Source organism: Mycobacterium sp. NTMscope_MAC_269, assembly GCF_976985695.1.
In genome coordinates this window covers 3183827-3299169 of record NZ_OZ335668.1, presented here as the reverse complement: position 1 = coordinate 3299169, position 115343 = coordinate 3183827, and the positions used below count along the sequence as shown (strand labels likewise).

The following is a 115343-nucleotide window of genomic DNA, read 5'->3' as shown; positions in this document are numbered from 1 at the left end:
AGGTGAGGAAAGCGACGAGCGCGCCGGCCAGCAAGAGGTAGCGGCTGACCGGACGGCGCTGCAGTAGCGCGATCACGCCGGTCACCGTGGTGGCGCCGAACACCAAGGCGAGAAACGCGACCGCGATGCAGAACAGGCGATCCGTTCGCCACCAACCGGCGATCAGATCGGTGGCCACCACCGACGTGGCCCACCCGCTGACGATGCTGACCGCGCACGCGGCGACGGCCGTGCGGTCGCTGGGCTCCAGGGCCGGCACGCCGGCGTAGCCGGTCCGCCCCGCACGCGGACCGCCCCGGTACGGCGGGGCCGGTGGGACGAACTGACTTGTCGGGGAGTCCGGCGTAGTAGGGATCGGTCCGGTCGGTGCGCGGCGGATGATCCGCGTCCGTGAGTCGGAGGATGCCGAGTCGGACGGTGCCGAGGGCTCCGCGGTGGGCTCGGGGGGACGCGGACCGGAAGGTTGTTCGTTCGGCGCGGTCACCTCAACCAGCGTAGTTGCCGACCATAAGACCACGCTTAGCCAGCCACGGCACGGGATCGATCCGCTCGGTGCCGCCCTGCAGCACCTCGAAATGCAGGTGCGGGCCGGTGGAATTACCCCGGTTACCCATGGTGGCGATCTGATCGCCGGCCATCACGCGCTCGCCCACGCTGACCAAGGTGGTGTTGATGTGGCCATACAGCGTGACCGTGCCGTCGGCGTGCCGCAGCTTGACCAGCATGCCGTAACCGCCGGCCGGGCCGGCTTCGATGACGACGCCGTCGGACACGGCCAGGATCGGCGTGCCGATCGAGTTGGCCAGGTCGATGCCGGCGTGCAGCACGCCCCAGCGGTAGCCGAAGTTGGAGGTGAATATGCCCTTGGTCGGCATCACGTAGAGCGGTTGCTGCAAACGCGCCTCGCGCTGCGCGCGGTCGTTGGCGAAGGCGACGCCCTTGGCGAGTTCCTGGTTGTGCAATGCCGCGGTGGCCGCGGGCTCCACCGCGATCACCTGGGGGCCGCGGACGGTGCTGCTGCCCGACCCGCCGGTGAGCGCGGACGCGTTGGCGGCCAGCACCGCCTCGGTCTTGGGGGTGTCGGCGTGGCTGGTGGCCGTGTGCGCGGCCGCGGCAGCGGCGCCGGCGGCCATCGCCGAGATCAGCAGGCGACCGCGCGCCGCGCTGGTGGGTTGCTTGCGATGTTGCCCCCCGCGGCGGGCGGCGCCGACGACGTCGGTGGTGTGCGGGCGATCGAGGCGCCGCCCGGTGTGCGGCTCGGTGGCGACCCGGGGCAACACCTCCGTGGCGGGCGCGGCCAGCCACCGCGGCCTCAAGTCGTCGGTCTCGTGGAGGTCGTCGAGCTCCGGGGCCAGCAGGACCTGCGCTTCGTTGTCGAACGTCGAGTCGTTGCTGAAGTCCAACCCCGCATGGTCGCCGACGTCCTCGAAGGAATCGCCGAAATCGAGGTCGTCGAAGTCAAAGCCGTCGAGCGGAAGGATCTCCGTGACCTCGGTGCGATGGGGTTCCGCCGACCGGGCGCCTGCTGCGCGACTCACCCTCAAAATGCCTGTTGCTACGGCAGAGGGCGTGGCAAAACGGTGCTGGGGCAACCTGGAATGTCCTCGTATCGTGACCATAACGTTATCTGGACCCTAGGAAGGTATCCGCTGACGCGCGCGGCTGGCAACCTCGTCGCAGAATCCGGGCGGAATTGTGATTTGGATCACGCGGGCGGTCTATCCACGTCCCGTGAGCTGTGCCACATCGGCGGACGCGGCGGTCAAAGCCATTTCGAGGGTGGATACAGTTCGTCCGTGCGAGTTGCCGGATGCGGCACCGCCCACCAAGAGGCCTAGCAGTTGAGTCGAGCGAAGACAGAGAGTCCATGGACCTTTTCGAGTATCAAGCAAAAGAATTGTTCGCCAAGCACAACGTACCGACTACGCCGGGACGCGTGACCGACACCGCCGAGGGCGCTCGCGAGATCGCCACCGAGATCGGTCGCCCGGTGATGGTCAAGGCGCAGGTGAAGGTCGGCGGACGCGGCAAGGCGGGCGGCGTGAAGTACGCAGCGACGCCCGACGACGCCTACGAGCACGCCACGAACATCCTCGGTCTCGACATCAAGGGACACGTCGTCAAGAAGCTGCTGGTCGCCGAGGCCAGCGACATCGCCGAGGAGTACTACATCTCCTTCCTGCTCGACCGCGCCAACCGCACCTACCTGGCCATGTGCTCGGTCGAGGGCGGCATGGAGATCGAGGAGGTGGCCGCCACCAAGCCCGAGCGGCTGGCCAAGGTTCCGGTGGACGCCGTCAAGGGTGTCGACCTGGCGACCGCGCGTTCCATCGCCGAGCAGGGCCACCTGCCCGCCGAGGTGCTCGACGCCGCCGCGGTCACCATCAACAAGCTGTGGGAGGTCTTCGTCGCCGAGGACGCCACCCTGGTCGAGGTCAACCCGCTGGTGCGCGACCCCAAGGACCAAATCCTGGCGCTGGACGGCAAGGTCACCCTCGACGCCAACGCCGACTTCCGTCAGCCGGGCCACGCCGAGTTCGAGGACCGCGACGCGACCGACCCGCTCGAGCTTAAGGCCAAGGAGCACGACCTCAACTACGTCAAGCTGGACGGCTCTGTCGGCATCATCGGTAACGGCGCGGGCCTGGTCATGTCGACGCTCGACGTCGTCGCCTACGCGGGTGAGAAGCACGGCGGGGTCAAGCCGGCCAACTTCCTGGACATCGGCGGCGGCGCGTCGGCCGAGGTGATGGCCGCGGGCCTGGACGTCATCCTGAACGACAAGCAGGTCAAGAGTGTGTTCGTGAACGTGTTCGGTGGCATCACCTCGTGCGACGCCGTCGCCAACGGGATCGTGACCGCGCTGAACATGCTCGGCGACGAGGCGAACAAGCCGCTCGTGGTCCGGCTCGACGGCAACAACGTCGACGAGGGCCGGCGCATTCTGGCCCAAGCCAACCACCCGCTGGTGATCCAGGCCGAGACCATGGACGCCGGTGCCGACAAAGCCGCCGAGCTGGCGAACAAGTAAGGGACCCAAGCCATGTCGATCTTTTTGAACAAAGACTCCAAGGTCATCGTCCAAGGCATCACCGGTGGTGAGGGCACCAAGCACACCGCGCTGATGATGAAGGCCGGCACCCAGGTGGTGGGCGGGGTGAACGCCCGCAAGGCGGGCACCACCGTGTCGCACGTGGACCCCGTCGGCAAGGACGTCGAACTCCCGGTGTTCGGCACCGTCGCCGAGGCGATGAAGGAGACCGGCGCCAACGTGTCGGTCGTCTTCGTCCCGCCGAAATTCGCCAAGGACGCGATCATCGAGGCCATCGACGCCGAGATCCCGCTGCTGGTGGTCATCACCGAGGGAATTCCGGTGCAGGACAGCGCATATGCGTGGGCCTACAACGTCGACAAGGGGCAGAAGACGCGCATCATCGGGCCGAACTGCCCCGGCATCATCACCCCGGGCGAAGCCCTGGCCGGCATCACCCCCGCCAATATCAGCGGCCCCGGCCCCGTCGGGCTGGTGTCCAAGTCGGGCACCCTGACCTACCAAATGATGTACGAGCTGCGCGATTTCGGTTTCTCCACCTCGATCGGCATCGGCGGTGACCCGGTGATCGGCACCACCCACATCGACGCCATCGAGGCCTTCGAGAAAGACCCCGACACCAAGGTCATCGTGATGATCGGTGAGATCGGTGGCGACGCCGAGGAGCGCGCGGCCGACTACATCAAGGCCAACGTGTCCAAGCCGGTCGTCGGCTATGTCGCGGGATTTACTGCGCCGGAAGGCAAGACGATGGGCCACGCGGGCGCCATCGTGTCCGGCTCGTCGGGCACTGCGGCCGCCAAGAAGGAAGCCTTGGAGGCCGCCGGCGTCAAGGTCGGCAAGACCCCGTCCGAGACCGCCGCGCTGGCCCGGGAGATCCTGCAGAACCTGTAGTGCTTCACCGAGACTGCGGTCAGGTCGCGAATCCGCGATCCGGCCGCAGTTTCGTTTTGACCCCGGCTATCGGTTAGCCTGTCGAACTAACAGTTGCCAGGAGGTTTGTAATGCCGGTCGATCCCCGTACTCCGGTGCTCGTCGGCGTCGGCCAGTTCACCGAGCGCATCGACGACCCCGACTATCGGGGCATGTCGGCGGTCGACCTCGCCACCGCCGCCACGCAGGCGGCCCTCGCCGACACCGGCGTCAACGGCGTGGCGAAGGCCGTCGACACCGTCTTCGGGCTACGGCAGTTCGAGATCTCCGGACCGATGCCCGCGGCGCTCGGCAAATCGAACAACTACCCGCGCTCGGTGATGAACCGCCTCGGCGGCGACCCGGCCCGCGTGGTCCTGGAACCGGTCGGTGGGCAGGGGCCGCAAAAGCTGGTCACCGAGGCGGGCAACGCCATCGCGGCGGGTGACGCCGACGTCGTACTGATCATGGGCTCGGAGCCGGGCTCGACGGCTCGCTTTTGGAGCCGTGCCGCCGAGAGCGGGCAAGCCAAGCCCGACTTCACCGAACATGTCGACGGTCAACTGGAGGACCGCGGCCACCAGATCTTCAGCTACATAGACGAATACACGATCCAGCACGGCTTGACCGGGGCGCCCGTGCAGTACGGGCTCATGGAGAACGCCCGCCGCGCCCGCCTGGGACGCAGCGTGGCCGATTATCGCCGCGAGATGGCCGAACTGTTCGCCCCGATGTCCAAAGTTGCTGCCAAGAACCCATTTTCGTCATCGCCGGTGGAACGGTCGGTCGACGAGATCATCACGATCACCGATGACAACCGGATGATCTGCGACCCCTACCCCCGTTTGCTCGTAGCCCGCGATCAGGTCAACCAGGGCGCGGCGGCGGTGCTGATGTCGGTGGAGGCGGCGACGCGTCTCGGTGTGGCGCAGGACAAGTGGGTTTATGTGCACGGCCACTCGGACATGGTCGAGCAGGCGATGCTCGATCGCGTCGACCTGGGAGCCAGCCCGGCGGCCGTCCATGCGGTACGAGAAGCATTGCGGGTGGCGGGAATTGGTGTCGACGACATCGCCACCTTCGACCTGTACAGCTGCTTTCCGTTCCCGGTGTTCGTCATCTGCGAGGCCCTGGGCATCGACGGCGACGATCCGCGGGGCCTGACACTGACCGGCGGACTGCCCTACTTCGGCGGTCCCGGGAACAGCTACTCGCTGCACGGCATTGCCGAGACGGTTACCCAGGTGCGGGACAGGCCAGGGCAATTCGGGCTCGTCGGCGCCAACGGCGGCATCATGAGCAAGTACTCGGTCGGCATCTACTCGACCACGCCGGTGGGCTGGCGTACCGACAACTGCGCGGAGCTGAAGAAGGAGATCGACGCGTTGCCGAAGGTCGACGTCACGAAAACGCCCGACGGCGCGGCGAGGATCGAGACGTATTCCGTGCGCTACGACTGGCCGACCCGCACCGGCATCATCGTCGGACGGCTCGCCGCGGACAACGGGCGATTCATGGCTACCACCGACGACGACGACCTCGTCGCGTTGATGAGCGACGGCGATCCCCTCGGTGCGGAGATCTTCGTCTGGTCCACCGACAACGGCAACCGGGCGTCGCTGGCATAGCGGCTGGCTAGGTCACGTCAGACCAGGGCGGCGAGCTTGCCGGCCAAGCGCTCGACGTAGGCGGCGACCTCAGCCTCCGGCTTGTCCGGCAGGCCGAACAGCACTTCGGTCACGCCGAGCTCGGCCCATTTGGCGAGCTTCTCCGGGACGGGCTTGAAGTCCAGCGCCACGATCTGCGGGGCGCCGTCGCGGCCGGCGGCCGCCCAGGTGTCCTGCAGCAACCTGACCGGTTCGTCGATGTCGAAGTCGCGCGGCGTGGTGATCCAACCGTCGGCGCTGCGCGCGATCCACTTGAAGTTCTTTTCGGTGCCCGCGGCACCCACCAGCACCGGGATGTGCGACTGCACCGGCTTGGGCCAGGCCCAGCTGGGGCCGAACTTGACGAACTCGCCGTCGTACTCGGCTTCTTCCTCGGTCCACAGCGCCCGCATCGCTTCGAGGTACTCGCGCAGCATGGTGCGCCGGCGCCCGGGGGGCACGTTGTGGTCGGCGAGTTCGTCGGTGTTCCAACCAAATCCGACGCCCAGGCTGACCCGTCCGCCAGAGAGATGGTCCAGGGTGGCAATGCTTTTCGCCAGCGTGATGGGGTCGTGTTCGACCGGCAGCGCCACCGCCGTCGACAGCCGCACCCGCGACGTGACGGCGCAGGCCGCGCCCAAACTCACCCACGGGTCCAGCGTGCGCATGTAGCGGTCGTCGGGCAGCGACGCGTCGCCGGTCGTCGGGTGCGCGGCCTCCCGCTTGATCGGGATATGAGTGTGTTCAGGCACGTAGAAGGTTTGAAAGCCGTGGTCGTCGGCAAGCTTCGCGGCCGTCGCCGGAGAGATGCCGCGGTCGCTGGTAAAAAGCACAAGCCCGTAATCCATGCAGAGAATTAGAACGTGTTCTACCTCTGCTGGGCAAGCTCTGGTGATACGGACCGTCTCGCCGGGGGTTTGCGGCGGCGTCGCGGCGGGGCCCGCCGCCCAAGCCGGTGGCAGCGGCACCGGTTGCCGCACGTGCGCTAGCGTGGGTGATCGACCGCGTCGCAACGCAGTGACGCGCCTGCAAGCACAGCGTCGCATCGCCACCGTGGCGCCCGCTCGGCACATAAAGGCACTGGAAGCAACAGGAGGAGCAATGACCTACTCTCCCGGTAGCCCCGGATACCCACCGGCGCAGCCCGGCGGCACCTACGCAGGCGCCACACCCTCGTTCGCCAAAGAAGACGACGGCAAGAGCAAGCTTCCGCTGTACCTGAACATCGCGGTGGTGGTGCTCGGCTTCGTGGCCTACCTCCTGAACTTCGGGCCCACGTTCACCATCAGCGCCGACCTCGGTCCGGGCATCGGCGGTCGCGCCGGTGACGCGGGCACCGCGGTCGTGGTCGCCCTGCTGGCCGCGCTGCTCGCCGGGCTGAGCCTGCTGCCGAAAGCCAAGAGCTACGCGGGCGTTGTCGCGGTCATCGCGGTGTTGGGCGCGCTGCTGGCCATCACCGAGACGATCAACCTGCCCGCCGGCTTCGCGATCGGCTGGGCGATGTGGCCGCTGGTGGCGGCCGTCGTGCTGCAGGCGATCGCGGCGGTCGTCGTCGTGTTGCTGGACTCCGGCGTGATCACGGCGCCGACGCCGCGCCCGAAGTACGACCCCTACTCGCAATACGGCCAGTACGGGCAATACGGGCAGTACGGCCAACAGCCCTACTACGGTCAGCCGGGCGGCCAGCAGCAGGGCGGCCACCAGGGATACGGATCGCAATACGGCGGTTATGGGGCCGGCGGGGCGCCGACCCAGAGCGGCGTTCCGACCGGAGGTTTCGGCGCCCAGCCGCAGTCGGGACCGCAGCCGTCCGCGCAGCACCAGGGCTCGTCGACGCCCCCCACCGGCTTCCCCAGCTTCAGCCCGCCTCCCAGCGTGGGTGGCGGATCGGACACCGGTTCGCCGACCACGAACTACTCCGAGCAATCGGGCGGTCAGTCCTTCGGCCAGGAGCAGCAGTCGCCGTCATCACCGTCTGGGCCAGCGCCCGCCTAACCGTGCGCTGTCGCGCCTAGTCGGGGACGTGCCCAAGAGTGACACGGCTAGAGGACAACCGAGCAGCGGGCGCTCGCCAGGCGCGTGACCTCGTCAGGGTCGCGTTCGCCTCGGCCGTGGTGGCGTTGGTCATCATCGCCGCGGTCACGCTGATCCAGCTGCTGATCGCCAACAGCGACATGACCGGCGCACTGGGCGCCATCGCCAGCATGTGGCTCGGCGTGCACCAGGTGCCCATCTCCATCGGCGGCCGCGAACTCGGTGTGATGCCGCTGCTGCCGGTACTGCTCATGGTCTGGGCCACCGCGCGCAGCACGGCGCGGGCCACCTCGCCCCACTCGTCGTGGCTGGTGGTTCGGTGGGTGGTCGCCTCGGCGCTGGGCGGCCCGTTGCTGATGACGGCGATCGCACTGGCGGTCATCCACGACGCGTCGTCGGTGATCACGGAGCTGCAAACGCCGAGCGCGCTGCGGGCGTTCCTCAGTGTGCTGGTGGTCCACGCGGCCGGTGCGGGGATCGGGGTGTGGTCCCGGGTGGGACCGCGCGCGCTGGCGGCGTCGTCGCTGCCCTATTGGCTGGGCGATTCGCTGCGTGCCGCCTCCGCCGGGCTGCTGGCGTTGCTCGGGCTGTCCGGCTTGGTGACGGCCGGGTCGCTCGTCGTGCACTGGGCGACCATGCAGGAGCTCTACGGCATCACCGATTCGATCTTCGGCGAGTTCAGCCTCACTCTGCTGTCAATGTTGTACGCGCCCAACGTGATTGTGGGCACCGCGGCGGTGGCGGTCGGTTCCAGCGCGCATATCGGTTTCGCGACGTTCAGCTCGTTCACCGTGTTCGGCGGCGACATCCCGGCGTTACCGGTGTTGGCCGCGGTGTCCCGGCCGCCGCTGGGGCCGGTGTGGGTCGCGCTGCTCATCATCGGTGCGTCGTCGGGCGTGGCGGTCGGCCAGCAGTGCGCGCGGCGTGCGCTGCCCCCTGCCGCGGCGTTAATCAAGCTGCTGGTCGCCTCGGTCGCCGGTGCGTTGGTGATGTCGCTGCTCGCATACGCCGGAAGCGGCCAGCTGGGTAACTTCGGCCACGTCGGGGTGGATCAGGGCGCATTACTGCTCGGTGTCTTCTTCTGGTTCACGGTGATCGGTGGGATCACCGTGGCGATGAGTGGGGGGATCAGGTCGCGGCCCAGGCGGTTGCGAGCCAAACCCGCGTCCGCACCCGCCGGGGAGCCGTCGGGGGAGCCGGCCGATTTCGCCGATGTTTTCGACGATCGGGTTGCAGAAGAGGACGTGTTCGACACTTCCGCGCCCGAGGGTGAGCCGGGGGAGGGCGAGTCGGAGCCTGCCGTGGCCGAGCGTGATCCTTTGGAGGGCGAGTCGGAGCCTGCCGTGGCCGAGCGTGATCCTCTGGAGGGCGAGCCGGAGCCTCCCGTGGCCCCGCGCGATCCAGAGGAATAGGCAATTGCCCTATCGACCGGGCTGTCGGCGGCGGACGACGCCGCCGGACACCTCCTCAGCGCGCCCGTGAGGGCGCGCATCGTCACCCCCTGTGCGGATCGTCGGGCTCCTCAGCGCGCCCGTGAAGGCGCGCATCGTCACCCCCTGTGCGGATCGTCGGGCTCCTCAGCGCGCCCGTGAAGGCGCGCATCGTCACCCGACTAGGCTCGCCGATGTGGTCGAAGCCCTCCATGTGCCCCCCAACGCGTCGGCGCGGGTAGTGGTACTGGCCTCGGGCACCGGATCGTTGCTGAACTCCTTGATCGGCGCCGCCGTCGCGGACTATCCGGCCCGGATCGTCGCCGTCGGCGCCGACCGCGACTGCCTGGCCACCGAGATCGCCGCGGCCGCGTCCCTGCCGAGCTTCACCGTCCGGCTCGGCGATCACGCCGACCGCGACGCCTGGGACGCCGCCATCACCGAGGCCACCGCCGCCCACTCGCCCGATCTGGTGGTTTCGGCGGGATTCATGAAAATACTTGGACCGCAGTTCCTTTCACGATTCTACGGACGCGTCATCAACACCCATCCGGCACTGTTGCCGGCGTTTCCGGGTGCGCACGGGGTGGCCGACGCGTTGGCCTACGGTGTGAAAATCACAGGCTGTACGGTGCACCTGGTGGACGCCGGGACGGACACCGGGCCGATTTTGGCGCAGCAATCCGTTCCGGTGCTCGACGGCGACAACGAAGAGACTCTGCATGAACGCATCAAGGTCACCGAACGCAAGCTGCTCGCGGACGTGGTGGCCGCGATCGCAACGGGCGGCCTGACCCTGGTCGGGAGAAAAGCGACGATCGGATGAAAGGCGGCAACGGATGAGCACCGACGACTGGCGGGAGAACGCCAAAAGGCCGATCCGCCGCGCCTTGATCAGCGTGTACGACAAGACCGGGCTCATCGACCTGGCCCAGGGGCTGACCGAAGCGGGCGTCGAGATCGTCTCGACCGGCTCCACCGCGAAGAACATTGCCGAAAAAGGCATTCGGGTCACCCGGGTCGAGGAGCTGACCGGTTTTCCCGAAGTGCTCGACGGCCGGGTCAAGACCCTGCACCCGCGCGTGCACGCGGGACTGCTGGCGGATCTCCGCAAACCCGAGCACGCCGCCGCGCTCGAGCAGCTCGGCATCGCGGCCTTCGAACTCGTCGTCGTCAACCTGTACCCGTTCACCGAGACGGTCGACTCCGGCGCGAGCATCGACGAATGCGTCGAACAGATCGACATCGGTGGGCCGTCGATGGTGCGCGCCGCCGCGAAGAACCATCCCAGCGTGGCGGTGATCACCGACCCCCAGGGCTATGACGGCGTGCTCGCCGCGGTCCGGCACGGCGGATTTACGCTCGCCGAGCGCAAAAGACTGGCGGCACTGGCGTTTCAGCACACCGCCGAGTACGACATCGCGGTCGCGAGCTGGATGGAGTCGACGCTGGCCCCCGAACATCCACCGACCGCGTTTCCGAAGTGGCTGGGCCGCAGCTGGCGTCGCTCGGCGATGCTGCGCTACGGCGAGAACCCGCACCAGCAGGCCGCGCTCTACAGCGACCCGAGCGCGTGGCCGGGACTGGCGCAGGCTGAGCAGCTGCACGGAAAAGAGATGTCGTACAACAACTTCACCGACGCGGACGCGGCGTGGCGGGCCGCCTTCGATCACGAAGAGAAATGCGTTGCAATCATCAAGCACGCCAACCCATGTGGGATCGCGATTTCGTCGGCGTCGGTTGCCGACGCGCATCGTAAGGCCCACGAGTGCGATCCGCTGAGCGCATTCGGCGGAGTCATCGCGGCCAACACCGAAGTCAGCGTCGAGATGGCCGAATACGTCAGCACCATCTTCACCGAAGTCATCGTCGCGCCCGCCTACGAGCCGGACGCCCTCGATGTCCTGACGCGCAAGAAGAACATCCGGGTGCTGATCGCCTCCGAGCCGCTCACCGGCGGCACCGAACTGCGGCCGGTCAGTGGCGGGCTGTTGGTACAGCAACGCGACGAGCTCGACGCGCACGGGGACAACCCGGAGAACTGGACCCTGGCGACGGGGGAGCCCGCCGATCCGGACACGCTGGCGGACCTGGTTTTTGCGTGGCGCGTGTGCCGCGCCGTCAAGTCGAACGCGATCGTGATCGCCGCCGGCGGCGCCACCATCGGCGTCGGCATGGGTCAGGTGAACCGGGTCGACGCCGCGCGGCTGGCCGTCGAGCGGGGCGGAGACCGGGTGCGGGGCGCGGTCGCGGCTTCGGATGCGTTCTTTCCGTTCCCCGACGGACTCGAGACGCTGACCGGCGCCGGGGTGAAGGCGATCGTGCATCCCGGTGGATCGGTGCGCGACGACGAGGTGACAGCGGCAGCGGCCAACGCCGGTATCACGCTGTATCTCACCGGGGCGCGCCACTTCGCGCACTAACCTCCCCGCGGCCCCGGTCCGTGATGGGGGTCACAAATGGCGCCATCCTCAGTACGATGCGTTCGGGGAGGACTCGACGGCCCGGCCGTTGTGAACTCGCTATTTCTTTCGGCTGGTCGTGGATCGACCTACCTTCCCTCGTCGATACGCGGACGGCGGGTCCCGTCCATTCTCGAAAGGAATGAAATGCGTGAGATCACAAAACGAACGGCGGCTTTCTCCATTGCGCTCGCGGGGTTCGCGCTGATCGGTGGCGGGTGCAGTAAGACAAACAACGCGGGCCAAACAACCAGTTCTGCCAGCTCGTCGGTGACGTCCTCGGCAACCGCCGGGACGTCGGCCACGACGGCGCCATCGGAAAGCACGAGCGCGAGCGGTGCCCCGAGTTCAACGCAGATTAACGGCGCCAACGGCACCCCGTACACGGTCGAGGGACCGATCCTGACGAAGTACAACGCCCTTGACGACAAGGCGCGCAAAGACCTGGGCGCACCGACCGGCAACGAGCAGAAGAACCCGGACGGCGGGGTCTACCAGCAATTCGACGGCGGCGTAATCGTTTACAAGACCCAGGCTTACGTCGTGTGGGGCAAGATTCGCGACAAATGGAACCAGCTCGGCGGGTCACAGGGGCAGCTCGGTTACCCGACCAGCGACGAGGTGGACACCCCCGACGGCGCGAAGAAGTCGACGTTCGAGCACGGCACCATCACCTGGAAACCCGGTGACGCCGAGGCCACCGTTACGAACAGTTAATCCGTCCGGGCCGGCAGCTACGGCGCGGTCGGCTCAGACAATCCAGCGCGAAGGCCGGGCGTTCGGCGCGACGCCCGGCCTTCGCCTGCATAACGCACTCGGCGGCACCGGCGACTGTCGGCCGAAGGCGGGGTCCGCGTGTCAATAAGCCTGCAGTGAACGCCCTTCGCATGACGCGTCTGAGCGCGCGTCGTAGCGTGGAGTGGTGACGTCACCGAGCAACCTGCCCCGCACCCTCGGCGAACTGCGTGCCGCCGGTCACCGTGAACGGGGAGTCAAGCAGGAAATCCGCGAAAATCTGCTGACCGCATTGGCCGACGGGCCGGACAGCGCAACCATCTGGCCCGGCATTCTGGGATTCGACGACACCGTCTTGCCCCAGCTCGAGCGGGCCTTGATCGCGGGCCACGACTTCGTCCTGCTCGGCGAACGCGGCCAGGGCAAAACCCGGCTGCTGCGCGCGCTGGTCGGGTTGCTCGACGAGTGGACGCCGGTGATCGCCGGGGCCGAACTCGGTGAGCATCCCTTCTCGCCGATCACCCCGGAGTCGATCCGCAAGGCCGCCACCCTGGGTGACGACCTGCCGATCGAGTGGAAGCATCGCAGCGAGCGCTACACCGAAAAGCTCGCCACGCCCGACACCAGCGTCGCCGATCTGGTGGGCGACATCGACCCGATCAAGGTCGCCGAGGGCCGCAGCCTGGGCGACCCGGAGACCATCGCCTACGGCCTGATCCCGCGCGCGCACCGCGGGATCGTCGCGGTCAACGAACTTCCCGACCTCGCCGAGCGCATCCAGGTGTCGATGCTCAACGTGATGGAGGAACGCGACATCCAGGTCCGCGGTTACACGCTGCGCCTGCCGCTGGATGTCCTGGTGGTCGCCAGCGCCAACCCCGAGGACTACACCAACCGGGGACGCATCATCACCCCGCTCAAGGACCGTTTCGGCGCGGAGATCCGCACCCACTATCCGCTGGAGCTGGACGCTGAGGTCGGGGTGATCGCGCAGGAAGCGCACTTGTCGGCGCAGGTGCCCGACTACCTCATGCAGATCATCGCCCGTTTCGCCCGCTACCTGCGGGAGTCGAATTCGGTCGATCAGCGCTCGGGGGTGTCGGCGCGGTTCGCCATCGCCGCCGCCGAGACCGTCGCGGCCGCCGCCCGCCATCGCGGCGCGATCCTGGGCGAGACGGACCCGGTGGCCCGGGTGGTCGACCTCGGCACCGTGATCGACGTCCTGCGCGGCAAGCTGGAATTCGAGTCCGGCGAGGAAGGCCGCGAGCAGGCGGTGCTCGAGCACCTGCTGCGCCGGGCGACCGCGGACACGGCGTCGCGGGTGCTCGGCGGCATCGACGTCGGGTCGCTGGTGTCCGCGGTCGAGGGCGGTTCCGCGGTGACGACGGGCGAGCGGGTGTCGGCCAAGGACGTGCTGGCCGCGGTGCCGAGCCTGCCGGTCGTGGACAAGGTTGCGGACAAGCTCGGCGCCCGGTCGGAGGGCGAGCGCGCCGCCGCGCTGGAACTGGCGCTCGAGGCGTTGTATCTGGCCAAGCGCATCGACAAGGTGTCCGAGGAGGGGCAAACCGTCTATGGCTAGGTCTGATGGTGACGACCCGCTGCGCCCGGCTTCGCCGCGCTTGCGATCGTCACGAGGGCACTCTTCGCGGTACTCGGCGTACACCGGCGGGCCCGACCCGCTGGCGCCGCCGGTAGATCTGCGCGAGGCGCTCGAACAGATCGGCCAGGACGTCATGGCCGGCACCTCGCCGCGTCGCGCGCTCTCCGAGCTGCTGCGCCGCGGCACCAAAAACATGCCCGGCGCGGACCGGCTGGCGGCCGAGGCCAATCGACGACGACGGGATTTGTTGCGGCGCAACAACTTGGACGGGACCCTGCAGGAGATCAAGAAGCTGCTGGATGAGGCGGTGCTGGCCGAACGCAAGGAGCTGGCCCGCGCCCTGGATGACGACGCCCGCTTCGGCGAACTCCAACTGGACGCGCTGCCGGCATCGCCGGCCAAAGCGGTCCAGGAGCTCTCCGAGTACAACTGGCGCAGCGGTGAGGCCCGCCAAAAGTACGACCAGATCAAGGATTTGCTCGGCCGCGAGATGCTGGACCAACGCTTCGCGGGCATGAAGCAGGCGCTGGAGGGCGCGACCGACGAGGACCGTCAGCGCGTCAACGACATGCTGAACGACCTCAACGATCTGCTGGACAAGCACGCCCGCGGCGAGGACACCCAAGAAGATTTCGACAACTTCATGGACTCCCACGGCGAGTTTTTTCCGGAGAATCCGCGCAACGTCGAGGAGTTGCTGGATTCGCTCGCCAAGCGCGCCGCCGCCGCGCAGCGCTTCCGCAACAGCCTGAGCGCCGAACAGCGCGCGGAGCTGGATGCCTTGGCGCAGCAGGCATTCGGCTCACCGGCCCTGATGGAGTCGCTGAATCGGCTCGATGCGCACCTGCAGGCGGCGCGGCCGGGCGAGGACTGGAGCGGGTCCGAACAGTTCTCCGGTGACAACCCGTTCGGTATGGGCGAGGGCACCCAGGCGCTGTCGGACATCGCCGAACTCGAGCAACTGGCCGAACAGCTCTCGCAAAGCTATCCCGGCGCCACCATGGATGATGTCGACCTCGACGCGCTGGCACGCCAGCTCGGTGACGAAGCGGCCGTCGACGCACGCACGCTCGCCGAATTGGAACGCGCGCTGGTCAATCAGGGCTTTTTGGACCGCGGCTCCGACGGCCAGTGGCGGCTGTCGCCGAAAGCCATGCGCAGGCTCGGCGAGACGGCGCTACGCGATGTGGCACAACAACTTTCCGGGCGGCGCGGTGAGCGTGATCATCGGCGCGCCGGGGCTGCCGGTGAACTCACCGGCGCCACCCGTCCCTGGCAATTCGGTGACACCGAACCGTGGAACATTTCGCGCACGCTGACCAACGCCGTTCTGCGGCAGGCGGGAACGGCCACCCTCGATGGGCCGGACGCGCGGTTGAAGATCTCCGTCGACGACGTCGAGGTCTCCGAGACCGAGACCCGCACGCAGTCCGCGGTCGCGTTGCTGGTCGATACGTCGTTTTCGATGGTGATGGAGAACCGCTGGCTGCCCATGAAGCAGACGGCGCTGGCACTCAACCACCTGGTGTGCACGCGTTTCCGCTCGGATGCCTTGCAGATCATCGCTTTTGGCCGCTACGCAAGGACGGTGACCGCCGCCGAGCTCACCGGGCTCGAGGGGGTTTACGAGCAGGGCACCAACCTGCATCACGCGCTGGCGCTGGCGGGCCGTCATCTGCGCCGCCACCCCAATGCCCAGCCCGTCGTGCTGGTGGTGACCGACGGCGAGCCGACGGCGCACCTGGAGGACTTCGACGGTGACGGCACGACGGTCTTCTTCGACTACCCGCCACATCCGCGGACCATCGCCCACACCGTGCGCGGCTTCGACGAAATGGCGCGCCTCGGCGCGCAAATCACGATCTTCCGGCTGGGCAGCGACCCCGGCCTGGCACGGTTCATCGACCAGGTCGCCCGGCGCGTCGAGGGACGCGTCGTAGTACCCGATCTCGACGGGCTGGGAGCGGCGGTCGTCGGCGACTACCTACGATCCCGCCGCCGTCGATAGGTCACAAAAGGAGACAAGCCCGTGAGCAAGGTTCCCACGATCGAACTCAACGACGGTGTCGAAATCCCGCAGCTCGGTTTCGGAGTTTTCCAGATCAAGCCCGACGAGACCGCCTCGGCGGTCAAGACTGCGCTGGAAATCGGATACCGGCACATCGATACCGCCGAGATGTATGGGAATGAAAAGGGAGTCAGGCAAGGCATCCGCGACGCAGGCCTGGACCGCGGTGAGGTCTTCATCACCAGCAAGCTCAACAACGGCTTTCACCGGCCCGATGACGCGCGCCGCGCGTTCGATCAAACGCTCAAGGCCCTCGATTCGGACTACGTCGACCTGTTTCTCATCCACTGGCCGCTGCCCACCCTCTACGACGGTGACTTCGTCTCGACGTGGAAGGTCTTCGAAGAGTTCGCCCGCGACGGACGCGCGCGCAGCATCGGAGTCTCGAATTTCCAAATCGCGCACCTGAATCGGCTTGCCGACGAAACCGACACCGTCCCGTCGGTCAACCAGATCGAGGTTCATCCGTACTTCGGCAACGACGAGGTCCGGGCGTACGGACGCGAGCATGGCATCGCCACCGAGGCGTGGGCACCCATCGCCCAGGGCAAGGTGCTCGACGATCCGGTGATCAACCGTATCGCCAAGTCCCGCGACAGAACTCCCGCGCAGGTGGTGTTGCGCTGGCACATTCAGCGCGGCGACATCGTCTTCCCCAAATCGGTGACACCGGAACGGGTCAAATCCAACTTCGCGCTGTTCGACTTCGAGCTGGACGGCTCCGACATGGACGCGATCTCAGCGCTGAACCAGGGTGAGCCGGGACGCAACGGACCCAACCCCGACACCTTCGACTACGTGCCCCGCTGACGCTTCTACCCGCCGCGTGGCCGGCGCGCTTTGCGCGAGATCCCGACGCCGCCCCACAGCGAGAAGCCACGAATGTGGACCGTCGGTGCCCCGGGGGTGCCCTGACCCTGCACGGCGCGGTCGAAGTTTCCCATCACGCCGCGGCCGTGCACCTCCACGTTGACCTCGGGCGGCAGCAAAATGTTCTGCACACCCATGATCGACATCGCATGGATGTCGACCTCGGTCGAGGTGAAGTCGGCGTAGCGCAGATCGACGACCCCGCTGCCCCACAGGGTGAAGGTCGTCAGCTTCTTCGGCACGTTCCATCGGCCGCGCCGCTCGAAGCCGCTCATCAACGCCAGCAGCAGCGTCGAGGGCGCCGGATTGGGCTTGCCGCCGCGGCGCGGGCTGATCGGAGATCCCGGCAGATCGGCCCTCAACCGGTCCAGTTCCTCATACGTCGTCGCGGCATACGCCCTGGTCAGACGGTCTTCGTAGTCGTTGAGCTGCAGGCGGCCCTGCTCGGCCGCATACGCCAGCAACTGCGCAGTCTGTATGCGATCGGTATCGCCCGCGCGCGACGGCTGGTCGCGGGTGTCCTCCGCATCCCGTTGCGTTGAGTTGCTCATCACCCACGAGCCTACGACGTCCAGGTTTTGCTGCAAGAGGATTGGCTAAACTGCAACCTTGCACCCGCCCGGGGCGGACCGCCAGCCGATTTGACCGGACCACTCTTTGACATCTGGCTAACTTGTCGGTGGCTAACCCACCCAGCTGGGTGGCCGCTTCTCGAGGAACGCCAGCATGCCTTCGCGGGCCTCATCGGAGACGAAGAGCCGCGCCGATTCCTCGGCGAGCCGCTCCGCATCCCGGTCGAACCCTTCGAGCACCGCGGCCGTGGTCAGTGCCTTGGAAGCCGCGAGCCCCTGAGGCGAGCCGCGGCCAACATCGGCGACCAGTTTCTCGACCGCGGCGTCCACGTCCTCGGCGGCCATGGTTATCAGCCCGATCTCCGCGGCCGCGCCGGCATCAAATGTTTCGCCGGTCAGGTAGTAGCGTGCGGCGGCGCGCGCCGACAGCTTCGGCAGCAGCGTCAACGAGATGATGGCCGGGGCGACACCGATGCGGGCCTCGGTCAGCGCGAACGTGCTGCGCGGCCCGGCGACCGCGATATCGCAGGCACCCACCAAGCCGAAGCCACCCGCCCGGACGTGCCCATTGACCGCGGCGATCACCGGCAGCGGCGAGGCGACGATCGCCCGCATCAACGCGGCCATCTCCCGGGCCCGGGCGACAGCCATGTCATAGGCGGACGGTGGCGACCCGCTTCGACCCGCAGCGCCGCCCCCGCCGGCTTCGCTCAGATCCGCGCCGGCGCAGAAGGTGCCCCCGGCGTGGCCCAGCACCACCGCGCGCACCGCCGGATCCGACGAGGCGTCGCGCAGCCCCTGGTGCAACTGGGCGACCAGCGTGGTCGACAGCGCGTTGCGGTTGTGCGGTGAGTTCAGCGTCAGCCGCGCGTACGGCCCACCCGTGTCGGCGGGCCCGGCGTATTCGACGAGCGTGTCCATCGGCGGGATTTCAGTAGCTTCGCGGCAGGCCCAGCGACGTCTGCGCGACGAAGTTCAGCACCATCTCGCGGCTGACCGGGGCGATGCGGCCCAACCTGGCCGAGGTCAGCATGGCGCCCACACCGTATTCCTTGGTGAGCCCGTTGCCCCCCATCGACTGCACGGCCTGGTCCACCGACCGGGTAGCCGCTTCGGCCGCAGCATATTTGGCCATGTTCGCGGCCTCGGCCGCTGCCATGTCGTTGCCGGAGTCATACAGAGTGGCGGCCTTCTGCATCATCAGCTTGGCCAGTTCGACCTCGATGTGGCACTGCGCCAACGGATGTGATAGTCCCTGGTGCGAGCCGATCGGCGTTCCCCACACCTGGCGGGTCTTGACGTACTCGGCGGCCCGATCGAGCGCGAACCGCCCCATCCCGACGGAGCTGGCCGCGCCCATGATGCGCTCGGGGTTGAGCCCGGCGAAAAGCTGTGCGATGGCGGCGTCCTCGGCGCCGACGAGCGCGTCGGCGGGCAGCCGGACGTCGTCGAGGAAGACCTGGAATTGGCGTTCGGGGCTGATCAATTCCATCTCGATGGGCGTGTAGGTGAAGCCCGGCGAATCGGTGGGCACCACGAACAGCGCGGGGCGCAGCTTGCCTGTCTTGGCCTCCTCCGTGCGGGCCACCACCAGCACCGCCTGCGCCTGGTCGATGCCGGAGATGAACACCTTCTGGCCCTTGAGGATCCAGTCGCTGCCGTCGCGGCGGGCGGTGGTGGTGATCTTGTGCGAGTTGGATCCGGCATCCGGTTCGGTGATGGCGAACGCCATGGTCAGCGTCCCGTCGGCGATGCCGGGGATCCAGCGCTTCTTTTGCTCCTCGGTGCCGAACTTGCTGATGATGGTGCCGTTGATGGCGGGCGAGACCACCATCAGCAGCAGTGCGCTACCGGCGGCGGCCATCTCCTCCATCACCAGCGACAGCTCATACATTCCGGCGCCGCCACCGCCGTACTCCTCCGGCAGATTCACGCCTAGAAAACCGAGTTTCCCTGCCTCCGACCATAATTCGTCGGTGTGCTCGTGGGCGCGAGCCTTTTTCAGGTAGTACTCGCTGCCGAAGTTGGACGCCCACTCGGCGACGGCCTTGCGCAGAGCCTGGCGTTCCTCGTTCTCGATGAAGCTGCTGTCGGTCACTGGGGATCTCCTTCTGATTGCGGCGCTTCGACTCTTGCCAGTACGGCGCCCACTTCGACTTGCTGACCGGTCTTGACGTCGAGTTCGGCGAGAACGCCGTCGACCGGTGCGGTGATGGTGTGTTCCATCTTCATGGCTTCCAGCCAGATCAGTGGTTGTCCGGCGGTGACGGTGTCGCCGACGGTGGCGCCGAGCCGGATGACGTTGCCGGGCATGGGGGCGACCAGCGAACCCTTTTCGACCGTCGAACCGGGCTCGGGGAAGCGCGGCAGCGCGATCAGGTGCACCGGTCCACGCGCGGAGTCGACGTAGACGTCGGGATCGCCTGTGCCGCAACGCCGCACCGAGAAGCTGTGGTCCACACCATCGGTCCTGAGCACCACGTCATCCGCGGTGGCCGACACCAGCTGCACCGAAGAATCCTCGGGAAGGACCAACCCGGTTCTGTCGAAACGGTATTGGATTCTGTGTTCGTTGCCTTCATCGTCGCTGTAGGGCTTGACCTGATAGCCCGACCGCAGGTTTCGCCAGCCGCTGGGGATCGCACCGAGAACCGGGGCGAGGGCGCGGTTGTGCGCGGCGTCGGCGAGGGCGGCGGCGATCGCCGACAGGCGTACGGTTGCGGCGTCGCCCAGCGGTGCGGATAGCTCCGCCAGCCCGTGCGTGTCGAAAAACGCTGTGTCGGTTGCGCCGTCGAGGAAGGCCGGGTGTCGCAGCACGTTCACCAGCAGATCGCGGTTGGTGCGTAGGCCGTGCACCCGGGCGCGGGTCAGCGCGTCGGCGAGGACCAGCGCCGCCTGACGGCGCGTCGGGGCGTAGGAGATGACCTTGGCTAGCATCGGGTCGTAGTGGATCGACACCGTGAATCCGTCGATGATCCCCGAATCCAGCCGGATGCCGGTTCGTCGCCCCAGCGAGTCGAACTCGGCACGCACCGCCGGCACCTCGAATGCGCGCACCACACCGGCCTGCGGCTGCCAGTTCTTGGCGGGATCTTCGGCGTAGAGCCGAGCCTCGATTGAATGACCCCGGGCGGCAGGGGGTTCGGCGTCGAGTTGGTCGCCGTCGGCCACTGCGAGCTGGAGCTCCACCAGGTCAAGGCCGGTGGTCTCCTCGGTCACCGGATGCTCGACCTGCAGCCGGGTGTTCATCTCGAGGAAGTAGAACTCGCCGTCGTCATCGGCCAGGAACTCCACCGTCCCGGCGCCGGTGTAGCCGATTGCGCCGGCGGCCAGCCGGGCCGCGTCGAAGAGTTTGGCGCGCATGCCCGGGGTGCGCTCCACCAGCGGGGAGGGGGCCTCTTCGATGATCTTCTGGTGGCGGCGCTGAATTGAGCATTCGCGTTCCCCGACGGCCCACACCGTGCCGTGGGTGTCGGCCATGACCTGCACCTCGATGTGGTGTCCGGTGGGCAGGTAGCGCTCGCAGAACACGGTCGGATCTCCGAAGGCGGATTGCGCTTCGCGGCGTGCTGCCTCGACTTCGGCTGGCAGGGAGGACAATTCGCGTACTACCCGCATGCCCCGGCCGCCGCCGCCCGCAGAGGCCTTGACCAGCACCGGCAGCTGCGCCTGGGTGACGGTGTCGGGATCGAGCTCGTCGAGAACGGGCACGCCGGCGGCGGCCATCAGCTTCTTGGACTCGATCTTGGAGCCCATCGCCCGCACGGCGTCGACCGGCGGCCCCACCCAGGTCAGTCCGGCGTCCTGGACGGCGGCCGCGAAATCGGCGTTCTCCGAAAGGAACCCGTACCCGGGATGGATCGCGTCGGCACCCGCGGCGCGGGCCGCGGCGATGATGGCCTCGGCATTGAGGTAGTCGTTGGTCTTGGGTAGGCGCACCCGGGCGTCGGCCTCAGCGACGTGCGGCGCACCGGCGTCCGGATCGGTGTAGACGGCGACGGTGCCCAGGCCGAGCCGTCGACACGTGGCGAACACCCGGCGCGCGATCTCGCCGCGGTTGGCTACCAGGACTCGGGAGATTCCCATGGGGCTCACATCCGGAAGACGCCGAAGTTCGACGTCCCCTTGATCGGGCCATTGGCGATGGCAGACAAACACATTCCCAGGACGGTGCGGGTGTCGCGGGGGTCGATCACCCCGTCGTCGTAGAGCATTCCGGACAACACCAGCGGCAGCGACTCCGCTTCGATCTGGCCTTCGACCGCGGCCCGCATCGCCGCGTCGGCCTCCTCGTCGACCTGTTGGCCCCGGGCTTCCGCGGCGGCGCGGGCCACGATTGACAGCACACCCGAAAGCTGTGCGCCGCCCATCACCGCGGACTTCGACGTCGGCCACGCGAACAGGAAGCGCGGATCGTAGGCGCGGCCGCACATGCCGTAGTGCCCCGCGCCGTAGGAGGCGCCGATCAGCAGCGAGATGTGCGGGACCGTCGAATTGGATACGGCGTTGATCATCATCGCGCCGTGCTTGATCATCCCGCCCTCTTCGTAGTCCTTGCCCACCATGTAGCCGGTGGTGTTGTGCAGGAACAGCAGTGGCGTGTTGGAGCGGTTGGCCAACTGGATGAACTGGGTGGCCTTTTGCGACTCCTCGCTGAACAGCACCCCACGCGCGTTGGCCAGGATCCCGATCGGATAGCCGTGCAGCTGAGCCCAGCCCGTCACCAGGGAGGATCCATACAGCGGCTTGAACTCGTCGAATTCGGAGCCGTCGACGATGCGGGCGATCACTTCACGGGGATCGAACGGGATGCGCAGATCCGCGGGAACGATGCCGATGAGCTCCTCGGTGTCGAACAGCGGCTCGGTGATCGGTTTGGGTTTCGGGCCCTGCTTGCCCCAATTGAGCCGGGCGATGATGCGGCGGCCGATGCGGATCGCGTCGAGTTCGTCGACGGCGAAGTAGTCCGCCAGACCCGAGACCCGGGCATGCATTTCGGCGCCGCCCAGCGATTCGTCATCGGATTCCTCGCCGGTGGCCATCTTCACCAGCGGGGGACCGGCGAGGAAAACCTTGGACCGTTCCTTGATCATCACCACGTGATCGGACATCCCGGGGACGTAGGCGCCGCCCGCGGTGGAGTTGCCGAATACCAATGCGATAGTGGGGATCCCGGCCGCCGAAAGCCGCGTCAGGTCGCGGAACATCCGCCCGCCGGGGATGAAGATCTCCTTCTGGGTGGGCAGGTCCGCGCCACCGGATTCCACGAGTGAGATCACCGGAAGCCGGTTCTCGAAGGCGATCTGGTTCGCCCGCAGGATCTTCTTCAGCGTCCATGGGTTGCTGGTGCCGCCTTTGACCGTGGGGTCGTTGGCGACGATCATGCATTCGACGCCTTCCACCACGCCGATGCCGGTGACGGTGCTGGCGCCGACCTTGAAGGCGCTGCCCCAGGCCGCCAGCGGGCTCAGCTCCAGGAAGGGGGAGTCCGCGTCGACGAGCAATTCGATGCGTTCGCGCGCGGTCAGCTTGCCGCGGTCATGATGGCGCTCAACATATTTGGGTCCACCGCCCGCCAGGGCGTTGGCCAGCTCGGCGTCGATCTCGTCGAGTTTGGTGATCGCCGCCGACGCCGCCTCGGTGAACACGGCGTCGTCGCGGTTGAGGGTGGACTGCAGCACGGTCATGACCGCCGCCCACGATGCAGAGCGAAGCGATGAGAAGGAGCCGGTGTGATCATGATTGGAATCCCAGGAGTTTGGCGGATAGTGCGGTCAGGATTTCGGTGGTTCCGCCGCCGATGCCCAAAATCCTCATGTCCCGGTATTGGCGCTCGACCTCGGATTCGGCCATGTAGCCCATCCCGCCGAACAGCTGGACGGCCTGGTTGGCGACCCATTCGCCGGCCTCGACGGCGGTGTTCTTCGCGAAACACACCTGCGGGATCAGATTCGTCTCGCCGGCGAGCTGGCGTTCGACCACGGTGCGCGAGTAGACGCGGGCCACGTCGATGCGTCGGGCCATCTCGGCCAGAGTGTTCTGCACCGACTGCCGCGAGATCAGCGGACGACCGAACGTCTCACGATCGCGACACCACTGCACCGTCAGGTCCAGGCAGCGCTGTGCGCTCGAATATGCCTGCGCGGCAAGCCCGATACGCTCCGCGACGAAGGCCTGGGCGATCTGGGCGAACCCGCTGTTCTCGGCGCCGACCAGGTTGGCCACCGGCACGCGGACGTCGGTATAGGACAGCTCGGCGGTGTCCGAGGACCGCCAGCCCATCTTGTCCAACTTGCGCGTCACTTCAAAGCCGGGTGCGCCCTTCTCGACCACGATCAACGAAACCCCAGCCGCGCCAGGGCCTCCGGTGCGCGCCGCGGTGACAACGTAGTCAGCGCGAACCCCGGAGGTGATGTAGGTCTTGGCGCCGTTGACGATGAAGTGGTCACCATCGCGGACGGCGGAGGTCCGCAGGTGCCCGACGTCGGAACCGCCGCCGGGCTCGGTGATGGCCAGCGAACCGATCTTCTCACCCGCCAGCGTCGGGCGGACGAACTCCTCGATGAGCCGCGCGTCGCCGGAGGCGATCATGTGGGGCACCGCGATGCCGCAGGTGAACAGCGACGCGAACACACCGCCCGGGGCCCCGGCCTGATGCATCTCCTCGCAGATGATCACCGCGTCGGCGCCGTCGCCGCCCCCGCCGCCGACCGATTCGGGAAAGCCCGCACCCAGCAGCCCGGCGGCCCCGGCGCTGCGGTGCAATTCGCGCGGCAGCTCGCCGCCGCGCTCCCATTCGTCGACGTGGGGCAGAATTTCGCGTTCTGCGAACGAGCGCACCGTCTTTCGCAGTTGCTCGCGCTCGGGCGTGGTCCAAAGATTCACAGGAGACTCTCCGGGATGTCGAGGTAGCGGCTGCGCAGCCATTCGCCCAGCCCCTTGGCTTGAGGATCGAATCGGGCCTGGTAGGCGACGCCCTGGCCGAGGATGCCGTCGATGACGAAGTTGACCGCCCGCAGATTCGGCAACAGGTGGCGGGTCACGCCGAAGTCCGCCGCCTCTGGCAACAGCTCCTTGAGTCGCTCGACGGTCAATGTGTGGGCCAGCCATCGCCATTGGTCGTCGGTGCGGGCCCAGACGCCGACGTTGGCGGATCCTCCCTTGTCGCCGCTGCGGGCCCCGGCGATGCGGCCCAGCGGCGCGCGCCGGGTCGGCCCGTCGGGTAGGGGTTCCGGAAGCGGTGGCGTAGCGGCTGGCGAGAGCTCCAAAGTGTCAGTGGCGCAGGGGATATCGATCCGGGTGCCGTCGGCGTGCACCGCGACGTGCGGCACCTGGTCGGCGTCGACGTAGCCGGGTGTGAACACGCCATAGACCTGGCCGTCGCCCGGCGGGGCGGTGACGTGGAATCCCGGGTAGCTGGCGAGCGCCAACTCCACTGCGGCCGAGGAGAATTGACGTCCGACGTTGGCGGGGTCGGGGTCGCGGACGACGCAGTGCAGCAACGCGCTGGCGGCTTCCTCAGTGTCGGCGTCGGCGTGGTCGGTGCGGGCCAGGGTCCACTCGAGTTCGGCGGGCTTGACAGTGAGCGCGGCGTCGAGTTGCCGGCGCACCAACTCGGCCTTGGCTTCGATGTCCAGGCCGGTGAGCACGAAGGTCATCGAGTTGCGGAATCCGCCGATGCTGTTCAGCGACACCTTGTAGGTGGGCGGCGGGGCTTCGCCGCGCACGCCGCTGATGCGCACCCGGTCGGGCCCGTCGGACGCGAGCTCGACGGTGTCCATCCGGGCGGTGACGTCGGGATTGGCGTAGCGCGCTCCGGTGATCTCGTAGAGCAGCTGGGCGGTGACGGTGTCGACGCTGACCAGACCGCCGGTGCCCGGGTGCTTGGTGATCACCGAGGATCCGTCGGCGTCGACCTCGGCCAGGGGAAAGCCGGCGTGGGTGAGGTCGGCGACTTCGGTGAAGAACGAGTAGTTGCCGCCGGTGGCCTGGACCCCACATTCGATGACGTGGCCGGCGACGACGGCGCCGGCGAGCCGGTCGTAGTCGGTGCGGTCCCAACCGAAGTGGGCGGCGGCCGCCCCGACGATCACCGAGGCGTCGGTGACCCGGCCGGTGACGACGACGTCGGCGCCGTCGGCCAGGCAGTCGACGATGCCCCAGGCACCCAGGTAGGCGTTCGCGGTCAGCGGGCTGCCCAGCCCCAGTTCCGCGGCGCGCGGCAACAGGTCGTCACCTTCCACGTGGGCGATTCGGGCGTCGATACCCAGGCGCTCCGTCAGGGCACGGATCGCGTCGGCCAGCCCGGCGGGGTTGAGGCCGCCGGCGTTGGCCACGATGCGGACCCCGCGGTCACGGGCCTCGCCCAGGCAGTCCTCGAGCTGGGTCAGAAAGGTCTTGGCGTAGCCGCGCTCGGGGTGCTTCATCCGGTCCCGGCCCAGGATCAGCATGGTGAGTTCGGCCAGGTAGTCGCCGGTGAGGTAGTCGACCTCGCCGCCGGTGAGCATTTCGCGCATGGCCGACAGCCGGTCGCCGTAGAACCCGGAGCAGTTCGCGATCCGGACGCCACCACCGGAAGCACCGGAAGCAGAGGCCATGCCCGTCCTCCATTCAGGGATTCACCGGTGAGACCCAACCAACCAACCGGTAGGTTATCGGGTACCGCGGGTGTCACGTCAAGGATCCCACTTCGGGGCGGGTGCGCCAGGGTCTTGCCCGGCATCGGAGCGCGCGGGCGTCCGTTTTGGCGACGAGCGGACCAGCGACTATCCTGATACCCGATCGTCGCCCGTTCAGCCTCCCGGCCACGCCGCGCGACATGCCGAACCGCAAGCCACATTGAGGAGTTAGGCCCGACCATGGCCGTACCCAAGCGCAGAATGTCGCGCGCGAACACCCGTAGCCGGCGCGCGCAGTGGAAGGCCGAGAAGACCGAACTCGTCGGTGTCACGGTCGCAGGTCAGCGGCACAAAGTGCCCCGCAGGCTGCTCAAGGCGGCCCGCCTCGGCCTGATCGACCTCGACCGCCGCTAGACCGACGGCGGGGGCCCGCCGCTAGCCCCTCACCGGCGCGCCTCTCAGGTCAGTCTCAGGCGGTGGGACGAAACTAGGGGCCGTGCGAATACTGGTCGTCGACGACGATCGCGCGGTGCGCGAGTCGCTACGTAGGTCGTTGTCCTTCAACGGCTACTCGGTCGAGTTGGCCCATGACGGGGTCGAAGCCCTCGAACTGATCGCCAGCGATCGCCCCGACGCGCTCGTCCTGGATGTGATGATGCCGCGGCTGGACGGCCTCGAGGTGTGCCGCCAGCTCCGCAGCACCGGTGATGACTTGCCGATCCTGGTGCTCACGGCGCGCGATTCGGTCTCCGAACGCGTCGCCGGCCTGGACGCCGGCGCGGACGACTATCTGCCGAAGCCGTTCGCCTTGGAAGAACTGCTGGCCCGGATGCGCGCGCTGCTGCGCCGGACCAAGCCGGAGGACGACGCCGAATCGGTGGCGATGAAGTTCTCCGATCTCACCCTCGACCCGGTGACCCGCGAGGTCACCCGCGGGGAGCGACGGATCAGCCTGACGCGCACCGAATTCGCATTGCTCGAGATGCTGATCGCCAATCCGCGCCGCGTGCTCACCCGCAGCCGCATCCTCGAGGAGGTCTGGGGATTCGACTTCCCCACTTCGGGCAATGCGCTGGAGGTCTATGTGGGCTATCTGCGCCGCAAGACCGAAGCCGATGGTGAGTCGCGGCTGATCCACACGGTGCGCGGGGTGGGTTACGTCCTTCGGGAGACGCCACCGTGATGCTGCAATCCCCACGATGATCAAGTTCCCCCGGCCACCGCGCCCACCCATGCGCCCACCGCTGCGCGCCACCCCGTCGCTGTCGTTGCGGTGGCGGGTGATGCTGCTGGCGATGTCGATGGTCGCGATGGTGGTGGTGCTGATGGCGTTCGCCGTCTACGCCGTGATTTCGGCCGCGCTGTACAGCGACATCGACAACCAGCTGCAAAGCCGGGCCCAGCTGTTGATCGCCAGCGGTTCGCTGGCCGCGGACCCCGGTAAAGCGATCGAAGGCACCGCCTACTCGGACGTCAACGCGATCCTGGTGAACCCGGGCCACGCGATCTACACCGCCCAGCAGCCCGGTCAGACGCTGCCGGTCGGCCCGCCGGAAAAGGCGGTCATCCACGGCGATCTGTTCATGTCGCGACGTACCGCCGGCGATCAGCGGATCCTCGCTGTCCACCTGCAGAACGGCACCTCGTTGCTGATCTCCAAGAGCCTCAAGCCGACCGAGGCGGTGATGAACAAACTGCGCTGGGTGCTGCTGATCGTCGGCGGTGTCGGGGTGGCCGTCGCCGCGGTCGCGGGCGGCATGGTGACCCGGGCCGGCCTGCGCCCGGTGGGTCGCCTGACCGAAGCCGCCGAACGCGTCGCGCGCACCGACGACCTGCGGCCCATACCCGTGTTCGGCAGCGACGAATTGGCCCGGCTCACCGAGTCGTTCAACCTGATGCTGCGGGCACTGGCCGAGTCGCGGGAGCGGCAGGCGCGGCTGGTCACCGACGCCGGGCACGAACTGCGCACCCCGCTGACGTCGCTGCGGACCAACGTCGAGCTGCTGATGGCGTCGATGGAACCGGGAGCGCCGCGGCTACCCGAGCAGGAGATGGTCGACCTGCGCGCCGACGTGCTGGCGCAGATCGAGGAATTGTCCACTCTGGTAGGCGATTTGGTGGACCTCACCCGCGACGACGCCGGCCAGGTGGTGCACGAACCCGTCGACATGTCCGAGGTGGTCGATCGCAGCCTCGAGCGAGTCAGGCGGCGCCGCAACGACATTCACTTCGACGTCGACGTGACGCCGTGGCAGATGTACGGCGACGCGGCCGGCCTCTCGCGTGCCGTCCTGAACCTGCTGGACAACGCGGCCAAGTGGAGCCCGCCCGGCGGCCACGTCGGCGTCACCATGCGACAACTCGACCCGTCGCACGCGGAGCTGGTGGTCGCCGACCACGGCCCCGGCATTCCGCCGCAAGAGCGCCGGCTGGTGTTCGAACGGTTCTATCGTTCGACGACGGCGCGGGCCATGCCCGGCTCCGGTCTTGGGCTGGCGATCGTCAAGAAGGTCGTGCTCAACCACGGCGGATTGCTGCGCGTCGAGGACACCGTCCCCGGCGGTCAACCCCCGGGTACCTCCTTCTATGTGCTGTTGCCCGGACGGCCACTGCCACCGACCGACCCGGAAAGCGGCCAGGTAGACGCCGCCACCGACCCAGGGGTTGCGGTGGCCGGCGACGCGGCGAACTCTCGGGAATCGGCGAACGTTATCTCAGTGGACTCTCAGTCCGCGCGGGCAAGGTAGGTCTGCGGCTACTGTTAAACCCAGCCGTCGACTTGCCGAAACACTGAGATAGAGGAAGAGCGACTTAGCGACATGACGAATGACCCGAGGTATTCGCCACCGCCGCAGCAGCCGGGATACCCTCCCGCGCCGAATCAGACTGCGCCCGTCCCGAGCCACGCGGGGCCCTCAGGCTATGCCCAGGGGCAACAGCAGCCGTACAACCAGCAGTTCGACTGGCGCTATCGGTCGCAGCCGTCGCAGCCCAGCCAGTTCCGTCCGCCCTACGAACCGTTCAGCACCACCGGGCCTGGCCGGATCGCTGGCGCCGGCCCGGTGCCCGGGGGCGCCGGCACGGCTCCGATTCCCGGCATGCTGCCCGGCATGACGGCCGCGCCGGAACCTCGAAAGCGTTCTCGCGCAGGACTTTTGACCGCCGGGGCGTTGGCCATCGCGGTGGTGTCGGCCGGTATCGGCGGCGCGGCCGCGACGGCCATCGAGCTTGGCGACCACGCGTCGGGCAACGGCGGCGGGCGCGTGGTGGGAGCGGCGCCCAGCGTGCCCGCCGCAAACATGCCACCGGGCAGCGTCGAACAGGTGGCCTCCAAGGTCGTGCCCAGCGTCGTGATGCTGGAGACCGATATCGGACGGCAGTCCGAAGAGGGCTCCGGGATCGTCCTGTCGACCGACGGGCTGATCCTGACCAACAACCACGTGGTCGCGGCCGCGGCGGGATCTCCCAAGGCTCCCGGGGGTCCTCCCGGGGCTCCGCCGCCTCCCGGCGGCCCGGGTGGCCCCACGCCGAAAACCACGGTGACCTTCTCTGACGGTCGCACCGCCCCGTTCACGGTGGTCGGTACCGACCCCACCAGCGACATCGCCGTGATTCGGGTGCAGGGCATGTCCGGGCTCACGCCCATCTCGCTGGGCTCCTCGTCGGATCTGCATGTCGGTCAGCCGGTGGTGGCGATCGGGTCGCCGTTGGGCCTGTCGGGCACCGTGACCACCGGCATCGTGAGCGCGCTGAACCGGCCGGTGTCCACGACGGGTGAGTCGGGCAACCAAAACACCGTGCTGGACGCGATTCAGACCGATGCCGCGATCAACCCCGGTAACTCCGGCGGCGCGTTGGTCAACATGAGCGGCCAGCTGGTGGGCGTCAACTCGGCCATCGCCACCCTGGGTGGTGAGTCGCCGGACGCCCAGAGTGGTTCGATCGGCCTTGGCTTCGCGATACCGGTCGACCAGGCCAAGCGCATCGCCGACGAGCTGATCGCTACGGGCAAGGCGTCGCACGCCTCGCTCGGTGTCCAGGTGACCAGCGACAAGGGCACCCCGGGCGCCAAGGTCGTCGACGTCGTCGCGGGCGGCGCCGCCGCGGCCGCCGGCGTGCCCAAGAACGTGGTCGTCACCAAGGTCGACGACCGCCCGATCAACAGCGCCGACGCGCTGGTGGCCGCGGTGCGGTCGCGGGCGCCCGGCGACAAGATCACGCTGACCTTCCAAGACCCCGCCGGCGGCGGCAGCCGGACTTTGCCCGTCACTCTCGGAAAGGCGGACCAATAGTGAGAGTGGACGAACCCTCGGCGACGGGGCTGTCGGAGCTCGGATATACGGTTGCACCCATGGAAACGGGGGCGGAGTTGGTAGTGGGTCGGGCTCTGGTCGTGGTGGTCGACGATCGCACCGCGCACGGAGACGAGGACCATAGCGGCCCGTTGGTCACCGAGCTGCTGACCGAGGCGGGATTCGTCGTCGACGGTGTGGTGGCGGTGGCCGCCGACGAGGTCGAGATCCGCAATGCGCTGAACACCGCCGTGATCGGCGGGGTGGATCTGGTCGTCTCGGTCGGCGGGACGGGAGTCACCCCACGCGACGTCACCCCGGAGGCCACCCGCGAGATCCTGGATCGCGAAATCCTCGGCATCGCAGAGGCGATCCGCGGTTCGGGGCTGTCCGCGGGCATCGTCGATGCCGGGCTGTCACGCGGTCTGGCCGGGGTCTCCGGCAGTACGTTGGTGGTCAACCTGGCCGGCTCCCGCTATGCGGTGCGTGACGGAATGGCGACGCTGAATCCGTTGGCGGCCCAGATCATCGGGCAGCTGTCGAGCCTCGAGATCTAAGTCCGGGACCCAAAACGGGTCACTGCGATTCGGCCTCCGCGCGCGGCCCGTGCTCCGGTGGGGGCGTGGTCGTCACACTCCCGTGCTTGCCCGACGAGTCGCCGTTGGTTTGCGAGAGCAGGTCGCGGATTTCGGTGAGCAGGACGACCTGCGCGTCGTCGGCCGGCTCCACCTCCCCGCGTTTGCGCAGCGTGGTGTACGGCAGCACGACCAGGAAGTAGACGACCGCGGCGATGATGATGAAGTTGATCGCGGCGGACAGAACGTTGTTCAGGTCGATGGTCTGGCCGCCACCGATGCCGATCCGCAGGATGCCGAGATTGGATTGCTGGTTGACGCCGATCCGGTTGATCAACGGCTTGATGATGCTGTCGGTGAACTGCGTGACCAATGCGGTGAAGGCAGTACCGATGACCACCGCGGTAGACAGGTCGACGATGTTGCCCCTCGAGAGAAACTCCTTGAACCCTTTGAGCATTGGGAATGGCCTTTCTGGGACTGGACAGAGTTTGCTGCAGGCCGCGTGACCCCCCGTGGTCACGTACTCAGTGCAGGGTGAGCGTCACCGTCTGGCCCAGCGCCGAGCCCGCCACCGTGTTCGCCACACGAGCCGGCAGCGCAACCAACACTACGCGGTCACCGTCGGTGGCCTGGAGTTTTTCCTTGGCCGACACGAGCACTACGACGGCGTCGGTGGCCACCACCTTGGGGGCGGCGTGGGCGGTTTCCGGCGCACCGGTTGCCGGGGCGGCCAACACGTCGACCACGTCCCCGGCCCGAACGAGGTCGATCAAGGCGCCGTCCGCCAGATGCAGCGGCACGATGCGCGCCCCCGGTCCCGCCTGCGACGCGATGGCCGCGTCGGCCAGGCGGCTGCCCAGTAGCCGGACGTCGGTGAGCACCTCGCCGCGCCGGGCCGGGCCGGCCAGCGTCGAACCCACCACCGCGTCCACCTCAGCGCGTGCGCCGTCGGGAACTGTTGAGGCCAAACGCTTTTCGAGTCGAACATCGGCGGCCGTCAACGCGGTGCCGGGCCGCAGGTCGTGGTCGGCGACCACCACCTGCGTGTAGTCACCGGCGGGATTGGAGCGCAGCGCGGCGATTGCGGCCAGCACGACCAGCCCGCCCGCGGCGACACGGCGCGCCAGCACGGTGCGAGTCCAGTCCGGCCGCAACCACAGCGACAGACGGCTCAATGCGCTTGGGTTCAGCGATGATTCGCCCACGCCGCAACGGTAGGCGCAACGCGGCACCCGAGTCGCCGCTCAGCGACGTCGGTGTGGATAACCCTCAGTTGGTGGCTGCGGCGGCGGACGGTGTCGAGCTGCTGCTCGACTTCTCACTCGAGCCCGACTTGTCACTGGAACTGGACTTTTCGCTCGAGCCCGAGCTCGATCCCGAGTCGCTCGACGAGGAACCATTGGTGGAGCTGCTCGACTTCTTGCCGGATTCGCGGCTGTCGGTGCGGTAGAAACCGCTGCCCTTGAACACCACTCCGACGGAATTGAAGCGCTTGCGCAGCCGACCGGAGCAGCGCTCGCACGTGGTCAGCGCGTCGTCGGTGAAGGCCTGCACGATGTCGAAGCGATCGTCGCACTCGGTGCATTGATAGCTGTAAGTCGGCACGAAAACCTCCGGATGATTGCAAACCTGGTTAGCACTCTAGCGTCTCAAGTGCTAGAACCGCCACGTGACGTGTCTCATTCCCGACATGTCAGTGCGAATCGAGGGCGATCAGACCTTGCCGCGGCGTGAGGGCATGGGTCATGGGGACGTCGTGCGGACCGGACGGGATCTCGTCGAGCAATTCCGCATCGCGGACGAGCGCGACCAGTGGCGCTCGGGGGTCGCGGTCGCCCAGCGAGCGGTCGTAGAAACCCCGGCCGCGACCCAACCGCACGCCGCCGCGGTCGACGGCCAGCGCCGGCACCAGCACCAGGGCGGCTTCCGCCAGGGCCGACGCCGGCAGCCACGGCTGCGGGGGCTCGAGCAATCCCCACCGGCCGGTGGTCAGCGTGCCGGGCCGGTATTCGCCCCAGGACAGCGGCAACGGTGTGTTGTCGGCGGTGGTGCGCGCAACGGGCAGCAGTACTCGTCCGGCGCGCCGCAGCAACATGTCCAGCAGCTCGATAGATCCCGGCTCGGTGCCCACCGGGACGTAGGCGCAGACCGTGCTGCCGCTGGCCACAACGCTTCCCGGGGCTTCCAGTTGTTCCCGCAGCAGGTCCGCCTCGGTGGCCCGAACGTCATCGGCAACGCGGCGCCGGGCCGCGAGTAGCTGTTCGCGCAACGCGGCCTTGCCCGTGGTTGCCATGCGTCAACCATGACAGCCGGGACTTTGCCCGCGCCACATCGACTCGGCAACGAGGATGCGGGTTATCGTGTGAACAATGTCATGCCCAAACGTGGTGGTGCCACGCACGGCTGTGGTGCCCGCCGCCGGTCTCGGTACCCGCTTCTTGCCGGCGACCAAAACGGTGCCCAAGGAACTGCTGCCGGTGGTCGATACCCCGGGCATAGAGCTGGTCGCCGCCGAGGCGGCCGAGGCCGGCGCCGAACGCCTGATGATCATCACCTCCGAGGGCAAGGACGGCGTCGTCGCGCACTTCGTCGAAGACCTGGTGCTGGAAAGCACGTTGGAGGAGCGCGGCAAGACCGCGATGCTCGACAAGGTCCGCCGCGCGCCGCGACTGATCAAGGTCGAGTCCGTCGTGCAGAGCGAACCGCTGGGGCTGGGCCACGCGATCGGGTGTGTGGAATCGCGGCTGTCCGACGACGAGGACGCGATCGCGGTGCTGCTGCCCGACGACTTGGTGCTACCGACCGGCGTGCTGGGCACGATGTCGAAGGTGCGGGCCCACTACGGCGGGACCGTGTTGTGCGCCATCGAGGTCACTCCCGAAGAGATCAGCGCCTACGGGGTTTTCGACGTCGAGCCGGTGCCCGACGATGACAACCCCGACGTGCTGCGGGTCAAGAGCATGGTCGAGAAACCCAAGGCCGACGACGCGCCATCGCTGTTCGCCGCGGCGGGACGGTACGTGCTCGACCGCGCCATCTTTGACGCGTTGCGCCGCATCGAGCGCGGGGCCGGCGGCGAAGTGCAACTCACCGATGGAATCGCGCTGCTGATTTCGGAGGGCCACCCGGTGCATGTGGTCGTGCACCGCGGATCTCGACACGACTTGGGAAATCCTGGCGGCTACCTCAAGGCTGCGGTTGACTTTGCATTGGATCGTGACGACTACGGCCCGGATTTGCGGCAATGGTTGGTGGCGCGATTGGGCCTGGCCGAGCGGTAGCCCGGCCGGCGGGCCGCCCGTCGTCTGGCATTGAGGGCGACGCCCGTCAGGGCATCGAGGGCAGAGAGGCGCGCTGTGCGTTCGGTGGAAGAGCAGCAGGCCCGGATCACGGCTGCCGCGGTGGCCCCGCGGCCCATCCGTGTGGCGATCGCCGAGGCGCAGGGGTTGATGTGCGCCGAAGAAGTGGTGACCGAACGCCCGATGCCCGGTTTCGATCAGGCCGCGATCGATGGCTATGCGGTGCGCAGTGTCGACGTCCTCGGGGTCGGCGAGGTGGGCAACGACAGCCTCCCCGCGCCGATCGACGACTCACCCGAGAACGACGCCCGCGACGGGCTGGTGTTGCCGGTGATGGGCCTCGTCGAGGCGGGTTCGCGCACCCCGAGCCGCTTGCAGCCACGCCAGGCCGTCCGGGTGCAAACCGGGGCCCCGCTGCCCACCCTGGCCGACGCGGTCCTGCCGCTGCGGTGGACCGACGGCGGGACGTCGCGCGTGCGGATCTACCGCGGGGCGCCATCGGGTGCCTACGTGCGCCGCGCCGGCGACGACGTCCAACCCGGTGACGTCGCGGTGCGCGCCGGAACGGTGATCGGCGCAGCCCAGGTCGGGCTGCTGGCCGCGGTCGGTCGTGAACGGGTGCTGGTCCATCCGCGACCGCGGGTCACGATCATGGCGCTGGGCGGCGAGCTGGTCGACATCTCCCGCACCCCGGGAAACGGGCAGGTCTACGACGTCAACTCCTATGCGCTGGCGGCGGCGGCCCGCGATGCCGGTGCCGAGGTCAACCGCGTGGGCATCGTCGGCGGCGGTCCCAAGGAGCTTCGTGACATCGTCGAGGGCCAGATCAATCGCGCCGAGGTCATCGTCGTCGCCGGGGCGGTCGGGGGCGCCGCGGCCGAGGTGGTGCGCTCGGTGCTCTCGGAGCTCGGCGAGGTCGAGGTCGTGCGGGTCGCGATGCATCCCGGGTCCGTTCAGGGCTTCGGCCAGCTGGGCCGCGAGGGGGTTCCCACGTTCCTGTTGCCGGCCAATCCGGTGAGCGCGCTGGTGGTCTTCGAAGTGATGGTGCGCCCGCTGATCCGGTTGTCGCTGGGCAAGCGTCAGCCGATGCGCCGCATCGTGCAGGCCCGCACCCTGTCGCCCATCACGTCGGTGGCCGGGCGCAAGGGTTACCTGCGCGGCCAACTGATGCGCGACCAGGAGAGTGGGGAGTATCTGGTACAGGCCCTCGGCGGCGCACCGGGCGCGTCGTCGCACCTGCTGGCCACCCTGGCCGAAGCCAACTGCCTGGTGGTGGTGCCCAGTGGCGCCGAGCAGATCCGCACGGGCGAAATCGTCGACGTCGCCTTCCTGGCTCAGCGCGGCTGAGCGGAACGACTGCGTCCATGGTGAACCTGTTGCGCTCCACTTCTCGTCATCCGGGTTGGCCGATGAGCGTTGGGCCACTGCGGGTTCCGGCCGGGGTGGTCCGGCTGCGGGCAGTGCGGCTGCGCGACGGCGCGCAGTGGAGCCGCATCCGGCTGAGCGATCGCGCGCATCTGGAACCGTGGGAGCCCAGTTCCGAGGGTGACTGGACGGCCCGGCATGCCGTCGCCGCCTGGCCGGCGCTGTGTTCCGGCCTGCGCGCGGAGGCGCGGCAGGGACGGATGTTGCCCTACGTCATCGAACTCGACGGGCAGTTCTGCGGCCAGCTGACGGTCGGCAACGTCACCCACGGCGCGTTGCGGTCGGCGTGGATCGGCTACTGGGTGCCGCGCTCGGCCACCGGCGGCGGGGTGGCGACGGCGGCCTTGGCGCTGGGGCTCGATCATTGCTTCGGGCCGGTGATGTTGCACCGGGTGGAGGCCACCGTGCGCCCGGAAAACGCCGCGAGCCGGGCCGTGTTGGCAAAGGTGGGGTTTCGCCAGGAGGGCGTGTTGCAGCGCTATCTGGAAGTCGACAAGGCGTGGCGCGATCACCTGTTGATGGCCATCACCGTCGAGGAGGTCTCTGGATCGGTGGCATCGGCGCTGGTCCGTGCCGGTAACGCAAGTTGGGCGTGACCGCCGCCGATTGATTGCGCATTTCGGTGACGCTCCGAAGAGACCAAATTTATGCCGATTTGGGACTAGCGCGACACGAGTGACTCGTGGTGCTTGTGGGAGGCAAATTACAGGTGTGTAATTGTCCTGGTCGTCATGACCCGGCCGCGTTGGCCACCGATGGGCTTCGCGGGGGATGAGAACCACAGAGAGCAGGTCATCATGCCAAGCATCCCGCAGTCATTGTTGTGGATATCGCTCGTGGTGCTGTGGCTGTTCGTCTTGGTGCCGATGCTCGTCAGCAAACGTGACGCCGTGCGGCGCACCAGCGACGTAGCCTTGGCGACCCGAGTCCTCAACGGCGGGGCCAACTCCCGGCTGATCAAGCGCAGCGGTCCGGCCGCCGGCCACCGCAGCGATCCCGACTGGCAGCCGCCGGAAGACTCGGCCGACACCGACCTGGACGAGGAGCACTCCGGGGACGATGACCGGGAGATGGACGACGACGCCGACACCGACGAGCTGAGCCGCCGGCGCCCGGTGGTCATGAAGATGGCCGTCGCCGAAACCGCCGAGGAGCCGGACTATCTTGACGTCGACGTCGTCGAGGATTCGGCCGCACTTCCGGTGGGGGCCAGCGGTTCTGCGACCGGAGACCTCGACGACGAACCCACCGGGCCCGTCGCGGACGACGTCGACACCGAGGCCACCGAGGCCGTCGCCAAACACGACGACGAGGACCGCTACGAATACGTCGAGGACTCGTCCGGATTGGAGCCCGCCGCCGACGCCGACGACGCCGACGACGAGGTACCCGCACCACTTCCGCGCAACGCCGCCCGGAGGCGCCGCCTCGACGCCAAGACCGCCGCCGCGGTCAGCGCCCGCAAGTACGCGTTCCGCAAGAAGGTCTTGATGGCGATGGCGGTCTTTTTGATCGGCTCGGCCACCGCGGCGTTCAAGGTCTCGCCGAGCGCCTGGTGGGTGTGTGGCAGCGCGATCGGCATCACCCTGCTGTACCTGGGTTACCTGCGCCGCCAGACGCGCATCGAAGAGAAGGTGCGCCGCCGCCGTGCGCAGCGGATGGCGCGGGCGCGCCTCGGCGTCGAGAACGCCTACGACCGCGACTACGACGTGGTCCCGTCGCGGCTGCGGCGCCCCGGCGCGGTGGTGCTGGAAATCGACGACGAGGACCCCGTCTTCGAGCACCTGGACTACGCGATGGCGATGCGGACCTACGGTTGGCCCCGGGACTTGCCGCGCGCCGTCGGCGAATAGTGCTCGCGTTTCGGCGGTGGGTGCCGCGGCTGGTAGCCTGCTAGCGATCAGGGGCTATGGCGCAGTTGGTAGCGCGACTCGTTCGCATCGAGTAGGTCAGGGGTTCGATTCCCCTTAGCTCCACAAAATACGGCCCAGCGTCTTTGATGGCTTGTCCAGCGGTCGGACGAAGTCGCGTTCTCCGAAAGCAGAGTGAAGCGCTCAGCGTCCCGCGGCGCGATCGTCGTCGAACCCCTCATCCCAGTGGACCCATTCGGGCAGCGGGGTATTGGGCATGGTGCCGTGCGCGCACGCTTCGTAGCCGGATTGGCCGGCGTACTCCTTCCACCGTGGGTCCAGTCGATTCGCTCGTGAGCGTCTGACGCCCCGGGTGATCGGGGCGACCGTACCACCGACGATGAACGCGATCACCGCAACCTTGAAGACCAGCAATAACATCGCCATAGTCTTGCTGGACTCCTAATGCTTTGGGTGGCTTGGTGATTTCACCGGCTAATACACCTGACTTCCGTGCGGCGAGAGCCGGAAGCCGTGCGTCACACGGCGGTCCCAACCCATGTTTTGGAGCTCGCATGCGAGCAGATCATCGGTGCCTGCTGCACATACCGCATCGTTCACGCTCTGATCGCCGGGACGACCGCCCGGAACCACGATCTTTTGTCCTGTCGCCAGCAGGTGGTAACTCGCGGGATCGACGTTTTTCCGATCCGTGGGCCCGTCCATATATGTTTCTTGCTCCTTGAGGTCGCCGTGGCTGAAGAACGAATACACCGCCTCCTCAGGTGAAACAGGTCCGGTGGTGATCGGCGCGAGGCTTCCCTTTTCGAAGCGCCACTGAGAGACCCTCGCGGAGTTGATATTTGGGGGCACCCCTGGAAGCGCTCCCCAGCAGTCGATTGCCGCGCCGTATTGGAACGAGTGCGGGCCGTCATAGATCCGGCACCGCACGCCGCTGCTCGTCCTGAACTGCACTCCATTCCACCCGTAAGTCTCGAAGGTGTGATAGTCGAGCATGTTCACCGGCTTGTAGTCGTCGAAATTGACCGCCGGCGGATTGGTGCAGCATGCAGGTTTCTGATGACACGCCGCCACCCCCGCAGCGGCGACGAGTACCGTCCCGGCTGCCACGACAACGCCACGCATATCGATGCACCTCCCGGCTGAAGTGGGCACAGCCTCGATCACCGACCACTACCTTTTGTCGCTCAACACCACCATTAAGCGACAACGCATGACGCGACGCCAATCACCACAAGCCGTCAGGTGCCGAAGGCGATGGGGAGTGTCTCCGGACCGCTAAGTCCGACGACCGGCTTCCAGGGCGACGGCCCGGCCTTGCGCGGGCTGGCGATTCGACGAGTGACGGCTTTCAGCGCTTCGGCGATTTCGCGCCGCGCCAGGTTCGCGCCGAGACAGTAGTGCACGCCGGCGCCGAAATTGAGTACGGGCGGCAATCCTTCGCGGGTGATGTCGAATCGGTTGGGGTCGTCGTAGGTCGCCGGATCGCGGTTGGCCGCAGCGGTATTCGCGAAAACCAGCGTTCCCTGGGGGAAGTGGACCCCGGCGAGTTCGACGTCCTCGGCCACGACGCGTAACAACGATGTGGCGATCGGGGAATGACGCAGGGTCTCCTCGACGGCGGTCATCGCCAACTCGGGGGCGTTTCGCAAGAGCTCCCATTGGCCGGGGTGCTCGCAGAGCACCCCGATGGATGCGGCCACCTGGTTGCGCGTCGTGTCTGTGCCCGCGAGGAGCAGGGCCGCGGCGAGCATGCGCAACTCCCCGGCGTCGAGTCGGTCCCCGTCGTGCTCGGCGCGGATCAGGTCGGAGAGCAGGTCGTCGGTCAGGGTGTGGCGGCGCCGGGCGATCATGTCGTCGACGTAGTCGTCGAGTTCGCCCCAGGCGCGCATCACGGCTGGCTCGTCGTCGGCGGTGAAGGTGAAGTTGAACGCCTTGAAGATATCGTCGGCCCACAGCGAAAACCGTTGCCAGTCTTCCCGGGGCGCGCCTAGCAGGGCGCAGATGACGGGCACGGGATAAGGACGCGCGATGTCGGTGACGACGTCGCAGTGGCCCCGGCGGCTGATCGGTTCGACGAGCTCGTCGATGACCTCGGTGATCGTGGCGTGCAGGCGGTCGACCGCGCGGGGCGTGAACGCCTTCGACACGACGCCGCGGACACGCTGGTGCTTGGCACCCTCCATGCCCAGCAACGAATTGACGACCTTGTCCCAGAGCGGGCCGGAGGTGATGCCCTGTACGGCGAGGATGTAGCCGGGTGGGATCTGAAACCGACTGTCTCGCAGCAGAGTTCGCACATGTTCGTACGAGAGCACCTCGGGGCCGTAGGGCCCCAGCGCGATCGGTGCGAGTCGCTGCGCCGCCAACAGTTGCGGATAGACCTGCTCGGGCGTGGCGGTGGCGACGTCGTACTCGATGGTCGGCAAGCCCGCATCGAACACGCTCGGGCTGGAGATGCTGACGGGCATTCGCCCCCTCCGTATCAGCTTTGGGCCGGATAAGCGGCAGTTGGCTGTCACTTCGTCCGATCTTAAGCCATCGCCCCAGCGCCCGTTCCGGACGAATCGGAGGCGTCTCGAGCCGGTGACGGTACGGCGTGTCGCGGTTTCGCGGCCAGCCAGTTCTGAGACCGTTGGACATACTCGCGATGCAACGCAAGGAGGCGGCGTGAGCCCGACTCAGGTTTTCTTCGTGTCAGCTCTCGTCGTCATGCTGGTAGTCGCAATCGCGGCAATCAAGCTCTCCGGAAAGCTGTTCCACCCTGAAGCGACCCTGGCGATTGTCTTGACGGTGATTACCGTCGCAGGCTGGGTCTGGCGGATGCCACGCGGCTGGTTCACGATCTCGCAAATCGCTTGGCGCTACCGGTTGAAGACTTCTCAGGTCTGCGAAATCGCGGACAAGCTCGGTATGACGACCTTCAACCGTGGTGCGCTGGTCGCGCCCTCCCAGCGGAAGAAGATGCATCCCGAGCTGATGCGTCTGAAGAAGCGCAAGGCGGTGCGCGAGCCGAGGGCGCCGAAAAACACCCGATTGGCCTACCAATGCTCAGCCGGGCCGCCTGATTTCCTGGGCGAGGCCGAACGCTTGCAGTTCTCCGACGAGGAGCTACTGCGACATCTACATCCGAGCATTGCCCATGTGGTGGCAGACGTCGAGGACGAGGCGGTCTGACGAAATCAGATAAACCCCGTAGGTCCCACCGAGGGCGGTGCTCTAGATTCTCTGAGTGATTCGCGGCGACGCCGCCGCGGGTTCAGGGGGAGCTTTGCCAATGGTGAGATCGAGGACCACTCTGCGATCCAGGCGCAAACCTGCGCGACGCGTCCGCAAGACCAGCCCGTCGCCGTTCACACCGGAGTGGACGCCGCCCCCGGCCACCTACGGCGTGGGCGTGCGGCACAACGTCGCCGTGCCGATGAGCGACGGTGTCGATCTGCGGGCCGATATCCACTACCCCACGGTGCCCGAGACCGGACGCGCCGCCGAGGGCCCGTTTCCCGTCTTGCTGTCGATCACGCCCTACGGAAAGAAGGCGCCGCCGCCGGCCGCGCAGATCGGCGGCGGCGCGGCCCCCTACCTGATCAAGCGCGGCTACATCGAGGTGATGGTCGACGTTCGCGGGACCGGTTCCTCGGGCGGGTCGTTCGAGATGTGCGGCGAGCGGCAGACGCAGGACGGGGTCGAGTTGGTGCAGTGGGCGTCGACGCTGCCCAACACCAACGGCCGCGTCGGCATGGTGGGGCTGTCCTACCTGGCGATCAACCAGCTGTTTACCGCGGCCGCCGTCGGCCCGGACTCGCCGCTCAAAGCGATCTTCCCGGTGATGGCCGCCCGCGATTTCTACCGCGACGCCGCCACCATGGGCGGCGTCCCGCACCTGCACGCGGTGCGCGGATACGGGTCGGTCTACACGCTGCTCAACGTGGTCAACCCGACGCTGGAGTGGCTGGCCCGCGGCGGCCACGAGCGCCCGCGCTCCGGCGGCCTCGCCGCGGTTCGCCAGCGTGGACGCGACCAGCGGCGCTACTTCCGACCCCTGATCGCCGAGGTGGTCGCCGGCGGCGAGACCGCCTACGACGGCCCGTTTTGGGACGCGATGAGTCCGGGGCTGGTCCTCTCCAAGGTCGCCGCCAACGGCGTCGCGACCTTCCTCGTCGGCGGATGGCACGACGCGTTCCAGCGCGGGGCCCCGCTGAACTACGCGGCGCTGCAGAACGCGGCCGTCGGCCGGCCGGACGACGCACCGATGGAACCCGGCCAGCCGGTGTCGGATCGAATCCGATTGATGATGGGCCCGTGGTATCACGTGTCGAACCACGGCGGCCTGCACCTTCCCGCGCTGCAGTTGCGCTGGTTCGAGCATTGGCTCAAAGACGATGCGCGCGCGGCGATTTCGGGAAAGCCGCTGACGTTCCAGGCGATCGGAAGCTCGAACTGGTATCGCGCCGACAACTATCCGCTCGCCGAGGCGGCGCCCACCCGCTTCTACCTGTCCGACGCGGGTCGGTTGAGTTCGGATGCCTCGCCGCAGACCAGCGTGGCGCCGCTCACCTATGTGGCGCGCGGACCCCTGTCCGGTCGCAGCCTGGAGCAGTGGTCGCTGGGGTTGAGCAGCTTCATGTTCTCCCAGCGCGGCCGCACCATCCGCTACGACCAGGACAACCGCCGTTTGCAGCGCGGGGCGCTGTGCTACACCACCGAGCCGTTCGGTCAGGCGAAGCTGGTGGCCGGGCCGATCGCACTGACCGTCCACGCGACAGCCACCACCACCGAGACGGTGTGGGTCGCCCACCTCGATGCGGTCGCCCCCGACGGCGCCAGCCGCCCGCTGACCCAGGGCGCCCTACTCGGCTCGCACCGAAAGCTCGACCCCGACCGCACGTGGTATCTGCCCGATGGCACCGTTCTGCGCCCGCAGCACCTCAGCACCCGAGCGGCCGCGCAGCCCGTCGTGCCCGGGGAGCTCACCCGCTATGACGTCGAAATCTTTCCGACGGCCGCGTTGATCGACGCGGGCCACCGACTGCGCCTGACGATCACCACCTATGACTTTCCGCATCTGGTGCCCAGCAAGCCGGCCCGCCGAGCGTTGGTGGGCGGGCGCTATCAACTGCACCAGGGCGGGCCGACGCCGTCGCACCTCCTCGTCCCGTTGGCAGACCCGGACGACCTGAGCTGAACGGGTCGCCAAACGTGACCCGCGATTCACGGGCAGGTAGCTAGCGTTCGACGGCGGCGTGGGCCCGCACCGACGGTGCGATCCAGTCGTCGAGAAACCTGCGCAACTCCAGGCTGGTGCGCGGTGGGCGACCCGGATCCACGATGAGTGACTGCAGTGTGCGCAGCATGACCTCGACCAGTTCGTCGAACCTGCCGTCGGCGAAACCCGCTGCGGCCCAATTGACCTCGAATCGCCGCAGGATGGAGCGGCCGAACGAAATGGCCATGTCCGAGGTCACGCCCGCGGTGAACGCGCTGGCCTTGCCGGGCTGGAACACCAGGCTCAGGTACTTGTCGTGGGCGAGTTGTTCGAAGGTGTACGCGATCCCCTCCACCACCGCCTCGGTGGGGTCGGTGATCGAACCCAGATGCGCCGCAAGCCGATCCAGAAACCCGTCGACCGACGACAGCGCCGCCGCGCCCAAAAGCGCCTCGTGGGTGGGGAAGTACCGGTAGATCGTCTGCCGGGTCACGCCGAGCGTCGACGCGACCTCCGAGACGCTCACCGTCCCGCGCTCGTCGATCGCCCGTCGCGTCGCGGACAGGATGCGCGCCACCGCCTCATCGTCATCGGCCGGGATGTCCCCCGACCAGCCGTGCCGGCGCATGGCGTGATCGTCGCACACGTCAGCCCCCGACCTTGACAATACAAACGATAGTGATTGTATGGTCCAAACGAAACCCGGCGAAGGAGACGAGGGTGACGACGATCGACCGCCCGGTGAGCGGCACCGACGAGACGTTGACGCGGCGGGGCCTGCGCCACGCCCTGGAGAAGACGACCGACTTGGCCGAGCGGGAACTGCGGGTGCCGCTGCACTACTACCGCGACCCCAAGATCACCGAAATCGAGGAGTCGCAGATCCTGCGCCGGGTGCCGCTGGCCATCGTCCCGTCGGCGCAGGTGGCGAACACGAACGACTACGTCGTGCGCTCGGTGCTCGGTGACTCGCTGCTGGTGACCCGCGACCGCTTCGGCGCCAGCCACGTCTTGCTCAACTACTGCCGGCACCGGGGCGCGATGCCGGCCTGCGGCTCGGGCAACGCCTCGCGCTTCGTGTGCCCGTACCACGCCTGGACGTATAAGAACACCGGCGAACTGTTCACCGTCCCGGGCAAGGCCGGCTTCGACTCGATGGACACCAAGGACTACGGCCTGGTCGAGCTGCCCTCCGAGGAGCGGCACGGCTTCATCTGGGCGGTGCTGATCGCCGGCGCGACCATCGATCTGGACGCCCATCTCGGCGATTTCGGCGCCGAGCTGGCGCTGTGGAACTACGGGTCCTACGGCTATCACACCGAGCGCGAATTCGTCTCCGACGTCTCGTGGAAGGGCGCCCTGGAGGCGTTCGCCGAGGGCTACCACTTCCCGTACGTCCACGGCGAGAGCCTGATCGGGCAGAACACCCTGGCCAACACGATGGTCTACGACGAATTCGGCAAGCACCACCGGATCGGGTTTCCCTTCACCTGGATCACCAACGCGCACACCGATCCGGCGGCCTCGCTGGACCCCGTGGCGAACATGGGGGTGATCTACTGGGTGTATCCGAACCTCATCCTGGCCAACAGCCCGGTGGGGGTGGAGATCATCGACATGCTGCCCGCCGGCGAGCCGACCCGGTGCACGGTGCGCCACTCGTGGATGGGGCGGATCCCCGCCACCAACGACGAGATGAGAGCGGCCTACGACGCGGTCTTCGAGGGGGTGCACGCGGCGGTTCGCGACGAGGACTTCGCGATGCTGCCCCAGTGCGGCGAGGGCGTCCGGCACGGCCAGCACGACCACATGATCATCGGCCGCAACGAAATCGCCGTCCAGCACATGATCAAGGTGTTTGCCCAGGAACTCGGCGTCGCGCTCGCCTGACGTCATTGGGGTGTTGGGCGTAGCCGCAGGCCACCGCGGGTACTGATCCTCTGAACCCGATGACGGAGAGGATTCCATGGCGCACCCGGACCGCGACGCCACCGACCACTTGCTGCAGGAACTTCTGTGGACCTATGGACCGTGCGGGCAGGAGGACGAGGTCCGCGCCGTCATCGCCCGCGAACTGCGGCCGGTCGTCGACGACATGTGGACCGACGACGCCGGAAACCTGATCGGCTACGTCGCCGCCGACGCTTCGGGCAACGACGCCGGCGCGCCCGACCACCGCCACCGCACCGAGGCCATACCGGGCACCGCGACGCGGGTGATGGCGCACATGGACGAACTGTCGATGATCGTCAAGCGCGTGGAATCCGACGGCACTCTGCACATGACGCAGCTGGGCACCATGTACCCGGGCAACTTCGGGCTGGGCCCGGTCGCCGTGCTCGGAGACAACGAAACCCTCACCGCGGTACTGGCTCTCGGCTCCGAGCACACCACCCAGGAGAGCCCGCGGATCTGGGAGACGAAACCCGACCAGGGCGACCGCGCGCTGGACTGGCATCACGTGTACGTCTTCACCGGCCGCAGCCCCGACGAATTGGCCGCCGCGGGTGTGCACGCCGGCACCCGGGTGTGCATCGAGCGCAGCAAGCGATCCGTGGTCGAGATCGGCGATTACGTCGGCGCGTACTTCCTCGACGACCGCGCCGCGGTCACCGCGCTGCTGGCCGCCGCCCGCGTGCTGCGCGAGCGCGACCAACGACCTGCCGATGACGTCTACCTCGTGTTCACCACCAACGAGGAGATTGGCGGGGTGGGGGGCACTTACGCCAGCGCCACGCTGCCCGGCGACCTCACGCTCGCCCTGGAAGTCGGCCCCACTGAGCGCGAATACGACACCAGCGTCGCCGGCGGGCCGATCATCGGCTACAGCGACGCGTTATGCGTCTATGACAAGGACGTCGCCGACCGGTTGCTCAAAATCGCGACCGATCGGGGGCTCTCGCCACAGCCGGCCGCGCTGGGCGCATTCGAATCCGACGCGTCGCACGCCAAGGCCAGCGGGCTGACCGCGCGCGCCGGCCTGCTGTGCCTGCCCACGCTGAGTACCCACGGCTACGAGGTCATCGCTCGCAGTGCGATCGACGACATGGCCGCGATCGTGGTCGATTTCGTGCTGGAGCCCGCCCGAAAGAACTGCTGAAAACCCGACAATCGTGCTGGTCAGCCTGTTAGTCTGGCGGCGCTTCCGGACGCAGAACGATGGGGTTGGCACGTGGCACGCGTGGTCTCGCAGCTGGGCGATCCGCTCGACAGAGATTCCCCATGACACGCCCACGAATCCGCGCACGAGCGCCGCTGCGGATCTCGTTCGCCGGCGGCGGCACCGACGTGCCGCCCTTTCCGACGACCGAAGGTGGCTGCGTCCTGTCGGCGACCATCGATCGCTACGCCCAGGGATCGCTCGCCCCGCGCACCGATCGCAGGGTCAGCATCGAGTCGGTGGATTTCAAGACCACGCACGAGATGACGCTCGACAGCGAAATTCTCTACGACGGCAGCCTCGATCTCATCAAGGCCGCGGTGCGCCGGTTCGGCCGTGACGGCACGGACGGCTACGACCTGGTTCTGCGTTCCAGCGCCCCGCCCGGCTCGGGGCTGGGTTCGTCGTCGACGATGATGGTCGCGCTCACCGGCCTGCTCGCCGAGCACTACCGGGTGCCCATGGGTGAATACGAGACCGCCCAATTGGCGTGTGCCATCGAACGCGACGACCTGGGCATCGCGGGGGGCATGCAGGACATGTACGCCGCGACGTTCGGCGGATTCAACTTCATCGAGTTCACCGACCGCGTGATCGTCAACCCTTTGCGGATCCGCGACGAGACCGCCTTCGAACTCGAACTCAGCCTGCTGCTGTGCTACACCGGCATCACGCGGGACTCCGCGCGCGTGATCGAGGACCAGACACGGCGCGCCACAACGGGTTCGGATGACACCCTGGAAGGGCTGCGGGCCCAGAAGGACTTGGCGGTCGCGATGAAGGCCGCGCTGCTGACAGGCAAGCTGAACGATTTCGGGGCGCTGTTGGGCGAGGCGTGGATCCAGAAGAAACGCATGTCGCCCTACATCACCAACGAGCGCATCGACGACCTTTACGAGCTGGCACTGAAAAACGGAGCGCTGGGCGGAAAGCTCACCGGCGCCGGTGGCGGAGGATACATCCTGCTGTTCTGCGACTTCGCCAAAAAGCACCGTCTCATCGAAGCGCTCGAGGGCGCAGAGGCGAGTATCACCGAATTCGCCTTCGAGAGCAAGGGTTTGACGACATGGCAGGCATGACCGGCTCGGACGCGGTCTCGCCCAGTGCGGAGTTGGTCCAGCAGCGCCTGGCCGAGACCATCGCGGTCAAGCAGCAGATGCAGCACGGCGATGTCGCCGCGCAGGCCGTCGAGGTGGCGCGTGCGATGATCGGCTCGCTGCGCGCCGGTGGAAAGGTGATCTTCTTCGGCAACGGAGGGTCGGCGCAAGACGCCGGGCACCTGGCGGCAGAGCTCATGGGCCGCTTCGCATTTGACCGTCCCGGTCTGGCCGCGATCAGCCTGCCCGATGCGACGGCGGCGATCACGGCGATCGGCAACGACTACTCCTACGACGAGGTGTTCGCCCGCCAGGTCCTCGCCGCCGGGCGGACCGGGGATGTGGTGGTCGGGCTGACCACGTCGGGGAACTCTCCCAACGTCGTCCGTGCGCTCGAGGTCGCCGGTCAGGCGGGGATGACGACCGTCACGCTCACCGGCGCCAGCGGCGGCAAGGTGGCCGGCGTCGCCGAGATCTGCATCCGGGTTCCCAGCGAGGACACCGCGCGGGTGCAGGAGGCATGCCTGCACCTGGGCCACTCCATTTGCGAAATGGTCGAAGCGGCACTGTTTCCCAGGCCGTCGTGACATCGACGATGGCCCCCGTCGATTTACGCAAGGTGCGCACCGTCTTCCTGGACCGCGACGGCACCATCAATGTCAAGGCGCCCGAGGGCGAATACATCCGATCACCGGCCGAGTTGGCGCTGTTGCCCGGCGCGGCCGCGGCCTTGGCCGCCCTGAACGCCGCGAGCGTGCGGACCGTGCTGGTGACCAACCAGCGATGGCTCTCCGAACCCGATTCCGAGCCAACGCATTTCGCCGCCGTCCAAAACCGCCTGCAACAACTGCTCGCGGACGAAGGCGCCCGGATCGATGCCGCTTACCACTGTCCGCACGCGGCGAACAGTTGCGACTGCCGCAAACCCGGCACCGGCATGCTGTTGCGCGCGGCGGCCGAACATGACATCGATTTGACCGAATCGGTGATGATCGGCGACAGCGACATCGACATGAGGGCGGGCAGGGCGGCGGGAACGGCGACCATCTTGGTTCGCCCCGGCGGCGCGGCATCCGCCGACACCGACATCGTGGTCGACGACCTCGCCGACGCCGTCGGGCTCATCTTGGCCGCCCGAGCGGCGCTTTAGTTCGGTTCATGAACACGCCGCGGATCCTTGCCGCGGCCGCAACCTGCTCATAACCTGGGCAACATCCGACCGCGTCCAGGAGTCTCGGGCCTGGCGCACCAGACGAGGGCAAGCAGGCGGGGCAGGTCATGGCACCATCGCGACGCGCAGGGCGGTCTCCCGATGGTGCGGGCGGCGGTCCGTAGCGGTGGCCGGACTGACCGGCGCCCGGGTCGACGAGCTGGCGACGATGGACATCTTCAAGGGATGTCCCGCCGAAGACCTCGCGCCGTTGGCGGGCCGCCTGCAGCCGTTGCGCGCCGCCGCCGGCGAGGTGCTGATGCGGCAGGGCGAGCAGGCCGTCTCCTTCCTGCTGATCTCCTCGGGTACCGCCGAGATCAAACACGTCGGTGACGACGGCGTGGTGATCGTCGAGCACGCGTCCCCGGGCATGATCGTCGGCGAGATCGCCCTGCTGCGCGACATCCCCCGGACCGCGACGGTGACCACCGCCGAACCGCTGACCGGTTGGATCGGTGACACCAGGTCCTTCGCCAGCATGGTGCACATTCCGGGCATCACGGCGCGACTGTTGCGCACCGTGCGCCAGCGCCTCGCCGCGTTCATCACGCCGATCCCGATTCGCGTTCGAGACGGCACGCTCCTGCTGCTGCGTCCCGTGCTTCCCGGCGACAGCGAGCGCACCGTGCACGGACACGTCTACTTCTCCAGCGACACGCTGTATCGGCGCTTCATGACCCCGCGTCTTCCCACCCCGGCGTTGATGCACTACCTGTCGGAGGTCGACTACGTCGATCACTTCGTGTGGGTGGTCACCGACGGCACCGACCCGGTGGCCGATGCGCGCTTCGTGCGCGACGAAAACGACCCGACGGTCGCCGAGATCGCCTTCACCGTCGCCGATGCCTATCAGGGCCGCGGCATCGGCACCTATTTGATCAGCGCACTGTCCATCGCCGCCGATGTCGGCGGTATCGAAAAGTTCTCCGCGCGAATGCTTTCCGACAATGGACCGATGCGCGCGATCATGGACCGCTACGACGCCGTCTGGCAGCGCGAAGACATCGGCGTGATCACCACCGTGATCGACGTGCCGCACCCGCGCCACCTGCCGTTCGGCCGTGACGAGGCCGAACAGATCCGGCGGGTGGCCCGGCAGCTGATCGAGGCGGTCGGCTGAAACCGGCGCTGGCGTGGGGGAGACGCTATGGCGGTGTCGTGTGCTATCAACTCCTCATGTGGCCGTTCGGGATTGGCCCGGCGGTGACTACCGCGCTCGCGTTGGCCGTCGCCGGCTGCGCTCATCCACCCGCGCCCAAACCGCCGGCCGTTCCGGCAAAATCGCCGCCGGGCAACGCCGCCGTCAACCCCGCCAACATCAAACGGATCATCCGTGACCTACCGCCCGGTTACGAGGTGAGCACCGCAATCCCCAGCGCGGCCTCGCCGAGGGTGATCTGGAGTCTGGGCGACGACCTGCAGTCCAAGCCGGCCAAATGCGGGACGCTGGCCGACCCCGGGAGCGGGCGCGACCAATCGGCGCAGGGCGTGTCGGGCTCGGGCAGCGGCGGCATCCTCAACGCGGTGGTGGTGACTTTGCCGGGGCCGGTGGATTTCCCGGAGGACCTGCTCACCACGTGCGCCCACTGGTCGGAGACCGCCGGGAAAACCGTGGTGCATGTCCACCTCACCGAGGCGCCGCACGTCGACGGTGCCCCGACCGTCGGCATGGTGGCCGACGTCAAATCCTCGGTCGAGTCGGGTACCGAAATAGATTCCCGCGTCTACACATTCACGGCGTATCTGGGCAACTACTACGCGTTCACCGCGCTGACCACCGATCCAGGTTCAGCGCTTCCGGTGCTGCCGCCGCAATTCGCTGCGGATCTGCTCACCAAAACGGTGTCCACGTTGCGCAGCTGAACCATCCGCTTGGGTAGATTGGCCACGATGTCCAAGATGTTGCTCGCGCTCGCGGCCGTCTGCGTCCTGGCCGGCTGCTCGTCGGCCACACACGAGACGAAGGTCGACATCAACAAGGTCGTCGACGTCAAGTCCAGCTTCGGGCCCGATTTCAAGGTCAACGACATCAGCGAGCGGGGAATCGATCCCAAGCTTCTCGCCGGGCGGAAACTGCCCGACGGCTTGACGTTCGACCCGGCGAACTGCGCGAAAGTGGCGGCCGGGCCGGACATGCCGGCCGACCTGCAGGGCAACATGTCCGCGGTCACCGCCGAGGGCCGCGGCAACCGGTTCGTGGTGATCGCGCTGGAGACCTCAAAAGCGTTGCCTGTCAACGACCCCGGGAAAGACTGCCAAAAGGTGACCTTCGCCGGCCCGCAGATGCGCGGCGGTGTCCAGGTGGTCGAGGCGCCGCAGATCGACAGCACCCGCACGCTGGGCGTGCACCGCGTCATGCAGGCGCTGACGCCGAGCGGTCCGCGCACCGGTGAGTTGTTCGACTATTCGGCCTCTTTCGGCGACTACCAGGTGATCGTCATCGCCAACCCGCTGGTGATTCCCGATCACCCCGTCGTCCCGGTCGACACCCAACGCGCGCGCGACCTGCTCGTCAAAGCGGTGTCAGCAGTGCGCACCTAACCTTTCAGCTTGATGGCGGCGGCCCGCTGCGCCCGGCTACGCCGCGCTTGCGACCGCCGCTAACGCACGCCGCGCGGCCGGAACTGGATGCTCACCCGAGGACCGACGGGTGCCGCCGTCTTGGGCACGGCGTGCTCCCAGGTGCGTTGGCATGACCCACCCATCACCAGCAGATCTCCGTGCGCCTGCGGCAGCCTCAGCGACGGGCCACCGCCGCGCCGGCGCATCGCGAACGCGCGGGTGGCGCCCAGGCTGACGATCGCCACCATGGTGTCCTCGGAACTGCTGCGGCCGATCGTGTCCCCATGCCAGGCGACACTGTCGGAACCGTCGCGGTAACAGCACAACCCCACCGTGGTGAACGGCTCACCGAGCTCGCCGGCGTAGATGTCGTTGAGCCGCCGCCGCAACCGGACCAGCATCGGATGCGGCGGATCATCGGCGGTGAGGTCGTGAAAGCTCACCAGCCGCGGCACGTCCACGACGCGGTCGTACATCTGCCGGCGTTCCTCGCGCCACGGCACCGTCGACAACAAGGCGTCGAGCAGGTCATCCGCGTCGGTCAGCCAGCCGGCACGGATCTCGATGAACGCGCCGTCACCGAGTTGCCTGCGCTCGGTGTGCTGGAACAGGGAGCCTTGGACCGCAACCTCCACGCGAGCCAGTTTATCGCACATCCGTTCGATCGCGGCGGGCCGCGCGGCGGGCGTGTGACGCGACCGTCCAGCCCCCGCCGCCGCTACGGTTGAGTCGTGGGTGAGGTTGAGCTGGGCACCAAATCGGAGGTCGGCGCGCTGCGCACGGTCATCGTGCACCGTCCTGGCGCCGAGTTGCTTCGGCTCAACCCGCGCAACGTCGACCAGCTGCTGTTCGACGGCCTGCCGTGGGTGGCCCGTGCGCAAGACGAGCACGACCAGTTCGCCGAGGTGCTGCGTTCCCGCGGTGTCGAGGTGTTGTTGCTGTCGGATCTGCTCACCGAGGCGCTGACGCACAGCAGTGCGGCGCGGATGCAGGGTGTCGCCGCAGCCGTCGACGCGCGACGGCTCGGAGTGCCGCTGGCGCAAGAGCTTTCGGCGTACCTGCGAGGGCTGCAACCGCCCCGGTTGGCGCAGGTCCTGATGGCCGGCATGACGTTCAACGAGTTACCCGCGGACACCCGTACCGACGTGTCGTTGGTGCTGCGCATGCACCACGGCGGCGATTTCGTCATCGATCCGCTGCCCAACCTGGTGTTCACCCGCGACTCATCGATCTGGATCGGCCCGCGGGTGGTGATCCCGACGCTGGCGTTGCGGGCGCGGGCCCGTGAGGCGTCGTTGACTGATCTCATCTACGCGCACCACCCGCGGTTCACCGGGGTGCGGCGCGCCTATGAGTCACGGACCGCACCGGTCGAGGGCGGTGACGTGCTGCTGCTCGCACCCGGCGTGGTCGCGGTCGGGGTGGGGGAGCGCACCACGCCTGCCGGGGCGGAAGCGTTGGCCCGCAGCCTGTTTGACGACGACCTCGCGCACACGGTGCTCGCGGTGCCGATCGCGCAGCGGCGCGCGCAGATGCATTTGGACACGGTGTGCACGATGGTCGACACCGACACGGTGGTGATGTACGCCAACATCGTCGACACGCTGTCGGCGTTCACCATCCAGCGCACCCCCGACGGGGTCGCCATCAGCGACGAGGTCGGATTCCTGGAGGGTGCGGCCAAGGCGATGGAGATCGACAAGCTGCGGGTCATCGACACCGGGCTGGATCCCGTCATCGCCGAACGCGAGCAATGGGATGACGGCAACAACACGCTGGCGCTCGCGCCCGGCGTCGTCGTCGCCTACGAACGCAACGCGCAGACCAACATTCGCCTGCAGGAGGCCGGCATCGAAGTGTTGACCATCGCGGGATCCGAATTGGGCACCGGCCGCGGCGGCCCGCGCTGCATGTCGTGCCCCGTCAGCCGCGACGCCCTTCCATGACGCCGCGAAACTGTAGGTGGCAACGCATTTCCCGAGTGCGGGCGTCGCCAGTTGCAGTCTCGCGGCGAAAAATTAGCGCCAGCTGGGCAGCCAGATCTCCATGTTCCACGTCTGCTGCGAAATCGGCAGCCCGGTGAGCACCGGGAACAGCCAGGCGAAGTTCGTCACCACCAAGGCGACATAGGCGCACACGGCGATCAGCCCCAGCGTGCGTCGTTCCGAGTTCACCCCGGGCCCCCGGGCGGGGGCTCCCGGGGTGTAGAGGATGTCACCGCAAATCAGCGCGATGGCCATCACCAAAAACGGCGCCATCGTCGCCGCGTAGAAGAAGTACATCTGCCGATCGATATCGGCGAACCACGGCAGCCACCCCGCGCAATAACCCACCAGCACAGCGGCGTACCGCCAATCGCGGCGCACCAGCATGCGCCACAGCGCGAAAATCAGCACTGGCACCGCGACCCACCACATCGCCGGCGTGCCCACCAGCATCTCGGCCTTGACGCAGGACTGCGCGCCACACCCGGGCACGTTCTGCTCGTCGATGGCATAGAGCACCGGCCGCAACGACATCGGCCAGCTCCACGGTTTCGATTCCCACGGGTGATAGTTGCCGGCCGAATTCGTCAAGCTCGCGTGGAATTGAAAAGCCTTGGCCGAGTAGTGCCACAGCGACCGGATCGCGTCGGGGAGCGGGAGTACCGAACGCGGGCCGATCGTCTGGCCCACCTCGTGCCGATCGATGGCCGTCTCGGAGGCGAACCACGGCGCATAGCTGGCCAGATACACCAGCACCGGGATAAGGCCCAGCGCATAACCGGTGGGGACTAGGTCGCGCCGCAGCGTTCCCAGCCAGGGCCGGTCGACCTGATACTGGCGCCGCGCGGCCACGTCGAACGCCAGCGACATCGCGCCGAAAAACACCACGAAGTACAGGCCCGACCACTTTGTGCCGCAAGCCAATCCGAGCAGCACCCCGGCGCCGAAGCGCCACCACCGCACACCCAGCCGCGGACCCCAGACCGTGTCGGCGGTGCGGCCCTGCAGCAGCGCGACGTGCATTCGTTGCCGCACCTGGTCGCGGTCGACGATCAACGCGCCGAACGCGGCGACCACGAAGAACGTCAGGATGCCGTCGAGCAGCGCGGTCCGCGAGGCGACGAAGCTGACACCGTCGCAGATGACCAGCACCCCCGCGATCGCGCCGATCAGCGTCGACCGGCTCATCCGCCGCACGATCCGCATCACCAGCGCCACCATGACCACGCCGAGCAACGCGCCGGTGAACCGCCAGCCGATGCCGCTGTAGCCGAAGATCGCCTCACCGATCGCGATGAGCTGCTTGCCCACCGGCGGGTGGACCACCAGGCCGAACCCCGGATTGTCTTCCACCCCGTGGTTGTGCAGCGCCTGCCAGGCCTGCGGGGCGTAGTGCTTCTCGTCGAAGACGGGCGTGCCGGCATCGGTGGGCGAGCCCAGGTTCAAAAAGCGGGTCACCGCGGCCGCCACCGCGATCACACCGGTCACCACCCAGCCGCGGACATGATCGGTGGGCCCGAAATCGGCCACCGGAATCCGAGGGCCCGGGCTGACGACGGGGACCACGCGCTCCTTTGCGGCACCCTCGATGGTCAAGGGGGATTCGCGGGGCGGGGCAGTCATCGGTGTCGATCGTAGGCTGTCGACCATGACCACCGGCCGCCTGTTGCTGGGCGCGACCCCCTTGGGCCAGCCCGCAGATGCCTCACCCCGCCTGCTGGACGCGCTGGCCAGAGCCGACGTGGTGGCCGCCGAGGACACCCGCCGGGTGCGCACGTTGGCCACTGCCCTCGAGGTGAAGATCACCGGCCGGGTGATCAGCATGTTCGACCGGGTCGAGGCCACCCGGGTCGACTCGGTGGTCGAGGCGATCGCAGCGGGCGCGACCGTGCTGGTGGTCAGCGACGCCGGGATGCCCCTGATCAACGACCCCGGCTTCCGGCTGGTGACGGCGTGCGTGGACGCCGGCCTGCCCGTGCACTGCCTGCCCGGGCCCTCGGCGGTGACGACCGCGCTGGCCCTGTCCGGCCTGCCGGTGGAGAAGTTCTGCTTCGAGGGGTTCGCCCCGCGCAAGAAGGCGGCGCGACGAACCTGGCTGGATTCGCTGGCCGACGAGCGACGCACCTGCGTGTTCTTCGAGTCGCCGCGCCGGTTGGCCGCCTGTTTACAGGACGCGGTCGAGCGGCTCGGCGGCGCGCGCCGGGCCGCGGTGTGCCGGGAACTGACCAAGGTGCACGAGGAAGTGGTGCGCGGACCGCTCGACGAGCTGGCGGCGTGGGCGGCCGACGGTGTGCTCGGCGAGATCACCGTGGTGCTGGCCGGCGCGACGCCCCGCGCCGACCTGCCGTCGCTGGTCGCCGCGGTCGAGGAGCTGGTCGCGGGCGGCGCTCGCGTCAAGGACGCCTGCGGCGAGGTGGCCGCCGTCCACCCCGAGGTGCGGTCCCGCCAGCTCTACGATGCGGTCCTGAAGGCCCGCCATCAGAACTAACCCGCCGGGCTCGCGGCCGCGATCGACGGCAGCCCGACGATGGGCGACGCCTTGTGCAGGCATTCGGCCCACTCGGCGTCGGGGTCGGAATCGGCGGTGATCCCGCCGCCGACACCCAGCACCGCCCCGCCCGCGGCGTCGAATTCGACGGTGCGGATCGCGACGTTGAGTTCGCAGCCGGCGACGGGTGAGGCCAATCCGATTGTCCCGCAATAAATTCCGCGTCGATATGGTTCCCACTGCGAGAGCAGTTGACGGGCACGGTGTTTGGGCGTCCCGGTGACCGATGCCGGCGGGAAGGTCGCGTCCAGCAGCGCCGACATCGGCAACTCGGCGGGCACCTGCGCGGCCACCGTCGACACCAGGTGCCACACGCCCGGTGCGCGCCGCACCACCAACAGCTCCGGCACGGTCACCGAACCGACGACCGCCACGCGGCCGAGGTCGTTGCGGACCAGGTCGACGATCATGATGTTTTCGGCCACCTCTTTGGCCGACGCGCGCAGCGCCGACGGCCAGGCGTCCAGCGGCAAGGTGCCCTTGATCGGGCTGGACATGACGGCCGTCCCGCGCCGCCGCAGGAAAAGTTCCGGGGACAGCGACGCCACCGCACCCCACGGGCCGGCGACGTAGGCGGCCCGCGCCGGAGCGGTGCGGGCGACGCCGTCGATGAAGAAGTCCAGCGGGGAGCCGGTGACCGTGCCAACGACCTGGGTGCACACGCACGCCTGGTAGACCTCGCCGGCGCGGATCGCTTCCAGGCAGGCGAGCACCCCGTCGCGGTGCGCGGACCGGTCGGCGACGCCCCAGTCGATCCGGCATTCGCGCGCCGGCGCGGCCGGCGCGGCCAGCGCGGCCGCGAGCCAACCCGGCATCGGTGCGCCGGAGAGGCTTTCGTACCACCAGTGCCCGTCGCGGTCGCGGCGCAGCACGCTGTCCGTCCAGCCGCCGGCGGCCTCGGGGATCCGGTTGGGATGCGCGTCGGCGCCGGGATCGGGATACGACAGGTAACCGACCCACCCGCCGCCCACCGCGCGCGGCTCCAGCGTCCGCGAGGGCTCGGCCGCGAACACGTCGTCGACGTCCACCGGACCCACCGCCAGGCTCGGCGCGATCACCGCCAGGGCACCGAACCACTCGCCGGTCAGCGCGGCCGGCGGCGGGAGACCCCGCCGGGCCGCGGCGTCACCGACGGCGCGCAGCACCTGGGGTGCGGCGCCGAGATCGCCGAGCCGGTCGATGCGCACCGACCCAGTGTGCCGCTCAGCCCCGGCTGATGTCGCGAGCGGTGGCCAGCGCCGCCAGTTTGCGCGGGTTGCGCATGACGTAGAAGTTGGTGATCTTGCCATCGGCGATCTCCACCGTGATCACGCCTTCGAGCTGGTCGCCCAGGTAAAGCAGCACCGCCGGGGCGCCGTTGCAGGTGACCGTCTCCACCCGCAGCGTGGCCATCTCCGCGGCCCTGCGCATCAGCCCGGCGATCGCCCGGGCCACCTTGTCGGCGCCGACCACCGGCCGTCGAGCCGCGCTCACCACGCCGCCACTATCAGCCGTCCAGGTGGCGTCCGGGGCCAGCATCGTCATCAGCGCTTCCACGTCACCCCCGGCGGCCGCGGCCAGGAATTGCGCGGTGATCTCGGCGGTGCGCTCCGGGTCCGCCGCCTCGAATCGCTTGCGTCGGGCCCGGACGTGTTCGCGGGCCCGGTGCGCCACCTGCCGCACCGTCGGCGTCGGCTTGCCCACCGCCTGGGCGATCTCGCCGTAGTCGAAGCCGAACACCTCGCGCAGCACGAACACGGCCCGCTCGTCGGGACTCAGCGTCTCCAGCAGGACCAGCATCGCCATCGAAATCGACTCGGCCAGAACGACATCGGTGGACGGATCCTGCTCGTCGAGGAGCAGCGGCTCGGGCAGCCACGGACCCACATACTCCTCGCGCCGGCGGGCGTCGGCCCGCAGCGCGTTGAGCGACTGGCGGGTGACCAGCTGGGCGAGATACGACTTGGTGTCGCGCACCGTCGCCAGGTCGACGGCCGACCACCGCAGATAGCTGTCCTGCAGCACGTCGTCGGCCTCGGTCGCCGAGCCCAGCATCTCGTAGGCGATGGTGAACAGCAGTGGCCGCAGCAGGGTGAACCGTTCGGCGTGCTCGCTGCCGGTCGCGGAAGTCATGGCAGCGCGACCCGCTGGTCGGCCGGTGACTGCGCGGGCCGCTTGCCGCCCTTGAGCCAGAAATACGAACCGGGTTTGGCGGCCTCGCGCCGGATCGCCCACAGCGTGGCCTTGCAAACCGTCTCCTTGAGCGACGCCGCCGCCCGGCCGCCGAGGTACATGTTCACCGGGGTGTCGTCGGTGCGCGCCAGCTGGAAGGTGGCGTGCGTGCGGCCCAGGCTGATGCACTGCCCGACGAACGCCTGGGACAGCGCCGCGGGCGCGTCTCCGGCGATGCGGCTGAGCACGGTGTCGGCGGCCTGGGCGCCCATCGGCCCGGCGGCCTGGCAGCTCATCCGCAACGGCTGACCCGACGGCGCGGCGGCGTCGCCCGCGGCGACGATGCGGTCGTCGTCGATGCTGGTGAGCGTGTCGTCGGTGAGCAGCCGGCCCATCGGATCGGTGCGCAGCCCACTGCGCGTGGCCAGATCGGGCACGGTGAATCCGGCCGTCCACACGGTGGCCGCGCTGGGCAGCACGACGCCGTCGGTGAGCACCACGTCATCCCAGCGCACCTCGGCCACGGCGACGGATTCCAGCACGGTGACTCCGAGGCGTCGCAGCCGCTTGGCCACGGAGCGCCGGCCCCGCTTACTCAGCGACGGGCCGAGGACGGGTCCGCACACCAGCGTGACCGGGCGCCCTTGCTCGGCGAGCTCGGAGGCTGCCTCGATGCCGGTCAGCCCGCCGCCGACCACCGTGACGGGTGCGGGGAGCGGCAGATCGGTGAGGGCGTAGTGCAGCCGCTGCGCGCTTTCCAGGTCGCAGACCGAATGCGCGAACTCGGCGAAGCCCGGCACCGTCACGGGCGCCGCGCCGGTGCTTCCCACGGCATAGATCAGGTAGTCGTAGTTCAGCTCGGCGCCCGAGGTCAGCAGGATGCGCCGGCCGGCGGGCTCGATGGCCTCGACCGCGTCGACGATCAGCCGTATCCCGTCGCCGAGCAGCGTCGCGTAATCGGCGGTCGCCGGGCCGGTGTCGGCGACCAGCTGGTGCAACCGGATGCGTTCCACGAAGACCGGTCGGGGGTTCACCAGCGTGATGTCGATGTCCGCGCGCTGGCGCAGACGGTTAGCGGCCAGCGTTCCGGCATAGCCGCCGCCGACAACGACGACATGGGTTGTATTGCGGGCCACCTCGGTCATGACTGTCTCCTGTTCGTGAGGACCTGTGCCCTTGAGACACCGCAGACCGGCCGAGCGTGACACGGTCGCCGCTATTGTGACCCGTCTCACTGCGCACAGGGCGGCCCGATGCGGTCAGTGGTCAGCCATACCACCGCTGAGCTGCGGCGAAGCGGTGCCGGGGCACGCGTGATACGCTGCGCTACGCCAATTCGTGGCCCGTCACCGGGCCGGTTACACGCACCAGACAACCCGCGAAATATGGGGCCACTTGCACGCGCATCGGTGTGTATCGGGAGAAGCAACCTTGACGACGACGATCTTTGCGAGCGGCCGCGTGCGTTTGCCGTCGGGCGCGATCTGACGCGGTGACGATGATGTGCTCATCGAGGACAAGCGCGCTTGCCGCTGTCGCGTGCGCGGCGCTGGTGTTGAGCGGATGCGGTGGCAAGAGTGATCCAGGGCCGCTGTCCGCGATGGTCAGTCCGGCGATCCCACCCACCGCGCAAGAGATTCCGAACCCATTGCGTGGTCAATACGAGGAGATGCTGAATCCGCTTTTCCCACAAGGTAATTCGGCGCAGCAGCGGTACTCGTCCTGGCCCGCGTCGTACGACGCCAGCCTGCGCGTGTCGTGGCGACAGTTGCAGCCCGTCGATCCGCGGACGCTGCCCCCCGATGCGCCCGACGACCGCAAGTTCGATTTCAGCGCGATCGACGACGCGCTGAACAAACTCGGGGCTCGGAACATGCGTCTGACGCTCGGCGTGTACGTCTACAAGTCCTGCTGTAACGACGCCTATGCGGACAACACCAACATCGCGATCCCGGACTGGGCGCGCCCGTTTGCGGCCAGCTATCCCGCTCCGGCGAAGAGTGCGGCGCCGGGCGTCACCCAGGTGGTGCCGAACTTCAACGACCCCGACTACCTGGGCGGGGTCAGTCAACTGCTGGCCGCCCTCGGCCGCCGCTACGACGGCGACGAGCGCCTGTCGGTGTTCGAGTTCTCCGGCTACGGCGACTTCGGCGAGAACCAGGTCGCGTATCTGCGTGATTCGCTGAGCGCGCCGGGGCCCGCGCCGGACGACAGCGTGGCAAAGCTGGGCTATTACAGCCAGTTCCGCGACCAGAGCATCACCAAGGCGGCGATCGCGCAGTTGGTGGCGGCGAACACGAACGCTTTCCCGCACACGCCATTGGTGGTGGCCCCGCAGAATCCGGAGATCGTGCGCGAATTGTTCGCCGACGACGTCACCAAGAAGCTGGCCGCGCCGGTCGGCGTGCGCGCGGATTGCCTCGGAGTGCAGGCGCCGTTGCCGGAATGGGCCGACGCCAGCGACTCGCACTACGTGCGCTCCAACGACGCCGTCGTCAGCGCGCTCAAGCAGCGGCTCACCTCGGCGCTGGTGATCAGCCAGTGGTGCCGGTTGCCCAGCGGCGCCGACCCCCGGTCGTACTACGAGAAGGGCCTGCACGACGTCATCCGGTATCACGTGTCGATGACCTCGAGCGCCGACTTCCCCGACCGGGACGCGCCCTCGGCGATGGATCCCAAGCTGTTTCTGCTGTGGGGCAAGGCCAATACCTCCGCGGGTTACCGGTACTCGGTCGAGGCGCAGCCCGGATCGCAGTCGATCCAGGGCAAGGTGGCGACGATCTCGGTGGCCTGGACCAACTACGGCTCGGCGGCCGCCACCGAGCACTGGGAGCCCGGCTACAAGCTGGTCGACTTCTCCGGGGCGGTGGTCCGCAGCCTGCCCGCGACGGTGAATCTGGCGAAGCTGGTCCACGACGAGACCAGCCAATCGCGTGAGGAACCGGTTCCCGAATCGTCGAGCGAGTCGGTACACGTCGACGTGGCGAGCCTGGCGCCCGGCCACTACACGCTGCGGGCCTCCGTTGAATGGCGGCAACACAAACCGGACGCCTCGCACGTCGTCAATTACGCCCCCATGGCGTTGGCTCGGGATGGCCGCGACGGTTCCGGGCTGTACCCGATTGCCACACTTGACATCCCGAGTGACTCGGCCTCAGCAAACGGTCAGTGACATCGTTCGGCCGCGGCGATCCTTCGTTCGCTGCGGGCTTTTCGTAACCCCGGATGGGCGCGGCCATGCGTGATACCGTTCTCACACGGATTTCGGCCGCTTGACCTGACGGGTCGGGATTCAACCAGCAAACGTTCGAGCGAACCGTCGGGAAATGCGTGGGGGGCCCGGGCGGGATAGTGCCCGTATCGGAGGAGTCCGTGCCACGCAGCCTGAACCTGGTGGTCACCTCCGTTGCCACGCAGCTGATGGAGGCCACGGCGCCCACCGCGACCTCGGTCAGCGAAACGGTGCTCGCGCAGCTTGTCGAGCAGTTCGATGTGGACGCCAGCTTCCTGCGCCACCACGACAACAACGACTCCGCGGCCTCGACGTTGGTTGCCGAATGGCCGCGGCGCACCGGTGGCCCGGATCCGGATCCGATGGCCGCCCTGCAGTTGGCCGGTGTCGAGTCGGTGCTCGCCCAGTGCGAGCGAGACCGCAAGCCCGTGGTCACGCGTCCGGATCGGCCCGACGGCTGGGTTCGCCGCGCGCTGAGGCCGCGCGCGGCGCCGGCGTCGCCGTCGGTGGCCGCCGCGCCGCTCGTGTCCAGCGACGCGTGCACCGGTGTGCTCGGCTTCGTCAAGTTCGGCGCCCGCAAGTGGAAGCAAGAGGAGATCAACACCCTCGAGGCGGTGGCCGCGCTGTTCGCGCAGCTGCAAGCGCGCATCGCCGCCGAAGAGCGGCTCCGCTATCTCGCCGAGCACGACGACCTGACCGGCGTCTACAACCGGCGGGCGCTGGTCGCGCACCTGTCCGCACGACTCGCGGCCGGCGGCCCCGGACCCGTCGCGGTCTTCTACCTCGACCTCGACCGGCTCAAGCCGATCAACGACTACCTCGGTCACACCGCGGGTGACTGGTTCATCAGGGTCTTCGCGCAGCGCATCGAGGAGTGCGCGGGGATACCGAGCATGATCGCCCGGCTCGGCGGCGACGAGTTCGTCGTCATCCCGGACGATCCGATGTCGCCGGAGGTCGCTGAGGCGTTCGCCCGCCGCCTGTCGAGCATGCTGTGCGATCGCCTGACCATCGGTGGCCACGTGATCAGCCGGACCGTCAGCATCGGGCTGGCGGTGGGCATGCCCGGCTCCGACAACTGCGCCGATTTGCTCCGTCGAGCGGACGAGGCCGTGCTGACGGCCAAGCGTGCCGGCGGCAATCAGACGGCGGTGTCCACCGACGACATGTCGCTCAAGCGGGCCTTCCGCAACGACATCGAGCTGCACCTGCAGGGCGACATCGAGAGCGAAGGTCTGGTCCTGCATTACCTGCCCGAGGTCGATTTGTGGACCGGCGCCATCGTGGGTGCGGAGGCGCTGGTGCGCTGGCGGCACCCGGTCTGGGGGCTGCTGCTGCCCGACTCGTTCATCGGCGTGGCCGAATCGACCAATCTCGCCGCGGAGTTGGGCGGGTGGGTGATGCGCAGCGCCTGCGCCGAGTTCAGCCGGTGGCGCGCCAATGGCGTCGGGCATGGCGCCATGCTGCGCATCAACGTGTCACCCCTGCAGCTGATCAGCCGTGGCTTCGTGGAAAGCGTCGCCGACACGATTGGTGAGTTCGGTATCGATGCCGGATCGGTGTGCCTCGAGATCACCGAACGCGCCGTGGTGCACGACATCGAAACCACGCGAAAGACCTTGTCGGAGCTCAAGGAAGTCGGCGTGCAGCTCGCCATCGACGACTTCGGCACCGGCTATGCCGTTCTGTCCCACCTGAAGTCCCTGCCGGTCGACATGCTCAAGATCGACGCCGGGTTCGTGCGCGATGTCGGCACCGACGCCGGCGACCTCGCCATCGTCCGCGCCATCATCGGGCTCGCCGAGGCGTTCGGCCTGGAAGTGGTCGCCGAAGGAGTCGAGACGCCCGCTGCCGCATTGACTTTGATGCAACACGGGTGCCACCGCGCGCAAGGCTTCCTGTTGTCGCGCCCCCTGCCCGGCGACGCGATGGAAGCGCTGCTGTCCGCGCGCTGGATGCCGATGCCGTTTCTCGCCGACCGCGAATCGTCTTCGCTGGGCTCGATGTAGCGGTCAGCCTTCGGTTGGCAAGAACACGAAGTTGTTGACGTAGGTGCCGTGGCCGGCCCAGCCGTCCTCCCGCGTGCCGACGTTGGCCGGGTTCTGATGCTGAGCCGGGTCGAACTCGGCTACGGGCCGCCGAGCGCCATCCAGATCGAAGTAACCCGCGTAACCGAGTCCGGTCAGCAACGTCGTGATCCCGGCGACGGCGTTGGGATGGTGGCGTTCCTCGGCTTCCACCACGATCGCCGGTCGATTGCGCACGAGCGTCTGTGTGGCGCCGTGCAATACCGCGAGTTCGTGGCCCTCGACGTCGATCTTGATCAGCCCGATGTCGTCGAGATGCAGGTCGTCGAGGCGCTTGACCGGCACGTCAATGCTGCGAATTTCTTCCCCACCGACGTCGGTGAGCTCATTGTCGGTGTCGATTGTGCTTCGGCCCGGCTCGGATTCGACCACCCGCATGGCGATCCTGCCGGGATTATCGGACAGCGCTACCGCCTCCACCTGGACCGGGGCACCGACGGCGTCGAACATGGATGCCAGATCGTGGGCCTGCGCCGGGCGGGGCTCGAACGCGATCACCGAGCGCGACGACGCCAGCATGGCAATCGTGAATTCGCCGAGGTCCGCTCCGATGTCCAGGGAGATCAGCTTCGGATCGCACAGCGACGCCACCAGCTGGATGTCCGCGCGGGATTGCCCCAGGCGATGCAGAATTCGAAACTTGCGCCGCCAGAACAGGCGCGGTGCGAGCATTCTGGCCGCCGGCGCGAGCCAACTTTTGGCCGAGCGTGCGAGGGCCATCTGCTGTGGTCTCCTGTCCGATTTGCGGAGCCCCAGCTTAATCGACGGGGCGTTTAGCAATGCCCAAAGCGCGATGGATGGTCCCGCGAAGTCGACGAGCTTTTCGGGCGGGCGCCCTGATTCAGCGATGTGGCATGGGCCCGGGCTGTACCCTGTTGTCACCCTTGATATCCCGCGCAACGTTATGTCGGTCCACGCTCACCGACGGACGCCGCATCGCGGGCCGCCAGAGAGGTAGCAGTCGATGCATTTGATGGAGACGGTGTTTTTGGAGCACTGCCTGCCGATGCCGTTCCTCTCTTATGGCGAGTCGTCGTCGGACGCGGTTTAGCGAAAGCAATCATGGTCCGGACAATTAGGAACGTTCTGCTCGTCGTCGGCGTGTGCGTGACGTTAGTGCTCGACGGATGTGATCGCCGCGGCGATCTGGATCCGCTCGCCCTGGTCAACAGTCCGGCCATCCCGTTGTCGGTGCAAGACGTCCAGAATCCGCTGCGCGGTCAGTACGAGGACCTCCTGCAACCGCTGTTCCCGCAGGGCAATCCGGCACAGCGGCGCTACCCTGCGTGGCCCGCGTCCTATGACGCCAGTCTGCGTGTCCCGTGGCGGCAGTTGCAGCCCACCGATCCGAGCACACTGCCGCCGGACGCTCCTGACGATCGCAAGTTCGATTTCAGCGTGATCGACGACGCCTTGACCAAATTGGCCAGTCGAAACATGCGCCTGACCCTGCGCGTGGTCGCCTACAACTCCTGCTGCGACGCCGTCTATCCGAACAACACCAACATCGCGATGCCCGACTGGGCGCGTCCGGCGGCCACCAACTACTCCGGTCCACAACGATATTGGTGGATGCCCGGCGTGACGCAGGTCGTTCCGAACTGGAACGATCCGAACTACCTGAACGCCTTCGGCCAGCTGTTGGCCGCGTTGGGCCGTCGTTATGACGGCGACGAGCGCCTGAGTGTCTTCGAATTCTCCGGCTACGGCGATTTCAGCGAGAACCACATCTCATATCTGCGTGACACGCTCGGCGCGCCGGGTCCGGCGCCTGACGAGAGCGTCGCGAAGCTGGGGTATTACAGCCAGTTTCGTGACCAGAACATCACCGCCGAGTCCATTCGCCGGCTGGTTGCGGCGACTGTAAACGCCTTTCCCCACACGCAATTGGTGACCACGGCACTGAACCCGGAGCTTGTGCGCCAGTTGATCGCCGACGACGTGACGAAGAAACTGTCTGCGCCGGTGGGAATCCGCGCGGATTGCCTGGGCGTGCAGGATCCGCTGCCCGCGTGGGCCGAACGGGATGGTTCGCACTACCTACAGTCGAAGGATCCGCTGGTAGGCGCGCTGAGGGGCCGGCTGGCGTCAGCGCCGATGATCACCGAGTGGTGCCAGCTGCCCGAGGGAACCGATCCGCGGACCTACTACGAAAAGGGTCTGCAGGACGTCGTCAAGTACCACGTGTCGATGACATCGAGTTTCAACTTCCCGGCTGTGGATTCGTCGACGCCGATGGAACCGGCGTTGTACTTGCTGTGGGCGCAAGCAAACGTCGTCGCCGGATACCGGTATTCGGTCGAGGCGCGACAGGAATCGCAATCGGTGAAAGACGGCAAGGCGACGCTGGCTGTCACGTGGACCAATTACGGCGCGGCCGCCGCGACGGAAAACTGGGTCCCCGGCTACCGGCTGGTCGATTTCTCGGGAGCCGTGGTCCGCACGTTTCCCGCGACCGTGGCGCTGAAAACGCTGGTCCAAAGCCAATCCGGGGACGGCTCCCGTAAGGAGCCGGTTCCGGCGTCGTCCACGGAGTCCATTCACATCGACATGGCGGGCCTGGCGCCGGCGCACTACACGTTGTGCGCCGCGGTCGACTGGCAACAGCACAAGCCCGGCGCGTCCCATGTGGTGAACTATCCACCCATGCGGCTCGCCCGCGACGGACGCGACGGCAACGGATGCTATCCAATCGCGACGCTGAATCTTTCCCGCGACGTGTTGACTCGCGTTCCGTGACGGTGACGGCGGGCGCCACGTCACCAATTGGGCCGTAAATCAACCGGGGCAGCGGGACCGCGATTCCGCCAAAGCCTGCCTGATGATGCTGCATAATCTGCAGTGGTATGCGCGGCTGGTACTAAAAACCGCAGAGTTTTCTTCCCGCCGAAGGCTTTTAGAAAGGTTAATAGCCGATGGATTTCCGTACCTTCGTCCGGATTCTCGGCGCGCACTGGAAACTCGCATTGACCGCGCTGCTGGCGTGTACCGTCGGCGCCGCGTTCGTGACCGCACTGCAGACGAAGCACTACCAGTCGTCGGCCACGGTCCTGATCTCGTTTTCCGGTGCGACCGACCTCAACGAGGTGTACAGCGGCACCCAGGCCGCACAGGAACGGCTGTCGTCATATGCGCAGATCGCCGGCGGACACATCGTGGCCGAGCGCGCGATCCGTCAGCTCCAACTTCCCATGCGCCCCGATGATCTGCTGAGCCAAACCCAAGTGAAATACACCCCCAAATCGGTGCTCTTCACGATCAGTGTCAAGGACACCGACCCGGTGCGCGCCGCCGCGCTGGCGGGCGCCATGGCCGGCCAGTTCAGCGCGATGCTTCCCACGCTCGCCCCGAATTCGGTGACGAACGGTGCGGGTGCGCCGGTAACCGCGGGACCGCGACCCGAGGTGACCGAGACGACCACGCCGCCGTCGCCGCCGTCGGGTCAACCCTCCGACGTGCCGGCCACGGCAGGACCAACGGGCAAGCCGTGGCCCTTGGCGCGGGCGACCATGGTCGAGCCGCCCCGCGTGCCCAAAATTCCGGTGTCGCCCGTGCCGCTGCGCAACATGGCGATCGGCTTCATCGCCGGTGTGCTTCTGGCCATCGCCGTGGCGCTGACCCGCGAGGCCGGCGACCGCACCGTGCGGACCCGCACCAAGCTGGAGGAACTCACGGGTTTACCCACGTTGGCGGAGCTGCCGGGAAAGCGCGGCGGGACCCCGCGGTTCGGCACCGACACGGCATTCGACGACGCGGTGCGCGGCATGCGCACCCGGTTGCTGCGGGCCATGGGGCCCAACGCCCGCCAGGTACTGGTGGCGGGGCCGTTCGGTGGCGAAGGAACGACGACGACGGCGATGAACTTGGCGCTCGCGCTCGCCGAGATGGGCGAAGACGCACTGCTCGTCGAGGGTGACAGTCGCCGACACGTGATCGCCGGTCTGCTCCGGGTCGAGTCGGGGGAGGGGCTGGCCAACGCACTCGCCAACCCCGCCGCCGCCGCCCAAGTGGTGAAGCCGACGCCGATCTCGAGGCTGCACATCCTCGCGTCGCGGTCCGCCCGGCGCGAAAGTCTGCCCCCCAGCGCGTATATGCCGGAAGTGATCGACCGCGTGGTGCAGGAATTGTCGTCGCGTTTCGACCGAATCGTCATCGACGGGCCGCCGGTGCTGGCGACCGCCGACACCGGTCTGCTGGCCGGCGCCGTCCCGGCGACGGTGCTGGTGGTTCGTGCGAAGCGCACGACCGGGGACGAACTCAAGGACGCGTTGACCGCCCTTCGTGCGGCCGGCGCGCAGGTGGTCGGCACTGTGCTGACCGACGCCCGCCAGTCGCTGCACATCAGGGCGGCCGACCGTGCCTACCGGTCAAAGGTCAGCAGGCCGGCGTGATCCCGTACCTGCGGGCACGTCACCGCCTTGCAGTGGATGGAGCCCTGCTGGCGATGTTCGTGTTCGGATGTTTCGCGTTCGGCGTGTTGTCGGTGCGTCGAACCACCGAGGGAGTGCTGCTCACCGCCGCGTTGTTCTGCGTCGTCGTGTACTGGGTGAAACCCGAAGGGATGGTAGGGGTCACGCTGTTCGGCGCGTTCGCGGCGCTGCCGGAGGGCTTGCACGTCGGGAAAGTCTTTGGCCCGCTGACGATTTACGCGTACCACCTAGCCGCCATCCTCGCGATCTGTTACCTGATCCCCGCCGTGAAGCCGCGGTCGTCCGATTTTGTGCTGCCGGGGATCCTGGTGGTGGCGGTGGTGTGTTCCGCGGTCGTCGGGTTTGCGACGGGAAACCCGGACCTGACGGTGACCCGTGAGGCGACCACGATGATCGAGATGGCCATCGGCTTCGTCCTGGCGATGTTCGTCGTCTACGGCGGTCACGTCAGATGGTCGATCCGGGTGATGATCGTGATCCTGTGGTTTTCGGCGGGCATGGCGATCATCAGCTCGCTGTATGCCATCCGGTTGGCCGGTCGGGCGGAAAGCCTGGAGGGGACGACGGGCGCCGGCCAGGCCGTGCGCATCATCCTGTCCACCCAGACGCCGGCCACCGCGGTGCTGAGCGCGCTGGTCGCGGCTCCGATCGTCGGCCGCGTCAGACCCAGGGCGTATCTCGCGTTGGGCGTTCCGGCGCTGAGCATTTCGCTGCTGTCCTTCTCCCGCAACACGCTGATCTCCATGGGGGTGGCGGCCGCGGTCGCCCTCCTCGGCAGCTTGAGTTGGGCGGCGGTGCGGCGGGCGGTCATGGCCGCAACGGTCGGCCTGGCCGTCGTCGCGGTGGCGGTGCCCGGGTCGCTGTTTTTGCTACAGCGATCAAAGACCGGGGCGTGGCTGGCCGATCAGTACGTCGCGTTCAATCAGCGGGTGCTCGGCGGGGTCACGTCGAGCGCGCTCGCGGTCGACGATTCGGCGCTGGAGCGATTGCGGGAAATCAACCTCCTCAAGGAGACCATCGCCCAGGCGCCCATCTTCGGCCATGGTCTGGGCTACGTGTACCAGCCGCCGACCGGCGACGACGAATTCCATCGCTACCTCTATCCCGCCTATTCCCACAACTTTTACCTGTGGTGGTTGGCCAAGGCCGGCGCGGTGGGCATGGCTGCGTTCGCCTTGTTCGCCCTCACGCCGGTGATCCTGGCGCTTCGTTGCGCCCCGGCCCCCGCGAAGATCAGCGCGGCGGTGGCCGCGGGCCTTTTGGCGATATCCGCCGTGTGGCCGTTGCCCGAGATGCCGATGGACGCCCTGGGGTTGGGCATGGCGCTGGGGGCGGCGATGGGGTACGCCGGCCTGCGGCGCAGGGGTGCCGAAGGCGGCCTGTTCGAGGACAATCCGGCGCCGGCGCCGACCGCTACCCCCGAGCCGCCTCGTGATGCCAGGGTCGGCGCGGTCAGTTCCGCCTAGACGAGCTTGGCCGCCATGATCGCAGTGACACACGTGGGACCCGACATGTACAGCATCGGGGGCACGCAATCCGTAATCCGGGTCTTGCGCGACAACAAGATTGGCGCCGACGACATCCGAGTCTTGTCGACGTGGAACGGGGACCGCCACCTCGAAAATCTGTTTCTCACCGCACGGGCGGCGATTTCACTGGCCCGCACCCCTCGTCCCGCCGTCGTGCACTTCCATATCTCCAACGGCGGGGCCTGGCTGCGCGAAGGACCGTTGATCCGAGTGGCCAGGGCCAAGGGCTTTCGGGTGATCGTCACTCTCCATGGCCCCGACTTTCCCGAATTCGCCAGGTCGCGCCCTCGCTTCGTGGGCGCGACGTTGAAGCGGGCGGACCACGTGATTGTGTTGTCGGAGGAAGCGCGCGCCGCCGTCGCCGACGTGGCGCCCACGGTGCGGACCGCCGTGGTACCGAACCCGATCGTGGTCGACCGTGATGCGCCCGGGGCCGGCTCTACGCCACCTGTGGTGCTCTTTGCGGGCACCGTCGGTCGTCGGAAGGGTGCCGACAGGCTGGTCGCGGCCTGGCGGCTTCTTCTTGCCGAGGGTATCGAAGGTCGTTGTCGGATAATCGGTCCCATCGACGACTACGCCCCGCCCGAGACGGAACGGCTGACCGTCGAAGGCCCGGTCCACCCCGACGCGGTGCGCGCGCTGCTCCGCTCGGTCCGGGTGGTCGTGCTCCCGTCGTTGGCGGAGGGAATGCCGATGATCCTGACCGAAGCCCTGGCCGGCGCGCGCCCGTTCGTCGCGACTCCCGTGGGCGGTACGGCAGAGATCGCCCCCGACCCGGGCATGCTCGTCCCAGTCGATGACGTGCCCGCGTTGGCGGCGGCGATCGGTCGGTACCTGCGCGACCCGGACCTGGCCGAGCGCGACGGGTTACGGGGTCAAGAGCACGTTGCGGCGACCCGGAGTCCGGAAGTCATCGACGCCGAGCTCCGTCGGATCTACCTGGGCTGCGGCATTGCGGCGGGTTGAACTTCAGGGGCCGCAATTGGCGGTCAGCGCACTCGGTTTCGGATGCGGCGCGCTGATGCAGACGCCGTCCCGGAAGGAACGGATGTCCGTGCTGGCCGGCGCCGTGGACGGCGGCATCACCCACTTCGACACCGCACGGATGTACGGGCTGGGGATGGCCGAGGCGGAGCTGGGCGTCTTCCTGCGCACGGTCGACCGCGACAGCGTGACCATCGCCACCAAGTTCGGCATCGACGTCGGCGGCGCGGCGCGGCGGCTGGCCAGATTTCAGGCGCCAGCGCGGGCGGTGCTGAAAAGGGCGCCCGCGCTGCGCCGTATCGTCAAGCGGCAGCAGGCACCGGCGGCGACCGGCCGGGTGTACGACGCGGCCGTCGCGGCACGCAGCCTCGACGAGAGCCTGGCGGCGCTCGGCGTCGACTACGTCGACCTCCTTTTCGTCCATGCGCCAAGGCCTCAGGACACGGTGGCAAGCGACGAACTCCGCGAATTCTTCGAGCGCGCAAGCCGACAGGGGAAAATTCGCGCCTGGGGCGTCTCGCAGGACGAGGGCCTCGAGGCCGACTTCGTCGGGGCGTTCGCGCCGCGGGGAGTCAGCCAGCTGCGCAGCGATCTGCTCAATCCTTCGCCGCGACCGGCCGATATCGCATTCGGCGTCCTCGACGTGCCGTACCGCAGGCTCTCGGGCGCCCTGCGCACAGTCCCGGGGCTGGCGGCGCGCTGGCGCGAAGCCCTGCAGACCGATCCGTTGGCCCGCGGCGTGCTGCCCGGGCTGATCCTCGCGTCGTCGGCCGCAGCAATAGGCTGCCGCGCAATGCTTTACAGCACCACGAGGCCCGAACGGGTCACCGAAGCCGCGAACGCCGTGTCGTCGCCACCCGATGCCGAGACCGTGACGCGGTTCCTCGCCCTCGTTGACGAGTTCCGAGAGGGCTCGGCCGCGTGATTCGCGACATGAAGGACTTCGCCCACGGCATGACGATCGAGACGGATGTGGTGGTCATCGGGGCCGGCCCGATCGGCATCGCGACCGCGCTGGAACTCGTCGGTTCCGGCGTGCAGGTGGTGCTCATCGAAAGTGGTCTGGAGCGCAACGACCGGGCGGCGCAAGCGCTTGCGCTCTTCGACTCGCGGCACGACGACTACTTCCATGCGCGTAGCGCGCTGACCGTCCGCCGGCAGGTCGGCGGAACCTCAGCGCTCTGGGGGGGACGCTGCCTCCGATTCGACCCCGTCGATTTCGAGGACCGACCCATTACCGCGCAGGCGCCCTGGCCCATCGGATACGACGATGTCGCGCCGTATCTCCAGCGGGCCTGTGACTGGGCGGTGTGCGGCCGCGCGGCCTTCAACGCGCGCGACGTCCCCGAGATTGCGGAGCGCGACTTGGTCGGGGGGCTGCCCGACGGCGACGTGCGCACGACCGATCTCGAACGCTGGGCGCTACCAACCCGTTTCGGGCGTCAGTACCGCACGGCGTTGCGCAAAGCTTCCCTTCTCACGGTGTGGACCGGCCTCACCTGCACCGAAATCGTGACGACAGCGGGCGGTGACTCCGTCGATCACCTGGTGGTCAAGGCCCTCAATGGTGACGAGGGGAGGGTGGTTGCGACGGACTACGTCATCGCGACCGGCGGCCTGGAGGCCACCCGTCTGCTGCTGGCCTCGGATCGCCATCACCCCGGGGGGTTGGGGAACGCGGGCGGGCACCTGGGGCGGTGGTACATGGCGCACGTCGAGGGCAGGGTCGCGCGTGTGCAATTCACCACCGATGAGGTCATCCACGGATACGAGCGGGACAAGCAAGGGGTGTATGTTCGCCGGCGCTTCACCTTCGATCCAAGAATGTTGCGCGAAGCCGGGATGCCCAACGCCGCAATCTGGCTGGTGAATCCGCCGATCAGCGACCCGAGTCACGGCAGTGGGATCCTGTCCGGTGTTTACCTGACGCTGATCTCGCCGATCGGCCGGTTCCTGCTTGCGGGGGCGATCCGCGAGGCGCACACAAAGACGGACGGTTCGCCACGCATCCTGGCGCACTTGGGCAATGTGGTGCGGAACCTGTTCGGTTCCCTCCGGTTCGCCATCGCGTTCTGCTACGCGCGGTTCGTCCGAAGGGGCCGCAAGGCGCCCGGGTTCTTCGTGAGGAGCGCCGACAATCGTTACCTGCTCCAGTACCACGGCGAGCACCTTCCGCACCGGGAGAGTCGAGTCGAACTGACCGGCGAGCGAGATGCCCTCGGCATGAGGAGGATTCGCACCCGCATGCACTTCTCCGACGCCGATTACGCCAGTGTGCGCAAGGCCATCGTCGCCATCGACGAACACCTTCGCCGCCACGGTGTGGGATACGTGGAGTGGCTGACCGACGATGTCGAGGCCACGGTCCGTGCGTACATGAAGAAGCGCACCGGTTTCCACCAGGCGGGAACCACCCGGATGTCGGCCTCGCCGGAAGGCGGCGTCGTAGACCCGCACCTGCAAGTCCACGGCATCCGCGGATTGTACGTTGCGAGCACCTCGGTGTTGCCGACGTCGAGTCAGGCCAACCCGACGCTCCTCGGGATCGCGCTGGGTGTGCGGCTCGCGGAGCGTCTGGCTAAAGCTCGAACCGACTGTACTGCAAGGGATTCACGATAACGGCGGTGCGGGGTTCAGGTCGGGACCTGCCACAGCTCGTCGATCAAAGACTTTGTCTGCCGGATGTTCGCGCGGCTGGACGCGCCGAACACGATCGAATGGATCTGGGGCTGGCTGCAGACATAATCAATGGCCTCACGGGGCGGGATCGCACCCGAGGCGAGTACCGACATCGCGATCAGTCGGCAATGGCGCTCGCGGATTGTCCTTTCGTACAGCTCGATGCCGCCACACATCCGGAAGCCGATCTTGTTGAAATTCGCGCACACGATCGGATTTTCGATCCCCTGCCCGTCGAGGGCATCGAGGAGGCGGGGGAGATTCATGGTGATGAAGCCCGGCTCGGCACCGTACTTGTGCTTCACGTGGTCGGAGAAAAACCGGAAGCCCTCGTTCATCCCCAGACCGAGAAGCAGATCGGTAACTACGTTTTGGATGAAGATGACCGGCGTGGACAGTCCGGTGAACATCTTCATCTCGGCGTCGACCAGCAGCTGCATGATCGGCTCGATGTCCTTGCTGGCGATGGCGACACCGCCCTTGAACATCGACCTGACGGCTCCGTCGTCGGGCAGGAACTTCCGGAGTGCCTCGACCATGCCGAACTCGGTCACGGCGTTGGCGTACTTGTGGGCGTAGGGCATGCACGGGTAGAAGATGTAGTCAGGGTATCGGGTTTGGTTGGCGCGGAAATGATCGCAGATTTCGCCGACGCGGTCGTGCGTCGTGCAGACGAACGTGCGGATGCCTTCCTGGTACGCGTCGTCCAGCGTCGCGAGCACGGGCGGGAGGTGTTGAAACCGTATCGCCTGCGCGCGCGCTTTCTCCTCGGACATGTGGTTGACGCCGAAGAATTGGTTGTCGCCGAAAAGCACACGGTCCATGGTCACGATGCCCTCGGGGTGGCCAGTTTTTTGATGCGCGCGACGATCTCGCGCCGCAACGAGCCGCGCGGGGAACCATTCCCGGCCGCCTGTGGCGGCAGGGGGACCGCGCTGACTGCGGCACCGGTGATCATGTCGACCACGCGATCGACATCGAGCGCAGAGCGAAATGTGTTTTCGCCGTTCACCCGGTTGTTCTTGATGCTTTCCGCGAAATAGTCGATCTGCGCCGAATACTCCTCACCCCGAAGGTAATACCAGACCTCGTCGGTGAGATCACTCGTGTACCGGATCGTCCATCCCGCCCCCAAATCGGGCAGCCCAGGGTGTGTTTCGCGAAGGTAGATCTGGCATTCCTGTCGATCGGCGACGACGCGGCCACTGGATCCCCACACCGAGACCTTCGTCGACATCTTGCGGAAGCTCTCGTCGCTCCAGTTCACGCACAATTGGCCACTGGCGCCGTTGTGGTAGCGCATCGTGCAGTAGACCTCGTCGTCGACGTCGCGCGAGAAAACGCTGTGGCGGACGACTCCGTCGACCGAGTGGGGCGCGCCGGCGATGAGGTTCATCAAATCGATGGCGTGGCAGGCGTAGTCGTAGAGGGCGCCACCGCCTTCGGCTTTCACGCCGCGCCACGTGCTTCCTTTCGGGCGCAGGACGACCGGGCCGTACGCCTCGGCGCGCACGTGGTGGACCTGCCCGAGAGCACCCGACGCGACGATTCGTGCCGCCTCTTGGAAGGCGCCGATGAAGCGGCAGTGATAGCCGACCTGTGTGACGAGCTGATTGCTCTCCGCCAGTGCCACCAGGCGTTCCCCGTCCCGGACATCGAGCACGAATGGCTTCTCGCAGAAGACGTGTGTGCCTCGGGCAAGGGCCTTTTCGACCATCGGCGCGTGCAGCCGCGACGGAACGGCGACGACAACCGCGTCGGCCTTCGTCTGCGTCAGCATCCGATCGAAATCGTCGTAGCAATCCAGACCGGTGTATTTGGCCAGGATGTCGCGCACATAGCCGGCGGAGTCACACACACCGACCACGTCGAGGTCCGGGTGCGTACGAAGGATCGCGAGGTGCGAAAGACCCATCTTTCCCAGGCCGACTATGGCCGTTCGAATCATCGTCCGCGCCTTTACTCACTCCGAGTGCCGCATCGGCAACGTGTACGGCCCGCCAACAAGGTGGACGTTAGCATCCGGTCGGATCATCATCGCGAAATCTCGTCGATCTCTTTGGTGTTGCCAACGCGGCAGCGGCCACGGCGGATAGTCTTTTCAACGCGGTCGCGGCCATGCCGCCGGCCGCCGCAGAGCACGACACCGAACATCGGGGAGGGGGGAGACATGGCCCGGCTGCTCCTCATCGCGTCCTCCGGCGGGCACATTTACGAGATGTTCTGCCTGCGGGAGTTCTGGCGGGACAAGGATCGGTTCTGGGTGAGCTTCGGGACCGCCGACGCGCGTTATCTGCTGCGCGAGGAGCAGGAGGTTTACTGGGCCGCGCACCCGACGGTGCGTAACGTGCCCAACCTGTTGCGCAACCTGGTGCTGGCGCTGCGGCTCTTGATCCGTCATCGCCCGACCATGATCCTGACGACCGGATCGGGCGTCGCCGCACCGTTTCTCTGGCTGGCCTGGCTGCTGCGGATTCCCGCCGTGTTCGTCGAATCCGTCACCCGCATCACCGAGCTCTCGCTCACCGCCCGCATGGTGAAGCCGTTCGCTTCCCGCTTTCTTGTGCAGTGGCCCGAGTTGGCCGACCGGATTCCGGGCACCGAGTATCACGGGAGGATCGTGTGATCTTCGTGATCATGGGGATGGAGGTCCATCCCTTCGACCGGCTGGCGCGCGCGGTGGACGAGCTGGCGCGCACGGGCGCGGTGGGGGAGGACTTTTTCGTGCAGCTCGGAACCTGCGCATTCGAACCGCGCCACGCCCCGTTCGAGCGTTTCCTGTCCTTCGGGGACGTCTGCACGCAGATCCGGCGTGCTTCCGTCGCCATCACCCACGCCGGTGCCGGATCGACACTGCTGTGCATCGAGCAAGGAAAACACCCCGTGTTGGTGCCGCGTCGGTCGTCGCGCGGGGAGCACGTCGATGAACACCAGCTGCCGTTCGCCGAGAAGATGGAGGGCGCCGGGCTGGCGACGGTGGTCCGAGAAACAGCGGAGCTGCCGGCGGCCATCGCGGCGACGCGGTCCCGATCGGCCCCACCCGACGCGCTGGGCCGGGCCCGCGAGCTCACCGGGTGGCTGGAGACGTTCTGGCGGGCACTCGCCTGAGCATCCCGTCATCGTCGGCGATCCAGCACCTCGGCGATGACGTCCAAAATGCGCACGGCGACAAGATCAACGGCGCAACGTTGCGCGTAGTGGCGCGCCGCGTCGGCCCCGAGCTGCGCCGCGGTCACCGGATCAGCCAGGAGGTCGAATGCGGCGGCGAGCCCGGCGACGTCGTCGACGCCGACCGGGGCCAGACCCGGCGGCTGGTATTCGGGCAGGGCGCCGGCGGTCGACACGATCGGCATGACGCCCAGCTGCATCGAAAGCGATTGCACGCCGCTCTGTGAGGCGCGCCGATAGTGGGCGAGCGACCCTTTGGCGGCGGCGAGCGTCGGGATGACGTCGGCGTAGCGGAAGCTGCCGTTGCGCCAGCGCGTGTGTTTGGGCAGGGCTTCGGCGTCCAGCGACCCGCCGCCGACGAGCACCAGGTTGTCGCCGCGCCAGCCGCCGCCGACCACATGACGCTGCCAGGCCGCCAGCACGACATCGACGTTCTTGTAGGGGTTGAGCCGGCCGAACATGACGAAATCGCGGCGCCGCTCGGGCCCCACGAACGGCGGAACGCGGTCGAGATCGAGGTCGCTGGCCAATGGCACGACATGCACGGGCGTACCGGCGACATCGCGGCGCGCGGAGACGGCGGCAGCGACGTAGTCGCTGTAGGTGATGGTGGCGGCCGAATGCGCGGCCCAGCGGTCGAATACGGCGCGTTCGTAAGCCGGCGTCAGTTCGTGGGGGTCGTGCGGCTGGTCGTCGTGCACTACCTGGATGCGCGGAGTCCGCCCGGCCAACGCGATCCAACGTGGATCCCGCACCAGTTCGGCGATCACGACATCAGGCCGGAAGCGGCGGACGCGGCGCCAGGCGCTCAGGGTCGGCAGCCAGGTCGCGGCCGTGCGAAACCGGGGGTCGAGCACCAACTCGTAATCGCGCGCGGCGTCGGACTCCGGGTGCTGATCGGAGGTGACCAACAGCACGTCGGCGCCGTGGCGCAGCAGCGCTTCCGCCTGCACCCGTACCGCCGGCCGCGTCCACGGCGAAAGCCACAGCACCCGAGGCGAATTCACATCACCGCCCCTATCGCGCCCAGGTAGGCATCGGCCATCGCCTCCACCGTGAAGTGCTTGCGCATGCGCTCGTAACCGCGATGTCCCACCGCGGTCAGCGCGTCGGGGTCCGCCATGATCCGGGCCAAGTGTTCTCGCCATCCCGATACGGACACGGGCTCGACGAGGAAACCCGCGCCCCCGAAATCCAGCATCTCCGGGACCGCGCAAATCGCCGACGCCGCGACCGGCACCGCCCGGGCCATCGCCTCGAGGATCACCACCGGGAAGGCCTCGGAGCGGCTGGGAACGCACAACAGGTCCGCGTCGGCCAGTGCGGGACCCGGCCCGGCCGACCATCCACGCCACTGGACACGATCACCCAACCCCGCGGGGGTGCGCGCCTGCAGCCTTTCCCGGTCCGGCCCGTCACCGAAAATCGATAATCTCCATGGCATCTCGGCCAGGCCGCCCAGTGCCTCGATCAGCAGGTGCGGGTTCTTGTGCTCGACGATGCGCGAGAGCATGACCAGGTGCAGCGGTTCGCCGGCGCTGCGACGCCGCGGGCTCGGCTCCCCGATGTCGGCGACACCGTTGGGTGCGACAAAGTACCGTCCCCCGAGCCGATGCTGTTTGGTCAACATGTCCCAATGCCGTTGTGCCAAAACGATGAATCCATCCGCACGGTGCATTGCGGCGGTCAGCGGCCATGAGTAGATCGGCCGGTCCTCCTCCGGTGGAACGTGCGGTGCGACCAACCAGCGACGGCCCTTGCCTGCCGCACGCCACAGCGTGCCGAATCCGGTCTCGGTGTTGGTGTCGCCGGTGATCAGCACCGCCGGTCCCGCGGCGATGTCGACCATCGGCGCCCACCACGGTTGGCGGATGACCCGCACCGTGTCTGGAATTTCGGCGATCAGCGGGCCGAACCGCTGCACGCAGACGATGGTGACCGAGTATCCGCGCCGGTCCAATTCCGTTGCCAAGAGCGCCTTTTGCCGCTCAGCTCCCCCGTAGACCAGGCGGTTGGTGGCGATGACGATCGACGGCAGGTCCGTACGCCGACGCGTGTGCTTCGGCCGCCGCAGGCGCTGCAGCGCGGCTGTGCCGGCCAGGTATACGTCCGCGTGGTGGACGCTCTTCTGATGTTCGAGCAACAGCGCGGTGTTGGTGCGCGCCAAGTCCCGATTGCGGCGCTGGCGGGGGCCATCGTCGCTGACGGGATCGCGGCGCTCGACGCCGAGTTCGTCGGCCAGCAGAATGCGCCAGCCGGCCGCGCGGGCCCGCGCCTGCCAGTCGGCGGCCTCACCGTAGCCGAAGTACTCCTCGTCGAAGCCGCCGATCGTGTTCCATGCCGCGCGGCTGATCGCCAGACAGACCGGAGCCAAATCGCCGTCGATGCTTCGTGATTCGGGAGGCTGGTGAGAATACCGCCGTGCGGGTGGCGTGCGGCACAGCGCGCCGGAGCGGCCGGCGGCCGCGGTCAGCTCCCGGGTGACGGTGTGGCGTCGGGCGGCGATGTCCCACGGCGCCGTGTCCGGTGCGGCGGCGTCGCGTGCGAGCGGTGAAACCGCGGCCACCCGGGGCTGCCGAAGCAACTCTCGGGTGCGGTTCAGCGGCCCCAGCACGCGGGCCCGGGGGTCCAGCAGCAATAGGTCGACATCGGCGGGCATGTGCTCCACCAGGGTGTTGCAGGCCGCCGCGAAGCTGACGCTCGTGCAGCCCGGAAACCACTGAACCGCGGGGTATTTCGTGCTAAGTTCCGCGTGTCCCGCGCCGCTGCGGTCATAGACGTGAATCGGCAGCCCGGGTAGATGCTCGGCGACGCTGTCGAGGCAGGCCTCGAGCGACTCGTCGGTGCGTTGGCTCACGATCAGCACGGCCAGCGCGCACGCCGACGGCAAGCCGGCCGTGTCGCCGACGGGGCGCTTCAGATATGCCCGGTCCGTTTCACGGCTCATGCCGCCGGCTGCTTCTCGCGCAGCGAGTCCCGCAGAGAGGTCAGGGTCGACCAGCTGATCGGGCCGAAGGTCGCGCTGGTGGCCAGGTAGGCAGCGGCCGCCGCGACCAGTACCAGGATTACGTGGTGACCCGAGAGTAGGAGTGTCACAACGACACTCGCTCCCGTCGGGATCAGCAGACGCAGCACGAACAGCACGGGTGTGCGGTAACCGCAGCGACGACGCAGCCACCAGCTGGAGATCGCCATGTTGAACAGTTCCGTGCACACCAGCGCCACGCCGGGGCCGACGGCACCGAAGCGCCCCGCCAGGGCGACGTTGAGCGCGACGTTGAGCGCGAGTGTCGCCACGGTCAACCAGAGCAGGACTTGTTGATGATGGGAAGCCACCAAACCCTGGCCCAGCGTGCCGCCGACGAACCGCAGGGCCACCGCGACAAACAGCAACGCCAGGGTGGGCGTCCCGCGTTCGATGAACGCGCTCTTGCCGAACAGCCCAATCAGCGGTCCGGCCAGCAGTACACCCACAACGGCGATCGGGACCGCCACGAAGTACATCAATTCGACGCTGCGGCGCAAAAAACGGGCGAAGGCCGCGACGTCACGCGAGAACAGTTCGGTGGCCGTCGACAGCGTCGACTTGTGGAAGATCAGCGAGACCACGATCGTGTTGAACGAGATCGTAAGGGCCAGGCCGTACACGCCCACCTCGGAGTGGGTGCTCAGCAGGGACAGGATCACGCCGTCGGCGCGGCAGTACAGGAGCCCGACGATCATGAATCCGATCAGCGGCAAGCTTTCCCGCAACAGGTCGGCGGCTTCCCGCGGGGCGAACAGCGGCCGCACCGAGATGTGCCGCATCGCAGCGGCCCCCTGGATCAGCAGCTGCACCGCGGGTGGGATCAGTTGTGCGACCGCGAACCAGATGACGTCCGAGTGCGCCGTGACCAGCCAGGCCACCATGCCCAGCGTGCTGACCCGGGCGGCGACGTCGGAGATGGCCACTGCGGAGAACCGGACGGTCGCAAGGAATACCGGTTCGAATCGTGTCGTCATGGTCTGCAGCAGGAGCCCGCCCGACAGCACTACGAGCATCACTCGCACCTGGGTGTCGTGATAGACGAGCAGCCCCGACCCGGCTGCCAGCACCGCCAGGGGGCCGCAGTAGAGAAGGGCCAGGCCGCTGTTGATGCGCACCAGGCGTTCGAGTTCGCCGCGGCCGGAGGTGACCCGTCGCACGATGACCGTGGCGATGCCCAGATCGGCGAAGCTGGTCCACATCGCGACGAACGCCACCGCGATGGTGAGCTGCCCGTAGCGCCCGGGACCCAGGTACCGCGCGGTCATCGCCACTGACACCACGGACGCGAGCATCCCCAGCGCCCGGCAGATCAGCTGGATCGAGAACGCGTGAGCCATCCGCGCGAGCGGCACCGAGGGCACCACCGCGGCGGGTGCCGTTGGCTCAGTCATGGCTCGCGAGCCTAGTAGGCTCCGTGGCTTGTCAAGACCGCTTTCACCGTCTTGGCGACGATCATCAGATCACCCGACATCGACCAGTTGTCGACGTATGACAGATCCAGCCGCACCGACTCTTCCCAGGAGAGGTCCGACCGGCCGCTCACCTGCCACAGCCCGCTGACGCCCGGCTTGACCAGCAGGCGCCGCTTGACCTCGCCGTCGTAGTTGTCGACCTCGCGGCGCAACGGGGGCCGCGGTCCCACGACGCTCATGTCTCCCTTGAGGACGTTGATGAATTGCGGGAGCTCATCGATGCTGTACCGGCGAAGGATCCTGCCGATGGGGGTGACCCGGGGGTCCTGGCGCATCTTGAAGAGCATGCCGCCGGCGCCTTCATTGACGGCCAGCAGGTGTTCGAGTTGGGTGTCCGCGCCGTCGACCATCGTGCGGAACTTCAGCATCGTGAAGGGCTTTCCGTCAGTGCCGATACGTTCCGACGAGTAGAAGACGGGGCCCTTGCTGGTCAGCTTGATGGCGATGGCAGCGGCGATCAGCAGCGGTGCTGTGGCGACCAGCGCCCCCAACGAGAACATGAAGTCGAAGGCCTGCTTCTGAAAGCGGTGCGCCCCTTCGTATTGCGGCTTGTCGACGTGCAGCAGCGGCAGGCCGCCGGTCAGGCGCAGGGTCAACCGCGCCTCGGTGACGTCCATGACGCCGGGTGACACCACCAGGTCGACGTCGAGCGTCTCCAGCTGCCACAGCAGCTCCCTGATCCCGTGCATCCCAAAGTGGTCCGTTTGCGTCACCGCCACGGTGTCCGCGCCGCAGCTGGCGATCGCGGTCGCCACCTGGGTTTGGTCGCCGAGGATCGGGACCTGACGGCCGCCGATCGTCAGGGTGTTGCCGCGCGCCGGCCCGTAACCGGGGATGCAGACGCCGACCACGACGCATCCGGCCACCGGGTTGCGGGCCAGTTCGTGTGCGAGGTGCGTGACCGACTGCCGGTCTCCGATCGCCAAAACGCGGGTCTGGCATTCACCCTGGACTCGTTTGTGGCAGATGTGCTTTCGCCACACGCTGCGGCTGGCCAGCAATCCCAGGGTGCCGACGGGGAGCGCGATCGCCAGGTAGCCGCGCGCCAGGTCGACCTTGGCGAGCAACGTCACCATGGCGATGATCCCGAATGTCCAGAACGACGCGGTGCCGATCCGACGGTACTCCTCGATCCCCGCACCGATGATTCGCGTTGAGCGCGTTTGGAATACCGCGAGGGCCGACAGCCACAGCGCCGTGAACAGGAAGGAGAACAGCGTCATGGTCGGGTCCGAGTAACCCGAAGTGTTCGCGATTTCACCGAAGCGGACGTACTGGGCGAGCATCACCGACGCGAAGACGATCACCGAGTCGCTGAGGCGCAGACTCTGCGAATAACGGCTTTGCCAGCGCGATACCGGATTCGCAGCAGCCGAAGGCGTGGCCGGCGCGATGATGGGCGCACCGGCGGCCTCGCTGCGATGCAGCGCGGACGTGCCCGCCGGCCAGGCCTTGAGCTGCCGCCAGCTGGGCTGCACGACATCCACCGTGTTCGGAATGATCACTGACTGACGCATGACGCCACCTGCTCCACTGGTGCCAACCTGGGTTTGCGCGAGGGCCAGCTCGCGTCTTGCTCGGAGATCACCGTGACCGGCAGCGGCCAGGAGATCCCGAATTCGGGGTCGTCCCAGCGGATCCCCTGCTCGTCGGCCATCGCGCACTGGCCGCTGACGTGATAGGTGACCTCGGTGTCGTCGACCTGCGTCTGGAAGCCGTGGGCGACGTACGGGGGCAAGAACACCGTGCGTTGGTCGTCGGCGTTCAGCTGCACCATCACGTGGTCGCCGTAGGTCAGCGAGTCGGGGCGGACGTCGACGGCGACCGCGGCGATGGTGCCGCGGGTGCAGCGCAGCAGCTTGGCCTCGGCGTGTGGGGGCATCCGGCGGTACAGGCCGCGCACGGTGCCGCGGGTGTAGTTGAAGTAGATATTCGTCTGCGCGACCTCGAAATCCAGGCCGTGGTTGGCGAAGTCGCGAGCCGAGAACGAACGTGAGGAAAAACCGCGATGGTCGTAGTTGAGTTCGAAGTCGATGATGGTCACCCCGGCGACTTTGGTGGGCGTGTACTTCACTTTCCGCTCCTTCTCCTGCACCGGGCCTGCAAAACCTGTCCGCTCATGAAGTGGCCTACGCGTATCCGGCGGAAAGCGGGCGTGTCATCACGGTCGGGATCACGCCGTATCGGGGGCCGAGGTTCTTGCCGGAGGCGGCCGCGAGGCGGGGCAGCGAGCCCATGACGCTGGGCGGCACATTCGCGCCCGCAAGGTTGATGGCGGGCAACGCCGACGCGGCGCTGTGGGCGGCGGGAATGATGCTGGTCCAGCTCGCCGGCACCGCCAGCGGCCCCAGCGCGGCCGCCTTGCCGAGGCTGCCGAAGATGCCGGATCCGATCGATCCGATCGATCCCAGCGCTCCCGCACCCGAACTTGCCGCATTGGCCGCCCCGGACGCCGCGGCCATGACTCCGTCGCCGGCGGCTTTTGCCAAGCCCTGCGCGGTCTGGGCGATGCCGAGGACGGAAGACATTCCGTACAGGGGGGTCGCCGCCGCCGAGAAGGCGCTGGGGATGGCACCGGGGATACCGGACGCGAGGCCCGTCATGAGTGACGACGTGGCCGCGTCGGTTGTCCCGGAGCCCGCGGTTCCAGCGATATCGCCGGCGCCGCTACCGAGGTCGACGCCGGTATCGGCGAGCAGTGTGGTCCCGGTTTTCATCGGCGAGGACAGCTGGTGCAGCGTGTTGGGGACCTTGGAGACCACATTCGCCAGGTTCGCCTGCTCGGTTTCCGAGGTGGCCTTCTCGACCGCGGCGGCCTGCTGGGCCGTTCCGCTCTCGTTGGTCACGTTCGGCGCCGGGGCGAAGGGTGTCACGTCACACGCAGCGGCCGAGCCCGCCGCGTACTCGTACATCGCCGCGGCATCCTGCGCCCACATCTCGCCGTATTCGGCTTCGGTGGCCGCGATGGCGGCGGTGTTCTGGCCGAGGAAGTTGGTCGCGACCAGCATCGCCAGCTGGGCCCGGTTGGCGGCGACCGCCGGCGGGGGCACGGTCATCGCGAAGGCCGCCTCGTAGACCTCCACGGCGAGCCTGGCCTGACCTGCCGTCTCGGCGGCCCGCGCGCCGGCCCCGGCCATCCACGCCATGTAAGGCGCGTAGGCGGAGGCCATGGCTAGCGAAGAGGGCCCCAGCCAACGGCCCGTGGTCAAGCCGGCGATCACCGTGCGGTAGCAACTCGACGCGGCGTGCAGTTCGGCGGCCAGCGCATCCCAAGCCACCGCGGCGGCCGTAAGCGAGAGGGGTCCGGGACCCGCGTACATCCGGGTGGAGTTGATCTCCGGGGGAAGCGCTCCGAAATCGATCACTTCTGGGCCCGCCCCTCGCGCGAACGCGCCACGGCCGCGGCCATGGCGCTCATGTGGCATGCTCCGAGGTCATCAAACTGCCCGAAGCCATACTGAAAGTATGAAAAAGAACCGTTTTGAGGCTGACGGGTCATTAGACCCCCACTAAAAGCCTTTAGACCCGGCCGACCGGGGCGGTTGGACGCCAGGGCCGGCGAGGCGGTGCGCACGGCGCCCATGCCCCCTCCCACCACGCGGCCCGAATAAGGCGTGGTGAGAGGGGACATGTGCTTTCTCCTTCGTGCGATACGGACGGTCGAGACGGTCCGGGGGCCTAATCAGACTGACGTACGCACAATAGCGTATAAAACATACTATAGGTTTGACAACACGCTGTGATGTAAACCTCAAGTATTTACACGAGCGTCAACCGGGACAGCCGTATGACTGCTAACCTCAGAAGTGGGCTAGAAATCTTGAGCGACGCGGCTGAGCGCGTTCGTTCCCAATCGCTGAAGAACCGAGGTGTGTGTGCCCTGCTTGAGCAAGGCGTCGTTCGACATCAGTGCGGGTGACACCGCCCGCGGCCCCAGCTTCGGCCTTAAGGCCTGCGCCGCGACTGCGGCCGTGGGGAACTGAGTTTTCGATTGCGATGACGACCCACTCGACTGATGGACGCGCGGACGCGACCCGCCAACAGATTCTGCGGGCCGCGTCGCATCAGTTCGCCCGGCGGCCCTACCACGACGTCGGTCTCGACGACATCCTCGCCGAGGCCGAACTGACCAAGGGCGCGATGTACTTCCACTTCAAGTCGAAGCACGCGTTGGCGGTCGCCATCATCGAAAGCCAGGTCGAGGACGGCGCTGCCGGCGTGCGTGACCTGCTGACGCGCGGGCTCTCGGGCCTCGAGACGCTCATCGACTTCTCGTATCTGATCGCCATCCGGGACATCAAGATTGACCTCGTCAGGTCCGGGCTGAACCTGATGGAGTCGGTCGGTCTGCCCGACGGAAGCCAGGCCAAGTTGTTCGACCGCTGGATCAGGAACCTGGCGCGCATCGCCGAGCAAGCCAAGGTCGAGGGCGACATCAACGAGCAGTGTGACCCGCAGGACATCGGCCGCATGATGGTTTCGCTGCACATGGGACTGCGAAAGACCAGCAACCTGGACGACCCCGAGCGCTTCCTGGGCGACCTGGAGAAGTGCTGGACCTTGCTGCTCACCGGGATTCTGCAACCGGATCGCGTCGACTATTTCCGCCAATTCCTCAGGCGGCGTGCGATGCTCGCCGTCAACACCAGTTCAGATGATGCCGACCCGCAGTAACAGCGAAGCCAGGTCGCGCTACCGGATCGCCGCAGCGGCGGCCGATACCGTCAGCGTGCGTGCGGGCGAAGCGAACTCGGATGAGCGATCCGCGGGCGCCACAAGATTCGGGAGGTGCAGCGGCAATGCCGCGCCAGGTTCGCTCTGAAGCCACTCGGCAGAAGATTCTCGACGCCGCGATCGAAGTGTTCGGCGAAGTCGGGTACGCGGCCGCGGGATGGAGCACGATCATCGAGCGGACGGGAATGACCAAAGGCGCGCTCTATCACCACTTTGATTCCAAAGAATCGCTGGCCTCGAACATCATCGAAGAGGGCTCCGACACGCTTCTCGGCGCCTATCGAAATGTCTGCAAGTCGTCGTCGCCGGGGCTGGAGAACATCGTGCACGGCTCATTCACCATCGTCGACGTCTTGAGCTCCGACAAAATGGCCCGGGCGGCCGCGCAATTGGCCACGGCGTTAAGCGGATTCAACGAGGCCGCGTCCCGTTTCTATGTCAACTTGGTGTTGGAGACGGCCCAGGAGGCGCGCCGGGCCGCCAAGGAAGGCGACCTCCGCAGCGACGTCGACGCCGACGTGCTCAGCGCGTCGATCGTGGGCACCATATCCGGAACGCGGTTGATAGCGACATCGATATCCAGCCACGGCAGGATCGGCGACGTCATCGGCGACCCCTTTGCCCGGTTGCATCAGATATGGGAACTCCTGCTGCCCGGCATTGTCGCCGAAGCGTCGCTGCCCTACTTCCAGCAATTCCTGCGGCGCGAGGTAATGAGGCATACCGCGGCCGCCGCTCCCCGCGATGAAGCCGCCGAGGAGGCGGAAACCGATTAGCTTTCGGTGAGAGATGTTGCGGGACACCTTTTCGCGGCCGCCGCAACGGCGTTTGCGTTATTGGGGTTGAAGCGCTTTCAACAATGCATACTGTTCCGGTGATGTTCCGGAAAGCTCTCGGCCGAGCAATTGCACTCGCCGGTGTCGTCGGTTTCTTGGTGATGAATGCTCCGCCGGCATCATGGGCCGCACCCGGCGATCCGGTCGTCGCGACGGACTCGACGACGACGTTGACGTTGGCTGATCTCGGGTCTTCCTCCACCTTGGAGTTCTGGGGCCTGACCAACAACGTGCCGCTGACTCTGCCGGTGTTGCACGGACTCACCCCGACTGCTCTGAACGCCACCGTCGAACTACCGATCAATCTGCGGTCGGGGTTGATCACCGTGACACAAGGCGATCGCACCATCGCGCGGGTGAACCTGCCTACCACCGATCAGGCGCCGATCGTCATCCCGCTGACCGGAGCGGAGGTCATCGACAACTTTCTGAGCGTGACGCTGCGGACCTACTTGGTGCCGCTGGACGGATATTGCTTGTACCCGGAGAGCCCGCTTCGGCTGGGCAACGGAACGGTCACCTACACCGGGGCCGAGCTGCCGCCCACCACCGTGGCTCATTTCCTGCCGCCGGTGCTGCGAAGGCTGACCATCTATTTGCCTCAGTCGCCGTCAACGGCGGAGTCCGACACGGCAATCCGACTAGCCACCTCCACGGCGTCGCATTACGGCAAGCAGGCTCCCGAGATCGTCGTGGTCCCGTTGCAGGAGGGACAGTCGGCACCGCCGGCGCCGCCGCAGCCGTTGGAACGCCAAATCGTCGTCAAAGAGGGCCCGGATAACGGCCTTTCCCTTCAGGGCGCGGCCGGTGTGCCGTGGCTCCTGGTCTCCGGGCCGCTGGGTCAAACAGACGAATCGAACACGGCCGTACTGTTCAGCGACCTGTCAGAGCTCGCCTTCTCCTCGAGGGCCGCGGTGGAATCGCTGAAGCCCAAAGTGCAGCTAGCGGGGGACACCGCGACGTTCCGCGAACTCGGGCGCCCGTTCATCAATGCGACGTCCTTGCAACCGCGGGTGTCGATCGGGGTGGACCAGACCCGATTCGGCAGGTCCATCCACGGGGTCCGGGTGCATCTGCAGGGCTCCTATACGCCGACGCCGAACAATATCGCCGGCCGGATCGCCGTCACGATCGGTCCCGAGACCATCGACCACTGGCCGACCGATGGCCATGGCAGCATCGACCGCTGGATCGACGTGCCGGATCGGCTACTGCAGCGCTACACCAACATCGAGTTGGTGCTCGACGTCGCGAGTAACGTCGGACATTGCGGAGACTTTTACACCGCCGGGCCCGGGAACCAGCTACTCACGTTGAACATCAACGGCGACAGCACAATTCAGAGCAGCACCGCCACCCCGCCGATGCCGGACGGCCTTCAGTCGGTGCCGCAGACACTGATGCCCCGTGTGCAGGTGGGCATCGCGGAGCATTCGTTGATCGACACGGTGCGCGCGCTCGACATCATGGTGGGCCTGCAGCGAATGAGCTCGATGCCGATCGAGACCACCGTCACCGGCGTGAAGCAAGCGATCGATTCGTCCAATCCCGCACTGCTGATTTCGGCCGACGGGTGGAATCAGTCCGATGTGACGCTCCCGGTGGCCGCGGGGCCCAGCGGTCCGATCACCGTCAACGCCGTCGGGTCCGGCGACAAGCCCGTCAAGCTCACGTTGGATCCGGTGCTGCGATTCGCCTCTCTCCAAACCGTTTTCAACCACGGCCGCACGCTGCTGATCGCGACGTCCAACGGGGCGCCCGGACAACTTGACGAGCTGATCAGGTGGCTCAAGGGCGACGACAACAAGCACTGGCAGCGGCTCAAAGGCGTTGCGGTGGTGTCGGTGCCCGGCCAAGATCCGGTGACCGTCGATCATCCGCCGTTGCCCGCCGGTGCGGCCGCCGCGGGATCCGCAGGCCATTCGGATCTCGACTGGCTGTGGTGGTTCGGCGCGGGGTGGGTCGCCGTGGCGATCGTCGGGGCAGGGGTGATCGTGTGGCGCGTCAGGCGCGAATCATGGCGGCGCCGATAGAATTTGAATCTGCCGATCGGCGCTGAGGGCGCCCGCTAGCGCGCTTCCTCCCAGAGCTGTTCGGTCAGATCCTGGAACGCGGCGAGGGCGAACTGGTCATCCACCCGTCGCACCGCGGACTTGCTCATCATCGCGCGCACGACCGAGCCGTCCTTGTGCGCCAGCTCGACGACCATGTTCGCGAGAGCATGGACAGTCGCCAGCAGCGATTCCGACGCCGGGGCCTGATGGAAGATCTGTTCGAACCGCAGCGACAGGGTTTCCTCCGGCTCGTAGCCCATCATGTCGGCAAACGCGGTGTTGGCGAACAAAATACTGCCGTCGTCGCCGATGGCCAGCACCGGAACCGGAATGCGTTCCAGCACCACCAGTGCGGGTAGCTCCTTCAAGGTCGTCATCGGCGATTGGCTCTGTTGCCGGTTCTGGCGTCGTTCCACAGCCCGATTATGGGCTATAGCAGAGGATAGGTTGGGGGCTTTGCCCGACGGATTTGCCGATGTCGTTGAACTCGCTTGGTTCGCAACCGAATTGTCGGGGTTTTCCAACCGCCGGTCGTTGGGCTATGAGCGGGCCGCTCACTCGTTGGCGTCGCCGCATAACCCGTTGATCAGGATGTCGACGCGGGCCGCGTGATGGTCCGGGCGTAACCGGGCGCTGCGGTCGAGGCTGACCAGGCCGTGCAGGGCGGCCCACACCACCTCGGTCAGCGTGTCGGCGTCCCGCGCGCCCGCCACCAGGTCCACCGCCGCGCGCAGTTCGGCGAAGGCCTCGGTCAGCTCGTCCGGGGTGTCTGGGGCGGCGAACGGCAGCGTCGTCGCCCGGGTGAACATCGCGTCGAAGAGCGCGGGATTGTCGCGCGCGAACGCGATGAACGCGTGGGCGACTCGCGCCAGGACGGCCCGGCCGTCGGTCGCACCGCCCCGGGCGGTGCGAAGCGCGTCCGCGAGTTCGCCGAACCCCTCGATGGCCACCGAGGCGGTGATGTCTTCCATGCCCGAAAAGTGTTTGTAGAGCACCGGCTGGCTGTATTCGATCTCGGTGGACAGCCGACGCGTGGTGACGGCGTCCCAGCCCTCCTGCTCGGCCAGCTTGCGCGCGGTCGCGGTGATCAGCCGGCGGCGGGCGGCGCGTTCGCGCGCGCGGCGGTCTTCGATGGCCATCAGCTGATGCTAGCGCCGATATAAAGTCTAGCGACGCTATTGACACGGCGGATATCCAGGGTTAGCATTGCTAACTCCCGCCGGAAACGATGGAGTGCGCCTCATGATCACCACGCTGTTCGCCGCCATTGCGGTGCTTGGCACGGCCGTCGTCTACGGCACCGACGTGTTCTGCGCGGTGGTGCAACGACCCGCGCTGGCCCACATCGACGACCCGGCTCTGCTCGCGGTGACGGGCAACATCCACCGCTACGGCGACCGCCGGATGCCGGTGGCGGGGGTGATCGGTCTGGTGGCGGCGGCGATCTGCGCGGTGTCGGCCGCGATGTCAGGGCGCTGGGCGCAAGCCGGCGCTGCCGGCGCCTCCGTCAGCCTGCTGCTGGTGTGGTTGCTGCTCTACCTGCGAGTGAGCGCGCCGATCAATCGCCAACTCGTCGCCGGGGTCGCCCGGCCCGAGCTGCCGACCAATGCTCGGGTGCTGCAACGTAACTGGGACCGGGTGATCACCGCTCGGGCCGTTTTGCAGGGCCTCGCCGTCGCGGCGTTGTGCCTGGCGCTGGCGACCTGACACGCAAGACACCGAAAAGGGGTAGCGAAACGATGACCATGGGCAAAAACATCGGGCGCCTGTTGATGCGCGCGGCACCGCTCTTGAACGCACCGGTCGCGGCGATCGCGGCCTCGCCGCGCTTGGGCGCCGGCATCCGGCGCAGCATCACGCTCGTCACCTACACGGGTCGACGTTCAGGGCGCACCTTTTCGATTCCGGTGGCCTACCGCCGCCGCGGCGACGACATCGAGATCGCCGCGAACATGCCCGACGCCAAGACGTGGTGGCGCAACTTCGTCGGCGACGGCGCCCCGATGTCGCTGACGCTCGACGGAGCCGAACGGGCCGGACACGCGATCGCGCACCGAAGCGCCGACGGGCGCGTCACCGTTCGGGTGCGCCTCGCGGGTAGCTAGTCCACCTGGTAGCGGGGGAACACACCCGCCGGGGGCGGCAGCGCCGTGCCGGGCTCCAGCCGCGCGCCGACCGCGGCGAACGTCCGCTGGTCGTGCGCCTGCCCGAGGAGATCGAGCAGCGCGCCGGCGGATTCGGGCATGACGGGCTGGACCAGCAGCGCGGCGATGCGAACCGCCTCGCAGGTGACGTACAAGACCGTGCGGAACCGTTGCTGATCGGCCTCGGACTCACTCTTGCGCAACACCCATGGCTGTTGCGCCGAGAAGTACCTGTTGGCGTCGCCGAGCATCAGCCAGATCGCCTCGAGTGCCAAGTGCATCGCCTGTGATTCGAAATTGTCCCGCAGGCGTTCCAACAGACCGTCGGCCGTCGCCAGGAGTTCGGCATCGGCGGCACTGAACTCACCGGGTTCGGGCAGCACGCCGTCGAGGTTCTTGGCGATCATCGACAATGACCGCTGGGCCAGATTGCCCAGCTCATTGGCCAGATCGGCGTTGATCCGGGTGATGATGGCCTCTTCGCTGAAGCTGCCGTCCTGGCCGAACGGAACTTCGCGTAACAGGAAATAACGCACCTGATCCACCCCGAACTCCTCGATCAGGGCCACCGGGTCGACGACGTTGCCCACCGACTTGCTCATCTTCTCGCCGCGGTTGAGCAGGAATCCGTGCGCGAAAACCCTTCGCGGCAGCTCGATTCCGGCCGACATCAGAAACGCCGGCCAGTACACGGTGTGAAACCGGATGATGTCCTTGCCAATCATGTGGAGGTCGGCCGGCCAGTAGCGGCGGAACATCTCCGCGTCGGTGTCGGGGTAGCCGACCCCGGTCAGGTAGTTGGTCAGCGCGTCGACCCAGACGTACATCACATGGTCGGGATGCTCGGGCACGTGCACGCCCCAGTCGAACGAGGTGCGCGAGATGGACAGGTCGCGCAGGCCGCCCGCCACGAAACTGACGACCTCGTTGCGACGGACCTCGGGCGCGATGAAGTCCGGGTTCGCCTCATAGTGGGCCAGCAGCTTGTCGGCATACGCCGAGAGCCGGAAGAAGTAGGTCTGTTCCTCGGTCCAGGTCACCGGGGCGCCGGTCTCCACGGCCGCCCGGGTCCCGTCGTCAAGGAGCCGGGTTTCCGATTCGACGAAAAACCGTTCGTCGCGCACCGAGTACCAGCCCGAGTAGGTGTCCAGGTAGATGTCGCCGGCGGCGGCCATCCGACGCCAGATCTCTTTGGAGGCCTCGTGGTGGTCGGCGTCGGTGGTGCGAATGAACCGGTCGAAGGAGATGTTCAGGCGCTCCTGCAGGCGCTGGAACACATCGGAGTTGCGCCGGGCCAGCTCGGCCGTAGCGATGCCCTCGGCGGCCGCCGTCTCGACCATCTTGAGGCCGTGTTCGTCGGTGCCGGTCAGAAACCGCACATCGAACCCGTCGAGCCGCTTGAACCGGGCGATCGCGTCGGTCGCGATGTATTCGTACGCGTGCCCGATGTGCGGATCGCCATTCGGGTAGGTGATTGCGGTGGTGACGTAATACGGCCTCATCGCAGTTCACCCTATTGTGTGCGCGTGAGTTCCAAACGCCAGCCGCCCCCGGCCCCCGAGCCGTTGAGCCCGCTCGTCGACGCGCACACCCACCTCGACGCGTGCGGCGCCACCGACGCCGAGGGAGTGCGGGCCATCGTCGACCGCGCCGCGGCGGTCGGGGTGGGTGCGGTCGTCACCATCGCCGACGACCTGGAGTCGGCGCGCTGGGTCACCCGCGCCGCCGAATGGGACCGGCGGGTGTACGCCGCAACCGCGTTGCACCCGACCCGCGCCGACGCGCTCACCGAGGAAGCGCGCAACGAGATCGAGCGACTGGTGGCCCACCCCCGGGTGGTGGCCGTCGGCGAGACCGGCATGGACATGTATTGGCCCGGGCGCCTCGACGGCTGCGCCGAGCCCGCCGTGCAGCGCGAGGCCTTCGCCTGGCACATCGATCTGGCGAAGCGGTGCGGCAAGCCGCTGATGATCCACAACCGGGAGGCCGACGCCGAGGTGCTCGACGTGCTGGCCGCCGAGGGCGCCCCGGATGTCGTGATCTTCCACTGCTTTTCCTCCGACGCCGCCATGGCGCGGCGCTGCGTGGACGCCGGATGGCTGCTGAGTCTGTCCGGCACCGCCAGCTTTCGCAACGCGCGCGCGCTGCGCGAAGCCGTTCCACTGATACCGCCGGAGCAGCTGCTGGTGGAAACCGATGCACCGTTTTTGACGCCGCACCCTTATAGAGGGACGGCCAATGAGCCCTATTGCCTTCCTTATACTGTTCGGGCGATCGCCGAACTGGTGGATCGTCGCCCGGAAGAGCTGGCTCAGGTCACGACGAGCAATGCTCGACGGGTGTACGGATTGGCCGCTTTTGGAGGCGACTGACCTGGCGATTCTTTTGGCGTCGCCGGATTTGGGCCGCGTCAGAGTTGCCCAACATTGGCCAGTTCGTTACCGTCTTGTGATCGAACGGATGGGCCTACGGGCCCTTAATTTGTGACTTGCTGCTGACTGAGTGGGTTGTTGAGGGTTGGGTAACGCGCGTTGAGTGTTTTGACAAAACTTCATCAGAATCCTTCGCCAATGTTGCGTCTCGTGGTCGGAGGGCTGCTGGTAGTCCTGGCATTCGCGGGCGGATATGCGATCTCGGTGTGCAAGACGGTGACATTGACCGTCGACGGCGTCGCCATGCAGGTGAAGACCATGAAGTCGCGGGTCATCGACGTCGTCGAGGAGAACGGCTTCGTCATCGACGACCGTGACGACCTGTACCCCGCCGCCGACGTCGCGGTTCACGACGCCGGCAAGATCGTGCTCCGGCGCAGCCGCCCGTTGCAGATCTCGCTGGACGGCCATGACACCAAGCAGGTCTGGACGACGGCGTCCACCGTTGACGAGGCGCTGGCCCAGCTGGCGATGACCGATACCGCCCCGGCCGCGGCCAACCGCGGCAGCCGCGTCCCGCTGGCCGGGATGGCGCTGCCCGTCGTCAGTGCCAAGACCGTCCGCATCAACGACGGCGGTGCGGTCCGCACGGTGCATCTGGCGGCCCCGAACGTCGCGGGCCTGCTGAGCGCCGCCGGCGCACCGCTGCTCGAGAGCGATCAGGTGGCACCCGCCGCGACGATGCCGATCGTCGACGGAATGGAAGTCCAGGTGACCCGCAATCGGATCCAGCAGGTCACCGAGCGGATCCCGTTGCCGCCCAACGCGCGTCGGATCGAAGATCCGGAGATGAACATGAGCCGCCAGGTGGTCGAGGACCCGGGCAGCCCCGGCACGCAGGACGTCACCTTCTCGGTGGCCACCGTCAACGGGGTCGAGACCGGTCGGCTGCCGATCGCCAACACGGTGATCACACCGGCCCGCGAATCCGTGGTGCGCGTCGGGACCAAGCCCGGCACCGAGGTGCCTCCGGTCAGTGACGGCTCCATCTGGGATGCGATCGCGGGCTGTGAGGCCGGCGGAAACTGGGCGATCAACACCGGCAACGGGTATTACGGCGGTGTGCAGTTCGACCAGGGCACGTGGGAGCGCAACGGCGGGTTGCGGTTCGCCTCCCGCGCGGACCTCGCCACCCGCGAGGAGCAGATCACCGTCGCCGAGGTGACCCGAGAGCGCCAGGGTTGGGGTGCGTGGCCAGTGTGCAGCGGAAGAGCTGGTGCGCGCTGACCATCCGGCTACTCGGGCGCACCGAGATCAGGCGGCTGGCCAAAGAACTCGAGTTTCGGCCACGGAAATCGCTCGGCCAGAATTTCGTCCACGACGCCAACACTGTGCGGCGAGTGGTATCGACCTCCGGGATCAGTCGGTCTGACCACGTCCTGGAAGTCGGTCCCGGCCTCGGTTCATTGACGCTAGCCTTGCTGGACCGAGGCGCCCCGGTCACCGCCGTCGAAATCGATCCGGTGCTGGCCGAACGGTTGCCGCAGACGATCGCCGAGCACTCGCACAGCGAAATCCAGCGCCTGACCGTGCTCCACCGCGATGTCTTGACCCTTCGCCGCGACGAACTGGACGTCCAGCCGACCGCCCTGGTCGCCAATCTGCCCTACAACGTCGCGGTCCCGGCGCTGTTGCATCTGCTCGCCGAGTTCCCGTCGATTCGGGTCGTGACGGTCATGGTGCAGGCCGAGGTTGCCGAGCGTCTGGCCGCCGAACCCGGCGGCAAGGAATACGGCGTGCCCAGCGTCAAGGTTCGCTTCTTCGGCACGGTTCGCCGTTGCGGCATGGTCTCGCCGACCGTGTTCTGGCCGATTCCGCGCGTCTATTCCGGTCTGGTTCGCATCGACCGGTATGCGACCTCGCCGTGGCCCACCGGCGAGGCGTTCCGGCGGCAGGTGTTCGAGCTGGTGGACATCGCCTTCGGTCAGCGCCGCAAGACCTGTCGCAACGCGTTCCTGGACTGGGCCGGCTCGGGCAACGAGTCGGCGGATCGGTTGCTGGCGGCCAGCATCGACCCAGCCCGCCGCGGCGAGACGCTCTCCATCGATGACTTCGTGCGGTTGCTGCAGCGCTCCGCGGATCGCTCCGATGACGCCGCCGGGGCGAGTCCCCACACCGCGTCGGCCGGCTGAGGGCGGGACGTCCGGGGCGCCGCTACGTGTGGTCGGGCGGCGGCAGCGATAGTCTGCTGCGGTGTCTGGCATGTCTGACGGCAATACCGCCGCGCAGTGGGTGCCCACCGGGTCGGTCACCGTTCGGGCGCCCGGGAAAGTCAACCTCTACCTGGCCGTCGGTGACCGCCGCGAGGACGGTTATCACGAGCTGACGACGATCTTTCAGGCCGTCTCGCTGCTCGACGAGGTGACGGTGCGCAACGCCGACGTGCTCTCGCTCGAGATCGTCGGCGAGGGCGCCGACAAACTGCCCACCGATGAGCGCAACCTCGCCTGGCAGGCCGCGGAACTGATGGCCGAACACGTCGGCCGAGCCCCGGATGTGTCGATCATGATCGACAAGTCGATACCAGTGGCCGGCGGCATGGCCGGCGGCAGCGCCGACGCGGCGGCGGTGCTGGTCGCCATGAACGCGTTGTGGGAACTCAACGTGCCCCGCCGCGACCTGCGCATGCTTGCCGCGCGGCTGGGCAGCGACGTGCCTTTCGCGCTGCACGGCGGAACCGCGTTGGGAACCGGGCGCGGCGAGGAGCTGGCGACGGTGTTGTCGCGCAACACCTTCCACTGGGTGCTGGCGTTCGCCGACAGCGAGCTGCTCACGCCGGCGGTCTTCGCCGAACTGGATCGGCTGCGGGAGGCGGGCGATCCGCCGCGGCTGCCCGCGCCCGGGCCGGTGCTGGCCGCCCTGGCCGCCGGCGACGCCGAGCAGCTGGCCCCGCTGTTGGGTAACGAGATGCAGGCGGCCGCGGTGAGCCTGAATCCCGGTCTGCGGCGCACGCTGCGTGCCGGCGTGGACGCCGGCGCCCTGGCGGGCATCGTGTCCGGCTCGGGCCCGACATGTGCCTTTTTGTGCGCGTCGGCGGCCGCGGCGGTCGACGTGGGCACCGAGGTGTCCGGGGCGGGGGTGTGCCGCACGGTGCGGGTCGCCAGCGGGCCGGTGGCCGGGGCGCGCGTGGTCCCCACGCCCACCGAGGTGTGAATATTTTCCCATTTTGCGCATTAGTTTGGCGCTTCCCTAAGAGGAGCTTAAGATAATCCGCGGTGACGGGAAGCGTTGAGCAAGATCACTTAATTCCATCGTCCGCCGGGCGTTCCGGCGGACGATTAATGCATCCGGCCCGGCAAGGTTCGTCGGGCCCGTTTCGCGCTTGTCGGGCGACCGGCCGCCGCCGTGGTGCGGCGGGCGGCGGCGCATCACCGATCCGAGACCTAACCGCCGCCCAACCGTGTTTGCGTGCCTGCGGCGAAGTGATACCCACCGGGCGGAATATGAGATTTCGGGCGCTGGGACGAGGGCTGGAACCGAGGAGGTTTTTGTGAGCAGGTTTACCGAGAAGATGTACCGCAATGCCCGGTCCGTGACGACGGGCATGGTCACCGGTGAACCCCACGAACCGGTCCGCCACACCTGGGGCGAGGTCCACGAGCGCGCGCGCCGCATCGCGGGTGGCCTGGCCGCCGCGGGCATCGGTCCCGGCGACGCGGTCGGCGTGCTCGCCGGATTCCCGGTGGAGATCGCGCCGACGGCGCAGGGCCTCTGGATGCGCGGTGCCAGCCTGACCATGCTGCACCAGCCCACGCCGCGCACCGACCTGGCCGTGTGGGCCGAGGACACCATGAACGTCATCGGGATGATCGAGGCGAAGGCCGTCATCGTCTCCGAGCCGTTCCTGGTGGCCATCCCGGTGCTCGAGGAGAAGGGCATCAAAGTCGTCACGGTCGCCGACCTGCTTGCGGCGGAGCCGATCGACCCCGTCGAGGTCGGCGAGGACGCGCTGGCGCTGATGCAGCTGACGTCCGGTTCGACCGGATCCCCCAAGGCGGTGCAGATCACCCACCGCAACATCTACTCCAACGCCGAGGCGATGTTCATCGGCGCGCAATACGACGTCGACAAGGACGTCATGGTGAGCTGGCTGCCCTGCTTCCACGACATGGGCATGGTCGGCTTCCTCACCATCCCGATGTACTTCGGCGCCGAGCTGGTCAAGGTCACCCCGATGGACTTCCTGCGCGACACGTTGCTGTGGGCCAAGCTCATCGACAAGTACAAGGGCACGATGACCGCGGCGCCCAACTTCGCCTACGCGCTGCTCGCCAAGCGGCTGCGCCGGCAGGCCAAGGCCGGCGATTTCGACCTGTCGACGTTGCGCTTCGCGCTGTCGGGCGCCGAGCCCGTCGAACCCGCCGACGTCGAGGACCTGCTCGACGCCGGCAAGCCGTTCGGCCTGAAGACCTCGGCGATCCTGCCTGCCTACGGCATGGCCGAAACCACGCTCGCCGTATCGTTCTCGGAGTGCAACGCCGGCCTGGTCGTCGACGAGGTCGACGCCGACCTGCTGGCCGCCCTGCGCCGCGCCGTCCCCGCCACCAAGGGCAACACCCGCAGGCTGGCCACGCTCGGTCCGCTGCTGGCCGACCTCGAGGCGCGCATCATCGACGAGAACGGCGACGTGATGCCGGCCCGCGGCGTCGGCGTCATCGAGCTGCGCGGCGAGTCGCTGACCCCCGGCTACCTGACCATGGGCGGATTCATCTCGGCCCAGGACGAGAACGGCTGGTACGACACCGGTGACCTCGGCTACCTGACCGAGGAGGGCCACGTGGTGGTCTGCGGCCGCGTCAAGGACGTCATCATCATGGCGGGTCGCAACATCTATCCGACCGACATCGAGCGCGCCGCCAGCCGCGTCGAGGGGGTGCGGCCCGGCTGCGCCGTCGCCGTGCGCCTGGATGCCGGCCACTCCCGCGAGACGTTCGCCGTGGCCGTGGAGTCCAACGCCTTCCAAGACCAGGCCGAGGTGCGTCGCATCGAGCACCAGGTCGCCCGCGAGGTGGTGGCCGAGGTCGACGTGCGGCCGCGCAACGTGGTGGTGCTCGGCCCGGGGACCATCCCGAAGACGCCGTCGGGCAAGTTGCGGCGATCCAATTCGGTCACCCTGGTCACCTAGCGTCTACCAGGCGTGGACGCGGTTCTGGGCGGGTTCTAGACCGAGCTCGATCAGCAACTCGGTGGCGTCGGCGGCCTGCTCGCAGATCGTGGGGACCTCGGCGCGCTCGGCGGCATTGAAGTTCTCCAGCACGAACGCCGCCGGGTCTTTGCGTCCCGGCGGCCGTCCGATGCCGATGCGGACCCGTTGAAAATCCTTGCTGCCCAACGCATTAGCCAACGAACGCAGCCCGTTGTGGCCGCCTTCGCCACCGCCGATCTTGAGCCGGATGCGGCCGAAGTCCAGGTCGAGGTCGTCATGGATGACGATGATGTCGCCCGGTGTCACCGAGTAGAACTTCGCCAACGGGCCGACCTGGCGGCCGGATTCGTTCATGTAGCAGCGCGGCTTGGCCACGACCACCGGGTGCCCGACCAGGCGGCCGCTGACGATCTCGGCGCCGGAACGCTTGTGCGCCTTGAACTTCGAACCCATCCGCGCCGCGAGCAGGTCGGCGACCATGAACCCGACGTTGTGTCGGGTACGGGCGTAGTTGTCTCCGGGATTGCCCAGGCCGACGACCAGCAACGGCTCGGCCATGATGCGATCCGCCTACTCGGACTCGGTTTCGGTGGCCTCTTCTTCGCCGGCCTCTTCGGCTTCGCCCTCGGCCGGTGCGGCCTCCTCGGTGACCTCGCCCGCGCCCTCTTCGGCGAGCTCCTCGGCCGTCGGCGCGTTAACCACGTTCACCACAAGCATTTCCGGGTCGGAGATCAGGTTGACACCCTTGGGCAGGGTGATCTGTCCGGCGGTGAACTGGGTGCCGGGCTCGGTGCCCTCGACCGACACCGTCAGCTGCTCGGGGATCGACATGGCGTCCGCTTCGACCTCGATGGTGCTGGTTTCCTGGGTCACCAGCGTGCCGGGCGCGGCGTCGCCCTCGATGACGACGCGGACCTCGACGACGACCTTTTCGCCGCGCCGCACGACCAGCAGGTCGGCGTGCTGAATGGTGCGGCGGATGGGGTGGATGTCGAGCGACTTGGTCAGCGCCAGCTGCTCCTTGCCCTCGATGTCGAGGGTCAGCACCGCGTTGGTGCCCGTGTGCCGCAGCACGGCCGCGAAGTCATGGCCCGGCAGTTCCAGGTGCTGGGGGTCGGCGCCGTGGCCGTAGAGGACGGCCGGGATCTTTCCGTCGCGGCGTGCTCGCCGGGACGCACCCTTGCCGGTCTCGGCTCGCACCGTGACCTTGAGCTGGTTGACGTTTTTGGCAGCCATCGTGTCGCTCCTGTGTGTGCTCTGTGGTTCGGGGCACGGCCAGGATCGCGACGGTTCGTCGGTCTCCGTCGATAACGGTGCTGGCCAGCCAGCCACCCTCGCCGTGACGCCCGGTCAGGGTAGCGCATGCGCACCTCAGAGGGGAAATTTGGCCTGCGCTGGGGCGCGGGCGTCACACCCGTCCTCGGTTGTCGCTCGACGGCGGGCAAAACGCCCATCGCTGCTTCCAGGGACTCTTGTGACTACCGAGGCCGAAGTGACCTCAGAGGGGGAATTGCGTCTTGGTGAGCTGCTCGGACAGCGCCCACAGTGCGGCGGCGGTGGCCGCGTCCTTGGCCCGTGGGCTGCGCCCCACCGGTTGGGTGCGGCCCAGGTAGCCGAATCGGGGGCCGACGAAGGTGTCGCCGGGCAGATCCTGCGAGGCCGCGTAGAGGGTTTGCCGCGCACCGAAATCGGCGTCGGTGGCGACCACCCGGGTCGCGGCCGACATCAGCGCGTCCCCCAACTTGCGCCCCGAGGCGCCCTGCAGGTTGGTGTGCGAGTAGCCGGGGTGTGCCGCGATCGCCCGCAGCGGGGAGCCGGCCGCGGTCAGGCGTCGCTGCAGCTCGCTGGTGAACAGCAGGTTGGCGAGCTTGGACTGGCTGTAGGCCAGCCACGGCGAGTACCGCCGTTTCTGCCAGTTGAGGTCGTCGAAGCTGATGCTTCCCGGCCAGTGCGCCATCGACGACACGGTCACCACCCGGTCGGTGAGCTTGGGCAGCAACAAATTGGTGAGCGCGAAATGACCCAGGTGGTTGGTGCCGATCTGGCTCTCGAAGCCGTCGACGGTCACGGAGAACGGTGCCGCCATGATGCCGGCGTTGTTGATCAGGACATCGGCCTTGCTCATACCATCGGCGAACCGCCGCACCGACGACAGGTCCTGCAGGTCGAGCTCGCGCACCTCGACCTGGCCGGCCATCGTCCGCGCGGCGGTCTCGCCCTTGCGGATGTCGCGCACGGCCATGACGATCGTGGCCCCGCGCCGCGCCAGCTCGCGGGCGGTCACGGCGCCCAACCCGCTATTGGCGCCGGTGATGATGACGGTGCGTTCGGCGAAGGACGGTAGATCTTCAGCGGTCCAGTTCGTCATGGCTGAACAGTACCGACATCGAACGCCAGCGGCAGGGTCGTGGGGCCGGTGATACCGCTGATGGCTTTCCACGGTGCGGGGCCGGTGCGGCGCGGGTTGGGCATGCGTCGGGTGATCACCCGCAGCGCCTCGGTCAGTTCGAGGCGCGCCAGGTGGGCACCGAGGCAGTAGTGCACGCCGCCACCGAAGGTGAGCATCGCCGCGGGGCCGTCACGGGTGATGTCGACGCGATCGGGCCGGTCGTACGCGGTCGCGTCGCGATTGGCCGCGGCGGTGTTGGCGAGGACCAGGGTGCCGGTGGGAATGCAGACTCCGGCCAGCTCGACATCCTCGGCAGCCTGACGGATGGTGCCGAAAACGATTGGGGAGTAACGCATCAGCTCGTGGACGGCGGTGGTGGCCAGCTCGGGGCGGCGGGCCGTCGCTCCTGACGCCGGATGCCGCGAGGCTGTCACTACCGGCGGCCTCACTCGAGAAACCGGTAGCCAGTTGCAGTCTCGCGGTGCGGACTACTTGGCGGCCACGACGAATCCGCGGATGATCGCGTCGATGTCGGTCGACTCCGCGGCGGCCTGGTTGGCCAGGCTGGTGATGGTCAGTTGCACCAGATAACGCTTGTGTTCCGGCGGCGCCCCGGTCGGGATCACGATGCGGTTCCAGCTGTGTAGCCGCATCCCGTCGAGGTCGTAGCTGCCCTGGATCATCGACGACGGGAAGCCGTTGTACGGCGCGCCCGACGCGTCCAGCTGCTTGAAGTTCTCGAACAGGTGCGCATCGTCGTTGCCGTGCTTGATGACTTGGGCCGGGTCGAAATCCCCGTTCAGCTGGAACACGACCAGCCTCGCCGTCGGAAATTTGCCATCCTTGGAGATGAGCAACGTTTGCGGGGTGATGTTGGGGCTGGAGAACGGTGCCCAGCCCGGCGGCGTCGGGATCGAGATCGTCAGATCGGGCACGTCTCCCGGGGCCACCGGTTGGCCGGTCACCCCGATGCTCTGCAGGTACTGCGACAGGGGGACCGGCTTTTCCGTCGGCGTGGTGGTGGAGGTTGTCGACGTCTTCGACAGGATCGATTGATAGTCAGGGGCTTTCGGGGCGCACCCGGCGGCCGACACCGCCAGTGCAACTATCGCGGCGGTGGCCGCGCAGCTGCCGAACCGATTCACAGAATCTCGCGGACCGCGTCGATCGGACGGGCCAGCCGAGTGCCCTTCGGCGTGACGACGAAGGGTCGTTCGATGAGGATGGGATGTTCGGCCATGGCGTCGAGCAATTGCTCATCGGTCGCGTCGGCGAGATTGAGCTCGTCATACAGCGACTCACGCTTGCGCACCGCGGTGCGCACGTCGATGCCGGCGTCGCGGATCATCTTCACCAGTTCGTCTCGCGACGGGGGGGTCTTCAGATACTCGACAACTTCGGGCTCAAAACCGCTGTCGCGCAACAAGTCCAGCGTCTTGCGGGAAGTGCTGCAACGAGGGTTGTGGTAGATGACGGTGTCGGCCATTTAGGCGTCCCCGTCGAATAGCCCTGTGACCGAGCCGTTTTCGAACACGGCGCGGATGGTGCTGGCCAACAACGGCGCGATGGACAGGACCGTCAGCTGCGGGAAGCGCTTCTCCTCACCGATCGGCAGGGTGTTCGTGACGATCACCTCTCGAGCGCCGCAGCCGGCCAGTCGCGCGGCGGCCGGATCGGAGAGCACGCCGTGGGTCGCCGCGATCACCACGTCGGCCGCGCCGTCGTCGTGCAGCAGCTTCACGGCGCCGGCGATGGTGCCGCCGGTGTCGATCATGTCGTCGATCAAGACGCAGGTCCGTCCCGCGACCTCGCCCACGACGCGGTTGGAGACCACCTGGTTGGGCACCCGCGGGTCGCGGGTCTTGTGGATGAAGGCCAGCGGAACGCCGCCCAGGGCGTCGGCCCATTTCTCGGCGATGCGCACCCGGCCCGAGTCGGGGGAGACGACCACCATGTTGCCGTCGGGGTAGTTGTCCTTGATGTATCCGGTCAGCAGGTTCTGCCCGCGCATGTGGTCGACGGGGCCGTCGAAGAAGCCCTGGATCTGGTCGGTGTGCAGGTCGACGGTCACGATCCGGTCGGCGCCGGCGGTTTTGAGCAGGTCGGCGACCAGGCGCGCCGAGATCGGTTCGCGGCCGCGGTGCTTCTTGTCTTGGCGGGCGTAGGGGTAGAACGGCATGACGGCGGTAATCCGCTTGGCGCTGCCCCGCTTGAGCGCGTCGATCATGATGAGCTGTTCCATCAGCCAGTTGTTCACCGGCGCCGGCGCCGACTGCAATACGAAGGCGTCGCACCCGCGGACGGATTCGTGGAATCGCACGAAGATCTCGCCGTTGGCGAACTCGCGCGCGGTCTGTGCGGTGACGTGGACGTCGAGCTCCTTGGCCACCTGCTCGGCCAGCTCGGGGTGCGCCCGACCGGAGAAGAGCATCAAATTTTTGCGGTTGTCGGTCCAGTCGTGGCTCACCGTGCTGCCCTTGCCGTTCGGATCCCAATGGAAGTGCCCATCGTACGAAGCGAATCGTACGGAAATGTGGCCGGGTTGCCAGCTACCGACATCACGGTGTCTGTCCGGCTTCTGCGGCGGGCTCCTGGCCCGCGGCTTTCTCGGCCGCCTGCGCGGCCGCGCTGCCGGGGCGCTTACGGTGCACCCAGCCTTCGATGTTGCGCTGCGGGCCCGCGGAGACCGCCAGCGTTCCCGGCGGGACGTCGTTGCGCACCACCGTGCCCGCGCCGGTGTAGGCGCCGTCGCCGACCGTCACCGGCGCCACGAACATCGTGTCCGACCCGGTGCGGACGTGCGAACCGATGGTGGTCCGCCGCTTGGATTCGCCGTCGTAGTTGACGAACACGCTGGACGCACCGATGTTGCTGTGCTCGCCGATGTCGGCGTCCCCGACGTAGGTCAGGTGCGGCACTTTGGAGCCGGTGCCGATCGTGGAGTTCTTGGTCTCGACGAACGCGCCCAGCTTGCCGTCGTCGCCCAGCACTGTGCCGGGGCGCAGGTAGGTGAACGGGCCGACGGTGGCCCCGGCGCCGATCGATGACGAGGTGCCGTGTGTCCGCACCACCGAGGCGCCGTCGCCGACGCTGACGTCGGTCAGGGTGGTGTCCGGTCCGACGACGCAGTGCCCGCCGACCTGGGTGCGGCCCAGCAGCTGGGTCCCGGGATGGATGACGGTGTCGCGACCGATCGTGACGTCGACGTCGATCCAGGTGGTGGCGGGGTCGACAATCGTGACGCCGGCCATCTGGTGGGCGGCGACGATGCGGCGGTTGAGCTCGGCGCCCAGCTGCGCGAGCTGAACCCTGTTGTTGACGCCGGCCACCAGCGCGCTGTCGTCGACGTGGCGGGCGCCAATGGCCAGGCCGTCGCCGCGCAGGATGGCGATGACGTCGGTCAGATACAGCTCCTGCTGTGCGTTGTTGGAGCTCAACCGGTTCAGCGCCGAGCGCAACGCCGCGATGTCGAAGGCGTAGACGCCGGCGTTGACCTCGCGGATCTCGCGCTGGGAGGGGCTGGCGTCGGCGTGCTCCACGATCGCCGTGACCTCGTTGTCCTGGGTGCGCAGGATGCGGCCGTAGCCGCTGGGGTCGCTCACCGTCGTGGTCAACACCGTGACCGCGGCGGGCGCCGAGCTGTGGGCGGCGATGAGGTCGGCAAGGGTGTCGGCGTCCAGCAGCGGGGTGTCGCCCGAGGTGACGACGACGACCCCGGCGTAGTCGTCGGGCAGCGCGGACAGGCCGCACAGGACGGCGTCGCCGGTGCCCCGCGGGCGATCCTGCAGGGCCACGTCGACGGGTCGGCCGAGGGCATCGGCCCAGTCGGCGACCAGCGGGGCGATGCGCTCGTGATCGTGGCCCAACACCACGGTCAGGTGCTGCGGCGCCACCTTGGCGATCGCGTGCAGCAGGTGGGACAGCATGCTGCGCCCGCCGATGGTGTGCAGAACCTTCGGGGTGTCCGACCGCATCCGGGTGCCGGGCCCGGCCGCAAGCACCACGACCGCGGTGTCACCAGGAGACGACATCAACCCTCCTTTTCGGGTTTGTCCCGCGCGGGCTGCGCGCGGAAGCGCCGACACGCCGTCAAGCGTGTCACCTCATCTGCGGTGAAGGCAAAAAAACGATCCACTCGTCGACCGTGGGCCCTGGGTAGGGAATTCGCGTCGAATTCGTGCGTAGGCCCCACGCTCGACGCGAGCCAAGCTCCGTCGCCAGGACTCGAACCTGAACTATCTGAACCAAAATCAGAGGTGCTGCCGATTACACCACGACGGATCGCCAAGAAGACTTTAGTCGGATGACGATGCGGGCCGCGTGCGGGCTGAGGAGGAATCCGACAATTCTGGACTAGTCGGATGACGATGCGGGCCGCGTGCGGGCTGAGGAGGAATCCGACAATTCTGGACTAGTCGGATGACGATGCGGGCCGCTGGTCGGCCGCTCAACGGCCCACCGCCGGATACGCTGATTGACGTGGCCGTGCTGGACCCCCAAGCGCAGAAGGAACCGGACAAAGAGGTGCGGGCGCCGCGTGCGCGGATGACCGGCACCGAACGTCGGCAACAACTCATCGGCATCGCGCGCTCGCTGTTCGCCGAGCGCGGGTATGAAGGCACGTCGATCGAGGAGATCGCGCTGCGTGCCAACGTGTCCAAGCCGGTCGTCTACGAGCATTTCGGCGGCAAAGAAGGCCTCTATGCCGTGGTCGTCGACCGGGAGATGTCCGCGCTGCTGGACGGCATCACCTCGTCGCTGACCAACAACCGCTCCCGCGTGCGGGTCGAGCGGGTCGCCCTGGCCCTACTCACCTACGTCGAAGAGCGCACCGACGGCTTCCGGATCATGATCCGCGACTCGCCGGCCGCGATCAGCTCGGGCACCTACTCGAGCCTGCTCAACGACGCCGTCAACCAGGTCAGCTCCATCCTGGCCGGCGACTTCTCCCGTCGCGGCCTGGATCCCGGGCTGGCGCCGCTGTACGCCCAGGCGCTGGTGGGCTCCGTGTCGATGACCGCGCAGTGGTGGCTCGACACCCGCGAGCCCAAGAAAGAAGTGGTGGCCGCGCACCTGGTCAACCTCATGTGGAACGGGCTGATCGGGCTGGAGGCCGACCCACGGCTGCAGGACGAATAGCCGGCAAGCTGCGCGAGCGTAACCGCACGGCGAAAATCGGCGGGCGGGATTTTTCGCCGTGACATTACGCTCGGCGACCCGCCCGGCCACCTACCCGCAGTCGCGGGCCAGCAGATCGGCGACGGTCTCGCGGCGAACCAGTTCGCGGGCCCGGCCATCCTTGACGGCCACCAGCGACGGCCGGCCGACCATGTTGTAGTTGGACGCCATGCTGTGGTGGTAGGCGCCGGTGCACGCCACGGCCAGCAGATCGCCCGGGCGCAGATCCGCGGGCAGCTCGATATCGCGGGCGATCTCGTCACCTGATTCACAGTGCCGGCCGGCGACGGTGACGCGCTGCTTGAGACCCAGCGGATGCCGGTTGGCCAGCGCGACGGCGTACTGCGCGCCGTACAGCGACACCCGCGGGTTGTCGCTCATGCCGCCGTCGACCGCGACGAAGGTGCGACCGCCGAATTGCGTCTTGACCGACCGGACCCGATACAGGGTCACGCCGGCGCGCCCGCTGATGGCGCGGCCGGGCTCCACCACGATCTGCGGGCGGGGGAACTGCTCGGCGGCGCAGGCGTCGTCGAGGGCGTTCTCGATCACCCCGGCCAACTCGTCGAGATTTAGCTCACGATCGCCGCGGACGTACGGGATCGCATGTCCGCCACCGATATTCAGCTCGGTGAGGATGACGCCGCGCCGCGCCCGGATATCGGCCAGCGCGGCGATCATCCGCCGAATCGCCTCGCCGTACAGGGCGGCGTCGCTGACCTGCGAGCCGATATGGCAGTGCAGGCCGACGAGGTCGAGGATCGGGTGCGCCAGCACCCGCGTCACCGCGTCCGCGGCGTGATCGCCGGCGAGGGTGAAGCCGAACTTCTGGTCGCTGACGCCGGTGGTGACGGCGTGGTGCCCGTGGATGTCGATGTCGGGGGTCACCCGGAGCAGCACCGGCTGGCGCCGCCGCGCCAACCCGGCGAGGTAGGCGATCTCCATGGCGGAATCCAGCACGATGCGTCCCACCCCGGCGCCCACAGCGTCGCGCAGTTCCTCGGGCGACTTGGCGTTCCCGTGCATGACGATGCGTGCCGGGTCGACGCCCCCGGCCAGGGCCGTGGCCAGTTCACCGGCCGAGCAGACGTCGACGCCGAGGCCCTCGTCGCGGGCCCAGCGGGCCACCGCGGTGCTCAACAGCGACTTGCCGGCGTAGACGATCACTGTGTTCCCAGCGCCCCCTAGCGCCTTGCGATAGCGGCGGGCGCGATGCCGAAAGTCGGTTTCGTCGATGACGTAGGCCGGGGTGTTGAACTCGTCGGCGATGTCGGTCAGGGCTACACCGCCGACGCACAGCCTGCCCGCCTCGTCGGGGTGGGCGGTCAGCGGCCAGATCGCGGGATCGAATCGCGGCGGGGCCGCGTGCCCGAGAGACGGCAGAATGTCCAGCAATGTCATGAATCCAACGTGCGCCCGCGGACGCACGGGTGGTGTTCCCTTGACGATCCCTTGACGACGCCAACCTCAATATTGACGCGGTTCGGCGAGTCCGGCGGTTCCCGCCCGGCGACGGCGAGCGCCGCGTCGGCGGGAGTAAGGAGCCGGGCAAGCAGCCCTAGAATGGAATTCATCATGACCGCACCGGGGGCTGCTTGCCCAGAAACCCCGATCGCGGGGCTCGTTGAATTGGCGCTCACCGCGCCGACCTTCCAGCAGCTGATCGACAGCGCGGCGGCGTCGCCGGCCGACTTGAGCCTGGTGGGTCCAGCCAGCGCACGGTTGTTCGTGGCCAGCGCGCTGGCGCGGTTGGGCCCTTTGCTGGTAGTCACCGCGACCGGGCGCGAAGCCGACGACTTGACCGCTGAACTGCGCGGCGTGTTCGGCGATGCCGTGGCGCTTTTCCCGTCCTGGGAGACGCTGCCGCACGAGCGGCTCTCACCCGGCGTCGACACCGTCGGCGCCCGGCTGACGGTGCTGCGCCGGCTGTCCCATCCGGACGACGCGCGGCTCGGCCCACCCCTGCGAGTGGTGGTGACCGCGGCCCGTTCGCTGCTGCAGCCGATGACGCCGCAGCTGGGCCTGATCGAGCCGGTCACGTTGAACGTCGGCACCGAAGTCGAATTCGAGGCTGTCATCGCCCGGCTGGTCGAGCTGGCCTACACCCGCGTCGACATGGTGGGCCGGCGCGGCGAGTTCGCCGTGCGCGGCGGGATTCTCGACGTCTTCCCGCCGACGGCCGAGCACCCGGTGCGCGTCGAGTTCTGGGGCGACGAGGTCAGCGAGATGCGGATGTTCTCCGTCGCCGATCAGCGTTCGATCCCGGAGATCGAGGTCGACACCCTGATCGCGGTGGCCTGCCGCGAACTGCTGCTCACCGAGGAGGTGCGGCAACGGGCCGCCGAACTGTCGGCGCGGCACCCGGCGACCGAGCCCGCCATCACCGGCAGCGTCACCGACATGCTGGCCAAGCTCGCCGAGGGCATCGCCGTCGACGGCATGGAGGCCTTGCTGCCGGTGCTGCGGCCGGGCGAACACGTGCTGCTGACCGACCAGCTGGCGCAAGGCACCCCGATTCTGCTCTGCGACCCGGAGAAGATCCGCACCCGCGCCGCCGACCTGATCAAGACCGGTAGCGAATTCCTCGAGGCCTCCTGGTCGGCCGCGGCCATGGGCACGGACGCCCCCGTCGACGTCGCGCAATTCGGCGGGTCCGGATTCGCCGAGCTGCACGACGTGCGGGCCGCGGCCGCCACGGGCGGTCATCCGTGGTGGACGTTGAGCCAGCTATCCGACGAGTCGGCCGTGGAGCTGGACATCCGCGCGGCGCCGTCGGCGCGCGGGCATCAACACGACATCGACGGCATCTTCGCGATGCTGCGCGCGCACGTCACCACCGGCGGCTACGCCGTCATCGTCGCGCCCGGCGCCGGGACCGCGCATCGCGTGGTGGAGCGGCTGGCCGAATGCGACACCCCCGCCGCCATGCTGGAATCCGGTGCCGCGCCCAAGCTCGGGGTGGTCGGCGTGCTCAAGGGGCCGTTGCACGACGGTGTCATCATTCCCGGCGCCACGTTGGTGGTGATCACCGAGACCGATCTGACCGGCAGCCGGGTCGCCGCCGTCGAGGGCAAGCGGCTGGCGGCTAAGCGGCGCAACACCGTTGACCCGTTGGCCCTGTCCGCCGGCGATCTGGTGGTGCACGATCAGCACGGCATCGGGCGGTTCGTGGAGATGGTCGAGCGCACCGTCGGCGGCGCCCGCCGCGAGTACCTGGTGCTCGAGTATGCGTCGAGCAAAAGGGGCGGCGGATCCGACAAGCTTTATGTCCCAATGGATTCGCTGGATCAGCTGTCGCGGTACGTGGGCGGGCAGGCGCCGGCGCTGAGCAAGCTCGGCGGTAGCGACTGGTCCAACACCAAGACCAAGGCGCGTCGCGCGGTCCGCGAGATCGCGGGCGAGCTGGTGTCCCTGTATGCCAAGCGGCAGGCCAGCGCCGGGCACGCGTTCGGCCCGGACACCCCGTGGCAGGCCGAGATGGAGGACGCGTTCGGCTACACCGAGACGGTCGACCAGCTGACCGCGATCACCGAGGTCAAAGGGGACATGGAAAAGCCGATCCCGATGGACCGGGTGATCTGCGGCGACGTGGGCTATGGCAAGACCGAGATCGCGGTGCGGGCGGCGTTCAAGGCGGTCCAGGACGGCAAGCAGGTCGCCGTGCTGGTACCCACCACGCTGCTGGCCGACCAGCATCTGCAGACCTTCACCGACCGGATGACCGGATTCCCGGTGACCGTCAAGGGCCTGTCGCGGTTCACCGACGCGACGGAATCCAAGGCCGTGGTCGAGGGCCTGGCCGACGGGTCGGTGGACGTGGTGATCGGCACGCACCGGCTGTTGCAGACCGGAGTGCGCTGGAAGGACCTGGGCCTGGTCGTCGTCGACGAGGAGCAACGGTTCGGCGTCGAGCACAAGGAACACATCAAGTCGCTGCGCACCCACGTCGACGTGCTGACCATGAGCGCCACCCCGATTCCGCGGACGCTGGAGATGAGCCTGGCCGGGATCCGCGAGATGTCGACGATCCTGACGCCGCCCGAGGAGCGCTATCCGGTGCTGACCTACGTCGGCCCGCACGACGACAAGCAGGTCGCCGCGGCGTTGCGGCGCGAGCTGCTGCGCGACGGGCAGGTCTTCTACGTGCACAACCGGGTGAGCTCGATCGACCGGGCGGCGGCAAAGATCCGGGATCTGGTGCCCGAGGCGCGGGTGGTCGTGGCGCACGGGCAGATGCCCGAAGAACGGCTGGAACGCACGGTGCAGGGATTCTGGAACCGCGAATACGACATCCTGGTGTGCACCACGATCGTGGAGACCGGCCTGGACATCTCCAACGCCAACACGCTGATCGTCGAGCGCGCCGACACCTTCGGTCTGTCGCAGCTGCACCAGCTGCGCGGCCGGGTCGGCCGCTCCCGGGAGCGCGGCTACGCCTACTTCCTGTATCCGCCGCATTCGCCGCTGACCGAGACGGCCTATGACCGGCTGGCCACCATCGCGCAGAACAACGAGTTGGGCGCGGGCATGGCGGTCGCGATGAAGGACCTCGAGATCCGCGGTGCGGGCAACGTGCTCGGCGTCGAGCAGTCCGGGCACGTCGCCGGCGTGGGCTTCGACCTGTACGTCCGCTTGGTGGGCGAGGCGGTGGAGGCCTACCGGGCCGCCGCCGACGGCCACACCGTCACGACGGCCGAGGAGCCCAAGGACGTGCGTATCGACCTTCCGGTCGATGCGCACCTGCCGCCGGATTACATCGCCAGTGACCGGCTGCGGCTGGAGGCGTACCGCCGGCTGGCCGCGGCGGCCTCCGACGGCGAGATCGACGCGGTCGTGGAGGAACTCGTCGACCGCTACGGGGCGCTGCCCGAGCCGGCGCTGCGGCTGGTTGCGGTGGCGCGGCTGCGGCTGCTGTGCCGCGAGGCGGGCATCACCGAGGTGTCGGCGCCGTCGGCGGCGACCGTGCGGCTCTCGCCGATGACCCTGCCGGATTCGGCTCAGGTGCGGCTCAAGCGGATGTATCCGGCGGCGGGTTATCGCGCCACGACGTCCACCGTGCAGGTCCCCATCCCGCGTGCCGGAGGTGGCCAGAGTTTTGCGGGCGCGGCCCGCATACGCGATGTCGAGCTGGTGCAGATGGTGGCCAACCTGGTGACCGCACTGCAGGGCAAACCGCAAACGGTTATTGGTATAACGAGTGAACTGCCTGCATCGATGACGAGTGAGGGGCGGTAATGATCGTCGTCATGTTCGACCCCCGCCGCCCGTCGCTGGTGCCCATCGAAGCCATCGAGCATCTCGCCGGCGAGGTCCAGTACACCGAAGAGATGCCCGTCGCGGTGCCCTGGTCGCTGTCGGCGGCGCGTCCGGTGCACTCCGGTGAGGACGCGCCGGTGCTGCTGTCGTCCGACCCCGACCACCCGGCCGTGGCCGCCCGCCTGGCGGCCGGGGCCCGGCTGATCTCGGCGCCCGAGACGCCGCGCGGCGAACGGCTGGTCGACGCCGTGGCCATGATGGACAAACTGCGGACCGCCGGTCCGTGGGAAAGTGAGCAAACCCACGACTCGCTGCGCAGGTTTTTGCTGGAGGAGACCTACGAGTTGCTGGACGCGGTGGGCAGCGGCAACGCCGATGCGCTGCGCGACGAACTCGGCGACGTGCTGCTGCAAGTCCTCTTCCATGCCCGCATCGCCGAGGATGCGCCGCAGTCCTCCTTCACCATCGATGACGTCGCCGCCGCTTTGATGCGCAAACTGGGCAACCGGGTTCCGGGAGTACTTGCCGGGCAATCGATTTCGCTCGAAGAGCAGCTGGCCCAGTGGGAAGAGCGCAAGGCGGCCGAAAAGCCGCGCAAATCGGTGATGGACGACGTGCACACGGGGCAGCCCGCGCTGGCGCTCGCCCAGAAGGTGATTCAGCGCGCCGACAAAGCCGGCCTGCCCGCCGACCTGATCCCCGATGAAATCACCTCGATCCGCGTGTCGGCCGACGTCGACGCCGAAAGCGCCCTGCGCACAGCGGTTCTGGAGTTCGTCGACACGGTTCGCGGCGCGGAGCGGGCGATCGCCACGGCGCGCCGCGGGGGCGACGTTCCCGACGAGTTCGACGTGGCCCCGCTCGGTGAAGTCTCCGAACAGGAGTGGCGCGAGCACTGGCCGGCCGGCGAATCGGGGGCCGGACCGGTCACCGAAGAGGTCGCCGCCGACGCCGTGGCCGACGAGGCCTGAGCGCGCGATATCGCCGTGAAGGCGGCGACGGCGGGATTATTTGCCGCCGCGGCCGTGTCGAGAGCGATCGCGGCAATGTTTGCCGGTTTTGTCCTCGGCCGGTCGGTAATATCGCGGATGCGGTTGCGAATCCCCGTGGTCGGCGTCGCGTTGACCACGCTAGCCAAGGTGGCCAGCGGCTAATCGATGATTAGCTGAACCCGGCACCACGTCGGTGCGCCGAGGCCCGACGCGACCGAGCAGTCCCCGGGCGCATGGGACGATGGTGTGGCGGAAGTTGGAGCACGCGAGTTTAGGGGAGCTCAGGAAAGCATGGTGTCGCCGAGGCGTTGGATGCGCGCGGCCGCCGTGATCGGCGCGACCGCGATCGTTCTGGCCTCGAGCTGCACGTGGCAGCTCAGCCTGTTCATTCCCGACGGTGTGCCGCCCCCGGCGGGGGACCCGGTGCCGCCGGTGGACACCCATGCCAGCGGTCGGCCCGCGGAACAGCTGCGCGACTGGGCCCAACCACGGGCGGCGGCATTGGAGATCCCGGTGATCGCGCTCGAGGCCTACGCGTACGCGGCCCGGGTCGCCGAGGTCGAGAACCCGAAGTGCCACATCGCCTGGACCACGCTGGCGGGCATCGGGCAGGTCGAGAGTCACCACGGCACCTACCGCGGCGCGACGCTGTCCCCCAACGGGGATGTCAGCCCGCCGATCCGCGGTGTCCGGCTGGACGGCAGCGGCGGGACGCTGCGCATCGTCGACAGCGACGAGGACCTCACCGACGGCGACGGCGTGACGCGCGCCATGGGGCCGATGCAGTTCATCCCCGAGACGTGGCGGCTCTATGGTGTCGACGCTCACAACGACGGCCGCGTCAGCCCGGACAACATCGACGACGCCGCGCTCGCCGCCGCCGGCTACCTGTGTTGGCGCGGAAAGGATCTCGCAACGCCGCGGGGCTGGATCACCGCGCTGCGGGCCTACAACAATTCCGGGGTCTACGCGCGTGCGGTCCGGGATTGGGCGACCGCTTACGCGAAAGGTCACCCGCTATAGCAGGATGTATCGCTGACCCAGGCCTTACGCGAACAAGGAGAACCCCAGTGCCGATTATCGAGCAGGTCGGGGCCCGCGAGATCCTCGATTCCCGCGGCAACCCGACAGTCGAGGTCGAGATTGCCCTGATCGACGGGACGTTTGCCCGCGCGGCGGTGCCGTCGGGCGCGTCGACGGGCGAGCACGAGGCCGTCGAGTTGCGCGACGGGGGAGAGCGCTACGCCGGCAAGGGTGTGCAGAAGGCGGTGCAGGCCGTGCTGGACGAGATCGGCCCGGCGGTGATCGGCCTCAACGCCGACGATCAGCGGCTGGTCGACCAGGCGCTGCTGGACCTGGACGGCACGCCGGACAAGTCGAGGCTGGGCGGCAACGCGATCCTGGGCGTGTCGCTGGCCGTGGCCAAGGCGGCGGCCGATTCCGCCGAGTTGCCGCTTTTCCGCTACCTCGGCGGCCCCAACGCGCACATCCTGCCCGTGCCGATGATGAACATCCTCAACGGCGGCGCGCATGCCGACACCGCCGTCGACATCCAGGAGTTCATGGTGGCGCCGATCGGCGCGCCCAGCTTCGCCGAGGCGCTGCGCTGGGGCGCAGAGGTGTACCACTCGCTGAAGTCGGTGCTCAAGAAGGAGGGCTTGAGCACCGGGCTGGGCGACGAGGGCGGCTTCGCGCCCGACGTGGCGGGCACCACCGCTGCCCTGGATCTGATCAGCCGGGCCATCGACTCGGCGGGTTTCAAACTCGGCGCCGACGTGGCGCTGGCCCTCGACGCGGCGGCCACCGAGTTCTTCACCGACGGGACGGGCTACAGATTCGAGGGCAGCACCCGCACCGCGGAGCAGATGGCGGAGTTCTACGCCGGGCTGCTCGGCTCGTATCCGCTGGTGTCCATCGAAGACCCACTGTCGGAAGACGATTGGGATGGCTGGGCGACACTGACCGCGGCGATCGGTGACCGGGTGCAGATTGTCGGCGACGACATCTTCGTCACCAATCCCGAGCGCCTGGAAGAGGGTATCGACAAGGGCGTGGCAAACGCGTTGCTGGTCAAGGTGAATCAGATCGGCACGCTGACCGAGACGCTTGATGCCGTCGCGCTCGCGCACCACAGCGGCTACCGCACGATGATGAGCCACCGCAGCGGCGAGACCGAGGACACCACGATCGCCGACCTGGCCGTGGCCGTCGGCAGCGGGCAGATCAAGACCGGTGCGCCCGCCCGTAGCGAGCGCGTGGCCAAATACAACCAGCTGCTGCGGATCGAGGAGGCGCTCGGCGACGCGGCCCGCTACGCCGGCGATCTCGCCTTCCCGCGGTATACGCCGCCGGAGGCCAAATAGCTTGCCCGGCAAGCCGGATCCGAAGCGGCGTTCCCCGGCATCGCGCCCGGGGAAGGCCGGCGATTCGGTTCGGCGCCGCCGCTCGGCCAAGCCGTCGTCGAAGCCGTCCGCGAGGACGTCGCCCACGACGAACCACACCGGCCGCAGCACCACGCAGCAAGAACATGTCGTCGAACCCATTACCCGGCAGGCCGCCGAATCGCTCGAGCAGCGCTCCGAGCAACGGCTCGGTTTCACCGCGCGGCGCGCGGCGGTGCTGGCCGCGGTGATCTGCGTGCTGACGCTGACCATTGCCGGGCCGGTGCGCACCTATTTCGCGCAGCGCACCGAGATGAATCAGCTGGCCGCCAGCGAGGCGGCGCTGCGCCGTCAGATTGCGGATTTGGAGCAGCGCAAGACGAAACTCGGTGACCCGGCTTACATTGCGGCGCAGGCCCGTGAGCGGCTCGGCTTCGTGAAACCGGGAGATATCCCGTTCCAGGTTCAGCTTCCCGCGTCGGCGGCCGAGCCCACCCAGCCGGGATCCCCGTCGGCGAAACCGGTCAACAACGATCCTTGGTACACGTCGTTGTGGCACACCATCGCCGACGCCCCGCACCTGCCGCCGGCCAGCCCGCCGCCCCAGGAAGCTCCGGCGCCGCCGCCCGAGCCTGGCCTGCCCGCACCGAATCCCCCGGGTCCCGGTGGTTGATCGTGCCGACCTGGACGCGGTGGCTCGCCAGCTCGGGCGTGAGCCGCGTGGGGTGCTCGACATCGCCTACCGGTGCCCCAATGGCGAACCCGGCGTGGTGAAGACCGCGCCGAAATTGCCTGATGGCACGCCTTTTCCGACGCTGTACTACTTGACGCATCCGGCGCTGACGGCCGCGGCGAGCAGGCTCGAGACGACGGGCTTGATGCGTGACATGAGCGAGCGGCTGGGACGCGACGCGGATCTGGCGGCCGCGTACCGGCGCGCGCACGAGTCCTATCTGGCCGAGCGTGACGCGATCGAACCGTTGGGGACCACGTTCACCGGCGGGGGAATGCCCGACCGGGTCAAGTGTCTGCACGTGCTGATCGCTCATTCGCTGGCCAAGGGGCCGGGTGTGAATCCGTTCGGCGACGAGGCGCTGGCGATCCTGGCCGGCGAGCCCGCGATGGCGGGGGTTTTGGTGGAGGGCCAATGGTGAACGGCAGGCTTGCGGGAATTGACTGCGGCACCAACTCAATTCGGTTGCTGATCGCCGATGAGCATGACGGCGGGCTGCGTGACGTGCATCGGGAGACTAGGATCGTGCGGCTGGGTCAGGGTGTCGACGCGACGGGTGAGTTCGCGTCGGAGGCGATAGCCCGCACGCGGGCCGCGTTGGCGGACTACGCGGCGCTGCTGAAAGAGCACGGGGTCGAGCGGGTGCGGATGGTCGCGACCTCGGCCGCCCGCGACGTCGCCAACCGCGATGAGTTTTTCGCGATGACCGCCGACGTGTTGGGCGCGGTGCTGCCCGGTGCGGTGGCCGAGGTGATCAGCGGCGCCGAAGAGGCCGAACTGTCGTTTCGCGGCGCGGTCGGCGAATTAGACGGTGCGGCGGGACCTTTCGTCGTGGTCGACCTGGGCGGGGGCTCCACCGAAATCGTCGTCGGGGGCGAGGCGGTGGTGGCCAGCTACTCGGCCGACATCGGCTGTGTCCGGCTGACCGAACGCTGTTTGCATTCGGACCCGCCCACGCCCGCGGAAGTGGCCGCGGCCCGGCAGGTGGTGCGCGAGCGGCTCGAGGTCGCGCTCGGCGTGGTGCCCGTCGAGGGCGCGCGGACCTGGGTCGGATTGGCCGGAACGATGACCACGCT

Annotated in this window: 103 protein-coding genes, 2 tRNA genes and 1 pseudogene (2 of these 106 running past the window's edge); 61 read left to right on the top strand and 45 right to left on the bottom strand. The window is 67.8% G+C overall.

The window, feature by feature from the left end; translation table 11 throughout:
- Together ACZ50Z_RS15230 and ACZ50Z_RS15225 are read right to left on the bottom strand one after the other, a co-directional pair.
- Nucleotides 1-484, bottom strand: the 5' portion of a protein-coding gene (locus ACZ50Z_RS15230) for a hypothetical protein (RefSeq protein ID WP_464484299.1). The gene continues 122 nt to the left of window position 1, outside the view; the window shows 484 of its 606 coding nt (coding positions 1-484); its start codon is at nt 482-484; the stop codon falls past the left edge of the window.
- Nucleotide 485: 1 nt separating this feature from the next.
- On the bottom strand, nt 486-1544 hold the full coding sequence (locus ACZ50Z_RS15225) for a M23 family metallopeptidase (protein ID WP_464484298.1): 1059 nt from the start codon (nt 1542-1544) through the stop codon (nt 486-488).
- A gap of 323 nt (nt 1545-1867) precedes the next feature.
- On the opposite strand from ACZ50Z_RS15225, the gene sucC reads away from it, so the two are divergent.
- From sucC to ACZ50Z_RS15210, 3 genes are all read left to right on the top strand, one after another.
- Nucleotides 1868-3031, top strand: coding sequence for an ADP-forming succinate--CoA ligase subunit beta (sucC, locus tag ACZ50Z_RS15220; RefSeq protein WP_464484297.1), 1164 nt, complete (start codon nt 1868-1870; stop codon nt 3029-3031).
- Between the two features lie 12 nt (nt 3032-3043).
- A complete protein-coding gene (gene sucD / locus ACZ50Z_RS15215) occupies nt 3044-3946 on the top strand; it encodes a succinate--CoA ligase subunit alpha (protein WP_464484296.1) in 903 nt (300 codons plus the stop codon).
- A 110-nt stretch (nt 3947-4056) separates the two neighbouring features.
- A complete protein-coding gene (locus ACZ50Z_RS15210; protein ID WP_464484295.1) occupies nt 4057-5592 on the top strand; it encodes an acetyl-CoA acetyltransferase in 1536 nt (511 codons plus the stop codon).
- A gap of 17 nt (nt 5593-5609) precedes the next feature.
- On the opposite strand, the gene ACZ50Z_RS15205 is transcribed toward ACZ50Z_RS15210, so the two are convergent.
- Nucleotides 5610-6458, bottom strand: a complete 849-nt coding sequence (locus ACZ50Z_RS15205; RefSeq protein WP_464484294.1) for an LLM class F420-dependent oxidoreductase — start codon at nt 6456-6458, stop codon at nt 5610-5612.
- 253 nt (nt 6459-6711) lie between these two features.
- Here ACZ50Z_RS15205 and ACZ50Z_RS15200 point away from each other — a divergent pair, with 253 nt between their 5' ends.
- From ACZ50Z_RS15200 to ACZ50Z_RS15165, 8 genes are all read left to right on the top strand, one after another.
- Nucleotides 6712-7605: a DUF5336 domain-containing protein gene (locus ACZ50Z_RS15200; protein ID WP_464484293.1), complete on the top strand. Its 894-nt coding sequence runs from the start codon at nt 6712-6714 to the stop codon at nt 7603-7605.
- A gap of 38 nt (nt 7606-7643) precedes the next feature.
- Nucleotides 7644-9056, top strand: a complete 1413-nt coding sequence (locus tag ACZ50Z_RS15195; RefSeq protein ID WP_464484292.1) for a cell division protein PerM — start codon at nt 7644-7646, stop codon at nt 9054-9056.
- Between the two features lie 214 nt (nt 9057-9270).
- Nucleotides 9271-9900: a phosphoribosylglycinamide formyltransferase gene (purN, locus tag ACZ50Z_RS15190; protein ID WP_464484291.1), complete on the top strand. Its 630-nt coding sequence runs from the start codon at nt 9271-9273 to the stop codon at nt 9898-9900.
- Nucleotides 9901-9913: 13 nt separating this feature from the next.
- Entirely contained in the window at nt 9914-11497 is a 1584-nt protein-coding gene (purH, locus tag ACZ50Z_RS15185) for a bifunctional phosphoribosylaminoimidazolecarboxamide formyltransferase/IMP cyclohydrolase (protein WP_464484290.1), read from the top strand.
- Nucleotides 11498-11683: 186 nt separating this feature from the next.
- Entirely contained in the window at nt 11684-12253 is a 570-nt protein-coding gene (locus ACZ50Z_RS15180) for an LGFP repeat-containing protein (protein ID WP_464484289.1), read from the top strand.
- A gap of 202 nt (nt 12254-12455) precedes the next feature.
- Nucleotides 12456-13850 (top strand): sigma 54-interacting transcriptional regulator, encoded by a 1395-nt coding sequence (locus tag ACZ50Z_RS15175; RefSeq protein WP_464484288.1) that lies wholly within the window; start codon nt 12456-12458, stop codon nt 13848-13850.
- Entirely contained in the window at nt 13843-15879 is a 2037-nt protein-coding gene (locus ACZ50Z_RS15170) for a VWA domain-containing protein (protein WP_464484287.1), read from the top strand. The genes ACZ50Z_RS15175 and ACZ50Z_RS15170 overlap by 8 nt, the downstream gene beginning before the upstream one ends.
- Before the next feature lie 21 nt (nt 15880-15900).
- Nucleotides 15901-16749 (top strand): aldo/keto reductase, encoded by an 849-nt coding sequence (locus ACZ50Z_RS15165; RefSeq protein WP_464484286.1) that lies wholly within the window; start codon nt 15901-15903, stop codon nt 16747-16749.
- A 5-nt stretch (nt 16750-16754) separates the two neighbouring features.
- Here the strand turns inward: ACZ50Z_RS15165 and ACZ50Z_RS15160 are convergent, their stop codons facing one another.
- The 7 genes from ACZ50Z_RS15160 to ACZ50Z_RS15130 all read right to left on the bottom strand — a co-directional run bounded on the left by ACZ50Z_RS15160 (nt 16755) and on the right by ACZ50Z_RS15130 (nt 25978).
- Entirely contained in the window at nt 16755-17360 is a 606-nt protein-coding gene (locus tag ACZ50Z_RS15160) for a DUF1707 SHOCT-like domain-containing protein (RefSeq protein WP_464484285.1), read from the bottom strand.
- Nucleotides 17361-17492: 132 nt separating this feature from the next.
- Nucleotides 17493-18302: an enoyl-CoA hydratase family protein gene (locus ACZ50Z_RS15155; protein ID WP_464484284.1), complete on the bottom strand. Its 810-nt coding sequence runs from the start codon at nt 18300-18302 to the stop codon at nt 17493-17495.
- A gap of 10 nt (nt 18303-18312) precedes the next feature.
- The gene (locus tag ACZ50Z_RS15150; protein WP_464484283.1) at nt 18313-19479 is read right to left on the bottom strand and encodes an acyl-CoA dehydrogenase family protein; all 1167 of its coding nucleotides are present in this window, start codon (nt 19477-19479) and stop codon (nt 18313-18315) included.
- Complete coding sequence (locus ACZ50Z_RS15145; protein WP_464484282.1) at nt 19476-21467, bottom strand: acetyl/propionyl/methylcrotonyl-CoA carboxylase subunit alpha; 1992 nt, start codon at nt 21465-21467, stop codon at nt 19476-19478. Before ACZ50Z_RS15145 ends, ACZ50Z_RS15150 begins: the two co-directional genes overlap by 4 nt.
- Before the next feature lie 5 nt (nt 21468-21472).
- The gene (locus ACZ50Z_RS15140; protein ID WP_464486254.1) at nt 21473-23062 is read right to left on the bottom strand and encodes an acyl-CoA carboxylase subunit beta; all 1590 of its coding nucleotides are present in this window, start codon (nt 23060-23062) and stop codon (nt 21473-21475) included.
- A 55-nt stretch (nt 23063-23117) separates the two neighbouring features.
- Nucleotides 23118-24266, bottom strand: coding sequence for an acyl-CoA dehydrogenase family protein (locus ACZ50Z_RS15135; RefSeq protein ID WP_464484281.1), 1149 nt, complete (start codon nt 24264-24266; stop codon nt 23118-23120).
- A complete protein-coding gene (locus ACZ50Z_RS15130) occupies nt 24263-25978 on the bottom strand; it encodes an acyclic terpene utilization AtuA family protein (protein ID WP_464484280.1) in 1716 nt (571 codons plus the stop codon). Before ACZ50Z_RS15130 ends, ACZ50Z_RS15135 begins: the two co-directional genes overlap by 4 nt.
- Before the next feature lie 261 nt (nt 25979-26239).
- Between ACZ50Z_RS15130 and rpmF the strand changes: the two genes are divergently transcribed.
- The 5 genes from rpmF to ACZ50Z_RS15105 all read left to right on the top strand — a co-directional run bounded on the left by rpmF (nt 26240) and on the right by ACZ50Z_RS15105 (nt 30848).
- Nucleotides 26240-26413: a 50S ribosomal protein L32 gene (rpmF, locus tag ACZ50Z_RS15125; RefSeq protein WP_003872812.1), complete on the top strand. Its 174-nt coding sequence runs from the start codon at nt 26240-26242 to the stop codon at nt 26411-26413.
- Nucleotides 26414-26495: 82 nt separating this feature from the next.
- Nucleotides 26496-27182: a two-component system response regulator MprA gene (mprA, locus tag ACZ50Z_RS15120; RefSeq protein ID WP_464484279.1), complete on the top strand. Its 687-nt coding sequence runs from the start codon at nt 26496-26498 to the stop codon at nt 27180-27182.
- A 16-nt stretch (nt 27183-27198) separates the two neighbouring features.
- A complete protein-coding gene (locus ACZ50Z_RS15115; protein WP_464484278.1) occupies nt 27199-28746 on the top strand; it encodes a HAMP domain-containing sensor histidine kinase in 1548 nt (515 codons plus the stop codon).
- A gap of 72 nt (nt 28747-28818) precedes the next feature.
- Nucleotides 28819-30291 (top strand): S1C family serine protease, encoded by a 1473-nt coding sequence (locus tag ACZ50Z_RS15110; protein WP_464484277.1) that lies wholly within the window; start codon nt 28819-28821, stop codon nt 30289-30291.
- Between the two features lie 59 nt (nt 30292-30350).
- Nucleotides 30351-30848, top strand: coding sequence for a MogA/MoaB family molybdenum cofactor biosynthesis protein (locus ACZ50Z_RS15105; protein WP_067167795.1), 498 nt, complete (start codon nt 30351-30353; stop codon nt 30846-30848).
- Nucleotides 30849-30867: 19 nt separating this feature from the next.
- Here the strand turns inward: ACZ50Z_RS15105 and mscL are convergent, their stop codons facing one another.
- The 4 genes from mscL to ACZ50Z_RS15085 form a co-directional block, all read right to left on the bottom strand.
- Nucleotides 30868-31326: a large-conductance mechanosensitive channel protein MscL gene (mscL, locus tag ACZ50Z_RS15100; RefSeq protein WP_464484276.1), complete on the bottom strand. Its 459-nt coding sequence runs from the start codon at nt 31324-31326 to the stop codon at nt 30868-30870.
- 67 nt (nt 31327-31393) lie between these two features.
- Nucleotides 31394-32074, bottom strand: coding sequence for an SAF domain-containing protein (locus ACZ50Z_RS15095; protein WP_464484275.1), 681 nt, complete (start codon nt 32072-32074; stop codon nt 31394-31396).
- A 64-nt stretch (nt 32075-32138) separates the two neighbouring features.
- Nucleotides 32139-32474 carry an FmdB family zinc ribbon protein gene (locus ACZ50Z_RS15090; protein WP_464484274.1) on the bottom strand — a complete coding sequence of 112 codons (336 nt, stop codon included), beginning with the start codon at nt 32472-32474 and terminating at the stop codon, nt 32139-32141.
- Between the two features lie 88 nt (nt 32475-32562).
- On the bottom strand, nt 32563-33162 hold the full coding sequence (locus tag ACZ50Z_RS15085) for a 5-formyltetrahydrofolate cyclo-ligase (protein ID WP_464484273.1): 600 nt from the start codon (nt 33160-33162) through the stop codon (nt 32563-32565).
- A gap of 76 nt (nt 33163-33238) precedes the next feature.
- On the opposite strand from ACZ50Z_RS15085, the gene ACZ50Z_RS15080 reads away from it, so the two are divergent.
- The 5 genes from ACZ50Z_RS15080 to ACZ50Z_RS15060 all read left to right on the top strand — a co-directional run bounded on the left by ACZ50Z_RS15080 (nt 33239) and on the right by ACZ50Z_RS15060 (nt 37569).
- On the top strand, nt 33239-34150 hold the full coding sequence (locus ACZ50Z_RS15080) for a UTP--glucose-1-phosphate uridylyltransferase (RefSeq protein WP_464484272.1): 912 nt from the start codon (nt 33239-33241) through the stop codon (nt 34148-34150).
- Between the two features lie 75 nt (nt 34151-34225).
- On the top strand, nt 34226-35515 hold the full coding sequence (gene glp, locus ACZ50Z_RS15075) for a molybdotransferase-like divisome protein Glp (protein ID WP_464484271.1): 1290 nt from the start codon (nt 34226-34228) through the stop codon (nt 35513-35515).
- Between the two features lie 20 nt (nt 35516-35535).
- On the top strand, nt 35536-36189 hold the full coding sequence (locus tag ACZ50Z_RS15070) for a GNAT family N-acetyltransferase (RefSeq protein WP_464486253.1): 654 nt from the start codon (nt 35536-35538) through the stop codon (nt 36187-36189).
- A 201-nt stretch (nt 36190-36390) separates the two neighbouring features.
- Nucleotides 36391-37446 (top strand): divisome protein SepX/GlpR, encoded by a 1056-nt coding sequence (gene sepX, locus ACZ50Z_RS15065; RefSeq protein ID WP_464484270.1) that lies wholly within the window; start codon nt 36391-36393, stop codon nt 37444-37446.
- Between the two features lie 50 nt (nt 37447-37496).
- Nucleotides 37497-37569 (top strand) — tRNA-Ala (locus ACZ50Z_RS15060).
- A gap of 78 nt (nt 37570-37647) precedes the next feature.
- Here the strand turns inward: ACZ50Z_RS15060 and ACZ50Z_RS15055 are convergent.
- From ACZ50Z_RS15055 to ACZ50Z_RS15045, 3 genes are all read right to left on the bottom strand, one after another.
- Nucleotides 37648-37890: a hypothetical protein gene (locus tag ACZ50Z_RS15055; RefSeq protein WP_464484269.1), complete on the bottom strand. Its 243-nt coding sequence runs from the start codon at nt 37888-37890 to the stop codon at nt 37648-37650.
- A 48-nt stretch (nt 37891-37938) separates the two neighbouring features.
- The gene (locus ACZ50Z_RS15050; RefSeq protein WP_464484268.1) at nt 37939-38631 is read right to left on the bottom strand and encodes a hypothetical protein; all 693 of its coding nucleotides are present in this window, start codon (nt 38629-38631) and stop codon (nt 37939-37941) included.
- A gap of 74 nt (nt 38632-38705) precedes the next feature.
- Nucleotides 38706-39935 (bottom strand): cytochrome P450, encoded by a 1230-nt coding sequence (locus ACZ50Z_RS15045; protein ID WP_464484267.1) that lies wholly within the window; start codon nt 39933-39935, stop codon nt 38706-38708.
- A 199-nt stretch (nt 39936-40134) separates the two neighbouring features.
- Here ACZ50Z_RS15045 and ACZ50Z_RS15040 point away from each other — a divergent pair, with 199 nt between their 5' ends.
- Nucleotides 40135-40641, top strand: a complete 507-nt coding sequence (locus tag ACZ50Z_RS15040) for a formate dehydrogenase (RefSeq protein WP_464484266.1) — start codon at nt 40135-40137, stop codon at nt 40639-40641.
- A 214-nt stretch (nt 40642-40855) separates the two neighbouring features.
- Complete coding sequence (locus ACZ50Z_RS15035; RefSeq protein ID WP_464486252.1) at nt 40856-42649, top strand: CocE/NonD family hydrolase; 1794 nt, start codon at nt 40856-40858, stop codon at nt 42647-42649.
- Between the two features lie 40 nt (nt 42650-42689).
- Here ACZ50Z_RS15035 and ACZ50Z_RS15030 read toward each other — a convergent pair whose 3' ends face one another.
- On the bottom strand, nt 42690-43298 hold the full coding sequence (locus tag ACZ50Z_RS15030; RefSeq protein ID WP_464486251.1) for a TetR/AcrR family transcriptional regulator: 609 nt from the start codon (nt 43296-43298) through the stop codon (nt 42690-42692).
- Nucleotides 43299-43390: 92 nt separating this feature from the next.
- Here ACZ50Z_RS15030 and ACZ50Z_RS15025 point away from each other — a divergent pair, with 92 nt between their 5' ends.
- The 8 genes from ACZ50Z_RS15025 to ACZ50Z_RS14990 all read left to right on the top strand — a co-directional run bounded on the left by ACZ50Z_RS15025 (nt 43391) and on the right by ACZ50Z_RS14990 (nt 50678).
- Nucleotides 43391-44560 (top strand): aromatic ring-hydroxylating oxygenase subunit alpha, encoded by a 1170-nt coding sequence (locus ACZ50Z_RS15025; RefSeq protein WP_464484265.1) that lies wholly within the window; start codon nt 43391-43393, stop codon nt 44558-44560.
- Between the two features lie 76 nt (nt 44561-44636).
- Nucleotides 44637-45770 (top strand): M28 family peptidase, encoded by a 1134-nt coding sequence (locus ACZ50Z_RS15020; protein WP_464484264.1) that lies wholly within the window; start codon nt 44637-44639, stop codon nt 45768-45770.
- Between the two features lie 122 nt (nt 45771-45892).
- Nucleotides 45893-46909: a GHMP family kinase ATP-binding protein gene (locus tag ACZ50Z_RS15015; RefSeq protein ID WP_464484263.1), complete on the top strand. Its 1017-nt coding sequence runs from the start codon at nt 45893-45895 to the stop codon at nt 46907-46909.
- Nucleotides 46897-47514 carry a D-sedoheptulose-7-phosphate isomerase gene (locus ACZ50Z_RS15010; RefSeq protein WP_464484262.1) on the top strand — a complete coding sequence of 206 codons (618 nt, stop codon included), beginning with the start codon at nt 46897-46899 and terminating at the stop codon, nt 47512-47514. The genes ACZ50Z_RS15015 and ACZ50Z_RS15010 overlap by 13 nt, the downstream gene beginning before the upstream one ends.
- 8 nt (nt 47515-47522) lie before the next feature.
- Nucleotides 47523-48077 (top strand): D-glycero-alpha-D-manno-heptose-1,7-bisphosphate 7-phosphatase, encoded by a 555-nt coding sequence (locus tag ACZ50Z_RS15005; RefSeq protein WP_464484261.1) that lies wholly within the window; start codon nt 47523-47525, stop codon nt 48075-48077.
- A 229-nt stretch (nt 48078-48306) separates the two neighbouring features.
- The gene (locus ACZ50Z_RS15000) at nt 48307-49257 is read left to right on the top strand and encodes a GNAT family N-acetyltransferase (RefSeq protein WP_464486250.1); all 951 of its coding nucleotides are present in this window, start codon (nt 48307-48309) and stop codon (nt 49255-49257) included.
- 56 nt (nt 49258-49313) lie between these two features.
- Complete coding sequence (locus tag ACZ50Z_RS14995; protein WP_464484260.1) at nt 49314-50000, top strand: DUF5642 family protein; 687 nt, start codon at nt 49314-49316, stop codon at nt 49998-50000.
- Nucleotides 50001-50027: 27 nt separating this feature from the next.
- On the top strand, nt 50028-50678 hold the full coding sequence (locus ACZ50Z_RS14990; protein WP_464484259.1) for a DUF5642 family protein: 651 nt from the start codon (nt 50028-50030) through the stop codon (nt 50676-50678).
- Nucleotides 50679-50737: 59 nt separating this feature from the next.
- Here ACZ50Z_RS14990 and ACZ50Z_RS14985 read toward each other — a convergent pair whose 3' ends face one another.
- Entirely contained in the window at nt 50738-51334 is a 597-nt protein-coding gene (locus ACZ50Z_RS14985) for an alpha-ketoglutarate-dependent dioxygenase AlkB (protein WP_464484258.1), read from the bottom strand.
- A 96-nt stretch (nt 51335-51430) separates the two neighbouring features.
- On the opposite strand from ACZ50Z_RS14985, the gene arcA reads away from it, so the two are divergent.
- Nucleotides 51431-52645, top strand: coding sequence for an arginine deiminase (gene arcA, locus ACZ50Z_RS14980; RefSeq protein ID WP_464484257.1), 1215 nt, complete (start codon nt 51431-51433; stop codon nt 52643-52645).
- A 72-nt stretch (nt 52646-52717) separates the two neighbouring features.
- Here arcA and ACZ50Z_RS14975 read toward each other — a convergent pair whose 3' ends face one another.
- Nucleotides 52718-54250: a dolichyl-phosphate-mannose--protein mannosyltransferase gene (locus ACZ50Z_RS14975; RefSeq protein ID WP_464486249.1), complete on the bottom strand. Its 1533-nt coding sequence runs from the start codon at nt 54248-54250 to the stop codon at nt 52718-52720.
- An 82-nt stretch (nt 54251-54332) separates the two neighbouring features.
- Between ACZ50Z_RS14975 and rsmI the strand changes: the two genes are divergently transcribed.
- A complete protein-coding gene (rsmI, locus tag ACZ50Z_RS14970; protein ID WP_464484256.1) occupies nt 54333-55172 on the top strand; it encodes a 16S rRNA (cytidine(1402)-2'-O)-methyltransferase in 840 nt (279 codons plus the stop codon).
- Here the strand turns inward: rsmI and ACZ50Z_RS14965 are convergent.
- From ACZ50Z_RS14965 to ACZ50Z_RS14955, 3 genes are read right to left on the bottom strand one after another with little or no spacing between them, the layout of a single operon-like run.
- A complete protein-coding gene (locus tag ACZ50Z_RS14965) occupies nt 55169-56419 on the bottom strand; it encodes an aminodeoxychorismate synthase component I (protein ID WP_464484255.1) in 1251 nt (416 codons plus the stop codon). The genes rsmI and ACZ50Z_RS14965 overlap by 4 nt on opposite strands.
- A 16-nt stretch (nt 56420-56435) precedes the next feature.
- Nucleotides 56436-57344 (bottom strand): RNA polymerase sigma-70 factor, encoded by a 909-nt coding sequence (locus tag ACZ50Z_RS14960; protein ID WP_464484254.1) that lies wholly within the window; start codon nt 57342-57344, stop codon nt 56436-56438.
- Complete coding sequence (locus ACZ50Z_RS14955) at nt 57341-58528, bottom strand: NAD(P)/FAD-dependent oxidoreductase (protein ID WP_464484253.1); 1188 nt, start codon at nt 58526-58528, stop codon at nt 57341-57343. The genes ACZ50Z_RS14960 and ACZ50Z_RS14955 overlap by 4 nt, the downstream gene beginning before the upstream one ends.
- Nucleotides 58529-58881: 353 nt before the next feature.
- Between ACZ50Z_RS14955 and ACZ50Z_RS14950 the strand changes: the two genes are divergently transcribed.
- Both ACZ50Z_RS14950 and ACZ50Z_RS14945 read left to right on the top strand, forming a co-directional pair.
- A complete protein-coding gene (locus ACZ50Z_RS14950; protein WP_464484252.1) occupies nt 58882-60555 on the top strand; it encodes a hypothetical protein in 1674 nt (557 codons plus the stop codon).
- A 200-nt stretch (nt 60556-60755) separates the two neighbouring features.
- Entirely contained in the window at nt 60756-62624 is a 1869-nt protein-coding gene (locus tag ACZ50Z_RS14945) for a putative bifunctional diguanylate cyclase/phosphodiesterase (protein ID WP_464484251.1), read from the top strand.
- Nucleotides 62625-62627: 3 nt separating this feature from the next.
- Here the strand turns inward: ACZ50Z_RS14945 and ACZ50Z_RS14940 are convergent, their stop codons facing one another.
- A complete protein-coding gene (locus ACZ50Z_RS14940; RefSeq protein WP_464486248.1) occupies nt 62628-63422 on the bottom strand; it encodes an FkbM family methyltransferase in 795 nt (264 codons plus the stop codon).
- Nucleotides 63423-63764: 342 nt separating this feature from the next.
- Here ACZ50Z_RS14940 and ACZ50Z_RS14935 point away from each other — a divergent pair, with 342 nt between their 5' ends.
- The 6 genes from ACZ50Z_RS14935 to ACZ50Z_RS14910 all read left to right on the top strand — a co-directional run bounded on the left by ACZ50Z_RS14935 (nt 63765) and on the right by ACZ50Z_RS14910 (nt 72264).
- On the top strand, nt 63765-65441 hold the full coding sequence (locus ACZ50Z_RS14935; RefSeq protein WP_464484250.1) for a hypothetical protein: 1677 nt from the start codon (nt 63765-63767) through the stop codon (nt 65439-65441).
- A 176-nt stretch (nt 65442-65617) separates the two neighbouring features.
- On the top strand, nt 65618-67093 hold the full coding sequence (locus tag ACZ50Z_RS14930) for a tyrosine-protein kinase domain-containing protein (protein ID WP_464484249.1): 1476 nt from the start codon (nt 65618-65620) through the stop codon (nt 67091-67093).
- Nucleotides 67094-67146: 53 nt separating this feature from the next.
- Complete coding sequence (locus ACZ50Z_RS14925) at nt 67147-68598, top strand: O-antigen ligase family protein (protein WP_464486247.1); 1452 nt, start codon at nt 67147-67149, stop codon at nt 68596-68598.
- 15 nt (nt 68599-68613) lie between these two features.
- Nucleotides 68614-69627: a glycosyltransferase family 4 protein gene (locus ACZ50Z_RS14920; RefSeq protein WP_464484248.1), complete on the top strand. Its 1014-nt coding sequence runs from the start codon at nt 68614-68616 to the stop codon at nt 69625-69627.
- A 16-nt stretch (nt 69628-69643) separates the two neighbouring features.
- Nucleotides 69644-70570 (top strand): aldo/keto reductase, encoded by a 927-nt coding sequence (locus ACZ50Z_RS14915; RefSeq protein ID WP_464484247.1) that lies wholly within the window; start codon nt 69644-69646, stop codon nt 70568-70570.
- 8 nt (nt 70571-70578) lie between these two features.
- Nucleotides 70579-72264, top strand: coding sequence for a GMC oxidoreductase (locus ACZ50Z_RS14910; protein ID WP_464486246.1), 1686 nt, complete (start codon nt 70579-70581; stop codon nt 72262-72264).
- Between the two features lie 14 nt (nt 72265-72278).
- Here the strand turns inward: ACZ50Z_RS14910 and ACZ50Z_RS14905 are convergent, their stop codons facing one another.
- Nucleotides 72279-73154, bottom strand: a complete 876-nt coding sequence (locus tag ACZ50Z_RS14905) for a hypothetical protein (protein ID WP_464484246.1) — start codon at nt 73152-73154, stop codon at nt 72279-72281.
- The gene (locus tag ACZ50Z_RS14900) at nt 73151-74272 is read right to left on the bottom strand and encodes a Gfo/Idh/MocA family protein (RefSeq protein WP_464484245.1); all 1122 of its coding nucleotides are present in this window, start codon (nt 74270-74272) and stop codon (nt 73151-73153) included. The genes ACZ50Z_RS14905 and ACZ50Z_RS14900 overlap by 4 nt, the downstream gene beginning before the upstream one ends.
- A 222-nt stretch (nt 74273-74494) precedes the next feature.
- Here ACZ50Z_RS14900 and ACZ50Z_RS14895 point away from each other — a divergent pair, with 222 nt between their 5' ends.
- Both ACZ50Z_RS14895 and ACZ50Z_RS14890 read left to right on the top strand, forming a co-directional pair.
- Nucleotides 74495-74950, top strand: coding sequence for a UDP-N-acetylglucosamine--LPS N-acetylglucosamine transferase (locus ACZ50Z_RS14895; protein ID WP_464484244.1), 456 nt, complete (start codon nt 74495-74497; stop codon nt 74948-74950).
- Nucleotides 74947-75432 carry a glycosyltransferase gene (locus ACZ50Z_RS14890; protein ID WP_464484243.1) on the top strand — a complete coding sequence of 162 codons (486 nt, stop codon included), beginning with the start codon at nt 74947-74949 and terminating at the stop codon, nt 75430-75432. The genes ACZ50Z_RS14895 and ACZ50Z_RS14890 overlap by 4 nt, the downstream gene beginning before the upstream one ends.
- An 8-nt stretch (nt 75433-75440) precedes the next feature.
- On the opposite strand, the gene ACZ50Z_RS14885 is transcribed toward ACZ50Z_RS14890, so the two are convergent.
- Genes ACZ50Z_RS14885 through ACZ50Z_RS14860 form a run of 6 tightly spaced genes read right to left on the bottom strand, consistent with a single transcriptional unit; the run spans nt 75441 to nt 83357 of the window.
- The gene (locus ACZ50Z_RS14885) at nt 75441-76484 is read right to left on the bottom strand and encodes a glycosyltransferase family 4 protein (RefSeq protein WP_464486245.1); all 1044 of its coding nucleotides are present in this window, start codon (nt 76482-76484) and stop codon (nt 75441-75443) included.
- Nucleotides 76485-76495: 11 nt separating this feature from the next.
- Nucleotides 76496-78439 carry a glycosyltransferase gene (locus ACZ50Z_RS14880; protein ID WP_464484242.1) on the bottom strand — a complete coding sequence of 648 codons (1944 nt, stop codon included), beginning with the start codon at nt 78437-78439 and terminating at the stop codon, nt 76496-76498.
- On the bottom strand, nt 78436-79911 hold the full coding sequence (locus ACZ50Z_RS14875) for a flippase (RefSeq protein ID WP_464484241.1): 1476 nt from the start codon (nt 79909-79911) through the stop codon (nt 78436-78438). Before ACZ50Z_RS14875 ends, ACZ50Z_RS14880 begins: the two co-directional genes overlap by 4 nt.
- A gap of 11 nt (nt 79912-79922) precedes the next feature.
- On the bottom strand, nt 79923-81509 hold the full coding sequence (locus tag ACZ50Z_RS14870; RefSeq protein ID WP_464484240.1) for a sugar transferase: 1587 nt from the start codon (nt 81507-81509) through the stop codon (nt 79923-79925).
- Nucleotides 81494-82066, bottom strand: a complete 573-nt coding sequence (locus ACZ50Z_RS14865; protein WP_464484239.1) for a dTDP-4-dehydrorhamnose 3,5-epimerase family protein — start codon at nt 82064-82066, stop codon at nt 81494-81496. Before ACZ50Z_RS14865 ends, ACZ50Z_RS14870 begins: the two co-directional genes overlap by 16 nt.
- 55 nt (nt 82067-82121) lie before the next feature.
- Nucleotides 82122-83357: a PPE family protein gene (locus ACZ50Z_RS14860; protein WP_464484238.1), complete on the bottom strand. Its 1236-nt coding sequence runs from the start codon at nt 83355-83357 to the stop codon at nt 82122-82124.
- 631 nt (nt 83358-83988) lie between these two features.
- Here ACZ50Z_RS14860 and ACZ50Z_RS14855 point away from each other — a divergent pair.
- The 3 genes from ACZ50Z_RS14855 (at nt 83989) to ACZ50Z_RS14845 (ending at nt 87595) form a co-directional block, all read left to right on the top strand.
- A complete protein-coding gene (locus tag ACZ50Z_RS14855) occupies nt 83989-84666 on the top strand; it encodes a TetR family transcriptional regulator (RefSeq protein ID WP_464484237.1) in 678 nt (225 codons plus the stop codon).
- A 125-nt stretch (nt 84667-84791) separates the two neighbouring features.
- Nucleotides 84792-85502 carry a TetR family transcriptional regulator gene (locus ACZ50Z_RS14850; RefSeq protein WP_464484236.1) on the top strand — a complete coding sequence of 237 codons (711 nt, stop codon included), beginning with the start codon at nt 84792-84794 and terminating at the stop codon, nt 85500-85502.
- 83 nt (nt 85503-85585) lie between these two features.
- Entirely contained in the window at nt 85586-87595 is a 2010-nt protein-coding gene (locus ACZ50Z_RS14845; RefSeq protein ID WP_464484235.1) for a hypothetical protein, read from the top strand.
- 35 nt (nt 87596-87630) lie between these two features.
- Here ACZ50Z_RS14845 and ACZ50Z_RS14840 read toward each other — a convergent pair whose 3' ends face one another.
- Together ACZ50Z_RS14840 and ACZ50Z_RS14835 are read right to left on the bottom strand one after the other, a co-directional pair.
- Nucleotides 87631-87993, bottom strand: a complete 363-nt coding sequence (locus tag ACZ50Z_RS14840; protein WP_008254177.1) for a PAS domain S-box protein — start codon at nt 87991-87993, stop codon at nt 87631-87633.
- A gap of 177 nt (nt 87994-88170) precedes the next feature.
- Nucleotides 88171-88755, bottom strand: a complete 585-nt coding sequence (locus ACZ50Z_RS14835) for a TetR/AcrR family transcriptional regulator (protein WP_464484234.1) — start codon at nt 88753-88755, stop codon at nt 88171-88173.
- Nucleotides 88756-88849: 94 nt separating this feature from the next.
- Here ACZ50Z_RS14835 and ACZ50Z_RS14830 point away from each other — a divergent pair, with 94 nt between their 5' ends.
- Together ACZ50Z_RS14830 and ACZ50Z_RS14825 are read left to right on the top strand one after the other, a co-directional pair.
- Nucleotides 88850-89323, top strand: a complete 474-nt coding sequence (locus tag ACZ50Z_RS14830) for a DUF1772 domain-containing protein (protein ID WP_464484233.1) — start codon at nt 88850-88852, stop codon at nt 89321-89323.
- A gap of 32 nt (nt 89324-89355) precedes the next feature.
- Complete coding sequence (locus ACZ50Z_RS14825) at nt 89356-89721, top strand: PNPOx family protein (RefSeq protein ID WP_464484232.1); 366 nt, start codon at nt 89356-89358, stop codon at nt 89719-89721.
- Here the strand turns inward: ACZ50Z_RS14825 and metG are convergent.
- On the bottom strand, nt 89718-91262 hold the full coding sequence (gene metG, locus ACZ50Z_RS14820; RefSeq protein ID WP_464484231.1) for a methionine--tRNA ligase: 1545 nt from the start codon (nt 91260-91262) through the stop codon (nt 89718-89720). The two genes, ACZ50Z_RS14825 and metG, sit on opposite strands and share 4 nt — an antisense overlap.
- Before the next feature lie 18 nt (nt 91263-91280).
- Between metG and ACZ50Z_RS14815 the strand changes: the two genes are divergently transcribed.
- From ACZ50Z_RS14815 to ACZ50Z_RS14795, 5 genes are all read left to right on the top strand, one after another.
- Nucleotides 91281-92132, top strand: a complete 852-nt coding sequence (locus ACZ50Z_RS14815; protein WP_464484230.1) for a TatD family hydrolase — start codon at nt 91281-91283, stop codon at nt 92130-92132.
- Nucleotides 92133-92291: 159 nt separating this feature from the next.
- Nucleotides 92292-93419 carry a transglycosylase family protein gene (locus ACZ50Z_RS14810; protein WP_464484229.1) on the top strand — a complete coding sequence of 376 codons (1128 nt, stop codon included), beginning with the start codon at nt 92292-92294 and terminating at the stop codon, nt 93417-93419.
- A complete protein-coding gene (gene rsmA, locus ACZ50Z_RS14805; RefSeq protein ID WP_464484228.1) occupies nt 93383-94324 on the top strand; it encodes a 16S rRNA (adenine(1518)-N(6)/adenine(1519)-N(6))-dimethyltransferase RsmA in 942 nt (313 codons plus the stop codon). Before ACZ50Z_RS14810 ends, rsmA begins: the two co-directional genes overlap by 37 nt.
- Nucleotides 94325-94394: 70 nt before the next feature.
- Nucleotides 94395-95345: a 4-(cytidine 5'-diphospho)-2-C-methyl-D-erythritol kinase gene (locus ACZ50Z_RS14800; RefSeq protein WP_464486244.1), complete on the top strand. Its 951-nt coding sequence runs from the start codon at nt 94395-94397 to the stop codon at nt 95343-95345.
- Nucleotides 95346-95682: 337 nt separating this feature from the next.
- Entirely contained in the window at nt 95683-97317 is a 1635-nt protein-coding gene (locus ACZ50Z_RS14795) for a fatty acyl-AMP ligase (protein ID WP_464484227.1), read from the top strand.
- Nucleotides 97318-97320: 3 nt separating this feature from the next.
- On the opposite strand, the gene pth is transcribed toward ACZ50Z_RS14795, so the two are convergent.
- The 9 genes and pseudogenes from pth to ACZ50Z_RS14750 all read right to left on the bottom strand — a co-directional run bounded on the left by pth (nt 97321) and on the right by ACZ50Z_RS14750 (nt 104008).
- Nucleotides 97321-97896 (bottom strand): aminoacyl-tRNA hydrolase, encoded by a 576-nt coding sequence (gene pth, locus ACZ50Z_RS14790; RefSeq protein WP_464484226.1) that lies wholly within the window; start codon nt 97894-97896, stop codon nt 97321-97323.
- Nucleotides 97897-97908: 12 nt separating this feature from the next.
- The gene (locus tag ACZ50Z_RS14785) at nt 97909-98574 is read right to left on the bottom strand and encodes a 50S ribosomal protein L25/general stress protein Ctc (protein WP_464484225.1); all 666 of its coding nucleotides are present in this window, start codon (nt 98572-98574) and stop codon (nt 97909-97911) included.
- A gap of 262 nt (nt 98575-98836) precedes the next feature.
- Nucleotides 98837-99706, bottom strand: a complete 870-nt coding sequence (locus tag ACZ50Z_RS14780) for an oxidoreductase (RefSeq protein ID WP_464484224.1) — start codon at nt 99704-99706, stop codon at nt 98837-98839.
- Nucleotides 99703-100125 (bottom strand): annotated as a pseudogene (locus ACZ50Z_RS14775) (cytochrome P450); the annotation flags it as partial. The pseudogene ACZ50Z_RS14775 and the gene ACZ50Z_RS14780, both read right to left, overlap by 4 nt.
- Nucleotides 100126-100215: 90 nt before the next feature.
- The gene (locus ACZ50Z_RS14770; RefSeq protein ID WP_464484223.1) at nt 100216-100872 is read right to left on the bottom strand and encodes an LpqN/LpqT family lipoprotein; all 657 of its coding nucleotides are present in this window, start codon (nt 100870-100872) and stop codon (nt 100216-100218) included.
- Nucleotides 100869-101213, bottom strand: a complete 345-nt coding sequence (arsC, locus tag ACZ50Z_RS14765; RefSeq protein WP_464484222.1) for an arsenate reductase (glutaredoxin) — start codon at nt 101211-101213, stop codon at nt 100869-100871. The genes ACZ50Z_RS14770 and arsC overlap by 4 nt, the downstream gene beginning before the upstream one ends.
- A complete protein-coding gene (locus ACZ50Z_RS14760; protein ID WP_464484221.1) occupies nt 101214-102194 on the bottom strand; it encodes a ribose-phosphate diphosphokinase in 981 nt (326 codons plus the stop codon). It lies immediately after the preceding gene.
- Nucleotides 102195-102285: 91 nt separating this feature from the next.
- Nucleotides 102286-103758 carry a bifunctional UDP-N-acetylglucosamine diphosphorylase/glucosamine-1-phosphate N-acetyltransferase GlmU gene (glmU, locus tag ACZ50Z_RS14755; protein WP_464484220.1) on the bottom strand — a complete coding sequence of 491 codons (1473 nt, stop codon included), beginning with the start codon at nt 103756-103758 and terminating at the stop codon, nt 102286-102288.
- Between the two features lie 178 nt (nt 103759-103936).
- Nucleotides 103937-104008, bottom strand: a tRNA-Gln gene (locus ACZ50Z_RS14750).
- 264 nt (nt 104009-104272) lie between these two features.
- On the opposite strand from ACZ50Z_RS14750, the gene ACZ50Z_RS14745 reads away from it, so the two are divergent.
- Nucleotides 104273-104866 (top strand): TetR/AcrR family transcriptional regulator, encoded by a 594-nt coding sequence (locus ACZ50Z_RS14745; protein WP_008254212.1) that lies wholly within the window; start codon nt 104273-104275, stop codon nt 104864-104866.
- 90 nt (nt 104867-104956) lie between these two features.
- On the opposite strand, the gene lysA is transcribed toward ACZ50Z_RS14745, so the two are convergent.
- Entirely contained in the window at nt 104957-106306 is a 1350-nt protein-coding gene (gene lysA / locus ACZ50Z_RS14740) for a diaminopimelate decarboxylase (RefSeq protein WP_464484219.1), read from the bottom strand.
- A 174-nt stretch (nt 106307-106480) separates the two neighbouring features.
- Here lysA and mfd point away from each other — a divergent pair, with 174 nt between their 5' ends.
- From mfd to ACZ50Z_RS14705, 7 genes are all read left to right on the top strand, one after another.
- Nucleotides 106481-110140, top strand: coding sequence for a transcription-repair coupling factor (gene mfd, locus ACZ50Z_RS14735; protein ID WP_464484218.1), 3660 nt, complete (start codon nt 106481-106483; stop codon nt 110138-110140).
- Entirely contained in the window at nt 110140-111132 is a 993-nt protein-coding gene (locus ACZ50Z_RS14730; RefSeq protein ID WP_464484217.1) for a nucleoside triphosphate pyrophosphohydrolase, read from the top strand. The genes mfd and ACZ50Z_RS14730 overlap by 1 nt, the downstream gene beginning before the upstream one ends.
- 315 nt (nt 111133-111447) lie before the next feature.
- Nucleotides 111448-112176, top strand: coding sequence for a lytic transglycosylase domain-containing protein (locus ACZ50Z_RS14725; protein ID WP_464486243.1), 729 nt, complete (start codon nt 111448-111450; stop codon nt 112174-112176).
- 47 nt (nt 112177-112223) lie between these two features.
- Nucleotides 112224-113516 carry a phosphopyruvate hydratase gene (eno, locus tag ACZ50Z_RS14720; RefSeq protein ID WP_464484216.1) on the top strand — a complete coding sequence of 431 codons (1293 nt, stop codon included), beginning with the start codon at nt 112224-112226 and terminating at the stop codon, nt 113514-113516.
- A gap of 1 nt (nt 113517) precedes the next feature.
- Nucleotides 113518-114207, top strand: coding sequence for an FtsB family cell division protein (locus ACZ50Z_RS14715; RefSeq protein ID WP_464484215.1), 690 nt, complete (start codon nt 113518-113520; stop codon nt 114205-114207).
- Nucleotides 114200-114688 carry a DUF501 domain-containing protein gene (locus ACZ50Z_RS14710; protein WP_464484214.1) on the top strand — a complete coding sequence of 163 codons (489 nt, stop codon included), beginning with the start codon at nt 114200-114202 and terminating at the stop codon, nt 114686-114688. Before ACZ50Z_RS14715 ends, ACZ50Z_RS14710 begins: the two co-directional genes overlap by 8 nt.
- Nucleotides 114682-115343, top strand: partial view of a Ppx/GppA phosphatase family protein gene (locus tag ACZ50Z_RS14705; protein ID WP_464484213.1) — the 5' portion only. The gene runs 286 nt beyond the window's last position; 662 of the gene's 948 nt are visible here — the first part of the coding sequence; its start codon is at nt 114682-114684; its stop codon lies beyond the right edge, outside the window. The genes ACZ50Z_RS14710 and ACZ50Z_RS14705 overlap by 7 nt, the downstream gene beginning before the upstream one ends.

Excerpts from the sequence above, each read along its gene's own strand:
- sucC (WP_464484297.1), top strand. The coding sequence starts at position 1,868 with ATGGACCTTTTCGAGTATCAAGCAAAAGAATTGTTCGCCAAGCACAAC.
- sucD (WP_464484296.1), top strand. The coding sequence starts at position 3,044 with ATGTCGATCTTTTTGAACAAAGACTCCAAGGTCATCGTCCAAGGCATC.
- ACZ50Z_RS15210 (WP_464484295.1), top strand. The coding sequence starts at position 4,057 with ATGCCGGTCGATCCCCGTACTCCGGTGCTCGTCGGCGTCGGCCAGTTC.
- ACZ50Z_RS15205 (WP_464484294.1), bottom strand. The coding sequence starts at position 6,458 with ATGGATTACGGGCTTGTGCTTTTTACCAGCGACCGCGGCATCTCTCCG.
- ACZ50Z_RS15200 (WP_464484293.1), top strand. The coding sequence starts at position 6,712 with ATGACCTACTCTCCCGGTAGCCCCGGATACCCACCGGCGCAGCCCGGC.
- purH (WP_464484290.1), top strand. The coding sequence starts at position 9,914 with ATGAGCACCGACGACTGGCGGGAGAACGCCAAAAGGCCGATCCGCCGC.
- ACZ50Z_RS15180 (WP_464484289.1), top strand. The coding sequence starts at position 11,684 with ATGCGTGAGATCACAAAACGAACGGCGGCTTTCTCCATTGCGCTCGCG.
- ACZ50Z_RS15170 (WP_464484287.1), top strand. The coding sequence starts at position 13,843 with ATGGCTAGGTCTGATGGTGACGACCCGCTGCGCCCGGCTTCGCCGCGC.
- ACZ50Z_RS15160 (WP_464484285.1), bottom strand. The coding sequence starts at position 17,360 with ATGAGCAACTCAACGCAACGGGATGCGGAGGACACCCGCGACCAGCCG.
- ACZ50Z_RS15155 (WP_464484284.1), bottom strand. The coding sequence starts at position 18,302 with ATGGACACGCTCGTCGAATACGCCGGGCCCGCCGACACGGGTGGGCCG.
- ACZ50Z_RS15145 (WP_464484282.1), bottom strand. The coding sequence starts at position 21,467 with ATGGGAATCTCCCGAGTCCTGGTAGCCAACCGCGGCGAGATCGCGCGC.
- ACZ50Z_RS15130 (WP_464484280.1), bottom strand. The coding sequence starts at position 25,978 with ATGGCCTCTGCTTCCGGTGCTTCCGGTGGTGGCGTCCGGATCGCGAAC.
- rpmF (WP_003872812.1), top strand. The coding sequence starts at position 26,240 with ATGGCCGTACCCAAGCGCAGAATGTCGCGCGCGAACACCCGTAGCCGG.
- ACZ50Z_RS15115 (WP_464484278.1), top strand. The coding sequence starts at position 27,199 with ATGATCAAGTTCCCCCGGCCACCGCGCCCACCCATGCGCCCACCGCTG.
- ACZ50Z_RS15110 (WP_464484277.1), top strand. The coding sequence starts at position 28,819 with ATGACGAATGACCCGAGGTATTCGCCACCGCCGCAGCAGCCGGGATAC.
- ACZ50Z_RS15105 (WP_067167795.1), top strand. The coding sequence starts at position 30,351 with ATGGAAACGGGGGCGGAGTTGGTAGTGGGTCGGGCTCTGGTCGTGGTG.
- mscL (WP_464484276.1), bottom strand. The coding sequence starts at position 31,326 with ATGCTCAAAGGGTTCAAGGAGTTTCTCTCGAGGGGCAACATCGTCGAC.
- ACZ50Z_RS15085 (WP_464484273.1), bottom strand. The coding sequence starts at position 33,162 with ATGGCAACCACGGGCAAGGCCGCGTTGCGCGAACAGCTACTCGCGGCC.
- ACZ50Z_RS15080 (WP_464484272.1), top strand. The coding sequence starts at position 33,239 with ATGTCATGCCCAAACGTGGTGGTGCCACGCACGGCTGTGGTGCCCGCC.
- sepX (WP_464484270.1), top strand. The coding sequence starts at position 36,391 with ATGCCAAGCATCCCGCAGTCATTGTTGTGGATATCGCTCGTGGTGCTG.
- ACZ50Z_RS15055 (WP_464484269.1), bottom strand. The coding sequence starts at position 37,890 with ATGGCGATGTTATTGCTGGTCTTCAAGGTTGCGGTGATCGCGTTCATC.
- ACZ50Z_RS15045 (WP_464484267.1), bottom strand. The coding sequence starts at position 39,935 with ATGCCCGTCAGCATCTCCAGCCCGAGCGTGTTCGATGCGGGCTTGCCG.
- ACZ50Z_RS15030 (WP_464486251.1), bottom strand. The coding sequence starts at position 43,298 with ATGCGCCGGCACGGCTGGTCGGGGGACATCCCGGCCGATGACGATGAG.
- ACZ50Z_RS15020 (WP_464484264.1), top strand. The coding sequence starts at position 44,637 with ATGGCGCACCCGGACCGCGACGCCACCGACCACTTGCTGCAGGAACTT.
- ACZ50Z_RS15015 (WP_464484263.1), top strand. The coding sequence starts at position 45,893 with ATGACACGCCCACGAATCCGCGCACGAGCGCCGCTGCGGATCTCGTTC.
- ACZ50Z_RS15010 (WP_464484262.1), top strand. The coding sequence starts at position 46,897 with ATGGCAGGCATGACCGGCTCGGACGCGGTCTCGCCCAGTGCGGAGTTG.
- ACZ50Z_RS15005 (WP_464484261.1), top strand. The coding sequence starts at position 47,523 with ATGGCCCCCGTCGATTTACGCAAGGTGCGCACCGTCTTCCTGGACCGC.
- ACZ50Z_RS15000 (WP_464486250.1), top strand. The coding sequence starts at position 48,307 with ATGGACATCTTCAAGGGATGTCCCGCCGAAGACCTCGCGCCGTTGGCG.
- ACZ50Z_RS14995 (WP_464484260.1), top strand. The coding sequence starts at position 49,314 with ATGTGGCCGTTCGGGATTGGCCCGGCGGTGACTACCGCGCTCGCGTTG.
- ACZ50Z_RS14990 (WP_464484259.1), top strand. The coding sequence starts at position 50,028 with ATGTCCAAGATGTTGCTCGCGCTCGCGGCCGTCTGCGTCCTGGCCGGC.
- rsmI (WP_464484256.1), top strand. The coding sequence starts at position 54,333 with ATGACCACCGGCCGCCTGTTGCTGGGCGCGACCCCCTTGGGCCAGCCC.
- ACZ50Z_RS14960 (WP_464484254.1), bottom strand. The coding sequence starts at position 57,344 with ATGACTTCCGCGACCGGCAGCGAGCACGCCGAACGGTTCACCCTGCTG.
- ACZ50Z_RS14955 (WP_464484253.1), bottom strand. The coding sequence starts at position 58,528 with ATGACCGAGGTGGCCCGCAATACAACCCATGTCGTCGTTGTCGGCGGC.
- ACZ50Z_RS14950 (WP_464484252.1), top strand. The coding sequence starts at position 58,882 with ATGATGTGCTCATCGAGGACAAGCGCGCTTGCCGCTGTCGCGTGCGCG.
- ACZ50Z_RS14940 (WP_464486248.1), bottom strand. The coding sequence starts at position 63,422 with ATGGCCCTCGCACGCTCGGCCAAAAGTTGGCTCGCGCCGGCGGCCAGA.
- ACZ50Z_RS14935 (WP_464484250.1), top strand. The coding sequence starts at position 63,765 with ATGGTCCGGACAATTAGGAACGTTCTGCTCGTCGTCGGCGTGTGCGTG.
- ACZ50Z_RS14930 (WP_464484249.1), top strand. The coding sequence starts at position 65,618 with ATGGATTTCCGTACCTTCGTCCGGATTCTCGGCGCGCACTGGAAACTC.
- ACZ50Z_RS14925 (WP_464486247.1), top strand. The coding sequence starts at position 67,147 with ATGTTCGTGTTCGGATGTTTCGCGTTCGGCGTGTTGTCGGTGCGTCGA.
- ACZ50Z_RS14920 (WP_464484248.1), top strand. The coding sequence starts at position 68,614 with ATGATCGCAGTGACACACGTGGGACCCGACATGTACAGCATCGGGGGC.
- ACZ50Z_RS14910 (WP_464486246.1), top strand. The coding sequence starts at position 70,579 with ATGAAGGACTTCGCCCACGGCATGACGATCGAGACGGATGTGGTGGTC.
- ACZ50Z_RS14900 (WP_464484245.1), bottom strand. The coding sequence starts at position 74,272 with ATGATTCGAACGGCCATAGTCGGCCTGGGAAAGATGGGTCTTTCGCAC.
- ACZ50Z_RS14895 (WP_464484244.1), top strand. The coding sequence starts at position 74,495 with ATGGCCCGGCTGCTCCTCATCGCGTCCTCCGGCGGGCACATTTACGAG.
- ACZ50Z_RS14880 (WP_464484242.1), bottom strand. The coding sequence starts at position 78,439 with ATGAGCCGTGAAACGGACCGGGCATATCTGAAGCGCCCCGTCGGCGAC.
- ACZ50Z_RS14875 (WP_464484241.1), bottom strand. The coding sequence starts at position 79,911 with ATGACTGAGCCAACGGCACCCGCCGCGGTGGTGCCCTCGGTGCCGCTC.
- ACZ50Z_RS14870 (WP_464484240.1), bottom strand. The coding sequence starts at position 81,509 with ATGCGTCAGTCAGTGATCATTCCGAACACGGTGGATGTCGTGCAGCCC.
- ACZ50Z_RS14855 (WP_464484237.1), top strand. The coding sequence starts at position 83,989 with ATGACGACCCACTCGACTGATGGACGCGCGGACGCGACCCGCCAACAG.
- ACZ50Z_RS14850 (WP_464484236.1), top strand. The coding sequence starts at position 84,792 with ATGCCGCGCCAGGTTCGCTCTGAAGCCACTCGGCAGAAGATTCTCGAC.
- ACZ50Z_RS14845 (WP_464484235.1), top strand. The coding sequence starts at position 85,586 with ATGCATACTGTTCCGGTGATGTTCCGGAAAGCTCTCGGCCGAGCAATT.
- ACZ50Z_RS14840 (WP_008254177.1), bottom strand. The coding sequence starts at position 87,993 with ATGACGACCTTGAAGGAGCTACCCGCACTGGTGGTGCTGGAACGCATT.
- ACZ50Z_RS14835 (WP_464484234.1), bottom strand. The coding sequence starts at position 88,755 with ATGGCCATCGAAGACCGCCGCGCGCGCGAACGCGCCGCCCGCCGCCGG.
- ACZ50Z_RS14825 (WP_464484232.1), top strand. The coding sequence starts at position 89,356 with ATGACCATGGGCAAAAACATCGGGCGCCTGTTGATGCGCGCGGCACCG.
- metG (WP_464484231.1), bottom strand. The coding sequence starts at position 91,262 with ATGAGGCCGTATTACGTCACCACCGCAATCACCTACCCGAATGGCGAT.
- ACZ50Z_RS14800 (WP_464486244.1), top strand. The coding sequence starts at position 94,395 with ATGTCTGACGGCAATACCGCCGCGCAGTGGGTGCCCACCGGGTCGGTC.
- pth (WP_464484226.1), bottom strand. The coding sequence starts at position 97,896 with ATGGCCGAGCCGTTGCTGGTCGTCGGCCTGGGCAATCCCGGAGACAAC.
- ACZ50Z_RS14785 (WP_464484225.1), bottom strand. The coding sequence starts at position 98,574 with ATGGCTGCCAAAAACGTCAACCAGCTCAAGGTCACGGTGCGAGCCGAG.
- ACZ50Z_RS14780 (WP_464484224.1), bottom strand. The coding sequence starts at position 99,706 with ATGACGAACTGGACCGCTGAAGATCTACCGTCCTTCGCCGAACGCACC.
- arsC (WP_464484222.1), bottom strand. The coding sequence starts at position 101,213 with ATGGCCGACACCGTCATCTACCACAACCCTCGTTGCAGCACTTCCCGC.
- glmU (WP_464484220.1), bottom strand. The coding sequence starts at position 103,758 with ATGTCGTCTCCTGGTGACACCGCGGTCGTGGTGCTTGCGGCCGGGCCC.
- ACZ50Z_RS14745 (WP_008254212.1), top strand. The coding sequence starts at position 104,273 with ATGACCGGCACCGAACGTCGGCAACAACTCATCGGCATCGCGCGCTCG.
- lysA (WP_464484219.1), bottom strand. The coding sequence starts at position 106,306 with ATGACATTGCTGGACATTCTGCCGTCTCTCGGGCACGCGGCCCCGCCG.
- mfd (WP_464484218.1), top strand. The coding sequence starts at position 106,481 with ATGACCGCACCGGGGGCTGCTTGCCCAGAAACCCCGATCGCGGGGCTC.
- ACZ50Z_RS14730 (WP_464484217.1), top strand. The coding sequence starts at position 110,140 with ATGATCGTCGTCATGTTCGACCCCCGCCGCCCGTCGCTGGTGCCCATC.